Source organism: Paenibacillus sp. FSL R5-0527, from assembly GCF_038008055.1.
GTDB classification, from domain to species: Bacteria; Bacillota; Bacilli; order Paenibacillales; family Paenibacillaceae; genus Fontibacillus; species Fontibacillus macerans.
This window is the reverse complement of sequence record NZ_JBBOYI010000001.1, coordinates 6938700-7053084: the sequence shown is the minus strand read 5'-3', so window position 1 is coordinate 7053084 and position 114385 is coordinate 6938700. Positions and strand designations below refer to the sequence as shown.

Sequence of the window (114385 nt, the reverse complement as noted above, 5' to 3'; positions counted from 1 at the left end):
ACCCTCTTGGCAAATGATCAAAATATGGTATAATGAGAATAAAGTCAAAGAAAGTCAAAGTCAACAGAAGCCCGGTGGCGGCATATGCTGCTGATAGCCGGTAGAACAGTACAGCATGAGTTTTTAGGAGCTTCACGTTTGGAACAATGGAGGATGAGTGAATGCGTAATATCTCAGATATCATTGAAAAATATCTCAAGAGTATTTTGCATGAAAGTCCTGAAGGAACGATAGAAATTCAGCGTAACGATCTTGCCGACCAGTTTTCCTGCGTGCCGTCGCAGATCAATTACGTGATCAGCACACGGTTCACGCTGGAGAAAGGGTACCTTGTCGAAAGCAAGCGCGGCGGCGGCGGTTACGTGCGGATTCGGCGGATTGAGCTGCCGGGTCCAACCTCGCTGCACACCCACCTGCAGCAAACGATCGGGGACGAGATCGGGCAGACCGCGGCCGAAGGGCTCATTTATCAACTGGAAGAAGCCCGGTTCTTAAGCCGCCGGGAAGCGGCGCTGATGCGTTCCGCCATCTCCCGTGACGTCCTGGCGATCAAATTGCCGTACCGCGACCAGATTCGGGCAAAACTAATGAAAGCGATGCTGATTGCTTTGTTGAGTTAGGGGCAGCGTTAGGTTTAAGTGCATGTTCAAAAAGTTCGGTTTTCAGCACCGAGAAGGTTGGATGAAGCCAGGGACCGAGGAGCGGAGCGTACGTTTTGGGTACGTGAGCACCGGAGGGCCCGGCTGAATTCAAGATTCGATGCCGAGTTACTTCTTGAATTCACTTCGTGATCAAAAGCGGACTTTTTGAACTACCTTTTTAAGCAGTCTATCCCATAAAGGAGGGACACCTATGCAATGTCAAGAATGCGGCAAGCGCCCGGCAACCCTGCATTTCACCAAAATCGTGAACGGGGAAAAGACGGAGTTTCACATTTGCGAGGCCTGTGCCCGTGAAAAAGGGGAGATGCTTCCGGGGACCTCGGGCGGTTTTTCGATCCACAACTTGCTGTCGGGTTTCCTGGATTTGAGCCCGTCAAGCAAAGGCCAGATTTCCGGAACCAAAAGTCCCGAAAGCGTACGCTGTGAAGAATGCGGCATGACCTACTCCCAGTTCAGCAAAATCGGCCGTTTCGGCTGCAGCTCTTGTTACAAATATTTTAACGACCGCCTGGACCCGCTCTTCAAGAGAGTTCACGGCAACACGGTCCATGTCGGGAAGGTGCCGAAGCGGACCGGCGGCCACATTCAAGTCAAACGCAAGCTCGACGATCTTCGACGCGAGCTGCAGTATCGGATCCTTCAGGAAGAATTCGAAGAAGCCGCAGCGCTGCGGGACCAGATCCGCGAGCTTGAGAAGAATATTTCCGCAGAGTAGGAGGGATGCAGGGTGTCAAAACTCCGTTTTACAGAACAGCCGCTAAGCGAGTGGATGAGACGGGAGGGCAAACAGTCGGACATCGTCATCAGCAGCCGGGTGCGGATCGCCCGCAACCTCCAGCACCAGCCTTTCCCGATGCTGGCCACCAACCAGCAGTCGGAAGAGGTGCTGAAGCAGCTGCAGACCGTGCTGTCCGACGAGCGCTTGAAGTCCTACGGCAAGCTTCATCCGGTCCTGCTTGCGGACCTCGACGAGCTTGACAAACGGGTGTTGGTGGAAAAGCACCTGATCAGCCCCAACCTGGCGAACGAAGCCAGAAACGGGGCGGTGTTCATCAGTGAAGACGAAAGTCTCAGCATTATGGTGAACGAAGAAGACCACCTGCGAATCCAATGTTTGTATCCGGGATTCCAGGTGCAGGAGGCTTGGGAGAAAGCGACGGCGATCGACGATATTTTTGAAGCTCATGTCGATTACGCTTTTGACGATCGCCGCGGTTACTTAACCAGCTGCCCGACGAATGTCGGCACCGGCCTGCGGGCTTCGGTGATGATGCACCTTCCGGCATTGGTACTAACGCAGCAGATCAGCCGGATTTTGTCGGCGGTGTCGCAGGTGGGATTGACGGTGCGCGGCATCTACGGGGAAGGCAGCGAAGCGACGGGGAACTTGTTTCAAATCTCAAATCAGATTACACTAGGACAAAGCGAAGCGGAGATTATAGAAAATTTATACGGGGTTGTCCTGCAGATCATTCAGCATGAGAAAACGGCCAGAGAGAAGCTGATCGGGGAATCTCGGCTTCGGATGGTGGACCGGGTGATGCGCTCCTACGGGATATTGTCGCACGCCGCCATCATCGATTCCAAAGAAGCCGCGCAGCGGCTGTCCGACGTCCGGCTCGGCGTGGATCTCGGACTGATCGATTCGGTACCCACGGAGGTGCTGAACGAATTAAACGTGCTCACGCAGCCTGGTTTTTTGCAAAAGAAATTCAGCGGGAGCATGTCCCCGGGAGAAAGGGATATGTACCGCGCCAAACTCATTCGTGAACGAATGGGGAAATAAAGGGTAAATTAACTATGGAGGTGTAGGAGAAGATGATGTTTGGAAGATTTACGGAACGCGCCCAGAAGGTGCTGGCCTTAGCTCAGGAAGAAGCCGTAAGGCTTGGACATAACAATATCGGCACAGAGCACGTGCTGCTTGGCCTCATTCGCGAAGGCGAAGGCATTGCCGCCAAGGCTTTGATCGGGCTCGGACTTGGCCTGGAGAAAATCCAGGACGAAGTTGAAACCTTAATCGGCCGCGGACAAGAGCAGCCCACCAATATCGCCTATACGCCGCGCGCCAAAAAAGTAATCGAACTGTCGATGGACGAAGCGCGCAAGCTGGGCCATACTTACGTCGGCACGGAGCATATTTTGCTCGGGTTGATTCGTGAAGGCGAAGGTGTCGCCGCGCGCGTACTGAACAACCTTGGCATCAGCCTGAATAAGGCGCGCCAGCAAGTGCTGCAATTGCTCGGCAGCAGCGAAGCCGTCTCCAGCCATCACGGCGCGCCGGCCAATGTCAATACGCCAACCCTGGACAGCTTGGCCCGCGATTTGACGGCCTCCGCCAAGGAAGGCAACCTTGATCCGGTCATCGGCCGCAGCAAGGAAATTGAACGGGTTATTCAGGTGCTCAGCCGCCGGACGAAAAACAACCCGGTCCTGATCGGGGAGCCGGGGGTCGGTAAAACGGCGATCGCCGAAGGCTTGGCGCAAAAAATCATCAACAACGAAATTCCCGAAACGCTACGCGACAAACGCGTCATGACGCTCGATATGGGCTCCGTCGTAGCGGGAACCAAATATCGCGGCGAATTTGAAGACCGCCTGAAAAAAATCATGGACGAAATCCGCCAGGCCGGCAACATTATCCTGTTCATCGACGAGCTGCATACGTTGATCGGGGCCGGCGGCGCGGAAGGCGCGATCGACGCTTCGAACATCCTGAAGCCGGCGCTGGCCCGCGGCGAACTGCAGTGCATCGGGGCGACGACGCTCGATGAGTACCGCAAGTACATCGAAAAAGACGCCGCGCTGGAACGGCGCTTCCAACCGATTACGGTCGACCAGCCGTCGGTGGAAGAAGCGATCCAAATTCTGCACGGGCTGCGCGACCGCTATGAAGCGCATCACCGCGTGAAAATCACCGATGAAGCGATTGATCAAGCCGTTAAGCTGTCCGACCGCTATATCCAGGATCGCTTCCTGCCGGACAAAGCGATCGATCTCATCGATGAAGCCGGGTCCAGAGTAAGGCTCAACACCTATACGGTACCGCCGAATCTGAAGCAGTTGGAAAGCCGGCTCGAGGACATCCGCAAGGAGAAGGACGCGGCCGTACAAAGCCAGGAATTCGAAAAAGCGGCGGCGCTTCGTGATACCGAACAGAAGATCCGCGAAGAGCTTGAGCTGACGAAAAACCAATGGAAAGAAAAACAAGGCCGCACCGATTCCGAAGTGACGCCGGAAGATATCGCCCAGGTTGTCGCCAGCTGGACGGGAATCCCCGTGAACAAGCTGAAGGAAGAAGAAACGGAACGCCTGCTCAATATGGAGAGCATTCTGCATGAACGGGTGATCGGCCAGGATGAAGCGGTGAAAGCCGTGAGCCGGGCGATCCGCCGGGCTCGCGCAGGCCTGAAGGACCCGAAACGGCCGATGGGTTCGTTTATCTTCCTTGGTCCGACAGGCGTCGGTAAAACCGAGCTGGCCCGGGCACTGGCCGAAGCGATGTTCGGCGACGAAAATGCGGTCATCCGCATCGATATGTCGGAGTACATGGAGAAACATTCGACCGCCCGCCTCGTCGGAGCGCCTCCGGGATACGTCGGCTATGAAGAAGGCGGCCAGCTGACCGAGAAGGTGCGCCGCAAACCGTATTCCGTCGTGTTGCTCGATGAAATCGAGAAAGCCCATCCGGAAGTGTTCAACATCCTGCTGCAGGTGCTGGAGGACGGCCGGTTGACCGACTCCAAAGGCCGGGTCGTCGACTTCCGCAACACGCTGATCATTCTGACTTCGAACGTGGGCGCTGAAGCGATCAAGCGCAATACGCGCCTCGGATTCACGGCGGTGCAGGATGCGGGAGCGGATTACGACAACATGAAGGGCAAAGTGATGGAAGAGCTGAAGAAGAGCTTCCGTCCGGAGTTCCTGAACCGGATCGACGAGATCATCGTGTTCCACTCGCTGGAGCAAGAGCATATCGGTCAAATCGTCTCGCTTATGTCCGACGAGCTGCGCAAGCGGCTCCGTGAATATGACGTTGACTTTACGCTGACCGATAAAGCGAAGGCGTTCCTGGCCAAAGAGGGCTACGATCCCGCTTACGGGGCGCGGCCGCTGCGCCGGGCGATCCAGAAGCACATCGAGGACCGCCTGTCCGAAGAGCTCCTAACTGGCAATGTCAAGAAAGGCGATTCGCTGACGATCGACGAACAGAACGGCGAATTGACCGTAGAGCGCACAGGAACTTTTGTCAAAAATGCGTAAATCAGGCTAAAAAGTCCTTGACTTTTGCGTATGGCCTAAAAAAGAACCATGTTTAAGCCGATGAAATATATGAAAGGCAGCTTCCAAACGGTGCTTTGGAGCTGCTTTTTTTCATCCAGTTTCTTTTTTTGCAAAGGCTTTAAAAACTTTACGTGAATTCTCAAAGAATGGTAAAATTTGAATATACATCAGCGGAACCGGATTTGCAAGATTTGTCATATTTTGCGTCGATGAGAAGGAGAGATAAATGGTTAAAGTAAAAACAAAGTTTTTTTGCGGCGAATGCGGCTACGAATCGCCCAAATGGTACGGCAAGTGCCCGGGGTGCGGCGCGTGGAACTCAATGGTGGAGGAAACGGTGAAAACCGTCAAAACGCAAGGGCTGAATTCCGGGTTATTTCATGCGAAAGAAAAGCCGCTTTCGATCATAAATATAGAGAGCGGCAAGGAACCCCGGATTCAAACGGGAATCGGTGAGCTGAACCGGGTGCTTGGCGGGGGAGTTGTCCCCGGGTCGCTGGTGCTCGTCGGCGGAGACCCCGGAATCGGCAAATCGACGCTGCTGCTGCAAACGTCTCATGAATTGGCCCGGTCCGGGCTTAAAGTATTGTATATCTCGGGGGAGGAATCCGTACGCCAGACCAAACTGCGGGCGGAGCGTCTCGGGGCGCTTTCTCCCGAACTGTTCGTTTTGTGCGAAAGCAGCATGGACGGCATCGAAGAGGCGATCGAAGGCGTTGCGCCGGATTTTCTCGTCATCGACTCGATTCAGACGGTGTACCTGCCGGAAGTGACCAGCGCGCCGGGCAGCGTATCGCAGGTGCGGGAATGCACGGCCCGGTTCATGCGCATCGCCAAAGGGCAGGGAATCGCCACCGTGCTGGTCGGACACGTGACCAAGGAAGGCGCGATCGCCGGCCCGCGGCTGCTTGAGCATATGGTCGACTGCGTGCTTTATTTTGAGGGGGAACGGCATCACTCTTACCGCCTGCTGCGGGCGGTCAAAAACCGTTTTGGCTCGACCAACGAAATCGGCATTTTCGAGATGAATGAATCCGGCCTGACCGAGGTCGCCAACCCGTCGGAGCTGTTCCTGTCGGAACGGCCGCTTGGGGTGGCCGGCTCCACGGTCGTGGCCAGCATGGAGGGAACGCGGCCGATGCTGGTGGAACTGCAGGCCTTAATTGCGGCCACGCATTTTCCCTCCCCGCGCAGGATGGCGACCGGCGTGGATCATCAGCGCATGAACCTGATTCTAGCCGTGCTCGAAAAAAGAATGGGCATGTTCCTGCAAAATCAGGACGCCTACGTCAATCTGGCCGGCGGCGCCAAGCTGGATGAACCGGCGGTGGACCTGGCGATCGCCGTCAGCGTGGCGTCCAGCTTCCGCGATATACCGACCAAGCCGTACGACGTCATTTTCGGAGAGGTGGGCTTGACCGGCGAGGTAAGGGCGGTGTCCCGGGCCGAGCAGCGGGTCAAGGAAGCGGCCAAACTGGGCTTTAAGCGGGTGATTTTGCCGGAGAAGAGCATGAAAGGATGGAAAGGACCGCAAGGAATCGAGTTGATTGGCGTAAATACCGTTGCAGATGCGCTAGCTGTTGCGTTAGATTAGGGGGCATTGAATGATGAAAGAAACTACCCAAACGGAAAAAATGAATGAATTGCTGAGGCTAGTCGCTCCGGGGACGGCCTTTCGCGACGGGCTCGAAAACGTGCTCCGGGCCAAAACCGGGGGGCTGATCGTCGTCGGCTACAGCCCGGAGGTGATGGAGGTCGTGGAGGGGGGCTTCTCCATCAACTGCGACTTTTCACCGAACTATCTCTATGAGCTCGCTAAAATGGACGGGGCGATTATCCTCAGCGAAGATTTAAAGCGGATTCTGTACGCGAACACGCAGCTGATCCCGGATTCCTCCATCTCCTCCGCGGAAACGGGGATACGTCACCGCACCGCCGAACGGGTGGCCAAACAGACCGGCAAGCTTGTCGTTTCCATCTCCCAGCGCCGCAACATCATTACGCTGTACCAGGGAAACATCCGGTACGCGCTTAAGGAAATCGGCGTTATTTTGACCAAAGCGAATCAGGCGATTCAAACGCTGGAAAAATACAGAGCGGTGCTCAATCAGGCTTTGACCAATTTAACCGCCTCCGAATTTGAGGAGCTGGTCTCATTGCCCGAAGTGGTGAACGTGATTCAGCGGGTGGAGATGGTGATCCGCATCAAGATGGAGATCAAGCGGTACATTAACGAGCTCGGGACGGAGGGGCGCCTGATCAGCATGCAGATGGAGGAGCTCGTCAGCAATATGGAGGAAGAAGCTTGGCTGTTGTATAAAGACTACGCCAAAGAAGACAGCGACGAGGCGATTCGCGAGATTATTTTGGGCCTCAAGCGGTCGACTGATGACGAACTGCTTGATGACAATCACATTACCCGGCTGCTCGGTTATCCCGCAGCGATGGCGACGTCCGAGGAACTTATTTCTCCGCGCGGCTACCGGGTGCTGAATAAAATCCCGCGTCTGCCGAACGTGATCATTCACAATTTGGTGGAGCGGTTCCATCAGCTGCCGAACGTCATGATGGCCAGCATCGAGGAGCTCGACGAGGTGGACGGGATCGGCGAAGTTCGGGCACGGGCGATCAAGGAAGGGCTGAAACGCCTTCAGGAACAGGTATTCATTGACAGACAAATTTAATTCCCCTATCATCTGCGGATGTTGTTCGGGAATATCTTTCGAGGTGAAAGAAATGTTTACGAAATCGATTCCGAACATGTTCACCTTGGGGAACATGCTGCTCGGAATGCTGGCGATCATAATGGCGCTGGAAGGACGTTACAGCTTAGCGGCCATTATGGTGATCGTCGCCATGCTGCTCGACGGATTGGACGGACGGGTCGCGCGGGCGCTGAATGCCCAAAGTGAATTCGGCAAAGAGCTCGATTCCTTATCGGACATTATTTCATTCGGTGTCGCTCCTGCACTGATAATGTATTTGGTCTCTTTTCCGGAACTTCAGCCCGGTTTGGCGTGGGTGGTGACGGCTCTTTTCCCGATGTGCGGAGCTTTGAGATTAGCAAGGTTCAACGTGCAAAAGGGAGCTCCGGGATATTTTGTCGGATTGCCGATCCCGGCGGCGGGCGGTGTGGCGGCCACCCTGTCATTGTTTAATAAAGATATCTCGGCGGTTTATTGCGCAGCGGCCATGGTTTTGTTGTCTTATTTGATGGTCAGCACCGTCAGGTATCCGAATTTCAAAAAAATCGGCCTGCCGAAAAAAGCGGTCGTATATACGCCCATCGTCGTCATCGCCGCCGTTGTGCTCGCCGTGGCTTTTCCGGATCAGCTTTCCAAGCTGATTTTCATTCCGCTGCTGCTGTACGCCGCCTATGGTCTGCGGCAAAATATCGGCAGGGTGCTCCGCCGTAAACGAAGAGACGAAAACGAAACGGAAGAATTGTATCGGCCGAAACGCTGATATGCGAAAAAAGGCATGGATCTCCGCCGGACGGAAGGATCGATGCCTTTTTAAGTATAAGTATGATAAGCGATGCTGCGGTTGACTTTACGGCATGAGAAACCCTCTCTGTGACCAAATACAAAAGTACAGTTCATTTATCGCAAATCTCCGTTTTTGGGCGATTGAAATGCAAAAGTACATCTGAATATCGGTAATTTGAAGAAAAAGTGACTTTTAACCGGAAATGAACTGCACATTTGCATTTGACGAGCCGATTCAGGGGCACTTAGGCGAAAATGGCCTGCACTTTTGCGTTTCGTGGATTGTTAAGCGCCTCCGTTTCACCAGCAGTCCCTTACGATAAATTGAAAAGTCCCAACGTGGCGCATTTCTGGGATTCCCGCTCGACGATCTCGTCCATTTGAATCCCGAGCAAATTGCAAAGGGCGGACATATAGAAAAGGTTGCGTCCGAGCTCATTGATAATGGCGTCTTTGCAGTTTTCGCATAACTCGCCATGAACATGCTTGGCAATCGTCTCTTTCGCGTGCTGCAAATCCATGCCCGGCTCGAAATCCTGCTTGGTGGCATGCAGCTCGATGCAGCCGCATTCGGTGACGGACTTGGTCACGGAACGGACGGCGGCCGCGTTGGTTTGTCCCATTTTCGACAAAACATCCAGCAAACTGCGGTGACGGAGCAACAGTTCGGAAACTTGTTCTTGAAAAGACTGAAGGCTTGGTGCGCTCATTATCCATCCACCTCAATATTTATGAATTGAATTCATTATATGCCACATTTTCCCCACTTATCAACCAGAAATCCCGTAGCGATGGGCCTTCTCCTTCATATCGGCCGTTTGCCGTTTCCTAAAAAAAGTTATTCTCCACCGATTACGTCTCCAAAATTTGGATCATACTGGATAACGAAGATAGTTATTCAGGAGGTGAAGATAGACGTGCTGAAAAAATACTTACGGATCGCAGCCGGCCTGTGCGGCGCATGGTTCGGGTACACCGAGGGCGGATTGCTGGGCGTGATGCCGGAACCGGTTCGTTCCTGGTCCGATGGCATGAGCCCTTTGGCGGTGAACCTGATCATGGCGGCTGCCGGAGCCGCGCTGTTCATGTTCCTGTTTTCGCTGGCTGCAGATGTCGTATCCGCGAGAATTAAAGCGTGGATCGCCGCGTTGACCCGGATTCCGATGAATGACATGGCGGCCGGCGCGACCGGATTGACTGCGGGACTTCTTCTTTCTTTAATGGTCTATCCGCTTGCGACCTGGCTCGGATCTCTGGAGAGCTTCGCCCGGTTCGCCGTATCGGCGCTGTTTGGGTACATGGGGCTTTGCGTTGGACTTGCCAAGAAGGAAGAATTGTCATCATTCTGGAAATCGGGAAAATGGGGAGGCACCGTCCCCGAGGATGAACACGGGTCTAAAGAACATAAAATTTTGGACACGAGCGTGATTATCGACGGGAGAATCGCGGATATTTGCAAAACCGGATTCATTGAGGGGACGATCGTGATTCCCGAATTTGTGCTGGAGGAACTGCAGCATATCGCCGACTCCTCGGATTTGCTCAAACGCAACCGGGGGCGCCGCGGCCTGGACATTTTGAACAAAATCCAAAAAGAGCTGGACGTTAAAGTCATGATTTATGAAGGGGATTTTGAAGAGATCTCCGAGGTTGACAGCAAGCTGGTCAAATTGGCCAAGGTGCTGCAGGGCAAAGTCGTCACCAATGACTTTAACCTTAACAAGGTATGCGAGCTGCAGGGCGTGTCGGTGCTGAATATCAACGATCTTGCCAATGCCGTGAAACCGGTCGTGCTGCCGGGCGAGGAAATTATGGTACAAGTCATCAAGGACGGCAAGGAGCATGGACAGGGCGTGGCTTATTTGGACGACGGCACGATGATCGTTGTTGAAGGCGGACGCGATTACATCGGGATGATTACGGAGGTTCTGGTGACCAGCGTGCTGCAGACTTCGGCGGGGCGGATGATTTTTGCCAAGCCAAAACTGTTGGAAAAAGCCCAGTAATTCGGTATGATGGGAATAAAAGCGCCGGGGGCGGGCCCCCCGCGTTTTATTCTGGGCTAAGGTGAGGCAGATAACGATGGCGGCTGGGCAAAAAGGAATTTTCGGAGCGGTGGTGGTGGCGGCGGGACGGGGAAGCCGGATGGGAATGCGCGAAAGCAAGCAGTACTTGATGCTTGAGGACAAGCCGATCTTCATCCATACCCTCGAGGCGTTCGACCGCCATCCCGAGATCGCCGAAATGGTGCTCGTCACCGGCGGGCAGGATGTGGACCGCTGCCGGTCCTGGATTGCCGAATTCGGCATGACCAAACAAGTGCAAGTAATTCCGGGCGGCGCCGAGCGTCAGCAATCGGTATACCAGGGGCTGCTGCATATCAGCGCGCCATGGGTGCTGGTGCATGACGGCGTCCGCCCTTTTGTTACGCGGGAACAAATCAGCGCCTGCTGCGAGGCGGCCATCGAGCATGGAGCGTCCGTACTGGCCGTTCCGGTGAAGGATACGATCAAGCAGGCCGACGGCCGGGGCTGGGTCGCGTCTACGCTGGACCGCCGCGTGTTATGGGCGATTCAGACGCCGCAGGCTTTTCGCCGGGACGATCTGCTGGCCGCGCATGAACGGGCCGAGCGGGAGGGCTTCACGGGCACCGATGACTCGATGCTGGTGGAGCGGCTTGGCCTTCCGGTCAAGCTCGTTGAAGGCGCGTACAGCAATATCAAGATTACGACGCCGGAAGACCTGGACTATGCGGAGTTTATCCGCGGGAAGGGGCGCCCGGAAGTGAGGGAGCGCCCGGAAGGAGGGAACACCCGGGAGTGAAGGAGCAATAGACTTGTTGTAGTCACAATACTTTCGGGATTTTCCGGCAGAAGTACAGGTTATCGATGGGGCTCCGGAGGCGGCGGAATTCTAACGGTTGCAGCAGCCGCTATTTTGCGAAAAAAGGCCTTTTTTATATTTTAACGGTTGTCAGTGCCGTTATCAGCCTTAATTCGGGGCAAAAAAGCCAGGTTTAGGCGAAATAAGCGGCATGGCATCCGTTAGAACTTGAAAACAATGTTTTTGGGACAAATAGCGGCTGTGGCAACCGTTAGAAAATTTTGTAGCTAGAAACGCAGCTGGTCAGATTTTTAGCGAACGTTAGTGCGTCGCTAGATGTGTTTTGTAAAAATTCGCAGGGAGAGGGATTCACACATGTTTATTGTGGGACAAGGTTTTGACGTGCATCAGCTCGTGGAGGGCAGGCCGTGCATCATCGGCGGAGTAACGATTCCGTATGAAAAAGGGCTGCTTGGACATTCGGACGCCGACGTGCTGCTGCATGCGGTAAGCGACGCGATTTTGGGGGCGCTGGGGCTTGGGGACATCGGACGCCATTTCCCCGATACCGACCCGGCTTATAAGGACGCGGACAGCGTCAAGCTGCTCGAACGCGTCTGGGAAATGGCCGTGGAGAAAGGATACCGGCTGGGGAACCTGGACGCCACCATCATTGCCCAGAAGCCTAAAATGGCGCCGTACATTCCGCAAATGGCGGAAATTATCGCCCGGGCGGTCGGGTCCGACCCGCAGCGGGTCAACGTGAAAGCCACGACGACGGAGCAGCTCGGCTTTACCGGCCGGGGCGAAGGGATTGCCGCCCAATGCATCGTTTCTCTTGTCTCCGACGCGGTATCATTTTAAGATTATTGAGTTTCGATATATAATACGTGTTTTCGCGATAAAAAGATGACTTTTTGAACAACCTTTTATAGAGTTTTTGAGCGTGACTGTTTATAATCGTATACATCGTGTATTTATAGGGAGGGGATTGTGATGACAGAGGTTCGCGTGCGTTACGCGCCGAGTCCGACGGGTCATTTACATATCGGAAACGCCAGAACGGCGTTGTTTAATTATTTGTTTGCCAGACATCACGGCGGGAAATTCATTATTCGGATTGAAGATACCGACGTGAAACGGAACGTGGCCGGCGGCGAAGAAAACCAGCTGACCTACCTGAAGTGGCTTGGTATGGATTGGGACGAAAGCGTCGATGTCGGCGGGGAATACGGGCCATACCGTCAGACGGAGCGGCTTGATCTGTACCGTCCGCATGTGCAGTACCTGCTTGACCGGGGACTGGCTTACCGCTGCTATTGTACGGAAGATGAACTGGAAAAAGAGCGCGAACAGCAGATGGCGCGGGGCGAAACGCCGCGTTATTCCGGGAAATGCCGCCATCTGACGCCGGAGCAGCACGCTGCCTACGATACGGAAGGACGGCCGTACAGCATCCGTTTCCGCGTTCCGGAAGGGCGCACCTTCGCGTTTGACGATTTGGTCAAAGGCACGATTTCGTTCGAGTCGGACATCAGCGGGGATTTCGTCATCGTGAAAAAAGACGGCATCCCGACCTACAACTTTGCTGTCGTGCTGGACGACCATCTGATGAAGATCAGCCACGTGCTGCGCGGGGAGGACCACGTGTCCAACACGCCGCGCCAGCTGATGATTTACGACGCATTTGGCTGGGAGCCGCCGGTATTCGGGCATATGACGCTGATCGTCGGCGAGAATCACAAAAAGCTGAGCAAGCGCGACGAATCGGTCATTCAGTTTATTGAGCAATACGATCAGCTCGGTTATTTGCCGGAGGCGCTGTTTAACTTTATCGCCCTGCTGGGCTGGTCACCGGAAGGCGAAGAGGAGTTCTTCACCAAGGAAGAGCTGATTTCGATCTTTGACGCGGGCCGTTTGTCCCGCAGCCCGGCGGTTTTCGACACGAACAAGCTGGCTCATCTCAACAACCATTACATTAAAAACGCCGATCCCGAGCGGATCGCCCGCCTGGCTATTCCGCATCTGCAGAAGGCCGGCCGGCTGCCGGCGGAGCTGACAGCCGAGCAGGAGGCTTGGACCAAAGCGCTGGTCGCGTTGTACCAGGAGCAGATGACGGCGGCTTCCGATATCGTGGCGTTGTCGGAACTGTTTTTCCGCAGCGATCTGGAGCTTGAGGAAGAGGCGGCCGCCGTATTGGCGGAACCGCAGGTGCCGGCGGTGCTGAGCGCCTTCCTCGCCAAGGTGGAAGGGCTGGGCGAATACACCGTGGAAAATATCGCCGCCGCGATCAAAGAGGTGCAGAAAGAAACGGGCAGCAAAGGAAAAGGCTTGTTTATGCCGATCCGCGTGGCGCTGACCGGGCAGATGCACGGCCGCGACCTGAACCAGACGATTTTCTTGCTGGGTCAATCCAAGGTTGCGGATCGTCTTAAGGCGCGGATCTCCAGCCTGTAGCTATACTAATCTGCGACGGCCCCGTGTTTTTTTAATTCTTGTCAGTTCATGAGCCTTTAGGTAATATAAAGGCAGACATACAACATCATTTAAGGCGGGCGAAGCGACGAAAGGGAAGCTTGACGGCCGCCTTAATTTCCACCGGCATAGATCGGGAGAAGTACGCTTGGAAGCCGTATTCACCAGAGAGGATAACCGGGACCCTTCATGCGGACCGCGCACAGAAGAATCCAGGCTGGAAGTTATCCGGATACGCCCGGCGGAAATGCACCCGGGAGCTGCGGAAGCGAGCACGCCTTGACCTGGCGAGGTAGCTTCCGCCGTTTCGTCCGCGTTAAGGACGGCGAAGAGGGAGGGGGTCCGCCGCTCTGCCGGCCGCTCAAGCTCGATGCTGAAGTTCGGCCCAAGCTTGGGGCAACACGGACCGCACCGGGCGCCTGTCCGGGCGGTCTGCGGCCTCGGGCGCTGTGCGCCTGGCGCGCTGGCGAAGGATTGTACGGCCGCCCCATCCGAAGCAGAGTGGAACCGCGCGCAAAGCGCCTCTGCAGCGAAAAGCTGCAGGGGCGCTTTTTCGTGTCTGTGCGGCGGTTGTTATTGGAAATATCCAATAGAATTGGTGATTGGGGCGAATATGATCGCATGATTGGATATTTCCAATAGATCAGGCTCGTTAGGTCGCAAAATGGGTGACTTGAGCAAAATCTATTGGATATTTCCAATCAGAGTCCCTGATTGCGTTCGATTTCCGTAAATCTATTGGAATTTTCCAATCGGTTCTCGCGCTCGGGGCACCAATTGTGGATGATCGCCATAGGAAAAAGAAGGTGGGGGGAAGCTATGTTCAAGAGAGTCAGATCCGATATCCAGGCGGTGTTTGATAACGACCCGGCGGCAAGAAGCTGGTTTGAAGTGATTTTTACGTATTCCGGCCTGCATGCGATTTGGAGCCACCGGATCGCTCACTTCTTCTACCGCCGCCGCTGGTTTACGGTTGCGCGAATCATCTCGCAGGTCAGCCGCTTTTTCACCGGCATTGAGATCCATCCGGGAGCCCGGATCGGCAACCGGCTGTTTATCGACCATGGCATGGGCGTCGTCATCGGGGAAACTTGCGAAATCGGGGACGATGTGGTTATCTATCAGGGAGTCACCTTGGGCGGAAGCGGCAAAGAAAAAGGCAAACGCCACCCGACGATCGGCAATAACGTCGTGATCGGGTCGGGCGCGAAGGTACTCGGCTCGTTTAAAGTCGGGGATCAAGTGAACATCGGGGCGAACTCCGTCGTCCTGAAGGAGGTTCCTCCCGGCAGCACCGTCGTGGGGATCCCGGGGAAGGTGGTCCGTCTGGACGGCAAGCGGCTCGACCGCCTCAGTCATCAGCTGCCCGACCCGATGGTCGACGCGATGCGGGAAATGCAGCGGGAAATCGAAGCGCTGCGGGGCGAGGTCCGCGATTTGAAGCAGCGGCTGCGCGAGGAGCAGCCTTCGGAGCTGTAAACGCCGCGTGAAGAGCGGCCCTTTAACCGCAAGAACTCCGCTGGTCATGGGCGTTTCACATACGTTTCGAACCGAGTGAGATTTTGTCGAATAACCTTCAGTTGAAAGGAAAGTGAGTATGGCACTGCAGATCTTTAATACGTTAACCCGGAAAAAAGAAGAGTTTGTCAGCATCACCCCGGGTAAAGTCAATATGTATGTTTGCGGACCGACCGTTTATGGTTATATCCATATTGGGAACGCGCGGCCGATGATTTTTTTTGACGTTGTACGCAGCTATTTGGAAAACCAGAATTACTATGTGAACTATGTCGTCAATTTCACCGATGTGGACGACAAGCTAATCCGCAAAGCCGAGGAGCTGGGCAAAACGGTTCCTGAAGTGGCCGAGATGTTCATTCGGGCCTATTACGAAGATTTGGAAGGGCTTGGCATTCGGTGGGCCACGGCGAATCCGCGGGTGACGGAACATATGGACGTGATCATCGGCTTCATCCGCGATTTGGAGCAGAAAGGTTTTGCTTACGAGAACGGCGGGGACGTTTTCTTCCGCACCCGCAAGTTCCCGGAATACGGCAAGCTGTCCGGCCAAAACATCGACGAGCTGCAGTTCGGGATCCGGATCGATGTGGATGAGCGCAAGGAGCATCCGGAGGATTTCGTGCTGTGGAAAGCGGCCAAGCCGGGTGAAATCCATTGGACCAGCCCATGGGGCGAAGGGCGTCCGGGCTGGCATATCGAATGCTCGGCAATGTCCCGGCTTCTGCTTGGCGATACACTGGACATTCACGGCGGGGGCCAGGACCTGCAGTTTCCGCACCATGAATGCGAGGTCGCGCAGTCGGAAGCGGCTACCGGCAAACCGCTGGCAAATTATTGGATGCATAACGGTTATATTAATATCGGCGGCGAAAAAATGTCGAAATCGCTCGGCAACGGGGTTCTCGTCAAAGATTTGCGCGAGAAATACAAGCCTGAAGCGTTCCGTTATTTTATGCTGTCGGCCCATTACCGCAACCCGCTGAACTTTACCGAAGAGACGATGGTTCAGGCGGAGCGCAGCGTGGAGCGGATCGGCAACGCGGCGAACAATCTTCGCCACCGCCTGCAAGGGGCCGGAAGCGGGGCCGATGCGGCGGCGCCGGCCTGGGAAAGCAAGCTGGAGCAAATCCGCGATACCTTCCATGCGAAAATGCAGGATGATTTCAATACGCCGGATGCGATTACGGCCGTGTTCGAGTGGGTCAGCGAAGTCAATGCTTTGCTGCAGCAGCCGGAAGTCGGGCGGGCCGACCTGGAAGCGGCGCTGCGGCTGTTCGACGAGATGAACGGCGTGCTGCGGATTGCCCCCGCGCCGGCGGAAGCCGAGCTGCTGGATGCCGACATCGAGGCGCTCATCGCGGAGCGGGCGGAAGCGCGGAAGGCCAAAAACTGGGCGCGCGCGGATGAAATCCGCGACCTTTTGGTCGCGCAGGGCATCGTCCTTGAAGATACGCCCCAGGGCATGAGATGGCGCCGGAAATGACGGGACGAGGCCAAACGGATAAGGAACGCCCGGCGGGCGAGGCGGCTAAGGCTGGCAGTGCGGGTACCGGCATGGAGGCTTCCGGCGGCGAGGCGGCTGAACAGGCCGCCGTCGGCGCTTCCGGCCGCACGGGCGCTATAGCCGGCACCGGCACAGTTCCGGCTGCTAAAGGCGCTGCCACTGGCGCTTCCGGCCGCGCAGGCGCCGCCACCGCCGGGGACGCTCCGGTCGGTACCGCAGCGGGTACCTCCGCCGGAGTTCCAGCTGCGGCTGTTTCAGCTGGCGGAGCCGCCAATGGCGCTCCCCTCGCGGCGCCCCTGTGGTTCCCCGACGCGCCCTCCAAACCGGCGCGCCTGCTGCCGCCGCTGGCGCTCGCCTACATCGGGGACGCCGTGTTCGAGGTCGCCGTCCGCCAGCATGTGATGTCCCGCGCCAACCTGCGGCCGCATCATTTGCACCGGGAGTCGACGAGGTACGTCTCGGCCAAAGCGCAGGCGCAGCTGCTCGCCTTGCTGGAGCCGCAGCTGACCGAAGACGAAAGGGATGTCGTCCGCCAGGGCCGCAACGCCAAGTCGGGAACGATCCCGAAAAACGCCGATGTCCTGGAATACCGGCACGCCACCGCCTTCGAAAGCCTGGTCGGCTACCTGTACTATACGGGCGCCCACGACAGGCTGCGCCAGCTGGTGGCTCAAGGCTTTGCGCATTTGGATAGCGGACGGCGGGATTGACAACAGCATTATTTTCATAACAACGGGAGACTTATGAAGCTCTCTGGGAGGATTACGATGGAGGATCAAGAATGGATCGGCGGCAAGCATTCGCTGCTTGAGGCGCTGCATGCCGGCCGCGCGATCAACAAAATCTGGGTGGCGGAAGGAGCCCAAAAACACCTTACCCAACCGATTTTGGCAGAGGCCAAAAACCGCGGCATCGTCGTCCAGTTCGTGGACAAAAGAAAGCTGGACCAAATGGTGCCGGGGCTGCAGCATCAAGGGGTAGTCGCCCAGGTCGCCCCTTATGCCTATGCGGAGGTAGACGATTTGCTGGCCGCTGCCAACGAGCGGGGAGAAGCGCCTTTTTTGCTGATTCTCGACGAAATCGAAGACCCGCATAACCTGGGTTCCATTTTACGGACCGCCGAGTGCACGGGCGTGCATGGCGTTATTATCCCCAAGCGTCGTTCGGCCGCCGTGACGGCTACGGTATCGAAAACTTCGGCCGGGGCGGTGGAATATGTTCCCGTCGCACGGGTGACGAACCTGGTGCAGACGATGGAACGGCTGAAGGAGGAGGGGATCTGGATCGTCGGGACCGACGTGAACGCCAAGCAGGACATGTATCAAGGCGGCGGCGTACTGAACGGTCCGGTGGCGGTCGTCATCGGCAACGAAAACAAAGGGATGGGGCGCCTCGTTCGCGAAACCTGCGACGTGCTGCTGAAGCTGCCGATGAACGGGCGGCTGAACTCCCTGAACGCTTCGGTGGCCGCGGGAGTCATGATGTACGAAGCGCTGCGCAGACGACGCGCCGAAGGTTAGCGGGTATGCGCGACCTGCGCGACGTGCTGCTGGTTGACGGGTACAACATGATCGGCGGGTGGCCCGAGCTGGCCGAGCTGTCCAAGCGGGACCTGCAGGAAGCCCGCGACAGGCTGCTTGAGCGGCTCGCCGATTATCAGGCTTTTTCCGGAAGGAAAGTGATCGTCGTATTCGATGCTTACCGTGTGCCGGGACTCGGCAAAACCTTCGCCCAAAATAAAGTGGACATGTACTTTACGAAGGAGAAGGAAACGGCCGATGAATGCATCGAGCGGCTGGTCGGCGAATTCAGTCACCGGCGGCGGCAAATTTACGTGGCAACAAGCGACATGGTGGAACAGCATGTGATTTTCGGCCAGGGGGCCCTGCGCATTTCGGCCCGGGAATTATTGACTCAGGTGGAGCAAAGCGAACAGGAAATCCAGCGCAAAATCGCCGAACGAAGCGAGAAATCCAGCCGGAATACGCTGGATGCCAAGCTGAGTCCGGAGGTGCGCCAGCTGTTTGAAAGATGGCGCAGGGAATAAAAGGGCATTCTTTTATTCTCCTCCCAAATACTCTTGACAAAGTTCGACTTTACATCTTTTGGTACTTTTGTTGTTGACGCTTTTATGGACCTTCATATATACTGTTCGTATTACTTGACTGAGTGACGGGGTACCGTGCGTTGCAGCCGGAGGGATTTGTGGTGAGTGTCAAACTCGAATCATGGGTTAGGTTTGACTATGAGATCCAAAATGACGAAGACATTGTCGAGGCGGTCCGCGAAGGCGACAGCGATGCGCTCGAGTACTTGATCAACAAGTACCGGAGTTTCGTGCGCGCCAAAGCCAGGTCCTATTTTCTGATCGGGGCCGATCGCGAGGACATCATTCAGGAAGGCATGATCGGACTTTACAAATCGATCCGGGACTTTCGAGGGGATAAGCTGGCTTCGTTCAAAGCGTTCGCCGAACTGTGCATTACGAGGCAGATTATTACGGCGATCAAGACGGCGACCCGCCAGAAGCATATCCCGCTGAATTCCTATGTTTCCCTGGACAAGCCGATCTACGACGAGGAATCCGATCGCACTTTGCTTGACGTGATTTGCGGTTCTCAGGTGAGCGATCCGGAGGAGCTGATCATTAACCAAGAAGAGTTCAGCGGACTTGAGGACAAGATGTCCGAGATTCTCAGCGACCTGGAGCGGAAGGTGCTTATGCTGTACCTGGACGGGCGTTCTTACCAGGAGATCGCCGTGGACCTGAACCGTCACGTCAAATCGATCGACAACGCGTTGCAGCGGGTCAAGCGCAAGCTGGAACGATATCTGGAAGTTCGCGACGGCAGTATTTAACTAAGGGAACTGATTATTTTTCATATGAAATCGAGTTCAAAAAGTGCTATAAAAAAAAGAATAGACAAGGGCGCCTGTATGTAACGGGAGGCCCTTTTTTTGGAAAAGCCCGCCCGTTCGCAGGCTCTACGCTTAAGGCCGATTTGAGGGCGCAGGGTTTATCTTCCAAAATCGTGACCAATACTATAAATATTCGTAGGGGTTGGCTTGTTGTCTCGTTGACACGACTATAGCCATGTGATAAAGTGTTTTAGGTAGGCCTAAATTTGTGCTTGCATTTTTTTGAATGCCGAATTTTAGGTCAATATAGAGACGCTCATAAGAATGTCTTCGGGAGGTGCACATCATGCGGGTAATAATTACGTTGGCTTGTACGAACTGTAAACAAAGAAACTACACGACAACGAAAAACAAGCGTAACCACCCCGACCGCATGGAGATGAAGAAATTTTGTAAGTTTTGCAACGAGCAAGTTCTTCATCGCGAAACCAGATAGCCTTTGGAGGTGTAGTCGCGCATGAAACGCAGTTTCAAGTCGTTTTTTTCTTTTTTCTCTGAGAGCTGGGCTGAGCTTAAAAAGGTTCGCTGGCCTAATCGTAAAGAGCTGACTAATTATACGCTGATTGTGCTCGGTACAATTGTCGTTGTGGCGATTTATTTTTGGGTTCTGGACATCGGCATTTCTGCTGTGATCGAAGCGATAATTTAAGAAGGGTCCCTAGGTGGCTTGATATGGAAAAAAGATGGTATGTCGTTCATACCTATTCCGGGTATGAGAACAAGGTCAAAGCCAATTTGGAGAAGCGTGTCGAGTCCATGGGCATGGAAGACAAGATATTCCGCGTACTTGTTCCGATGGAAGAAGAAGTGGTGAACAAAGACGGCAAGAAGAAAACCGTCATGCGCAAAGTTTACCCGGGGTATGTCTTGGTGGAAATGATCCAAACCGACGATTCCTGGTACGTTGTCCGCAACACGCCGGGTGTCACGGGATTTGTCGGCTCCACGGGTTCCGGTTCCAAACCTACTCCGCTGCTTCCGGAAGAAGTGGAGCAGATCCTGCATCATATGGGCATGGAAGAGCCGAAGCCGGTGATCGAGTTCGAACTCAAAGAATCCGTACGCATCAAAGTTGGCCCGTTTGCTAATTTTGTCGGCTCGATTGAAGAGATTTTAACGGACAAGAGCAAGCTGAAGGTTCACGTCAACATGTTTGGCAGAGAAACCCCGCTTGAGCTGGATTACACTCAAGTGGAGAAGATATAATTAAGTGTTCAAAAGATGTTTTTTTTGAACTACTTCTAAAGGTTTCTTAGGTTTCAAAGTGGGAGGAACTGTGTTCCGTCTACCACTATTAGGGCAAGGAGGTGTTTTACATGGCGAAAAAAGTTATTAAAGTGGTAAAACTGCAAATTCCTGCGGGTAAAGCGAACCCTGCACCTCCGGTAGGTCCGGCGTTGGGTCAAGCGGGTGTCAACATCATGGCATTCTGTAAGGAATTTAACGCACGTACCGCCGATCAAGCAGGTTTGATCATTCCGGTTGAAATTTCGGTGTTTGAAGACCGTTCTTTTACTTTCATCACCAAAACTCCTCCGGCAGCCGTTCTGCTTCGCGTCGCAGCGAAGATCGAGAAGGGTTCCGGCGAACCGAACAAGAAGAAAGTGGCTACCGTGAAGCGCGACACCGTTCGTCAAATCGCGGAGCAAAAAATGCCTGACCTGAACGCAGCGTCCGTCGAAGCGGCTATGCGCATGGTTGAAGGTACGGCCCGCAGCATGGGCATCACGATCCAAGACTAAGTTTGGATCCATGGATGAAAATATATATTGCGGACCGCATGAACCGCATTGCATACATTTTCATCCCCAGATGAATTACTGTGTTGCAAAATACGTCAACATAGCAATTCATCAACGGATGGAGTTTTATAAATGATCGAAGCATATTTATAAATTCCATCCCAAGTGGGAGGATATTCCGCTAATACCACAAAGGAGGACGAATTCATGGCTAAACACGGTAAGAAATACCTGGAAGCCGCTAAGCTGATCGACAGCGAAGCGACTTACGAGCCTTTGGAAGCCGTTGAACTGGTGAAGAAGGCGGCGACTGCCAAATTCGACGAAACCGTCGAAGCAGCGGTTCGTTTGGGCGTAGACCCTCGTAAACAAGACCAAGCCGTTCGCGGTGTGGTTGTCCTGCCTCACGGCACAGGCAAAACCCAACGCGTACTGGTATTCGCCAAAGGCGACAAGGCGAAGGAAGCGGAAGCTGCCGGAGCTGATTATGTAGGCGATCAAGACATGATCAACAAAATCCAACAAGGCTGGTTCGAATTCGATGTCTGCGTAGCTACGCCGGACATGATGAGCGAAGTTGGTAAACTCGGCCGTCTGCTCGGCGGTAAAGGCCTTATGCCTAACCCGAAAGCAGGTACCGTTACGTTTGACGTAGCGAAAGCCGTTCAAGAAATCAAAGCGGGTAAAATCGAGTACCGTCTGGATAAAGCAGGTCAAATCCATGCGCCAATCGGGAAGGTTTCTTTCGGTGCTGAACAGCTGAACGAAAACCTGAAAGCTCTTATTGACGCGTTGAACCGGGCTAAACCGGCTGCGGCCAAGGGCGTTTACTTGAAAAATATCGCGATTTCTTCGACCATGGGCCCGAGCGCTCGCGTTAATACAGCATCTTACAGATAATACCTGCGACCTGGCGGCAAGACGGATTGACAACAAAGTGAATCCGCTGGTATACTGAAATGGTTGTTTTGATGTGAGACTGACATGTGAATATGCTTACCGTAGACAGTAGGTGCCGCAAGGCTTAATTTCCTACCGAGGTGTTCTGATAGAACGTAATTTCATGCGGGTTTTCCGCGTGAAATGCTTCATTCAAGCCTTCGTGATTCTACGGAGGCTTTTTTAATGGTGTGAAAGGCTCATGCAATTCTAATAGGAGGTGTACAGTTTGGCAAACGCAAAAGTCATTCAAGCGAAACAAGAAGCGGTTGACGTGTTGACTGCGAAGCTGCGCGAAAGCGCAACGACTGTCGTAGCGGACTATCGCGGATTGAATGTTGCACAAGTTACCGAACTCCGCAAACAGCTTCGCGAAGCCGGCGTGGAATTCCAAGTGCTGAAGAATACGCTCGTTCGCCGCGCAACCGCCGCTGCGGAACTTTCTGAACTGGACGAAGTGCTGACCGGTCCAACGGCCATCGCTTTCAGTACGGAAGACGCAGTAGCTCCGGCAAAAATTTTGAGCGATTTCGCCAAAAAGAACGATGCATTGAAAGTGAAGGGTGGCGTGGTTGAAGGCCGTGTAGTTGGCGTCGACCAAATCAAAGCGCTGGCGGATCTTCCGTCCCGCGAAGGTCTCCTTTCCATGCTCCTCAGCGTGCTGCAGGCTCCGATGCGCAACTTCGCGCTCGCGGTCAAAGCCGTTGCCGAGAAAGAAGAGGGCGGCGCAACCGCTTAAGCCTCTTCGGCAGTTCGTGATTTGAAGTACCACAACCCATAAACTATTAAAATAATGGAGGTTCAACCATGAGTAAAGAATCCATCTTGGAAGAGATTAAAGGTATGACCGTTCTTGAACTGAACGATCTTGTAAAAGCAATCGAAGAAGAATTTGGCGTAACTGCAGCAGCTCCGGTAGTTGTAGCAGGTGGCGGCGGCGGCGGTGCCGAAGCTGCTGAACAAACTGAATTCGACGTGATCCTGACTAACGCTGGCGCTTCCAAAATCAACGTTATCAAAGTGGTTCGCGAAATCACGGGCCTCGGCTTGAAAGAAGCCAAAGACCTGGTAGACAACGCTCCGAAGCCGTTGAAAGAAAAAGTGGGCAAAGAAGAAGCCGACGGCATCAAAGCAAAATTGGAAGAAGCAGGCGCAACTGTAGAAGTAAAATAATCGTCTCTTCATTTCAGGCAAACCCCTTGAACCCGATTCAAGGGGTTTGCTTTGCTGTTAAAGCTGCTGCCGAGCCCTACTGGCTGCGATCGACTGTCGGCCTTCGAAATGGCGGCACTTTATGTATCTATTATACGAAGCCCCAGCATTTTATCTCCATTAGCGGCACTTTGTGTACTTATTTTCCTATGAATGGTTCAGAATGTGGCCATTTCCTTGTGATTGGAGAAAATAGCGGCATAAATTCCCCTTATTTCTCTTAAATGGACTGATATCGCGAAAATAACGACATTTTTTGCACCTATTTCTTTGGGAGGGGGGGAGTTCTCGGTTAGGCAGTCTGATTTTTCTAAGTTTTCTCGGATCAATACAAAAGAGCCGTGCTGGCTTAATGGCGGACGAATCGGCTAAAATAGTAAGGCAGGCGTTAGCCGGAAACGAATTAATCGATGTAACGGAGGACGGTATCGATGGCGGATCACTACTATTCCAGCAACCCAACGGCTGAGCATGACCGCAAAGTGTGGGACGCAACGCTGCGGGGGCAGACTTTCCGCTTTGTAAGCGATGCGGGGGTGTTCGCCAAAGGCGGCGTGGACTTCGGCAGCCGTACCCTGATTGAAGCAATGGAAATTCCGCAGGATGCCCAAGTTCTCGACGTGGGCTGCGGCTACGGACCGATCGGGCTTGCGGCGGCGAAGCTGGCCGGCCGGGGGCATGTGACGATGATCGACGTCAATGCAAGAGCCGTGGATTTGGCCCGGGAAAACGCGGAGCTAAACCAAGTGAGCAATGTAACGATTCTGGAAAGCGATTTGTTTGCGGCCTTGAAGGACCAAAAGTTTGATGTGGTGTTGACCAATCCGCCGATTCGCGCCGGCAAAAGCATCGTGCATGCGATTTTTGAGGGGGCTTATGAACGGTTGAAGTCCGGCGGCGCATTGTGGATCGTGATCCAGAAGAAACAGGGCGCCCCGTCGGCAAAGGCAAAGCTGGAGTCGCTTTTTGCGCAGGTAGAGGAAGTTACCAAAGATAAGGGATACCGAATCTATAAAGCGGTCAAAGCATAAACCTCATAAATTGAGGCCTGCTAATCGATAGTTGACTTGACAAATTCGCTATGTTATTATTATAAAATGTCAGCATTAGGATGCCCTCCGTGGCTTTAGTTGCCGAAAGTGTCAATAGTTATGCGTAAATCACGCATAAAAATCGGCTGTTTTACGTATAATATGCACATTTTGGGCAAACTATTGAATACGGGGTCATCAGGGCAGATAGACACGGATAAATGATGCTCTTTTTTCGAAAGCATTCGATAAGGGCTTTTCTTTATTTGTGGATGAATCCGTATGGTCCTATTATAAGGGTACAAACACGGGTTCGCAATGAATTTTTAAGTGAGTAGACATTGAGGGGTGAGTTTAAGTTGGCAGGACATCTTGTTCAATATGGTCGACGCACTCGGCGCAGTTATGCGCGAATTAACGAGATACTCGAAGTTCCGAACCTGATCGAAATCCAACAGAAATCCTACGAGTGGTTCTTGGAAGAAGGCCTGCGGGAAATGTTCCAGGATATCTCGCCAATCCAGGATTTCACCGGAAATTTGGTGTTGGAGTTCATCGATTACAGCCTGGGCGAACCGAAGTACACGGTGGATGACGCGAAGGAACGCGACGTAACGTATGCGGCGCCGCTTCGGGTTAAAGTCCGGCTCATTAACAAGGAAACCGGGGAAGTCAAAGAGCAGGAAGTATTCATGGGAGATTTCCCGCTGATGACCGAAACCGGCACATTCATTATCAATGGTGCGGAACGGGTTATTGTCAGCCAGTTGGTTCGCTCTCCTAGCGTCTATTTCAGCACAAAAGTGGATAAGAACGGCAAAAAGATGTACACCGCAACCGTTATTCCGAACCGCGGAGCCTGGCTCGAGCTGGAGACGGATGCGAAGGATATTATTTACGTGCGGATCGACCGTACCCGCAAAATCCCTGTCACCGTGCTGCTTCGTGCGCTTGGCTTCGGCACGGATGCCGAAATTTTGGATTTGCTGGGCAACGACGAATATATCCGTAACACCCTAGACAAAGACAATACGGATTCGACGGAAAAAGCGCTGATCGAAATCTATGAACGTCTTCGTCCGGGCGAGCCGCCAACGCTTGAAAACGCGAAGAGCTTGCTCGTGGCGCGCTTCTTTGACCCTAAACGTTACGATCTGGCCAATGTCGGCCGTTACAAAATCAATAAAAAGCTGCACATCAAAAACCGTTTGTTCAACCAGCGCCTCGCCGAGACGTTGATCGATACGGTTACGGGCGAAATCATCGCCGAAGCCGGTCAGATGGTGGACCGCCGTTTGCTGGATGAGATTCTTCCTCATTTGGAAGACAGCGTCGGCTTCCGGAATTACCATGTGACGGGCGGCGTGCTGGATTCGGAGGATATCCCTCTGCAGACGATCGATGTGTTCTCGCCGATCGAAGACGGCAAAGTAGTGAAGGTCATCGCCAACCGCAACATCGATAAATCGGTGAAGCATATCACCCCTGCTGATATTATTTCTTCGATCAGCTATTTTATCAATTTGTTGCACGGCATCGGCAGCACGGACGATATCGACCATCTCGGCAACCGCCGTCTGCGCTCCGTGGGCGAACTCTTGCAGAACCAGTTCCGGATCGGCTTGTCCCGGATGGAACGCGTCGTTCGCGAAAGAATGTCGATTCAGGACGCCAACGTGATTACGCCGCAGGCGCTGATCAACATCCGTCCCGTGATCGCTTCGATCAAGGAGTTCTTCGGCAGCTCGCAGCTGTCGCAGTTTATGGACCAGACGAACCCGCTTGCGGAGCTTACACACAAACGCCGTTTGTCCGCGCTCGGTCCGGGCGGTTTGACCCGGGAACGCGCCGGCATGGAAGTGCGCGACGTTCACCCGTCCCACTACGGCCGGATGTGTCCGATCGAAACGCCGGAAGGACCGAACATCGGTCTGATCAACTCGTTGTCCACGTTTGCGCGGATCAACGAATACGGCTTTATCGAAGCGCCGTACCGCTGGGTCGATCCGAAGACCGGTACGGTTACGGAGCAGGTAGCATACCTGACGGCGGACGAAGAGGACAACTATGTCATCGCTCAGGCAAACGCGAAGCTGACCGAAGACAACAAGTTTGAGGATGAGTTCGTTATCGTCCGGTACAACAAGCAGTCCGACAATATTTTGACGATGCCGAGCAACCGGGTCGATTACATGGACATTTCGCCGAAGCAGGTCGTGTCCGTGGCGACAGCGCTCATTCCGTTCCTGGAGAACGACGACTCCAACCGCGCCCTCATGGGATCGAACATGCAGCGTCAGGCGGTACCGTTGCTCATTCCGAAGGCTCCGCTCGTCGGAACCGGCATGGAACACAAAGCCGCCAAGGACTCCGGCGTCTGCATCGTCTCGAAATACGACGGCATCATCGAACGCTCGGCCGCCAACGAAATTTGGCTGCGCCGGGTCGAAGTGGTGGACGGTAAAGAAGTCAAAGGCGACATCGTCAAATATAAGCTGCACAAATTCATGCGTTCCAACCAAGGAACCTGCATCAACCAGCGTCCGATCGTCAAACGCGGCGATATCGTCAAGAAGGGCGACATCCTCGCCGACGGTCCGTCGACGGAAATGGGCGAATTGGCGCTTGGCCGCAACGTGGTCGTGGCCTTCATGACTTGGGAAGGTTACAACTACGAGGATGCGATCCTGCTGAGCGAGAAGCTGGTGAAGGAAGACGTGTACACCTCGATCCATATCGAGGAATATGAATCCGAAGCCCGCGATACCAAGCTCGGGCCGGAAGAAATTACCCGCGATATTCCGAACGTAGGGGAAGAGGCGCTGCGCAATCTCGACGAACGCGGCATTATCCGCGTCGGGGCGGAGATCGCCGCCGGCGACATCCTCGTCGGCAAAGTTACGCCGAAGGGCGTGACCGAACTGACGGCGGAAGAACGTCTGCTGCATGCGATCTTCGGCGAGAAGGCGCGCGAAGTCCGCGATACGTCGCTGCGCGTGCCGCACGGTACCGACGGGATCGTCGTAGACGTCAAGGTATTTACCCGCGATAACGGCGACGAGCTGCCGCCGGGCGTAAATCAGCTTGTCCGCGTCTACATCGCGCAAAAGCGGAAAATTTCCGAAGGCGACAAAATGGCCGGACGCCACGGCAACAAAGGGGTCGTTGCCCGCATTTTGCCGGAAGAGGATATGCCGTTTATGCCGGACGGAACGCCGGTACAGGTCGTGCTTAACCCGCTCGGCGTGCCTTCGCGGATGAACATCGGACAGGTGCTGGAGATCCACCTCGGCATGGCCGCCCTGCAAATGGGCATCCACGTCGCTACGCCGGTATTCGACGGCGCGAACGAAGAGGACGTGTTCGACACGATGGAAGAAGCCGGCATGCAGCGCAACGGTAAAACGATGCTGTACGACGGTCGCACGGGCGAACCGTTCGAACGGGAAGTTACCGTCGGCGTCATGCACATGATTAAGCTGGCGCACATGGTTGACGATAAAATCCACGCCCGCTCCACCGGGCCGTACTCGCTCGTTACGCAGCAGCCGCTCGGCGGTAAAGCGCAGTTCGGCGGACAGCGTTTCGGGGAGATGGAAGTGTGGGCGCTGGAAGCTTACGGCGCCGCTTATACGCTGCAGGAAATTCTCACCGTCAAATCGGACGACGTGGTCGGCCGCGTGAAGACGTACGAATCCATCGTGAAGGGCGAAAACGTGCCAGAACCGGGCGTTCCGGAATCGTTTAAGGTTCTGATCAAGGAACTGCAAAGCTTGGGGATGGACGTCAAGATCCTGACCGAAAACGAAGAAGAGATCGAGATGAAGGAAATCGACGACGAGGAAGATGCCTCCGGCGATAAGCTCAGCCTCAACCTGGAAGGTTCGGAAGTCGGAGTAGAATAGAGCGTAGATAGTCAATATCAGGACTAGGTTAAGGAGGGATGCTCCTTGTTGGACGTCAACAACTTCGAGTTTATGAAAATTGGGCTTGCTTCCCCAGACAAAATTCGTTCTTGGTCCCGCGGAGAAGTGAAGAAACCGGAAACGATCAACTACCGCACGTTGAAACCGGAAAAGGAAGGGCTGTTCTGCGAGAAGATTTTCGGCCCGACCAAAGACTGGGAATGTCATTGCGGTAAATATAAGAGAGTTCGCTATAAAGGCGTAGTCTGCGACCGCTGCGGCGTCGAAGTGACGAGAGCAAAAGTGCGCCGCGAGCGGATGGGTCATATCGAGCTGGCCGCTCCGGTGTCCCACATTTGGTACTTCAAAGGGATTCCGAGCCGCATGGGCCTTGCGCTTGACATGTCGCCGCGTTCCCTGGAAGAGATCATTTATTTTGCATCTTATGTCGTGACCGATCCGGGTGAAACACCGCTGGAGAAAAAGCAACTTTTGTCCGAGAAAGAATACCGCAGCTATCGCGAGAAATACGGTTACGGTTTCCAAGCCGGCATGGGTGCGGAAGCGGTGAAGAAGCTGCTTCAGGATCTCGATATCGACAAAGAGCTCGAATTTTTGAAAGAAGAGCTGCGCACGGCTCAAGGCCAGCGCCGCAACCGGGCGATCAAACGGCTTGAAGTGATCGAAGCGTTCAAGAGCTCCGGCAACGAGCCGGAGTGGATGATCCTCGACGTGCTTCCGGTCATTCCGCCGGAACTCCGTCCGATGGTTCAGCTCGACGGCGGACGTTTCGCCACATCGGACCTGAACGATCTGTACCGCCGCGTCATCAACCGGAACAACCGTTTGAAACGGCTGCTTGATCTCGGCGCGCCCGATATCATTGTGCAAAACGAAAAACGGATGCTGCAGGAAGCGGTGGACGCCTTGATCGACAACGGCCGCCGCGGCCGACCGGTAACGGGCCCGGGCAACCGTCCGCTCAAATCCTTGAGCCATATGCTGAAAGGAAAACAAGGCCGTTTCCGGCAAAACCTGCTCGGGAAACGCGTCGACTACTCCGGACGTTCCGTTATCGTTGTAGGCCCGTATTTGAAGATGTATCAATGCGGCCTGCCGAAAGAAATGGCGCTGGAGCTGTTTAAGCCTTTCGTGATGAAAGAGCTGGTCAACAAAGGCCTGGCGCACAACATCAAGAGCGCGAAGCGCAAAGTCGAACGCGTAAGCCCCGAAGTTTGGGATGTGCTCGAAGAGGTCATTAAGGAACATCCGGTTCTGCTGAACCGTGCTCCTACGCTTCACCGTCTCGGGATTCAGGCGTTTGAACCGATTCTTGTCGAAGGCCGCGCCATCCGTCTTCATCCGCTCGTATGTACGGCTTACAACGCCGACTTCGACGGCGACCAGATGGCCGTGCACGTGCCGTTGTCGGCGGAAGCCCAAGCGGAAGCGCGCATTCTGATGCTGGCTTCCGGCAACATTTTGAACCCGAAAGACGGCAAGCCGGTCGTTACGCCTTCGCAGGACATGGTCCTGGGCTCCTACTATCTGACGATGGACAACAAGGACGCTCAAGGCGCCGGCATGATTTTGTCTTCGGTCAACGAAGCGGTATCCGCTTATCAACGGGGAACGGCTTCCCTGCATGCGCGGGTGGCTATCCCGGCGAAAGCTTTGGGCAAAACGAGCTTTACGGAAGCGCAGCAAAACGCTTTGCTGATCACTACGGTCGGTAAAATCATTTTCAATGAAATTTTCCCGGCCAGCTTCCCGTACATTAATGAACCGACCCGCGTGAACCTGTTCCAAGGAACGCCGGATAAATATTTTATCCATGAAAAAGGCGTGGACATCGTGGAGCGGATCATGAATGCGCCGCAAGCGGGCGGGGTCGGCAAAGAATACCTCGGGGAAATTATCGGACGCTGCTTCGAAATCTACCAAACGACGGAAACTTCCGTCATTCTGGACAGAATCAAGCAAACCGGCTTTACTTACTCCACACGTGCCGGCGTAAGTATTGCGGTGGCGGACGTTATCGTTCCGCAGGAAAAGCAGGACATCCTGCGCGAATCCGAGGAGAAAGTACGGGTTGTCACCAATCAATACCGCCGCGGTCTAATCACGAACGAAGAACGGTACGACCGCGTTATCGATATCTGGTCCAAGTGTAAGGATCAAATTACCGATATCCTGATGAAGTCGATGGACCGCTACAACTCCATCATGATGATGGTCGATTCCAAGGCACGGGGGAACAAATCGCAGATCACCCAGTTGGGCGGTATGCGGGGCCTCATGGCCAACCCGGCCGGCCGCATCATCGAACTTCCGATCAAATCGAACTTCCGCGAAGGCCTTACGGTCCTGGAATACTTCATTTCGACGCACGGCGCGCGGAAAGGTCTGGCCGATACCGCGCTGCGGACGGCGGACTCCGGTTATTTGACCCGCCGTCTCGTCGACGTGGCTCAGGACGTTATCGTGCGCGAGGAAGATTGCGGTACGGATAAAGGCTTTACCGTCGGCGTGATTCAGGACGGCAAAGAGGTTATCGAAAATCTGTACGACCGGATCGAAGGCCGTTACTCGTTCGAAACGGTACGGCATCCGGAAACCGGCGAGATCATCATTCACCGGAACGAGCTGATCGATTCCGACAAAGCGCATGAAATCGTGGACGCAGGAATCACGAAGCTGCAAATCCGTTCCGTGCTCAGCTGCCGTGCCCGTCATGGCGTCTGCAAGAAGTGCTACGGCCGCAACCTGGCCACCGGCAAACACGTCGAGATCGGCGAAGCTGTCGGCATTATCGCCGCTCAGTCGATCGGCGAACCGGGAACCCAGCTCACCATGCGTACGTTCCATACCGGGGGCGTTGCGGGCGACGACATTACCCAAGGTTTGCCGCGGATTCAGGAGCTGTTTGAAGCCCGGAATCCGAAAGGTCAAGCCACGATCAGTGAAATCGACGGCGTGATCAAGGAAATCCGCGAAGCGAAGGACCGCCGCGAAATCGAGGTACAAGGCGAAGCGGAAACGAAGGTCTACTCCGTCACCTACGGTTCCCGTCTGCGCGTAAGCGAGGGCGACCAAATCGAGGCCGGGGACGAACTGACCGACGGTTCCATCGACCCGAAAGAAATTTTGCGCATCAAAGGGATTCGCGGCGTACAGAACTACATTTTGCAGGAAGTTCAGCGCGTATACCGCAACCAGGGCGTAGAAATCAACGACAAGCACGTCGAGGTTATGATCCGCCAGATGCTGCGTAAAATCCGGATCGTCGATTCCGGCGATACGCCGCTTCTGCCGGGCTCTTTCGTCGATCTGCACGAGTATGAAGTGGCGAACAAGGAAGCCATCTTGTCCGGCCAAGAGCCCGCTGTGGCCAAACCGGTTCTGCTCGGGATTACGAAAGCGTCGCTCGAAACGGATTCCTTCCTGTCGGCCGCTTCCTTCCAGGAAACGACGCGCGTGCTTACCGACGCTGCCATCAAAGGCAAAGTCGATAAGCTGCTCGGCCTGAAGGAAAACGTCATTATCGGGAAGCTGATTCCGGCCGGCACCGGCATGAACCGTTACCGCAGCCTCCAGTTTGAGGAATCTGAGCTGGACGAGACGAGCGAGGAAAGCCTTGAGCCTGTTTCCGTTGAATAAGTGATTTGAAGCGCTGCGCCGATGCGGCCCCGGGTGATCTGATTACCTGCCGGGACGCATCGGCGTTTATTCTTTTGAAGCTGAGGAACGACAAATATATGCTTGACATCGCCTATACCGGAGTGCTACTATATCATAGTGCGTGAGTACGGATACCCAGTGCTTTGGAGGACGTTTAGGATGTCTAATGATAAAGGACTTCGGGACGCACCAGTGAAAATCGGCACCAAGCAAACCATGCGAATGGTAGAGCTAGGACGCGCCGTGGAAGTTTATGTGGCTGAAAATGCAGATCCACGTCTTACATCGAAAATCATCGCCTTATGCAATGAGCGCGGCGTCAAGGTCACTCTTGTGGACACGATGGCGGCTCTTGGCAAAGCCTGCGGGATTGAAGTGGGCGCGGCGATGGCGGCGATTGTAAAACCATAGCTGATCGAAATGTTTTTGCATTCGAGCGAAAGCTCGCCGGCAAAAACATTTCCTTTGCTCTTTTATGAACCGCCTGGGTCTGTGGGCTTAAGTAAACGGTTTGTAAAGCAATGTGAATTCTGAGGAAGGGGGTGGCAACAACATGCCAACAATTAACCAATTAGTACGCAAAGGACGCCAAGAGAAGGTGTACAAATCCAAATCGCCAGCGCTGCAAAGAGGGTTTAACGCTCTGAAACGCGAGGCTACCGATTTGAGCTCTCCGCAAAAACGCGGCGTCTGCACTCGTGTAGGTACGATGACTCCGAAAAAACCGAACTCCGCGCTTCGTAAATATGCCCGTGTTCGCTTGACGAACCGTGTAGAGGTGACGGCTTATATTCCGGGGATCGGACATAACCTGCAAGAACACAGCGTGGTGCTGATTCGCGGCGGCCGGGTCAAAGACCTCCCAGGTGTACGTTACCATATCGTACGCGGAGCTTTGGATACCGCTGGAGTTAACAACCGGATGCAAGCCCGTTCCAAATACGGCGCAAAACGTCCGAAAGCGAAAAAGTCTTAAGGCGCGACCTGTTTCGTGATCCGAAGATGACTTTTTGAACTACCGCTATTAGGTTTGAATTATTGCTGAAAGGGGGATAACTATATGCCACGCAAAGGTCCAGTTGCCAAAAGAGACGTGTTGCCGGATCCGGTGTATAACAGCAAGCTGGTTACCCGCTTGATCAACCGCATCATGATCGACGGTAAACGCGGTGTTGCTCAAAGCATTCTTTACAACGCGTTCAACATCATTCAAGAACGCACGGGGAACGACCCGATGGAAGTATTTGAAGCAGCGCTCAAGAACATCATGCCTGTATTGGAAGTTAAAGCTCGCCGTGTCGGTGGTGCGAACTACCAGGTTCCGATCGAAGTTAAGCCGGAAAGACGTACATCCCTGGGATTACGTTGGCTCGTAAACTACTCTCGCACCCGCGGTGAGAAAACGATGGAAGAGCGTTTGGCTGCCGAGATTATCGACGCATCCAACAACACAGGCGCTTCCGTGAAGAAACGCGAAGACACGCACAAAATGGCGGAAGCGAACAAAGCGTTCGCACACTACCGCTGGTAGGATTTCGCTCGTAATTCAAAACTTCTATTTTGAAGGGAGACAGATTCATGGCAAGAGAGTTCTCCTTGAAAAATACACGTAACATCGGGATCATGGCGCATATTGACGCCGGTAAGACAACCACGACGGAACGGATCTTGTTCTACACAGGCCGTACGCACAAAATCGGGGAAGTTCACGAGGGTGCTGCAACGATGGACTGGATGGAGCAGGAGCAGGAGCGCGGAATCACGATTACGTCCGCTGCGACCACCGCTCAATGGAAAGGTCACCGCGTAAATATCATTGATACCCCGGGACACGTCGACTTCACCGTTGAAGTCGAACGTTCCCTTCGTGTATTGGACGGGGCTGTAGGGGTATTCAGTGCAAAAGAAGGCGTTGAGCCTCAGTCCGAAACCGTCTGGAGACAGGCTGACCGTTACGGCGTTCCGCGGATCGCCTACGTCAACAAAATGGATATTATCGGTGCGGACTACCTGAACGTTGTAAATGATATGCGCGATCGTCTGCAAGCGAACGCAGTTGCTATTCAACTGCCGATCGGTGCGGAAAATGATTTTGTCGGGATCATCGACATCATCACGAAGAAAGCCTTCATCTATAAAGACGATTTGGGTCAAAACATCGAAGAGGCCGAGATCCCTGCGGATCTTGCCGATAAAGTAGAAGAACTCCGCGCGGAACTGGTCGAGAAAGTTGCCGAGCTGGATGAAGACTTGACGATGAAATACCTCGAAGGCGAGGAAATCACCGTTGAAGAACTGAAAGCCGCACTGCGCAAAGGCGTTTGCGAAGTGAAAATCTTCCCGGTCGTTTGCGGATCTTCCTATCGGAACAAAGGGATTCAGCTGATGCTGGATGCCGTCATCGATTACCTGCCTGCTCCGGTTGATGTACCGAACATTCAAGGTCACTTGGAAGACGGTACGGAAGTGGAACGCCATTCTTCCGACGAAGAACCGTTCGCGGCGCTGGCATTTAAAATCATGACCGACCCGTACGTGGGTAAGCTGACGTTCTTCCGCGTATACTCCGGTATTTTGCAATCCGGTTCTTACGTGCTGAACGCGACCAAAGGCAAACGCGAACGGATCGGCCGTATCCTGCAAATGCACGCAAACCACCGTCAAGAGATCAGCGAAGTATACGCTGGTGACATTGCGGCGGCCGTAGGTTTGAAAGATACGGGCACGGGTGATACACTGTGTGATGAGAAGAGCCCGGTTATTCTCGAGTCGATGAACTTCCCGGATCCGGTTATCGAGATCGCCGTTGAGCCTAAGACAAAAGCCGACCAAGATAAATTGGGCGTTGCTCTTGGCAAGCTGACGGAAGAAGACCCGACGCTTCGCGCTTATACGGATGAAGAAACCGGCCAAACGATCCTTAAAGGTATGGGTGAACTTCACCTCGATATCATTATCGACCGGATGCGCCGTGAATTCAAAGTTGAGACGAACGTGGGTAAACCGCAAGTTGCTTACCGCGAAACGTTCAGAACGCCAGCGCGCGTTGAAGGCAAATTCGTACGTCAGTCCGGCGGCCGCGGTCAATACGGTCACGTCTGGGTTGAATTCGAACCGCTGGAGCCAGGTACAGGCAACCAATTCGACAGCAAAATCGTCGGCGGCGCCGTACCGAGAGAATATGTCGGTCCTGCACAGCAAGGTATCGAAGAAGCGATGCAGAACGGTGTTCTTGCCGGCTTCCCGGTAGTGGACGTGAAGGCGACGATCGTCGACGGTTCCTACCACGATGTCGACTCCAGTGAAATGGCGTTTAAAATCGCCGGTTCCATGGCGCTCAAAGCGGCCAAGGACAAATGTAATCCGGTTCTGCTTGAGCCGATTATGAAAGTTGAAGTAACTGTTCCGGAAGAGTACATGGGTGATGTAATGGGTATGCTGAACTCCCGCCGTGGTCGGATCGAAGGTATGGATTCCCGTGGCGGCGCGCAAATTATCCGTGCCAAAGTGCCTCTTTCCGAAATGTTCGGTTACTCGACCACGCTTCGCTCCGGTACGCAAGGACGCGGCGTATTCTCGATGGAACTTTCCCATTACGAAGAAGTTCCTAGAAATATCGCCGAAGAAATTGTGTCCAAGAACAAGGGCGGAGAATAATTAGTTGTACTTGCTGATCGGAAGAATTCATCTTCCGGTCGGTCAAACATAACAATCCATATTTTAAGGAGGAACTGTTTAAAATGGCAAAGGCTAAATACGAACGTACAAAACCGCACGTTAATATCGGTACGATTGGTCACGTCGACCATGGTAAAACAACTCTGACTGCAGCCATCACGACTGTATTGTCCAAAAAATACGGCGGTGCTGCCGTAGCTTTCGACCAAATCGACAAAGCTCCGGAAGAACGCGAACGCGGTATCACAATCTCGACGGCTCACGTTGAGTATGAAACCGACAAACGCCACTATGCACACGTTGACTGCCCAGGGCACGCCGACTATGTTAAAAACATGATCACCGGCGCTGCTCAAATGGACGGCGCAATCCTGGTTGTATCCGCAGCTGACGGCCCAATGCCGCAAACTCGCGAACACATCCTGCTGTCCCGTAACGTAGGCGTTCCTTACATCGTTGTATTCCTGAACAAATGCGACATGGTTGAAGACGAAGAGTTGCTCGAACTGGTTGAAATGGAAGTTCGCGACCTGCTGAACGAATACGAGTTCCCTGGCGACGACACTCCGATCATCCGCGGTTCCGCTCGTGAAGCTCTGCAAAACCCTGATGGCGAATGGGCTGAAAAAATCGTCGAAATGTTCCAAGTTATCGACGAGTACATTCCGCTTCCGGAACGTCCTGTCGACAAACCGTTCCTGATGCCTGTCGAGGACGTATTCTCGATCACTGGCCGCGGTACGGTTGCTACGGGCCGTGTAGAACGCGGTACGGTTAAAGTCGGCGACGAAATTGAAATCGTGGGTATCCAAGAAGAAACGAAGAAATCCGTCGTTACCGGCGTTGAAATGTTCCGCAAATTGCTGGACTCCGCTCAAGCCGGCGACAACATCGGCGCATTGCTTCGCGGTGTTGACCGTAAAGAAATCGAACGCGGTCAAGTATTGGCTAAACCGGCTTCCGTTAATCCGCATACTGAGTTCACCGCTCAAGTATACGTATTGACGAAAGAAGAAGGTGGACGCCATAAACCTTTCTTCTCCGGCTACCGTCCGCAGTTCTACTTCCGTACAACGGACGTAACGGGCGTTATCAACCTGCCGGAAGGCACTGAAATGGTTATGCCTGGCGACAACATCGAAGTTACGGTACAACTGATCGCTCCGATCGCTATCGAAGAAGGAACTCGTTTCTCCATTCGCGAAGGCGGCCGTACGGTTGGATCCGGCGCTGTAGTATCCATCAGCAAATAATAAGGCGCTTTTAAGCGGCCTTATCCGAAAAGGGCTTCTTCCCGGTTTACCGGGGAGGGGCCCTTTTTTTGTGCCATCGCTTGTAAGTTAGCAGAAATTATCCGCCGGAATATCCAAGCATTGCGGAAATAATTTTCGAGCCGCTGAATATATATGGTTCAAAAGCTTGAAAGGATGTTGTCCATGACAAAAACGATGCTGAAAGCTCCGCTCCTCCTGCTGCTTACGGCATGGATCGCCGGTTTGCTCTCCGGGTGCGGCGGCGGACCCGAACCTAGTCAAGGGGCTGCGGCGAACACACCTCAGAAGGCTGGCGGTTCCGAAGGGGATCAAGCCAAGGAACCCGTCACGCTCCAGTTCTGGACCATCGCTTTGCAGCCCACGTTTAACGACTACTTTCATGAATTGATCTCACGTTATGAAAAAGAAAACCCCCACGTCACCATCGATTGGCAGGACTTCCCGTTCGACACCGTATCGCAAAAGCTGCTGACCAGCATCGCCAGCGGCAAAAGCCCGGACGTGGTAAACCTGAATACGGAATTTGCCAGCCAAATCGGCAGCAAAGGCGCGCTCGCCGATTTGGAAGAGTATCTTACTCCGGAGGAAAAAGCCGCTTATTTTGAAGGGATATTTGGTTCCACCGTTCTCGACGGTCACGCTTATGCTTTGCCTTGGTATACCGGGACCGAAGTGCTGTTCATGAACACGAAGCTGCTGAAGGAAGCCGGCTTGGACCCGAGCAAGCCGCCGCAAAGCCGTGAGGAGCTGGCCGACTGGGCGCGGCAAATCAAAGCGAAAACCGGCAAAAACGGCTACGCCATCCAGCTGATCTCCAAACTGTTTGCGATCGATGGCATTCCGTTCGTCAACGAAGACAAAACGGCCGCCGCCTTTAACACGCGGGAGGCGGAAGCGATGCTGCAAAATTTGCGGCAGTTGATGGAGGAAGGCGTGATCATCAAGGATGATGCGAAATTTGACAAGCAGATTCAGTATTATTCCGCCGAGCAGGTGGCATTTGAGTTGGCCGGTCCTACCTTTATCAACTTCCTGAAAACATCCGCCCCGGACGTGTACAAAAATACCGTAGCCGTCCCGCTGCCCACGGGCAAAGCCAACCTGCGGCTTTCCAACTCGATGAACGTCGTGGTGCCGAAGGCTTCCAAACATACGGAAGAAGCGGTCAAGTTCGCGGTTTTCGTAACGAATGCCGAAAATCAGACCTCTTTTGCCAAATTGGCCAATACTTTGCCCTCCACCAAAGCATCGATCAAAGATCCCTTTTTTACCGAATCGGACAACACACTAGAGGCGCAGGCCAAAATCGCTTCCGCGCAAAGCCTGGATAAAGCGACGGACTTTATGGTCGGCGTGCCCAGCGCGACGGACATCAATGCCGCATTAGGGCGGGGGCTGCAGGAAGTGCTCCTGAACGGCCAGGATATCAAGAAAACGCTGGATAGCGTAGAAAAGGAAGTCAACGAAATCTTAAAAAAGTAGCGCCTAACGGTATTGCGGGATAGGAGGTGAACACCTTGAAGAAATGGAGCCATTCGGAAACCTGGGCCGCCTGGGTGTTTATGACGCCCGGCCTGCTCCTGATCGGAATATTCGTGTTTTGGCCGATCCTCTACGGAATACCGCTGTCTTTTACCGATTATTCCGTCATTGCCGAAACGAAGTACGTGGGTCTGGACAATTATGCGGCCGCTTTTCAGGACCGGAATTTTCTGATCTCGCTGTGGAATTCGGTGAAATACGTGTTGATCGTTCCGTTCATCCAAATCGCCTCGATCCTGATGGCCGTGCTGGTGAACAGCCGCCTTCCCGGGGTGAAGGCTTTTCGGACGGCATACTATATTCCGGTCGTCACCTCGATGGTGGCCGTGGCGCTGATTTGGAGCTGGCTGCTCAGCAACAACGGGGTCGTCAATTACATCCTGATCCGGCTCGGCATCATCAACGAACAGATTTCCTGGTTGGCGGACAGCAGCACGGCCCTATACGTGCTTATGTTCATTACGATGTGGAAAGGCTTAGGGTATTACATGGTGTTGTACCTTGCCGGGCTGCAGGGGATTCCCGCGGAACTATACGAGGCGGCCAAAGTCGACGGAGCCGGCGTGTTCCGGGCCATCTACCGGATTACTTTGCCGCTGCTCCGGCCGCATATTCTGTTTTGCAGTTTGATTTCCCTGATGGCGGCGATCCGCGTGTTTGATGAGGTGTATATTCTGACCAAAGGCGGCCCCGGCACGGCGACCTTGACGTCGAGTGTTTATATTTTTCAAAAAGGGCTGGAACAGTTTAACTTCGGTTACGCTTCTGCGCTGGGGTTGATCGTCAGCATGATCATCGGGGTTCTCAGCGTCTTGATCTTCTATGTCAACCGGAAGGGAGGCGTCAATCCATATTGATGAGCAAACCGTCTACCCCGAAAAGGGCATTTCGGCCGGGAACGGTCATCCGGTACGCAATCATTTACGTCCTGCTGGCGGCGCTGGCGTTATTTATGATGGGACCGTTTCTTTGGCTGCTCAGCGTGTCGCTGATGCCCGGCAAAAACGTGTTTTCGGTGCCGCCGGCCATTTTCCCGAGCTTTATCGACTTTGCCAATTACGCGGGTGTGTGGAAATTCATGGACTTTCCCAAATATATGATGAATACGGTCGTTATTACCGCGCTGGGGATTGCCGCGAATGTCGTCTTGTCCAGTATGACCGCCTATCCGCTCGCCGCCTTCCGCTTCAAAGGGCGAAACCTGGTGTTCGGCTTGCTGATTTCGACGATGATCATTCCTTCCTCGACAGCGATGATTGTGCATTATTTGACGATTCAGGCTTTCCGTCTGGGGGACACCTATGTTGGCGTCGTGTTGCCCGCGGCGGTGTCGGTGTTCAACATTTTTCTGATGCGGCAGACCTTTATGTCCGTTCCGGCGGATATGCGGGATTCCGGGAAAATGGACGGCGCCTCCGAGTTCCGGATTTTTTGGCAGTTGATGCTGCCTTTGGTGAAGCCCGGCCTCGCGGTGATCGCTTTGCTGGAGATGATGGCGTTCTGGAACAACTTCCTGTGGCCGATCGTCATTTTGAACGATCCGTCCAAATATCCGCTGGCGGCAGCTTTAACCTATCTCAATGGACAGTTCGCCTACAATTTCGGCTGGATTGCCGCGGGTACCATGATTTCCGTGTTTCCGATCATCGCCGTTTTCTTGCTGACCCAACGTTATTTCATCGAAGGGATGTCGGGAGCGCTTAAAGGATAAAAGGATTCCTTGCCTTCAATTCATGGCTGGAGGAGATGTCTGAGCATGATCAAAATCGTTTATGTGCCTTTGGACGAACGTCCGTGCAATTTGTATTTTCCCCCGGCGCTGGCGGCTGGAACGGATTTCATGATGGTAACGCCTCCCGTGGAGCTCTTGGGAAGCAAAAAACGGCCGGCCGATACCGAGGGGTTATGGAATTGGCTGCTGCAGGAGGCGCGAGGGGCGGATGGTGCGATTTTGTCATTGGACACCTTGGTGTACGGGGGAATCGTGCCTTCCCGGCTGCACCGGCTGCCGTTCGAGGAATGCCAACACAGGCTCGGCCAATTAAGAAAATTGAAGGAGGTCGTTCCCGGGCTGCGGGTTTATGCGATGAATCTGATCATGCGCTGCCCGCAGTATTCCAGCAGCGACGAAGAACCTGACTATTACGGGGAATGGGGGCGGGAAATTTTCCGCCAGGGATACATTGGCCACCGGTTGCAGCTTGGCCTCGCCACGGAGGCCGAGATGTTGGAGAAAAAGCATATCGACGCGCAGCTGCCCGCCGGCGTGTTGAGCGATTATTTGCAGCGGCGGGCGGTTAACACCGAGCTTAACCGCTGCGCCGTGGAATTGGCGAAGGATGGCGTCATCGATTTCCTTGTCATTCCGCAGGATGATGCCGCCCCGTACGGATGGACCGCTTTGGATCAGCAGAAGGTTCGGGATACCGTCAAAGAGCTTGGCGTTTCCCTGAGGGTATACATGTATCCGGGCGCCGATGAGGCGGGCTGCACGCTGCTTGCCCGTATGATCAACCGGTTTAAGCAAGCCGTTCCCCTCGTATATCCGCGGTTTTCCAGCGTCCAAGGGCCGTTTGTGATTCCTTTGTACGAGGACCGCCTGCTGTTCGAGAGCGTAAAGTACCATGTGCTGGCGGCCGGCGGGTTGCTGTGCTCCAGCATGAGCGAAGCGGATATCGCCCTACTTATCAATGCTCCGGGGGAAACGATGATGGAAAGCGCGTCGCAGCATCATCCCAACGCGGGCTATAACGTGATGCGAAACACGGCCGAGTTGATCGAAACCGCGGATTATCTCATCGGCCGGTTCAATAAACCGTGCGTGATCGCGGACGTGGCTTTTGCCAACGGGGCGGATCTTGAACTGATCCGGTCGATGCGGGAGAAGAAGCTGCTGTTTCGAGCGGCGGGCTACGCGGGCTGGAACACCAGCTCCAATACGCTTGGCACCTGCATCGCCCAGGGCATGATTTACCGTCATTACGGGCCAAGCCGGGCTCATCTCGATTTCCTGTCCCTGCGCTATACCGAGGATGCCGGTTACTGCGCCTTTGTACGGCAGCACGTCAAAGAGCATAAGCTGCCCGGGCTCGGGATGGATTATTTTTCGGTCGACGGACCGCGCGGCGTGGCCGCCGGCGTTGTCCGGGAAGAGTTGGAGCGTTTCGTGGAACAGTATATTAATGATGAAACTTACCGCGTCAGCATCGATGATGTATTTTTGCCGTGGAGCCGGATGTTTGAAGTGGGGCTGAAAACGCATTTGATATCGTCATAGAGACCCCGGGGGCTATCTGTTAAATAGGAGAATGATCATGACGGATACGAATAAAAACGCGCGGTTTGCCAATATCAGAACCCCCATGGATTTGATCGCGGAAATCGGCAGCTATTACCCTTCGCTGACGAGATCGGAGCAGAAGGTCGCCAGGCGGGTGCTGGAGCATGCGGATGAGGTGCTGTATTCCTCGATTACCGAGTTTGCCGAAGCTTCGGGCGTCGGGGAAACGACGGTGATCCGCTTTTGCCGGAAAATCAAATTTAAAGGCTACCAGGAGTTCCGGCTGGCGCTGGCCCAGAGTCAAATGCTGCGCAAAATCGAGGAGAACAAACTCGAAGAGCGCGAGGCGCATTATATCGAGCGGGTGTGCGGCAACGTTGTGAAGGTGCTGCAGGCCAGCCTAAGTTTGCTTGACCGGAACACGCTGGAAGCCGCCGTCGAGTTGATCGACAAAGCCCGGCACATTCAGTTCATCGGCGTCGGCTCCTCCGGCATTACGGCACTGGATGCCAAAAACCGTTTATTGCGGCTGGGCAGACGTTCCGAAGCGGCCTTTGACAGCCATATGCAGGCGATGAGCGCCGTGCTGCTGGAGGAGGGGGACGTGGCCGTCGGCTTCAGCGTTTCCGGGAGCAGCAAAGACACGAACGACATCCTGGCCAAAGCCAAAAGCGGCGGAGCCAAGGTCATCGCCGTGACGAATTACGCCAAGTCGCCGATTACAAGCATCGCGGACCTCGTGCTGCTGACGGCAGGGAAGGAATCACCGCTTGAGGGAGGCTCCATGAGCGCGAAAATATCGCAGCTTTTTGTCATTGATCTGCTATGCGAAGGATTGTCCTTAAAGGATCTTGAGCGTGCGAAACATATGAAAGAGAAGACGGCCCGGGCCGTCATCGATAAAATCTACTGACAAACGGAGGGATGCAAGGCATGGAAAGAGAAAGAATAGCGGACGTTATCGTGCTTGGCGGTGGGCTTGGCGGCTGTATGGCCGCTTTGGCCGTCGCCAAGGCGGGTTATTCCGTCATCTTGACCGAAGAAACGGACTGGCTGGGCGGGCAGTTGACGAGCCAGGCGGTTCCGCCCGACGAGCACAAGTGGATCGAAAGCTTCGGCTGCACCGGAACGTACCGCGAATTCCGAAACCGGGTAAGGGAGTACTACCGGCAAAATTATCCGCTGACCGGAGAGGCGATGAACGATTCGCTGTTAAACCCGGGCAACGGCTGGGTCAGCCGGCTGTGCCATGAGCCGAAAGCGGCGCTGCGGGTGCTCTGCGATATGCTCGCGCCCTATGTGAACAGCGGCCGAATCACGGTAATGTATCGGGTGCGCGCTGTCCGGGCGGAGACGCGTGGAGACGCGGTGAAATCCGTTACCGTCAGAAGGCTGGACCGGGATGAGGAGTGGACGCTGCGGGGGACGTATTTCCTCGACGCTACCGAATGCGGGGATATTTTGCCCTTGGCCGGAGTCGAATACGTAACCGGAGCCGAATCCAGGACGGAGACCGGAGAGCCGCATGCACTGGAGGAAGCGAGGCCGTATGACGTTCAAGCTTTTACGCATGTGTTTGCGCTTGATTATGTTCCCGGCGGAGACTATACGATTTGCAAGCCGGCGTCCTATGAGTATTGGCGGCGGTACACGCAGCCTCACTCGAGTCTGCCGAAGCTGGGCTGGATTGTGGGGGATGGGGTGGACCCGGATAACGACCAGGAGTTTACGCTGTTCCCGGACGACAGCGGGCGGCCGTCCCTTTGGACGTACCGCCGTATCATCGACCCCGCCCTGTTCTGCGGCGCTCTTTATCAAAGCGACATCTCCTTGATCAACTGGGCGCAGAACGATTTCGATTTGGGCATGATCTACGAAGTGTCCGAGGAGGAACGCCGGCGGCATTTGGAAGGAGCGCGCGAGCTCAGCCTGTCCCTCCTCTATTGGCTGCAGACGGAGTCTCCGCGGCCGGACGGCGGGAAGGGATACCCGGGTCTGCGGCTCCGCGGGGATGTGCTCGGAACGGAAGACGGGCTGGCCAAGTACCCTTACATCCGGGAATCCCGGCGCATTAGGGCCCTCTACACGATTACGGAGCATGACGTCAGCAAGGAGCTGCGCGGGGAGCTTGGCATTAAGCGGTATGAGGACAGCGTAGGGGTAGGCAGCTACCCGCTTGATTTGCATGCCACGACCCAATCGCGCCGCGGCTTCTATATACCGAACTATCCGTTCGAGATTCCGATGGGAGCGCTGCTGCCGGTGCGGGTGCAAAATCTGCTGCCCGCCTGCAAAAACATCGGGACAACGCAAATTACGAACGGCTGCTACCGCCTGCACCCGATCGAATGGAATATCGGCGAGGCCGCCGGGCACATGGCCGCTTATGCTTTGAAGCATCATATCCGGCCCCGGGAGATTCGGGAGCGGGAGTACCATTTAAAGGCATTTCAGGCGTGGCTCGAATCGCAGGGAGTTCAGCTTCACTGGCCCTCCTCCATTAACGATGAAATCTAGCGCAACGATACGTGCCATCATTACCGAAACCACTTGTCCCTCCGGGGATTTGTGGTTTTATTTTTTAAGTGCATGTTCAAAAAGTCCGGTTTTCAGCACCGAGAAGGTTGGATGAAGCCAGGGGCTGAGTAGCGGAGCGTACGTTTTGGGTACGTGAGCAACGGATGGCCCGGCTGAATTCAAGATTCGATGCCGAGTAACTTCCTGATTCACTTCGTGATTAAAAGCGGACTTTTTGAACTACCTTAAAATAATTTCTTGCATTCCGCCTACCTTTTCTATATAATAGTGAATGTTGTTCTGTGACGTTGCGATGATGTGAGAGGTTACTGACACACCCGGCCCCTTTGCCATGGGAGGGCGTCAGAAAATTTTCACGGAGTATGTCCGATACTAAATTGGGCGATAGAAGGAGGGACTAAAATGGCAAAGCAAAAAATTCGTATTCGTTTGAAAGCTTACGACCACAGAATTCTTGATCAATCCGCAGAGAAAATCGTTGAAACGGCAAAACGTTCGGGTGCCGGCGTATCCGGGCCGATTCCGCTTCCTACGGAAAAACAAGTTATTACCATTCTCCGTGCGGTGCACAAGTACAAGGATTCCCGGGAACAATTCGAAATGCGGACGCACAAACGTCTGATCGACATTGTGAACCCGACTCCGCAAACCGTGGACGCCTTGATGCGCTTGGACCTGCCGTCCGGTGTAGATATCGAAATCAAATTGTAATACCCCACATTATCGTAAGGTAATCAGGAAAGGAAAAGAGGTGTCAACATGAAAGGTATCTTAGGAAAAAAACTCGGAATGACTCAAGTATTTACCGCTGAAGGGAATGTCATTCCTGTAACGGTAATCGAGGCGGGCTCCAATGTGGTTCTGCAAAAGAAAGACGTGGAGAACGACGGTTATGAAGCCATTCAGCTCGGCTACTCCGACAAGAAGGAAGCCAGAGCCAACAAACCGGAAGTTGGGCATGCGAAAAAAGCAGGTGCAACGCCTAAGCGCTACGTTCGCGAAATTCGCGGTGTTGATTTGGCGGGATACGAAGTTGGCCAGGAGGTCAAAGTCGATATTTTTGCCGAAGGCGAATTTGTTGACGTAACCGGCATTTCGAAAGGTAAAGGGTTCCAAGGCGTAATCAAACGCTGGGGACAAAGCCGCGGCCCGATGGCGCACGGTTCCCGTTACCATCGCAGACCGGGTTCCATGGGTTCGATCGCGGCCAACCGCGTATTCAAAGGCAAAAACCTGCCTGGACATATGGGACATGAAACCGTGACGATTCAAAACCTTGAAGTTATCCGCGTTGATGCGGAACGCAACGTTCTGCTGGTTAAAGGCTCCATTCCGGGCCCGAAAAACAGCTTCGTCAAAATCAAGCAAACCATTAAGAAATAATAGCCCTCAAGAAAGGAGGAACATCAAATGCCAAAAGTAGCACTTTTCAATATTAGCGGTAGCCAAGTGGGCGAAGTGGAATTGAATGACGCGGTATTCGGGATCGAGCCGAACACGCACGTTCTTCATGAAGCTGTTGTCATGCAGCGCGCTTCCCTGCGTTTCGGCACCCACAAAGTCAAAGGACGCTCCGAAGTTCGCGGCGGCGGCCGTAAACCTTGGAAACAAAAAGGTACGGGCCGTGCGCGCCAAGGTTCCATCCGCGCCCCTCAATGGGTAGGCGGCGGTACCGTGTTTGGTCCGACTCCACGCAGCTATGCTTACAAGCTGCCGAAGAAGGTTCGCCGTTTGGCGATCAAATCGGCCTTGTCTTCGAAAGTGATCGATCAAGACATCATCGTGCTTGACGCGCTGAGCTTGAACGCTCCGAAGACAAAAGAGTTCGCGGCGATTTTGAACAACCTGAAAGTGGATCGCAAAGCTTTGGTTGTAGCTCCGAGCTACGACGACAATGTGGCGCTTTCCGCACGCAACATCCCAGGCGTTAAATTCGTGGCGGCAGACGGCATTAATGTTCTCGACGTGCTGACGCACGACAAACTGATCATTACGAAAGAAGCAGTTCAGAAGGTAGAGGAGGTGCTCGCGTAATGAAAGATCCTCGCGATATTATCAAACGCCCGGTGATTACGGAACGTTCGACCGAATATATGAATGACCTGAAATACGTTTTCGAGGTTGATATTCGCGCCAACAAAACCGAAATCAAGCAAGCCGTAGAGTCGATCTTCGGTGTGAAAGTCAAGAACGTAAACACCTTGCGCGTACCAGGGAAGCTGAAACGTTACGGACGCTACTCCGGATACACTCCTGAATGGAAAAAAGCGTTTGTTACATTGACTGCTGACAGCAAGCCGCTCCAATTTTTTGAATCGGTATAAAATCGTTTAAAGTAAGGAGGGAAATCTCGTGCCTATCAAAAAGTACAAACCGACATCCCCGGCAAGACGCGCGATGAGCGTGTCGACGTTCGAAGAAATCACGACGGATCAGCCGGAGAAATCTTTGCTTGCGCCGCTGAGCAAAACGGCCGGCCGCAACAACCAAGGTAAAATTACCGTTCGTCACCATGGCGGCGGACATAAGCGCAAATACCGCATCATCGACTTCAAGCGGAACAAAGATGGAATTCCAGGCCGCGTTGCTACGATCGAATACGATCCGAACCGCACCTCGAATATCGCTTTGATTCACTACGCCGATGGCGAAAAACGTTATATCATCGCTCCTAAGGGCCTGAAAGTAGGCGACGTGATCGAATCCGGCGCAGGTTCCGACATTAAAATCGGGAACGCGCTGCCGCTCGAGAACATCCCGGTGGGTACCGTAATCCACAACATTGAGTTGAAGCCCGGCAAAGGCGGACAATTGGTTCGCGCCGCCGGTACGGAAGCCCAATTGCTCGGTAAAGAGGAGAAATACGTAACGATCCGCCTTTCTTCCGGCGAAGTTCGTAAGGTCTTGAAAGTTTGCCGCGCGACGATCGGTTCCGTAGGCAACGGCGACCACGAGCTCGTGAAAATCGGTAAAGCGGGACGCAACCGCTGGCTCGGCAAACGTCCGGAAGTCCGCGGTGTCGTCATGAACCCGAACGATCACCCTCACGGTGGTGGTGAAGGCCGCGCTCCGATCGGCCGTAAATCTCCGTTGTCGCCTTGGGGCAAACCGACCCTGGGTTACAAAACGCGTAAAAAAGGCAAAGCTTCTGATAAATATATCGTTCGCCGCCGTACGAAGTAATCCGCATCACGCGGATCACTTCGCGGCTTGTGGATAAAACGGCGAATTCTGCAGTCAGACGAAGGGAGGATAAATGAATGGGTCGCAGTCTGAAAAAGGGGCCTTTTGTTGATGGTTACCTGTTGAAGAAAGTGGAGGAAATGAACGCGTCGAGCAAAAAAGTCGTGATCAAAACCTGGTCCCGCCGCTCCACGATCTTCCCGCAATTCATTGGTCATACGTTTGGTGTATACGACGGACGCAAACACGTTCCGGTATACGTAACCGAGGATATGGTCGGACACAAACTGGGCGAATTTGCCCCAACCCGTACCTACAAAGGTCATACGGATGACGATAAGAAAACGAGACGTTAATTCCAATAAGTTCTTCGCTTGAGAGGAGGTCATTACACATGGAAGCTAAAGCACATGCAAGATCTATCCGCATTGCTCCGCGCAAGGCTCAGCTCGTAGTCGATCTGATCCGCGGCAAGCAAGTCGGCGATGCGATCGCGATTCTGCGCCATACGCCAAAGGCGGCTTCCCCGATCGTGGAGAAGCTTTTGAATTCGGCGATTGCCAACGCTGAACATAACTATTCTATGGACGTTAATAAATTGGTGATTACGCAAGCGTACGTCAACCAAGGCCCGACGATGAAACGTTTCCGTCCGCGGGCAATGGGTCGCGCTAGCCGGATCAACAAACGCACCAGCCACATTACATTGGTGGTATCCGAAAAATAAGGAGGGAAAACGTGTGGGCCAAAAGGTAAATCCGGTCGGACTACGAGTAGGGATTATCCGTGATTGGGAATCCAAATGGTACGCCGGCAAAGATTTTGGTGATCTTTTGCTGGAAGACGTTAAAATTCGTGAACACCTGAAAAACAAACTGAAAGACTCCGCGGTATCTCGGATTGAAATCGAGAGAGCGGCAAATCGTGTGAACGTAACGATCCACACAGCCAAACCGGGTATGGTTATCGGTAAAGGCGGTTCGGAAGTGGAAATCCTGCGCGGGGAAATTACGAAAATCGCAGGCGGCAAAAAGGTTCACATCAACATTTCGGAAATCAAACACCCTGATCTTGACGCGATTCTGGTCGCAGAAAGCATCGCACAACAACTGGAACGCCGCGTTTCTTTCCGTCGTGCGCTGAAACAAGCGATTCAAAGAACGATGCGTTCGGGAGCGAAAGGGATCAAAACGGCAGTCAGCGGCCGTCTCGGCGGTGCTGAAATTGCCCGTACGGAAGGCTACAGTGAAGGAACTGTTCCACTTCATACGCTCCGCGCCGACATCGATTACGGTACGGCAGAAGCGCATACGACTTACGGCCGCATCGGCGTAAAAGTATGGATCTATCGTGGAGAGGTTCTTCCTACGGCTAAGAAACAACAAGCTGCTCAGGAAGGAGGCAACTAATCATGTTGGTACCAAAGCGCGTAAAACACCGCAAGCAGCAACGCGGTAATATGAGAGGCCAAGCTAAAGGCGGCACCGAACTGAACTTCGGCGAATTCGGCCTGCAGGCTCTTGAGCCGACTTGGATCACCAACCGCCAAATTGAAGCGGCGCGTATTGCAATGACGCGTTACATCAAACGGGGCGGTAAAGTATGGATCAAAATTTTCCCTGACAAGCCGATTACTCAAAAGCCTCTTGAAGTCCGGATGGGTAGCGGTAAAGGTAACGTAGAAAAATGGGTCGCAGTTGTGAAACCTGGCAAGATTCTGTTTGAGCTTGCCGGTGTATCGGAGGAAATCGCACGCGAAGCTATGCGTCTTGCCGCCCACAAACTGCCGATCAAAACGAAGTTTGTGAAACGTGAAGAATTGGGTGGTGAAGCAAATGAAAGCTAATGAACTTCGCAACTTAACCACTGCAGAAATCGAACAAAAAATCGCCGGGTTTAAAGAAGAACTCTTTAACCTCCGTTTTCAGTTGGCTACCGGCCAACTCGATAACCCGACTCGGATCCGTGACGTGCGCAAGGAAATAGCTCGTGCTAAAACCGTATTACGTGAAAGAGAACTCGGGATCATCAGTTAAGAAGCGTCTAAGCGTTAAGCGAAATGCCAAGTCCAGGAAGGAGGCTAACCATGAGCGAACGTAACAGCCGTAAAGTGCAAATTGGTAAAGTCGTCAGCGACAAGATGGACAAAACGATCGTTGTTGCTGTAGAAACGTACAAGAAGCATGATCTGTACCACAAGCGCATTAAATACACGAAAAAATTTAAAGCGCATGATGAGAACAATACCGCGAAAATCGGAGATACCGTAAAAATCGCCGAAACTCGCCCGCTGTCCAAAGACAAACGCTGGAGACTCGTTGAAGTCGTAGAAGAAGCGGTTATTATCTGATAGCGAAGGCTACAGGCTGAAAGGAGGAAATATCGATGATTCAACCATTTACACGTTTGCAGGTTGCCGACAACTCCGGCGCGAAGGAATTGATGTGTATTCGCGTTCTGGGCGGTACCGGTCGTCGTACAGCACAAATCGGGGATCTGATCGTTTGTTCCGTCAAACAAGCAACACCAGGCGGCGTTGTCAAAAAAGGAGACGTAGTCAGAGCGGTTGTCGTTCGTACGAAACGTGCGGTTCGCCGTAAAGACGGTTCCTACATCGCATTCGACGAAAACGCGGCGGTTGTTGTCAAAGAAGACAAAAGCCCGCGCGGAACGCGTATCTTCGGTCCGGTTGCCCGTGAACTTCGCGACAAGGACTTCATGAAGATCGTTTCCTTGGCTCCGGAAGTTATCTAAATAACCCCTACCCCGATTTAACAGGAGGTGTAAACCAAGTGCCTAGACTGAAAAAGATCCTTGAATCTCATAACAATAAGCTTCACGTTAAGAAAGACGACACGGTCATCGTGATCTCCGGTAAAGACAAAGGGAAGAAAGGCCGCGTCATCGCCGCTTATCCTCGTGAGAACCGCGTGCTTGTGGAAGGTGTGAACATGATCAAGAAACACCAAAAGCCTAACCAGCTGAATCCGCAAGGCGGCATCATCGAGAAAGAAGCTCCGATTCACGTTTCGAACGTTATGCATGTTGATCCGAAGAGCGGAAAAGTAACCCGTATCGGTTACAAAGTATTGGACAACGGCAAAAAAGTTCGCGTAGCCAAGAGATCCGGAGAAGTAATCGACTAATCCAGGAATGTAAGAAAGGAGGTCCATGATTCATGGCAGCAAGATTGAAAGAACGCTTTTTGAACGAAGTGACGCCTGCTTTGGTTCAAAAATTCAACTATACAACCGTAATGCAAGTGCCTAAAATCGAGAAAGTCGTTATCAATATGGGTGTCGGCGAAGCCGTGGCCAACTCCAAGGTGCTTGATTCCGCAGTGAACGATATGCAGCTGATCGCTGGCCAAAAGCCGGTTATCACGCGTGCGAAGAAATCGATCGCCGGTTTCAAACTTCGTGAGAACATGCCGATCGGCGTGAAAGTAACGCTTCGCGGCGACCGCATGTATTACTTCCTCGACAAACTGTTTAACATTGCGCTTCCTCGCGTGCGCGACTTCCACGGCGTATCGACGAAAGCTTTCGACGGACGCGGCAACTATACGCTTGGCCTCAAGGAACAATTGATCTTCCCTGAGATCGTATACGACCAAGTCGACAAAGTTCGCGGTATGGATATCGTTATCGTGACGACGGCAAAAACCGACGAAGAAGCCCGTGAGCTGTTGACGCAGCTGGGCATGCCTTTTGCAAAGTAACCAAGTCGTTATTCTCCGAAACTATCTGGGAGGTGTCAGGCTAAAGTGGCAAAAACTTCAATGAAAGTTAAACAACAACGTGCACCGAAATTCAAAGTGCGGGCGTACACCCGCTGTGAACGTTGCGGTCGTCCACACTCGGTATTGCAAAAATTCAAAATTTGCAGAATTTGTTTCCGTGAATTAGCTTATAAAGGCCAGATTCCTGGCGTGAAAAAAGCAAGCTGGTAATTTATCAACAACGGGAAGGAGGTTTACACGTATGACTATGTCAGATCCAATTGCAGATATGCTTACACGTATTCGCAACGCGAACACAGTGCGTCACGAAACGGTAGAACTGCCTGCTTCGACGATCAAGAAACAAATCGCTGAAATCCTGAAGCGTGAAGGTTTCATCCGCGATGCAGAATATATCGATGATAACAAGCAAGGGATCATCCGTATTTTCCTGAAATACGGCCCTAACAACGAACGCGTTATCTCCGGTTTGAAGAGAATCAGTAAGCCAGGCCTTCGCGTGTACACGAAAAGCAACGAAATCCCTCGTGTCCTCGGCGGTTTGGGTATCGCGATTATCTCCACATCCAAAGGAGTTATGACCGATAAGGAAGCTCGTCAGTCCAAAGCCGGCGGCGAAGTTGTTTGCTACGTTTGGTAATTAACGTCTTATCACAAGGAGGTGCAAATACATGTCTCGTATTGGTCGCAAACCAATTACAGTACCAAGTGGCGTGAACGTCACACTCGACAACACCGTGATTACGGTAAAAGGACCGAAAGGTACTTTGTCTCGTGAGCTGCATAAGGACATCAAGGTAACGGTTCAAGACAACGTGATTACCATTGAGCGTCCTTCTGATAATAAATTACATCGTTCTCTGCATGGCACGACCCGTTCGGTAGTGAACAACATGGTCAGCGGGGTAACGGAAGGCTTCTCGAAGTCGCTTGAACTGGTCGGCGTCGGATACCGCGCAAGCTTGTCCGGCAAAAAGCTCGTTCTGAACGTAGGTTACTCTCACCCGGTTGAAATTACTCCGGAAGAGGGCATCGAATTTGAAGTACCTTCGAATACAAAGATCATCGTTAAAGGGATCAATAAGGAGCGCGTAGGCGAATATGCCGCTAAAATCCGCTCCGTTCGCGAGCCTGAGCCTTACAAAGGCAAAGGGATCAAGTATGAAGGTGAACGCATCATTCGTAAGGAAGGTAAAGCCGGTAAGAAGAAATAAGTTTCTGCTTAGCGGCCCTGTCCTTCTGGCGTCTTGAAGGTAAACCGAAGGGAGTGAAAGGAAAGTCATGATTACAAAAGGCGATAAGAACAAAGCTCGTCTGAAAAGACATCTGCGCGTGCGGACGAAAGTTCAAGGTACGGCTGAACGTCCAAGACTGAACGTATACCGTTCCTCCAAACATATCTATGCCCAACTGATCGACGATGTGGCAGGCGTAACGCTGGCTAGCGCTTCGACCGTGGACAAAGAGCTGAACGGATCGATCGGCAACGGCGGCAACGTGGAATCCGCCCGTAAAGTCGGCGAACTGATCGCGAAACGCGCTGTAGGCAAAGGCTACAAGAGCGTTGTGTTTGACCGTGGGGGTTACCTGTATCATGGACGGATTCAGGCTTTGGCTGACGCAGCCCGCGAAGCAGGTCTGGAATTCTAAAATATTCACTAAAAGGAGGTTAACGACTTGCGTGTAGATCCGAACACTTTAGAACTGACTGAAAGAGTTGTAAATATTAACCGCGTAGCTAAAGTAGTTAAAGGCGGACGTCGTTTTAGCTTCAGCGCGCTCGTGGTTGTCGGCGACGGCAAAGGTTGGGTTGGCGCCGGCATCGGTAAAGCAGGCGAAGTTCCCGATGCGATTCGCAAAGGGATTGAAGATGCGAAGAAAAACCTGATTCACGTTCCGCTCGTAGGCACGACGATTCCTCACCTGGTTACCGGACATTTCGGTGCCGGCCGTGTGCTCCTGAAACCGGCGTCCGAAGGTACCGGGGTTATCGCCGGCGGTCCGGTTCGCGCTGTGCTTGAGCTGGCTGGCGTGGGCGACATTTTGACAAAATCTTTAGGTTCTTCGAATTCCATCAACATGGTCAATGCGACTTTGGAGGGCTTGTCCCGCCTGAAACGCGCTGAGGATGTTGCGAAATTACGCGGTAAAACCGTCGAAGAACTTCTCGGTTAAGGAGGGAATCTCATGGCTAAACTGCAAATTACCCTCGTGCGTAGTTTGATCGGTCGTCCGGAGAACCAACGTACTACCGTGAAAACCTTGGGTCTTCGCAAAATCAACCAAACCGTGGTTCACAACGACAATCCGGCCATCCGCGGCATGGTGAATCAAGTAAGCCACTTGGTTTCGGTTAAAGAAATCGAAGCCTAACAGGTTTTGAGTGTTATATAAGAACCAACAATAAATAAGGAGGTGCAACGAACGATGAAGTTACATGAGCTTTCTCCGGCTCCCGGATCCCGCCACGAGCGCAAGCGCGTTGGCCGCGGTACGGGGAGCGGAATGGGTAAAACGTCTACCCGTGGTCACAAAGGTCAAAACGCTCGTTCCGGCGGTGGTGTCCGTCCGGGATTTGAAGGCGGTCAAAACCCGTTGTATCGTCGCTTGCCGAAACGCGGATTTATTAATCCGACGCGGAAAGAGTATGCGATTGTCAACATCCAAGATTTGAACAAATTTGCGGCGGATACGGAAGTAACTCCTGAACTGTTGTTTGAACAAGGGATCGTGAAAGACGCGAAGAGCGGCATCAAGATTCTCGGCAACGGCGAAGTTACTGTCAAATTGACAGTGAAAGCGAACAAGTTCTCCCAATCTGCGGTAGAGAAAATCGAGGCTGCCGGCGGTAAAACCGAGGTGATCTAATGTTTAAAACCATTAAGAACATATGGCATGTTCAGGACTTGCGCACCCGCATTCTCTTTACGCTGTTTATTTTTCTCATTTACCGGATCGGATCTTTCGTTCCGGTTCCGGGCGTTAATGCGTCGGTATTTCAGACGGTAAACGAATCGGGAAACAATCTGCTCGGGCTCTTGAACACCTTCTCGGGAGGCGCTTTGGCGAATTTCTCGATCTTCGCCCTCGGGATCATGCCTTATATCACGGCTTCCATCATTGTGCAGCTCTTGTCCATGGACGTCGTTCCGAAGTTTGCGGAATGGGCTAAACAAGGGGAGCACGGGAAAAAGAAGATGGCCCAGGTAACCCGCTACGGTACGGTTGTATTGGCTATCGTTCAGGCGTTTGCCACATCGATTGGCTTCAATCGGTTGTATGGAACGCAGATGGTGCCGAACGCGACCTTTGCGGATTATCTGGTTATTGCGATCGTGTTGACCGCAGGCACTTCGTTCTTGATGTGGCTCGGTGAGCAAATTACCGATAAAGGCATCGGCAACGGGATCTCGCTGATCATCTTTGCCGGAATCGTTGCGTCGTTTCCTACGCATATCACAACGATCGCCAAATCGGAATTTATCGTTGAAGGGCAAGCATTCATGAACGTGGTGAAATCCATCGCGATTCTCCTCGTGTGCGTACTGATCGTCATCGGTGTCATTTACATCCAGCAGGCCGTCCGGAAGATTCCGGTGCAGTACGCCAAACGCGTTGTCGGCAATAAGATGTACGGCGGGCAAAATACGCATATTCCGCTGAAAATCAACGCCGCGGGCGTTATTCCGGTCATTTTTGCGGTCTCCTTGCTGCAGTTCCCGGTCGTGATCGCCAGCTTCTGGTCGACGCACGCCTGGGCGCAATGGGTCACCCACAACCTGTCCACGAGTGCTCCGCTTGGAATCGTGCTGTATGTGGTCATGATCATCGGTTTTACGTTCTTCTATACGTTCGTACAGATGAACCCGCAGCAAATGGCTGAGAATATGAAGAAAAACGGCGGATACATTCCGGGAATTCGTCCGGGGAAAGCGACCGAAACTTATCTCATTCGGGTTCTAACCCGCTTGACGATGACCGGTTCCCTGTTCCTCGCGGCCATCTCCATTCTGCCTATGGGCCTCGGCGCATTGGCTAATCTGCCGCGTACGGTTCTTATTGGCGGTACTTCGATCCTGATCGTTATCGGCGTTGCGCTGGATACGATGAAGACGATCGAAGGTCAGCTGATCAAACGTCACTATAAAGGCTTTATCAATAAATAGGCGATAGGTACCAGGATCGGGCTGCTGCTGGGCTCGCCTGGGACCTATCGTGCTGTTTATTGACATGGTGCGATTTTTGGAGGGAGTGAGAGACATGAACCTGCTTTTCATGGGACCTCCCGGAGCGGGAAAAGGAACACAGGCCGAAGTCATTGTCAATGAATTCGGTATTCCTCACATCTCCACCGGCGACGCGTTCCGCTTGGCCATCAAACAGGGAACGCCCGTAGGGATGAAAGCCAAGGAGTATATTGATCAAGGCCTTCTGGTGCCTGATGACGTCACGGTGGGTATTGTCCGCGAGCGCCTGCAGCAGTCCGATTGCGAAAAAGGTTTTTTATTGGACGGCTTTCCAAGAACCCTTTCGCAAGCGGAATCGCTGGAGGAACTGCTTAAGGGACTGGGACGCAAGCTTGACCACGTTATCGACCTGAAAGTGGACCGGAACAAGCTGCTGGCGCGGCTGACCGGACGCCGGATTTGCAAATCTTGCGGCGCCACTTATCATGTGATCTTTAATCCTCCCAAACAGGAGGGGGTCTGCGATAAATGCGGCGGCGAGCTGTACCAGCGCTCCGACGATACCGAGGAGAAGGTAGGCACCCGTTTGGACGAATATATCAACAAAACGGCACCGCTTCTGAAGTTTTATGAAGACAAAGGTTTGCTGCGCCAAGTGGACGGCGAACAGGAAATCGATGCGGTCTCGAAAGAAATCGTATCTTTACTGCGAGGTTAGGTGTAATGATCATCTGTAAATCCGAAACGGAACTGGGCTTTATGCGAGAAGCTGGGCGAATCGTAGCGGAAACGCACAGGCTCATGGCGCAATCGATTGAGCCAGGAATTACGACGGGGGAACTCGATCAGATCGCCGACAAATTTATTCGCAGTCAGGGCGCCGTGCCGTCTTTCAAGGGTTACAACGGTTTTCCTTACAGCATTTGCGCTTCGGTCAACGAAGAATTGGTACACGGATTTCCCGGCAAACGCAAATTGAACGAAGGCGATATCATCAGTTTGGATATCGGCGCGGAGTATCGCGGCTACCACGGCGACTCGGCGTGGACCTATCCGGTGGGCGAAATTTCGGCGGAAGCCAAGCGGTTGCTTGAAGTAACCGAAGGATCGCTGTACGCGGGCCTGGCGCTCGTCAAGCCGGATGTCCGTTTGTTCACGATTTCGCATGCGATTCAGCAGCATATCGAGGCTGCGGGTTTTTCCGTCGTTCGGGAATATGTCGGACACGGCATTGGATCCAAGCTGCACGAAGAACCGCAAATTCCGAACTACGGCATGCCTGACCGGGGGCCGCGGCTCAAACCCGGGATGGTCCTGGCGATCGAACCGATGGTTAACATGGGGAAAAGGTATGTCAAAACGCTGGATGACAATTGGACGGTCGTTACGGTGGACGGTTCGTTGTGCGCTCATTTCGAGCATACGGTGGCCGTAACGCCTGACGGTATGGAAATTTTCACAAAGCTGGACGCGTAGGTGATGAATGTGAAACAACGTTCGGAAGCGCAGCCGGGCCAATTGGTGAAAGTTCTAAAAGGCAGGGATGCCGGGACGGTGAATGTGATCGTGCAGATCGTGGACGACAGATTCGTCCTGATCGCGGACGGGGACAAACGCAAGTTTGACCAGCCGAAACGAAAAAACGTCCAGCATCTTGAGCTACTGCCCACGGTCAGCAGCGAGGTTGTTCATAGTTTGCAGGAGAGCGGCCGGGTTACAAACGCGAAGCTGCGTCACGCCGTGCTTGTCTATTTGAAATCCGAAAGTTCCGAGGCTGAAGAGAAAGGAGACTGACTGTGGCTAAAGAAGATGTCATTGAAGTCGAAGGCACGGTCATTGAACCGCTGCCGAATGCAACATTCAAGGTTGAGCTGGAGAATGGCCATCAAATTCTCGCTCATGTTTCCGGGAAGCTGCGGATGCACTTTATCCGTATTTTGACCGGGGACAAAGTGGTTGTCCAACTGTCGCCTTATGATTTGACAAAAGGCCGGATCACTTACCGTAAATAGTTGGCTCTGGCATATGCCGCTGTTTTGTGGTACAATATGCAGGTTGAGTTGTTTCAGACCAATGCTGACGTGAAAGTTTTACATCCGTAAAACTTGGTTTATCTTACGAAGAGCGTTTTGCTGCGCAAAACATGCTCGTGCTTTCGAAGTTAGTTTTACTTAACGTAAAACTTTTAGGAGGTAATCAACATGAAGGTAAGACCTTCTGTAAAGCCGATTTGCGAAAAATGCAAAGTCATTCGTCGCAAAGGCAATGTCATGGTGATTTGCGAAAATCCGAAACACAAACAAAAACAAGGTTAATAGAAGGGGGTGTAGCGTAAAATGGCACGTATTGCTGGTGTGGATTTGCCACGTGATAAACGCGTTGAGATCGCCTTAACTTACATTTTCGGAATCGGTAAAACGACTTCCCAGAAAATCCTGAAAGAAACAGGCATCAATCCGGACACTCGTGTTCGTGATTTGACGGAAGATGAGGTTAGCAAACTACGCGAAACGATCGACAAAACGGTCAAGGTGGAAGGCGACCTGCGTCGTGAAATTTCCTTAAATATTAAACGTTTGATCGAAATCGGCTGCTACCGCGGTGTGCGTCACCGTCGCGGCTTGCCGGTTCGCGGACAACGTACGAAAACGAATGCCCGTACTCGCAAGGGTCCTCGTCGTACGGTAGCGAACAAGAAGAAATAAGAAGGGGGGATAACAGACAATGGCTAAACCAAAAAAAGTCGTACGCACGAAACGTCGTGACCGGAAAAATATCGAATCTGGTGTGGCACATATCCGCTCCACCTTCAACAATACGATCGTTACCATTACGGATCCGCACGGCAACGCGATCTCTTGGGCAAGCTCCGGTAATCTCGGTTTCAAAGGCTCCCGTAAGTCGACGCCGTTTGCCGCGCAAATGGCTGCGGAATCGGCTGCAAAAGCGGCTATGGAGCATGGCATGAAGACTGTTGAAGTTATGGTCAAAGGTCCTGGCGCCGGCCGTGAAGCCGCTATCCGCTCGCTGCAAGCGGCAGGTCTTGAAGTAAACATGATTAAAGACGTGACTCCGATTCCTCACAACGGCTGCCGTCCTCCAAAACGCCGCCGCGTTTAATGAAGCCGTACTGAATGTGGTATAACAACAGCGCCACTTGGTAACAATGGTTGTTTAGGCATACTACATGATCGACTTCAGCAAACAAGGCAGTTTCAAAGGAACGACGTTTTGAAGGAGGGGTACTTCGTGATAGAAATCGAAAAACCAAAAATTGAGACCGTAGAAGTTAACGAAGAAGGCACCTATGGGAAATTTGTAGTAGAACCACTTGAGCGTGGATATGGCACCACACTGGGCAACTCGCTTCGCCGGATTTTGCTATCTTCTTTGCCGGGTGCTGCGGTAACCTCGGTCCAAATCGATGGAGTTCTGCATGAATTCTCGACCATCCCGGGCGTCATGGAAGACGTTACGGAAATCATCCTGAACCTGAAAGCTCTCTCGCTGAAAATCCACTCCGATGAAGAGAAAATTCTCGAAATCGATGCGGAAGGCGAAGGCGTGATTACGGCAGGGGATATCCGTGCGGACAGCGACGTGGAAATTTTGAATCCGGATCTGCATATCGCAACGATGGAACCGGGTTCGAGACTTCACATGCGCATTTATGCGGGCCGCGGTCGTGGTTATGTTCAGGCAGATCGGAATAAACGAGATGATCAGCCGATTGGTGTCATTCCCGTCGATTCGATCTATACCCCGATTACTCGCGTCAATTATGTGGTGGAGAACACCCGCGTTGGCCAAGTGACCAACTATGACAAGCTGACGCTTGAAGTGTGGACCGATGGCAGTATCAAACCTGAAGAAGCGGTTAGCCTCGGCGCGAAAATTTTGACCGAGCATCTCTTCCTGTTCGTCGGACTGACGGACGAAGCGAAGGACGCTGAAATCATGGTTGAGAAGGAAGAAGACAAGAAAGAAAAAGTGCTTGAAATGACGATTGAAGAGCTTGATCTCTCCGTTCGTTCCTATAACTGCCTCAAGCGTGCCGGCATTAACACGGTGCAAGAGCTGACGACGAAAACCGAAGAAGATATGATGAAGGTGCGCAACCTTGGCCGCAAATCTTTGGAGGAAGTTCAAGAGAAGCTCGAGGAGCTTGGTTTGGGACTACGCACTGAAGAATAAGATCACTTGAATCGTTTTAGCGAAGGAGGGAAAACTCATGGCATACCAAAAATTGGGCCGCGATTCCAGCGCACGTAAAGCTTTGTTCCGTGACCTGGTAACGGACCTGTTCTTGTACGAGCGCATCCAAACGACGGAGGCGAAAGCGAAAGAAGTTCGTTCGATCGCTGAAAAGCTGATCACCAAAGCAAAACGCGGAGATTTGCACGCCCGTCGTCAAGTGGCGGCTTACGTTCGCCGCGAATCGATCGACGGTGAGCAGGACGCGATCCAAAAGCTGTTCAATGAACTGGCGACTCGTTACTCCGGGCGTCCGGGCGGATATACCCGTATCTTGAAATTAGGACCTCGCCGCGGCGACTCTGCTCCTATGGTTTATCTGGAACTGGTAGACCGGGCTTAATTGACGGGGATCTCCCCAACCAAAGCGTGTAAAACTCTCTGTCGGCTCGCCTTATGGCTAAGCTTTCGGAGAGTTTTTTTCTGTGAGTCTACATAAGCTGAGCTTGGAACAGGGAGGAAAATAGGCAAACATTTCACACGTCTGCCTCCATCCGACCCGCCATTAATTCAACATATGTAGACCACTCAGCGACTCAGGAAGGAAGGAAGGAAAGCAGCGATGCGTAATTTGCTGATGGCCGTCAGTTACGACGGCACGAACTATTACGGTTTTCAAACCCAGCCAGGCGGCAACACCGTGCAGGACCATTTGGAAGCGGCGATCTTCGGGCTCACCGGGGAGCGGGTGAAAATCCACGGCTCCGGACGCACCGATGCCGGCGTACACGCCCGCCAGCAGCCGTTTAATTTCCCGACGGCGGCGAAGATTCCGGTGGAACGCTGGTGCCTGGCGCTGAACAGCCGTCTTCCTTCCGATATCCGGGTGACTTCGGCCAGAGAGGTGCCGCTATCCTTTCATTCCAGACGGTCGGCCAAACGCAAAACATATCGCTATACGATCAACGGGAACCGTTTTCCCGACGTGTTTCAACGAAACTACCAGCTGCACCATTACGGCTGGCTCGATATTGAGGCGATGCGCTTGGGGCTGGCCTTTTTGGTCGGTACGCATGATTACACCTCCTTCGCCTCACGCCATTCCACCCAACCCAGTCATGTTCGCACGATTTATGAGGCCCGGCTGGAAACGGAGACATCGCCGGATGCTTCCGGCAGTGATGGGCAGGGCGTTATCCACTTGTATTTTACCGGCAACGGCTTTTTGCAGCACATGGTTCGCATCATTGTAGGCACGATGCTGGAGATCGGAGAGGGCAAGCGTAAGCCGGAGGACATTCCGCTCATTCTCGAAGCGCGCAACCGCGAGGCCGCCGGCCCCACGGCCGAAAGCAAAGGCTTGATGCTGTGGAGCGTCGAATACGACGAAACAGCCCTTCAGTTGTGAAACCCCGGATGGACTCATACGTAACATATTTAAAATGTGATTATTGGCATGAGCCTAAGGAGGTTTTTTGCATGAAATGTCCGGTATGTAATGATGTGCGCATGAGAGAAGTGGAGAAGGATGGCGTCTTGATCGATGTTTGCCCGGATTGTAAAGGGGTTTGGCTGGACCGCGGCGAGCTGGAGAAGCTGATGAGCGAAGTGCGGGAAATCCGGCCGGCTTTCAACGAGTGGTACGAGCGGGATTACGACCGGCCAAAGCCGAAGTCCAACGAGGGGTACGGCGGCTACCCCCAACAGGGGCAACAGGGATACGATCCGCGATACTCGCAACACGGTTATGACAAACACTATAAGCATAAGAAGAAAAAGTCGGTGCTTGACGTGTTTGGCGATCTGTTCGATTAACCGCAAAGCGGTATTTTAGCGGTAAAGCTTTTAAAAAAAGCTTGCGTATTACTTGCCCTTCCTGTAAAATAAAAGTTGTGTTTTCTTGATGGCTCTCCCACAGCCCCCAGTCAAGAAAGCCGACCAAACAAGCATTTGAGATTTGCTAACTATGAATGAAACGATCGAAGATAAATGTGCTGGAAAAGGTCAGGCCCGAAGAGCAGGATCATTTTCAGTTGGATTGAAAAAAGGAGGATCATTACATGCGTACCACTTATATGGCGAAGCCGGGCGAAGTTGAGCGCAAATGGCATATCATCGATGCCGAAGGCAAAACGCTGGGCCGTCTGGCAAGCGAAGCTGCAGCTCTCATCCGCGGCAAACACAAACCACAATTCACTCCACACGTTGACTGCGGTGACTTTGTTATCGTCATCAATGCGGAGAAGATCGCCCTGACCGGCAAAAAAATGGACAACAAAAAGTACTATCGTCATTCCCTGCATCCGGGCGGTTTGAAAGTGACTACAGCCAAGGATTTGCTGAGAACGAAACCTGAACGTGTAATCGAGTCCGCCGTTCACGGCATGCTGCCAAAAACTCGTCAAGGCGAGAAAATGAAGCTGAGATTAAAAGCTTACGCTGGCACAGAGCATCCACATGTGGCACAAAAACCTGAAGTTTACGAACTTCGCGGATAATTAAAAGGGAGGACAGTTTCATGGCACAAGTACAATACTATGGGACAGGTCGTCGTAAACATTCGGTAGCTCGTGTTCGCCTTGTACCGGGTGAAGGACGCATTGTCATCAATAAACGCGATATCAACGATTATTTCGGTCTGGAAACGCTGAAGCTGATCGTAAAACAACCTCTGGCTTTGACGGAAACGCTCGGCAACTACGACGTTATCGTCATCGCTCATGGCGGCGGTATTTCCGGCCAAGCCGGCGCAATCCGTCACGGGATTTCCCGCGCTCTGCTCAAAGCAGATCCGGAATTCCGTCCGGCGCTGAAAAAAGCAGGCTTCCTGACTCGTGACCCGCGGATGAAAGAACGTAAGAAATACGGTCTCAAAGCCGCTCGTCGCGCGCCTCAGTTCTCGAAACGTTAATATTTGCAAATACAGCCCTTCTCCGATCCCGGAGGAGGGCTTTTTGCTTTTTCGTACATACACATAAAAGATGTCCCAATTCATATATATCATTGTAGCAATTTACACACTGGCCTAGTCTTTCCAAGTTGGAAAGCTGGGCTTTTTTTCAAAATGAAATTTTTGGGTTGACTTCTCATGTTTATGTTTTATACTTAAAAATATAATTCTAATCTGATTAGTCGGTTTTATTCCATTCTTAGACATACCTGAACGGGAGGTCGGAATCATTGAATTTATTGGAAAAGGAACAGTTGATTCACACGAAGGCGGAGGAATTTGAAAACTCTACCCCGCAGGATATTATTGCCTGGGCGGTTGAGGCGTTTCCAAACATCACTTTCGCCTGCAGCTTCGGCGCGGAAGATGTCGTAATTGTAGACATGCTGCAGAAGATCAGTCCATCCACCGATATTTTTTATTTGGACACCGATTTTCACTTTAAAGAGACCTATGAGACGCGCGATGCGATTGCGGCCCAATATAATCTGGAGTTTGTCCGCGTATCCCCGAAGCTTACGCCGGAGGAGCAGGCGGAGAAGTACGGGGATGAATTGTGGAAATCCGATCCGAACGCCTGCTGCAATCTCCGTAAGGTGGAGCCGCTGACCCGCGTGCTTGGCGGCTACGAGGCTTGGATTACGGGAATTCGCCGCGACCAGGCGCCGACCCGGGCCAATGCGAAGAAGGTCGAATACGACGCAAAATTCGGGCTGGTCAAATTTAATCCGCTGGCAGCCTGGACATCGGACGACGTATGGAACTACATCCGCGAGAACAAGCTCATTTACAACCCCCTGCACGATCGCAATTACCCGAGCATCGGCTGTGAGCACTGCACGCGGCCGGTTATGCCTGGCGAAGATCCGCGGGCAGGGCGTTGGTCAGGTACGGAGAAGACGGAATGCGGCTTGCACAAGTAAGACGCGGGTTGCGAAAGGTACAACCGAAATGGAAATTGGGGGAGATCTAATGACGGCGATATTACCGCATGGCGGCAGCCTGGTGAACAGACTCGCGACCGGCGAGGAGCGCAATGAATTATTGGCGTTGGCGCGGGAACTTCAGTCGATTCCTATCAATGCCTGGACGATATCCGATTTGGACCTGATTGGGGTCGGCGCTTTTTCCCCGTTAACCGGGTTTATGAACGAAGCGGATTACCGTTCCGTGGTACAGCGGATGCGTCTGGCCGACGGTACCGTATGGAGCATCCCGATTACCCTGTCCGTCAGCAAGGAGCAGGCGAAGCTGCTGGCCGTAGGGGAAAAGGTCGCGCTGACCGGAGAACAGGACGGTGTTATTTACGGGCTGCTTGAAATTGGAAGCATTTATGCAGTCGACCATGGGGAGGAAGCCAAAAACGTCTTCAAAACCGACGATATCGAGCACCCTGGCGTAAGAAAGCTGTTTGAACGTTCGCCGTATTATGTCGGCGGTTCGGTACAAGTGCTGAATCGGCCGCAGCCGGCCCGCTTCCGGGAGTTTTACTTCGATCCGGCGGACACGCGCCGTATATTCGTCGAGAAGGGGTGGAAGACGGTCGTGGGCTTTCAGACCCGCAACCCGGTGCACCGGGCCCATGAATACATCCAAAAGAGCGCGCTGGAGATCGTGGACGGCCTGTTTTTGAACCCCCTGGTCGGCGAGACCAAGTCCGACGATGTTCCGGCGGACGTGCGGATGAAGAGCTATTTGACGCTGCTCGAAAATTATTATCCTAAAGACCGCACGTTTTTGGGCGTATTCCCTGCGGCGATGCGTTACGCCGGTCCGCGTGAAGCGATTTTCCATGCAATGGTGCGGAAAAATTACGGCTGTACGCATTTCATCGTCGGGCGCGATCATGCCGGGGTCGGCGATTACTACGGAACGTATGAGGCGCAGGAGATTTTTGCGAACTTTACCGCCGAGGAGCTTGGCATTTCGCCGCTCTTTTTCGAGCACAGCTTCTTTTGCACGAAATGCGGCAACATGGCTTCCAGCAAAACCTGCCCGCATCCGAAAGAGGATCATCTGACTTTGTCCGGCACTAAAGTGCGGGGACTGCTCCGCGAGGGGATCTGCCCGCCGCCGGAGTTTACCCGCCCCGAGGTGGCCCAGGTGCTGATCGAAGGCATGAAATCGCAAGTAACGAGTTAACGGCCAGTCATATTTGTCCACCTTGTCCCATATCATGGTTAATGTCATGAGGGAGAAAGGTGGCTTTTTTATGGGCGGAAAAGATAAGGTAACGTTATGGATAACCTTGAACCATATCAAAAAAGCGCTGATCGGCGTAGTCCTTGTTGCCCTGCTCATCGGCATAGCGATGTATCAAGCTCCTGCGCAAAAGGTGTGGAAATACTGGAGCCTTCCGCTTGCGGGGCGGATTATTGCGCTTGACGCGGGGCACGGCGGTCCGGACGGGGGCGCGGTCAGCCGGCAGGGGCTGATCGAAAAGGACATCAATCTGGCCGTATCGCTGTATTTGCGCGATTATTTGCAGCAGGCCGGGGCGGTCGTCGTCATGACGCGGGAAGTGGATAAGGATCTCGCGAGTGAAGGAACGCAAGGGTACAGCAAACGCAAAACGGAAGATTTGAAGCGCAGGGTCCGTTTTGTTGAGGAGAAGCAGGCCGATCTGCTGGTGAGCATTCATATGAACAGCATTCCGTCGCCGCGCTGGCGCGGGGCCCAGTCGTTTTACTACCCCAATCATGCGGATAGCGCCAATTTGGCGGCGCTTGTTCAGGAAGAGCTCAAACGTAACCTGGAAAATACGGACCGGGTCGCCAAGCCGTCGGATAAAACCGTTTATTTGCTGGAGGCGGTGCAGGTACCTTCGGTGCTCGTGGAGGTCGGCTTTCTGTCCAATCCCGATGAAGCCTCGCTGCTCGGCAGCGAAGCCTACCAGCGTAAAGTCGCCGCTTCGATTTATCAAGGGATACTGCGCTATTACTCCGGCGAAAAAATCAAAAGCCCGGCAGACGGCGTCAGGTAATGCTATAATAAACATCATGATGAACCAGCCAATTATCTGATGAAGTCGAGGTGCTTTCATTGTTAACGAAGGATGAACTTCAGGCTGCCTTGCGTCCCGTTGCCGAACCGACGACAAAGCGAAGCCTGGTGGAGATGCAATGGATTCGCGATATGATGATCAAAGAGGACCGGGTGGCTTTAACCGTAGTTTGCATGGACAAGGACAGCGGGGAACTGGCGGAAGTAGAGCGGGAAATCCGCTATCGTTTGGCCGAGGCGGGCGTGCCTGACGTACATATTCGATTCCGCGAAGCGTCGGAGCGGGAGCGGGAAGAAGCCGGCGGCTTCGGCGGCGCATCCGGGCAAGCGGAGGGCGGCAGGGAACTGAAGGGCCACGGCGCCGGATTGGAGAACCTGCCGATTCTTGATCCCGCGTCCGGCGTGCATTTTATTGCCGTGGCCAGCGGGAAGGGCGGAGTCGGCAAGTCGACCGTTACGGTGAATCTGGCGGCCGCGCTGGCCCGCCAAGGCAAGCGGGTCGGATTGATCGACGCGGACATTTACGGGTTCAGCGTGCCCGATATGATGGGCATTGAGGAGGCGCCCGGCGTGGAAGACGGGGCGATCATCCCGGTAGAGCGGTTTGGCGTAAAAGTCATGTCGATGGGCTTTTTTATTCAGGACAACAATCCCGTTATTTGGCGGGGACCGATGCTCGGCAAGATGCTGCGCCAATTTTTTAACGATGTTCATTGGGGCGAACTGGATTATCTGCTCCTTGATTTTCCGCCGGGAACGGGCGATATTGCGCTCGATGTGCACCAAATGATCCCGCAGAGCCGGGAGATCATCGTAACGACGCCGCATGCCACGGCGGCCTTCGTGGCGGCCAGAGCGGGGGCGATGGCGTTAAGAACCGAACACGAGGTGCTGGGCGTCGTCGAGAACATGGCGTATTATGAATGCTCGAAATGCGGGGAAAAGGAATATATCTTCGGCAAAGGCGGCGGCGCCCGGTTAGCGGAATCGCTCCATACCGAGCTGCTCGCGCAAATTCCGCTGGGCGCGCCGGACAATCATCCGGCGGAGCAGGACTTCTCGCCTTCGGTATATAAAGCGGATACGCCGACCGGTAAACTGTATGATGAGCTGGCCGTAAAGATCGCCGGCAAATGCGAAAAAGACTGACCTCCGGCCAGTCTTTTTTCGTATTCGCGCGGGGCTTAAGACGAACCTCCGCCACCGCCGCCGCCTTCGTTGCTCTGTCCGCCTTCGCCGCCGCCTTCTTGGCCGCCACCGCCGCCTTGGCCTTCGCCTTGTTTCTTCGGCGCTTTTTCAACCTTCGGCTGCAGCTCTTCCTGAACGACCGTTTTCAGCAGTTCCCGCACTTCCATACGGAACAGCGGGCTTTGCATCGATTCCTGCATGATAGTCATCGCTTGTTTGCGGTAATCCGGGGTTTTCGTCAAATCCAAAAACATCTTCATAACTTCCGGCGATTTCATCATGTCGGTCATCGATTTTTGGTACGTCGGATCTTTGATTAACTGCATATGGAGCTCTTTGTTTTGCGAACTGATGGCTTTGGCAAAATCCCCGGCAAATTGAGGATCGGTCATGATTTTCTCGATTTCCTTTTTATATTCCGGAGAAGTAATGGTTTCTTTAACGGCCATCCTCACTTCATTGGAGGTTTGCGACGGAAGGAGCATTTTCACGCCAAAGGTTCCGCCGCCGCTTCCGGAGCCGCTTCCTCCACCCGAACCGGATCCCGAACCCGATTCGGAATCGGAGCCTGAGCTTCCACCACCGCCGCTGCTGCTCGGGGAGCTCAACGCTTCGTAGATCGCTTTTTTGCCTTCATCCGTTTTCAGGATATCGATCACCATCGATTTCGTTTCTTTATACCCTCCACCCTGGGAAGAAGAGGAGGAGCTTTGTTCAGAACCGCAGGCCGCCAGCGGAAGAGCAAATGTACATAAAAAGCATAAAAACCAACGGGTACCCCGCAATTTCATGGTTCCCTTCCTCCTTATCATCATTACTGCTGGTTTTAGTATGCAGCGACAAAATGGAATTATCCCAATGAAAAGGCTGAAAAGAATGGTTTTTTGCCGGGATCGTTGGTAAAATATTTCGATAGTGGGGGTGTAAGGGCTTGAACCTGAAAAAATGGCTTTATCTGTTCTCGACTTCTATAGGCGTAGGCGCGGCCGTATCGCTGATCGTCGGCTTGCTGATTCAGTGGACCGGCACCGTAAAATATAACGGCGCAGCCGATGTTTTGGTGAATATTGGCATCTTGCTGGGCGTTGGAATTATGGTCAGCGTCTACTCGCAAATGGGATTTTTTGCTTACTTGATGATCAATTACATGGGGACCGGCGTATTTTCCAGAAAATCGTGGCAGTATGTACAGCTCGTGCTTACGGCGCTGGCGCTGCTGGAGCTCCTGTTTTTCCGGACATTCGTCGGCGGAGACAAACGTGGGATATCCGACATCGTCCTCGGCGTCATCATACTTGCGGTGGCCATCGTAACCGCCTACTTCAAGGCCAAATTCACGAACGGAACGGCCTGGATTCCGACCTTGTTTTTCATGGTGGCGGTTACGATCGTGGAAACCGTCGGCGTGCTGAAAATCGGGGTCGCCGAGGCGACGGCCTGGATCGTTGCTCCCCTCATCGCCTGCAACGCATATCAAATCCTGATTTTGCATAAAGTTCTGAAGTCGGAGCGTTAAGGATAGGATATACATAAAAAGGCCCAGCGATTCACTGGGCTTTTTTTATTCACTTCGCTGATCGCTTGCCGGGTTCATAAACCCGCGGCGAAGTCCAGTTGCTCCTGCAGCCAGGCTTGATCGCGCACCTCGTTGCCCTGCACGTTCGCTTCCTGGAGCAGATCGGTGACCGTGACGAATTCGTAGCCTTTTTTTCGCAGCTCGTCGATGATGATCGGCAGCGCTTCATGCGTTTGCTTCACCGAATCGCTGGCATGAAGGAGGACGATGTCTCCCGGATGGGCTTTGTTTACGACGCGATCGGCGATCGTCCGGACGCCTTTGTTCATCCAATCCTGGGAATCCGTATCCCATTGGATGACTTGGTAACCTTGGCTGGCCGCGATTTTCAGCACTCTTTTATCAAAATCGCCGTTTGGCAGTCTGAGCAGCTTCGGCGGTTGTCCGGTTACCTCGGTAAGAACGGCGTGGGCGGACGAAATTTGCTGCGCTATCTCTTCATCGGTGAGCCCGCTGTAGTTGACATGCTTATACCCGTGACTGCCGATTTCGTACCCCTGCTGCTGAATCGCTTTTACGAGTTCGGGGTGGGTTTTGCTCCAGGGGGCGGAAAGGAAAAAGGTGGCTTTTTGCACGTTTTTATCCTTCAGCACTTTGAGGATCGGTTCGGCGCGTTTGTCTCCCCAACTGATATCGAAGGTCAGGGCGATGACTTTTTTGTTCGTGGAGACACTATAAATGGCTGAAGGCGCGCTTTCTTCGGAAAACACGGTAACTTGGCCACGTTCCACGTAAATGACGCCGGCGGCAAACAGGGCCGCAGCGAAAACAAAGAAAAATCGTTTGATTTTCTTCCCGTTCAGGACATAGAAGAAATTGTTCATTAGCAATTTAGCCCCTCTCGTCATCAGAATGAAATGATCAGAACTGATCCGCTTGTACCAATGTATGCTTTTCCCACTGCATTATGACGCCCTTGTCCCTGAAATTTAAGGAGGTTGCCATGTTTTCCTTTAAAAGATTTGTGACGGATTTGAAGCTTTACCGCAAGGCGATGCTGGTTTCCCTTTTGATTTTTGCCGCAGGAGTCGCCTTGGGAGCCGCCAACGCCGATACGCTTACGCGGTTGATCCTGTCGGACTTGGAGAAATTAGGAGAATACAGCCGGCAGCTATCGCAAACGGAGACGCCTGAGCTGCATTTCTTCACGTTTATTTTCTTGAACAATGCCTTAAAAAGCGTTGCCATCATGGTTTTGGGCGGGCTTTTGGGAATAATGCCGGGCGTGTTTCTGCTGATGAACGGGGTGGCGCTCGGGTATGTGGTGGCGGCGGCCGGCAGCCGAGGGGAACATGTCCTGGATTTGATTGTACGCGGACTGCTTCCTCACGGTATTATTGAAATTCCGGCGATTCTGATCGCCTCCGGGTTTGGTTTGCAATTCGGTTATTTGGTCATCAAAAGTTTGGGCGAGCTGGGCGCTAGAGATCCGGGGGAAAGAACGGTCGATTGGCGGGGGTTTTTTAAAACATTCTTCCGCGGGGCTTGCTGGGTTGTCTTGCTTTTGGTCGTTGCGGCCGTTATTGAAAGTACGCTGACTTTTTATTTGGTTCGATCTTGATAGACTTAACTGTTGGCTTATGAATTTGCTCCTTGCATTCATAATTTTCCCAAAATGTGTGCATAACATTAAAGCACAACTGGCGAGTCCAGGTGAACAATGCATCCCCTAATTCTGCATTTGAATCTAAGACCAAAGAGGAGTTGTTCTGTCATGCTGGGAATGTTATTCAGCGAGAAAGAATGCAAGGAACTTGACTATGTGCTGCGAAAAGAGCTGGATGAAATGCTGCTCGATATGAGCGACCATCGGCTTGATCAGGACATTCGGAACGCGATCGCCAATCGGTATAAAACGATATTCAGAATGTACGCCCGCTTTGCGCCTTCCAAGGAGCTTTCCAAATATGCCCGCCGGGCCCGTTTTCCGCAAGTGAAACAATAAGCGCAAATGGGTGTTGACGATTGGGCCCGGATTATGTTAAATTAGCATTCGTCCGTTATTGAAGGGATAATGTTGCAGCGATGCAGGTTTGAGCGGTTGGGTTAAAGTGGAAATAAAAAAATTCAAAAAAACTCTTGCAAAAACCTAGAACACTGTGATATATTATAAAAGTCGCCGCTGAAACAACGGCGATGAACGAAAAGCGAAGTTGATCTTTGAAAACTGAACAACGAGTGAGTATAAATGAGAATTAAAATTCTCGTCAGTTTTTCTAAATGAGCAAGTCAAACAACCTTTATTGGAGAGTTTGATCCTGGCTCAGGACGAACGCTGGCGGCGTGCCTAATACATGCAAGTCGAGCGGACCTGAAGGAGTGCTTGCACTCCTGATGGTTAGCGGCGGACGGGTGAGTAACACGTAGGCAACCTGCCCGTAAGACCGGGATAACTACCGGAAACGGTAGCTAATACCGGATAATCAAGTCTCTCGCATGGGAGGCTTGGGAAAGGCGGAGCAATCTGTCACTTACGGATGGGCCTGCGGCGCATTAGCTAGTTGGTGGGGTAACGGCTCACCAAGGCGACGATGCGTAGCCGACCTGAGAGGGTGAACGGCCACACTGGGACTGAGACACGGCCCAGACTCCTACGGGAGGCAGCAGTAGGGAATCTTCCGCAATGGACGAAAGTCTGACGGAGCAACGCCGCGTGAGTGATGAAGGTTTTCGGATCGTAAAGCTCTGTTGCCAGGGAAGAACGTCTTCTGGAGTAACTGCCAGGAGAGTGACGGTACCTGAGAAGAAAGCCCCGGCTAACTACGTGCCAGCAGCCGCGGTAATACGTAGGGGGCAAGCGTTGTCCGGAATTATTGGGCGTAAAGCGCGCGCAGGCGGCTGTTTAAGTCTGGTGTTTAATCCTGGGGCTCAACCCCGGGTCGCACTGGAAACTGGACGGCTTGAGTGCAGAAGAGGAGAGTGGAATTCCACGTGTAGCGGTGAAATGCGTAGAGATGTGGAGGAACACCAGTGGCGAAGGCGACTCTCTGGGCTGTAACTGACGCTGAGGCGCGAAAGCGTGGGGAGCAAACAGGATTAGATACCCTGGTAGTCCACGCCGTAAACGATGAGTGCTAGGTGTTAGGGGTTTCGATACCCTTGGTGCCGAAGTAAACACATTAAGCACTCCGCCTGGGGAGTACGGCCGCAAGGCTGAAACTCAAAGGAATTGACGGGGACCCGCACAAGCAGTGGAGTATGTGGTTTAATTCGAAGCAACGCGAAGAACCTTACCAGGTCTTGACATCCCTCTGACCGCTGTAGAGATATGGCTTTCCTTCGGGACAGAGGAGACAGGTGGTGCATGGTTGTCGTCAGCTCGTGTCGTGAGATGTTGGGTTAAGTCCCGCAACGAGCGCAACCCTTGACTTTAGTTGCCAGCATGTAATGGTGGGCACTCTAGAGTGACTGCCGGTGACAAACCGGAGGAAGGTGGGGATGACGTCAAATCATCATGCCCCTTATGACCTGGGCTACACACGTACTACAATGGCCGGTACAACGGGAAGCGAAGGAGCGATCTGGAGCGAATCCTAGAAAAGCCGGTCTCAGTTCGGATTGCAGGCTGCAACTCGCCTGCATGAAGTCGGAATTGCTAGTAATCGCGGATCAGCATGCCGCGGTGAATACGTTCCCGGGTCTTGTACACACCGCCCGTCACACCACGAGAGTTTACAACACCCGAAGTCGGTGAGGTAACCGCAAGGGGCCAGCCGCCGAAGGTGGGGTAGATGATTGGGGTGAAGTCGTAACAAGGTAGCCGTATCGGAAGGTGCGGCTGGATCACCTCCTTTCTATGGAGAATCGCTTCCTGCGATGGAAGCATTCAAATAGCTAACTCGGGTTAGCGAACTTACTCACTCGTTGGTCAGTTTTGAGAGTTCAACTCTCAAGCTTATCTTCCCAACACTTGCCGGTTGAACGGTGAGGCAGGAGATGATAAGATATTCTTCCGCCGGTAAAATGGCGAAGAAACTTGATCCTTGAAAACTGGATAACGAAACGAAATTTGCGTTTTAGAACAATCCTTTTAGCTGAACTTGTGTCAAAACAAGTGAAGATATTAGTGGTTTGATGTTTTTCCTTCGGGAAAAATCATGGTTAAGCTACTAAGAGCACACGGAGGATGCCTAGGCGCTAGGAGCCGAAGAAGGACGTGGCGAACAACGAAACTGCCTCGGGGAGCTGTAAGCAAGCATCGATCCGGGGATGTCCGAATGGGGAAACCCGGCTGGGGTAATACCTAGTCACTCATCACTGAATCCATAGGTGGTGAAGAGGCATACCAGGGGAACTGAAACATCTAAGTACCCTGAGGAAGAGAAAACAATAGTGATTCCGTCAGTAGCGGCGAGCGAACGCGGATTAGCCTAAACCGAAGAGCTTGCTCTTCGGGGTTGTGGGACGTCTCACATGGAGTTACAAAGGCGGAGGTTAGACGAACAGGTCTGGAAAGGCCGGCCAGAGAAGGTAAAAGCCCTGTAATCGAAAGTCTCTGCCCTCCGAGACGGATCCCGAGTAGTGCGGGGCACGTGAAACCCCGTATGAATCTGCCAGGACCATCTGGTAAGGCTAAATACTCCCTAGCGACCGATAGTGAAGCAGTACCGTGAGGGAAAGGTGAAAAGCACCCCGGAAGGGGAGTGAAACAGAACCTGAAACCGTGTGCTTACAAGAAGTCAGAGCCCTCTATATGGGTGATGGCGTGCCTTTTGTAGAATGAACCGGCGAGTTACGTTTGCAAGCAAGGTTAAGGCGAGAAGCCGGAGCCGCAGCGAAAGCGAGTCTGAATAGGGCGAATTTAGTTTGTAGGCGTAGACCCGAAACCGTGTGATCTACCCCTGTCCAGGGTGAAGGTGCGGTAACACGCACTGGAGGCCCGAACCCACGTACGTTGAAAAGTGCGGGGATGAGGTGGGGGTAGCGGAGAAATTCCAATCGAACTCGGAGATAGCTGGTTCTCCCCGAAATAGCTTTAGGGCTAGCCTCGGTGTGACAGTCGTGGAGGTAGAGCACTGATTGGGTGCGGGGCCCGCAAGGGTTACCAAGCTCAGTCAAACTCCGAATGCCATAGACTGATTCACCGGGAGTCAGACAGTGAGTGCTAAGATCCATTGTCAAAAGGGAAACAGCCCAGACCATCAGCTAAGGTCCCCAAGTGTGTGTTAAGTGGGAAAGGATGTGGAGTTGCACAGACAACCAGGATGTTGGCTTAGAAGCAGCCACCATTTAAAGAGTGCGTAATAGCTCACTGGTCGAGTGACTCTGCGCCGAAAATGTAACGGGGCTAAACACACCACCGAAGCTATGGCTTGATCGTAAGATCAGGGGTAGGGGAGCGTTGTATGTAGGTTGAAGGTGTACCGTAAGGAGCGCTGGACTTCATACAAGTGAGAATGCCGGTATGAGTAACGAAAAGATCAGTGAGAATCTGATCCGCCGAAAGCCTAAGGGTTCCTGAGGAAGGTTCGTCCGCTCAGGGTAAGTCGGGACCTAAGGCGAGGCCGAAAGGCGTAGTCGAAGGACAACAGGCTCTAATTCCTGTACCACCATAATCCGCTACGAGCGATGGGGTGACGCAGGAGGGTAGTGACGCGGGGCGATGGAATGCCCCGTCCAAGCAGTGAGGCTGGTGTGTAGGCAAATCCGCACACCGTAAGGCTGGGCTGTGATGGGGAGGGAAAATTTACAGTACCGAAGGTCATGATCTCACACTGCCGAGAAAAGCCTCTAGCCAGGAGAAGGTGCCCGTACCGCAAACCGACACAGGTAGGCGAGAAGAGAATTCTAAGGCGCGCGGAAGAACTCTCGTTAAGGAACTCGGCAAAATGACCCCGTAACTTCGGGAGAAGGGGTGCCCCGGTAGAGTGAATAGCTCGAGGGGGCCGCAGTGAAAAGGCCCAAGCGACTGTTTAGCAAAAACACAGGTCTGTGCGAAGCCGCAAGGCGAAGTATACGGGCTGACGCCTGCCCGGTGCTGGAAGGTTAAGGGGAGCGGTTAGGGGTTAAACCCGAAGCTGTGAACCGAAGCCCCAGTAAACGGCGGCCGTAACTATAACGGTCCTAAGGTAGCGAAATTCCTTGTCAGGTAAATTCTGACCCGCACGAATGGCGTAACGACTTGGGCGCTGTCTCAACGAGAGATCCGGTGAAATTTTAATACCTGTGAAGATGCAGGTTACCCGCGACAAGACGGAAAGACCCCATGGAGCTTTACTGCAGCTTGATATTGGACTTTGATACGATTTGTACAGGATAGGTGGGAGCCTAGGAAGTGGGAGCGCAAGCTTCCATGGAGGCGACGTTGGGATACCACCCTGATCGTATCGGAGTTCTAACCCAGTACCGTAAGCCGGTACGGGGACCGTGTCAGGCGGGCAGTTTGACTGGGGCGGTCGCCTCCTAAAGAGTAACGGAGGCGCCCCAAGGTTCCCTCAGAATGGTTGGAAATCATTCGCAGAGTGCAAAGGCAAAAGGGAGCTTGACTGCGAGACTGACAAGTCGAGCAGGGACGAAAGTCGGGCTTAGTGATCCGGTGGTACCGCATGGAAGGGCCATCGCTCAACGGATAAAAGCTACCCTGGGGATAACAGGCTTATCTCCCCCAAGAGTCCACATCGACGGGGAGGTTTGGCACCTCGATGTCGGCTCATCGCATCCTGGGGCTGAAGTAGGTCCCAAGGGTTGGGCTGTTCGCCCATTAAAGCGGTACGCGAGCTGGGTTCAGAACGTCGTGAGACAGTTCGGTCCCTATCTGTCGTGGGCGCAGGAAATTTGAGAGGAGCTGTCCTTAGTACGAGAGGACCGGGATGGACGCACCGCTGGTGTACCAGTTGTTCCGCCAGGAGCACAGCTGGGTAGCTAAGTGCGGACGGGATAAGCGCTGAAAGCATCTAAGCGTGAAGCCCCCCTCAAGATGAGATTTCCCAATTAGTAAGACCCCTTGAAGACGACGAGGTTGATAGGCCTGAGGTGGAAGTGCAGCAATGCATGGAGCTGACAGGTACTAATCGGTCGAGGGCTTATCCAAACAAATACCCCGAAATGGAGTAGGGGAACTAAAACAGCAAATTTGTTTCGTATCCAGTTTTCAAGGATTAACCTTGAATCGTTTGGTGGCGATGGCGGAGGGGTTCCACGCGTACCCATCCCGAACACGACCGTTAAGCCCTCCAGCGCCGATGGTACTTGGACCGAAGGGTCCTGGGAGAGTAGGACGCCGCCAAGCAATGTTCCCTGATAGCTCAGTCGGTAGAGCACTCGACTGTTAATCGAGTTGTCACAGGTTCGAGTCCTGTTCGGGGAGCCATTTGCTCTCATAGCTCAGTAGGTAGAGTGCATCCATGGTAAGGATGAGGTCACCGGTTCGATCCCGGTTGAGAGCTTTTTACATAAGGCCCGTTGGTCAAGGGGTTAAGACACCTCCCTTTCACGGAGGTAACAGGGGTTCGAATCCCCTACGGGTCATTGCTTCCTTCATTACCTCAAAGTAGGGTGAGAAACCCTTATAGGGGTTCGACGGAGCATGAGCTTCGTTAGGAATACTTCGCAGTCTCTCGCGAAGCGAGAGTATCCCCTACGGGTCACCATACATACGGAGGCTTAGCTCAGCTGGGAGAGCATCTGCCTTACAAGCAGAGGGTCGGGGGTTCGATCCCCTCAGCCTTCACCATTGTTAATGGGGATTAGCCAAGCGGTAAGGCAACGGACTTTGACTCCGTCATGCATAGGTTCGAATCCTATATCCCCAGCCATTTTGGGTATGAGCCATTAGCTCAGTTGGTAGAGCACCTGACTTTTAATCAGGGTGTCGAAGGTTCGAGTCCTTCATGGCTCACCAGTTTCCTCAAGTTAACGAGGGAAATGATGATTACGCGCGTGTGGCGGAATTGGCAGACGCACTAGACTTAGGATCTAGCGTCTTTGACGTGGGGGTTCAAGTCCCTCCACGCGCACCAGATTATGCGGACGTGGCTCAGCGGTAGAGCATCGCCTTGCCAAGGCGAGGGTCGCGGGTTCGATTCCCGTCGTCCGCTCCATAATTTGCGCCCTTAGCTCAGCTGGATAGAGCGTTAGACTACGAATCTAAAGGTCAGGAGTTCGAATCTCTTAGGGCGCGCCATTTTAACAAAATAAATGTTTGGCATAAAGATTGGCCAACATATCTCGGGACGTAGCTCAGCTTGGTAGAGCACCTGGTTTGGGACCAGGGGGTCGCATGTTCGAATCGTGTCGTCCCGACCATTAAAGTTTTGGGTGTTATGCGGGTGTAGTTCAATGGTAGAACTCCAGCCTTCCAAGCTGGTAGCGTGGGTTCGATTCCCATCACCCGCTCCATATATAACAGCAACATCATCGGAAGATGATGTTTTTTGTTATAGATATCGGAATAATCATTTTGAAAGTTGGCCTCATGATAACTGTAGCTTATTGAACAAAAAATTTATTTATATTCTTGTATTTTATTGCTTTACCGTGTTAAGGTAAGTAATGGTTGCTTAAACGGGACGTCGCAACGCACTGTCTTGGTCCCCGGCTGCGGGTGGAAAGTTCTTCCTTTAGAGGATTGCGCTGTAGTGAGTGTATTAGCCCTATCATGCATAAATATGAAATGATTAATTTTTCATTTTAAACATGATTTATTTTAAATATAATGGTGCACATAATCTTGAGGCTGCTGTATCTTATTAGTGAATATGAATATTTACTCAATGTTAAGTTTGTAATCCAACCGTCTCACCGCGAAATCTTACAAATTAGGTGAAGATTTTCGGGGGAGATTATTGTATTATGTTAAGAAAGCTTTAGAAAAGACGGAATAGGGATGAAATGGGGGAGAAACATGACTGAACTAACGGTTACCGCAGGCACAAGCAACTCAAACAACCTGCTCCGGCGCGACATTCGTTTTTTGGGCAATATTCTAGGAGAGGTCCTGGTACATCAGGGCGGTAACGAGCTCTTGGATATTGTCGAGAAGATTCGTGAAGCCAGTAAATCGCTGCGGGCTGTATTTTTACCCGAATTGCATGATGAGTTTAAGGAAATGATCAATTCTCTTGAACCCGGAATTCGTCACCAAGTTATCCGTGCTTTTGCCATTTACTTTCAGCTCGTCAATATTGCCGAGCAGAATCATCGGATTCGCCGCAAGCGGGATTACGAACGTTCGGCCGGAGAAGCCGTTCAATCGGGAACGATCGAGGCCGCCATTAAAGGCCTGAAGGAACAGGGTTTCACTTATGTCGAAGTTAAGGAAATCATGGAGGGTATGTCCCTGGAGCTTGTGATGACGGCACACCCTACCGAAGCGATGCGGCGGGCGATCTTGGATATTCACAAACGGATTGCCGACGATGTCATGCAGCTCGATAATCCTACCCTTACGTTCCGCGAGCGTGAACAGCTTAGAGAGAAGCTGCTAAATGAAGTGATCACGCTTTGGCAAACCGATGAGCTGCGCGATCGTAAGCCCACGGTGCTCGATGAGGTCAGAAACGGGATGTACTATTTTCATGAGACGCTGTTTCATGTGCTTCCCGAAGTATATCAGGAACTGGAACGCAGCCTGACCAAATACTATCCGGAGCATTATTGGCACGTGCCCGCTTACCTGCGCTTTGGTTCGTGGATCGGCGGCGACCGGGACGGCAACCCGTCCGTTACCGCGGACGTGACCTGGCAAACGCTGCGGATGCAGCGGAAGCTGGCCGTGCGCGAGTATCAGCACATTTTGAGCGATTTGTTCAAGCATCTGAGCTTCTGCACCACGATCATCGACGTGACCGACGAGCTGATGGCCTCCATTCAACGCGACCGGCTTCAGGTAAAGCTGCAAAAAACGCAGCAATGGAACAACGAGAAGGAGCCCTATCGCATTAAACTGACTTACATGGTGGAGAAACTGCACAATCTGCTGGACGACGCGAAAAAGGACACTCCGGAGCGCTACGCCAACGTGAGCGAGTTTATCGAGGACTTGAAAATCATCGACCGCAGTCTGCGCCACCATTATGCGGACTATGTAGCCGATACGCATCTTAAAAAGCTGATCCGCCAGGTGGAGCTGTTCGGCTTCCACACGGCGACCCTGGACGTTCGCCAGCACAGCAAAGAGCACGAGAACGCCATGACGGAAATCTTGGCGAACATGAATATCGTGCCGAACTATTCCGAACTGGAGGAAGAGGAGAAGGTCAAGCTGTTGGAAAAACTGCTGAACGATCCTCGTCCGTTGACGTCGCCTTATCAGGATTACAGCGAAAGCACCAATGAATGCCTGGAAGTATACCGTGCGATATACCGTGCGCAACAAGAGTACGGAAAGCAATGTATTACCAGCTACCTGATCAGTATGACGGAAGCGGCCAGCGATATTCTCGAAGTTATGGTTTTTGCCAAAGAAGTCGGATTGTTCCATAAGGAAGCGGACGGCAGCGTAACCTGCACACTGCAATCCGTGCCGCTGTTTGAGACGATCGATGATCTGCATGCCGCGCCGGGCATCATGAATCAGTTGTTCACCATGCCGATCTATCGGCAATCGGTGGCGGCGATGAATGATCTGCAGGAAATTATGCTGGGATACTCCGACAGCAACAAGGACGGCGGCGTGGTCACGGCCAACTGGGAGCTGCGCGTCGCGATGAAGCAAATTACGGCGACGGCCAACCAATACGGAGTTAAGCTGAAGTTTTTCCACGGCCGCGGAGGCGCGCTTGGCCGCGGGGGCATGCCGCTGAACCGCAGCATTCTGGTACAGCCGCCGGAAACGATCGGAGGAGGCATCAAGATCACCGAGCAGGGTGAAGTGCTCTCGTCGCGTTATTCTTTGCGAGGCATCGCCTACCGCAGTCTGGAGCAGGCTACCTCCGCATTGATCGAGGCCAACAAGCTTGCCAAGCTGCGTCAGAAGTGCAACCCCGAGGAAGAGCGCTGGGAAGAAATCATGGCCGGCATCTCGGAGACTTCGCTGAGCAAATACCAGGATCTCGTGTTCCGCGAACCGAATTTCCTGAAGTTTTTCCGGGAATCTACGCCGCTTGTCGAGATCGGCGAACTGAATATCGGCTCGCGCCCGTCCAAACGCAAAAACAGCGACCGGTTTGAGGATCTCCGGGCGATTCCTTGGGTATTTGCCTGGACGCAAAGCCGCTATCTATTCCCGGCTTGGTATGCCGCCGGCACCGGACTGATGAATTTTTATCAGAACAAAGAAGAAAATCTGAAAATACTGCAGGAAATGTATCAGCACTTCTCGTTTTTCCGCTCCGTGATCGATACGCTGCAGTTCGCCTTGATTAAGGCGGACTTGGTAATCGCACAGGAATACGCCAATATGTGTTCCGATTCGGAAGCGAAGGAGCGGGTCTTTGGTCAGATCGAAGAAGAATTCCGGTTGACGCGGGAGATGGTCCTGAAGATCGCCGGCATCTCCGAAATTCTCGACAATGTCCCGGGGCTTCAGGAATCGATCCGCCTGCGGAATCCTTACGTTGATCCGCTGAGTTACCTACAGGTTCAACTGCTGGCCGAGCTGCGCTCGGTTCGCGAGCAAGGCGAGGATGACGCGCACCTGCTGCGCGAAGTTCTGCTTACCATTAACGGCATTGCCGCAGGGCTCCGGAATACGGGCTGATACGAACTTAAACGCTGCATTTCATCATATGCCGGTCCTTTGGTAAAAGGGCCGGCTTTTTGATTGGCTTCTATTGCATTTTGCTGGCAGTTGCATTAACATTTGAATGAAGTACAGGCAGGGAATAGATTTAAGCCCGTCCATGGATCTGGGGGAAAATACGGTGGTAGATCATTTCGACGCAAGGCTGGTGAAGCTGGCCCGGAAAGGGGATCAGGGAGCCTTTGCCGAACTCGTTGATTTATATAAGGATAAACTGTTTCATCTGGGCTACAGGATGTTGTCGAACCGGCACGAAGCGGAGGATGTCGTGCAGGAGACGTTTTTAAGGGTTCACAAAAACTGGAGCCGTTACGATGATAAACAGAAATTTTCGACATGGATATACCGCATTGCGACGAATCTTTGTATCGACCGGTTGCGCAAGCGGAAACCGAGTTACTATCTCGATGCCGAAATGAACGACCAGGAAGGTATGGACGGTTATACGCTGATTCCCGGTGACGACAAAACGCCGGAAACGGAATATCTGCTTTCGGAAACGCAGCGGACGATTCATCAAGCCATAGCGGGATTGCCGGCGAAATATAAGTCCGTCATTATTTTAAGATACCTGCAGGAAATGTCGCTCCAGGAAATCAGCGAAGTGCTGGACATGCCGGTAACGACGGTCAAGACGCGGGTTCACCGGGGACGCGAGTTTCTGCGAAAAAAGCTGGAGCACAAAGTGCTTTAAAACCGCGGTTAATTTTGCCGATATTTTTTTATGAAACGAAATTGTTTGCACTACGTAATGTAATGGTAGGACGAATAGGTTCCGGGGATCCGCCGGGATTTTCCGCATACGCATAGATTGATACTGAAAGGATTGGCTGATATGGAATGCAAGCAAGCCTCCTCATTAATGCATGATTATTTGGACGGCGAATTGAGCCGCGACGAAGCCCTAGCGTTGAAGCAACATATGCAAACCTGTCCGGTATGCCAGGAGCGGTTCAAAGAATTGGAGCAAACCGAAATGATGCTGTTTGCGACCATCAAGCACACGAGCCTTTCGGCGCCCGATGAGTTGGTCAACAGGATCATCAGCCAGATCCCGAATCAGCCGAAACAGCAGGCCTGGATCAAGTGGATCAAGCGGCACCCGGCTTTGACCGCGGCTGCCATGTTTCTGCTGGTGATGCTGTTCAGCGCCGTCTCTTTTTGGGATACCGATGATCAACTCGTAGTCAAAGGGACTAATCTCGATCAGGTGATCATCCATGGCGACACGGTGACGGTACCCGACAACTCAAAAATCGCCGGGAACTTGACGATAGAAAACGGCAAGGCCGAAATCTATGGTGAAGTTGAAGGCAATTTAACCGTCATTGACGGTACGTTTTATCAGGCTTCTACCGCGCATATTTCCGGTCAGGTCAAAGAAATCGATCGGGCACTGGATTGGATCTGGTATAGGATTACCAATACGTTCACGGAAGTCGCCTATAGGTAAACGTTTGGCTGGATGCAAATTTTTGGCGCCTCCCCTCGGGAAAACGGCGCTTTTTTTATTTTCGCTCAATCAGGAAAATAATGTAATTCATTACGAAAAGCGCCTATTTTTTCCCGGACGCTTGCATCTCACATGTGAACGTTATAACCTAGTAGTTAGGGGAAACTTATAGAGACAAGCATCCAATGCTGTAAATAATCGTTTCCTTATCAGCGGGCGAAGGATGCCCGTCAGGAACAGTCCCGGGGGTTGCATCATGAGTTATTTTTCGAATATGACTTGGCAGGACACCATCAAGGATGTCATCGATATCCTCATCGTTACCTACATCATTTACCAACTGATCTTGCTTGTGCGGGGAACGCGGGCCGTTCAACTGCTCAAGGGGATTCTCGTTCTGGTGGTTATTTGGGCGGTAAGCACGTGGTTTGATTTATATACGCTGAAATGGCTCATGAACCAAATGTTTACGTTCGGCGTGCTGGCGATCTTCATTATTTTCCAGCCGGAATTAAGGCGCGCGCTGGAGCAGCTCGGTAGAGGCAAGCTATTTGGCCGCAGTTCGGCCGATGAGGAACAATTCGGTAAAGAAATCGGCGAGATTATTAAAGCCGTTAATTATTTATCACGTAGAAAAATCGGGGCGTTGATCGTCTTTGAACGGGATACGGGGCTCAATGAATATACCGAATCCGGGATTCCGATGCAATCGCTCATCTCTTCGCAGCTGCTGATCAATATTTTTATCCCGAATACGCCGCTGCATGATGGAGCGGTCATTATTCAGGGTCATAAAATATCGGCCGCGGCCTGCTATTTGCCGTTGTCGGAAAACCCGTTCATCAGCAAAGAACTGGGCACCCGGCACCGTGCGGCGATCGGGATCAGCGAAGTCGGCGATGCCGTTTCGATCGTCGTGTCCGAAGAGACCGGTCAAATTTCCCTGGCGATCAACGGCCAAGTCGTGCGCGATATAAATGAGGAGTCGTTGATTTCCAAGCTTTACGAAGAGCTTGGGCCGGATTCAAGCGCCAACGAAAAGCGCAGACCTTTCCGTAGAAGGAAGGAGGCCGGCAAAAATGGATAAGTGGCTGACCCACAACAACTTTGCTAAGGTTTTGGCCCTGGTCGTCAGCATTATTTTATGGGCGATGGTTCATTTGGACAGCGGAACGCCCGTCGATTCGACGACGCTGGTGCAGCCTAAAATCATCGATAACGTGAATATAGAAGTTACCGGATTGAACGATGAGAAGTATGTGTTGTATGACCTCGAACCGACTAAGGTGCGTATGGAGGTTAAAGGAAAACGCATTGATTTAACGACGAGTTTTTCCGATTATAAAGTGAAATTGAATTTGAAAAACGTGGGTCCGGGGACGTTTACGCTTCCTTTGACCTATGAGCTTCCTCCCGGCGTGCAGCTGGTGTCGATTGACCCTTCGATCGTGAAGGTCACGGTTGAAGCGAAAGAAACCAAGACGGTTCCCGTGAGCATCGTGACGAAAGGGCAGCCTGCGAACGGGCTGCTTCTGGGCAGTCCGATCGTAGCCGGAAGCGGCACCGTTGATGTCACGCTGCCGGCCAGCGAAATCGGCGAGCTTAGCAAGGTGCAGGGAACCGTGGACGTAACGGGGCTCAAGGATTCGGTCAAAGGCAAAAGCGTAAAGCTTACGGCATATGATAAGCAGGGGAAAGCGATGGAAAGCGCGGAGATCTCTCCAAGCTCCGTCGAGGTCGACGTTCCTATCTCCAAAATGTATAAAACCGTGCCGATCGAACTGCGGTACATAGGGCAGCTTCCGGCCGGTTACGTGCTTGCGGGCGCGGAACCCGACGTGGAGGGCGTCGCCTTATATGGGACGAAGGAAGCGCTCGCGGGCATAAGTTCCTATCCGATCACCGTCGATTTAGGGCGCTTTGACGGCTCGAATGCGACCAAATACTCGGTGGACTTGACGCCGCCGGAAGGTTTTGAGAAAATCGAGCCGAGCTCCGTCACGGTGACACTAAATGTGAAGCCTGCCGAGCAGAAGCAGGTGGAAGGCATACCGATCACCTTGGAAAACGTGAGTTCGCTGTACAATGCAAAAGTCATCCGGCCGGCTGACCGGCTTGTTTCGCTCACGCTATTAGGTGCGGACGACGTGCTCGCCAAGCTTGCGGCGGCCGATATTCAAGCTGCGGCGGACTTGTCCGATCTAGGCCCGGGCCTCCACACGGTTTCGCTAAACGTGAAGCTCCCGGCCTATGTGGAGCTGGCGGATGCAAGCAAGGGCTTGACGATTGACGTAGAGCTGACGGAGAAAGATATGCCGGCCGCCACCGAACCGGAAGAGGATACGGGGAAGCAGGAAAATCAGACTGACCCGGGAACTTCCGGAAATGGGGGGAACCCGGGGAATCAGCAGAGCGAAAACAATGCCGAGAGACCTGCGGGCAATGATTCTTCGGCCAATCAGGGGGACGATGCCGGAGCGGCCAACAATGGGGCTGCCGGCGGAGCGTGAGCTTTCAAGCCGGCTAACTGAAATCAGGGACGGAAAACGGCATATTTGCCGGATCGGGCAACAGGGGAGAACGGCTGAAGTGCTTGAAATTGTTGAAGGAGTGAAACTATGGGGAAATATTTTGGTACAGATGGTGTAAGAGGCATTGCCAATAAAGAGCTGACGGCGGAACTGGCGTTTCAGATCGGCCGCTGCGGCGGATATGTGCTTGCGGGCCAAGCTCCAAAGCCTAAAGTTGTCATTGGGATGGATACGCGTATTTCCGGCGTTATGCTGGAATCCGCGCTTGTGGCTGGGCTGCTATCGATCGGGGCGGATGTCGTCCGCCTTGGCGTCGTAACGACACCGGCGGTCGCTTATTTGACGCGGCTGCTGAAAGCCGATGCGGGCGTGATGATCTCCGCGTCGCACAATCCGGTTGAGGATAACGGGATCAAGTTTTTCGGAAGCGATGGCTTCAAGCTGTCGGACGAAACGGAGCTGCAGATCGAAGAACTGCTGGATAAATCTGTCGACGAACTGTCGCGTCCGATCGGCGGCGGATTGGGCAACGTAACGGTAGACTACGAATCCAAGCTGAAATATTTGGACCATCTCAAGACGACGATTACTTCTTCGTTCCAAGGTCTCAAAGTAGTGCTTGATTGCGCCAACGGTGCGGCTTATGAGCTGGCGCCAAGGCTGTTTAGCGAACTGGGCGCCGAAGTGCACGCTATTGCGGCCGAGCCGAACGGGCTGAACATCAACGATCACTGCGGATCGACCCATCCGGAGCGGCTGAAGGAAGAAGTCGTGCGCCTGGGAGCCCATCTGGGCCTGGCGTTTGACGGAGATGCGGACCGCCTGATCGCCATCGACGAGCATGGGCAAGAGGTCGACGGAGACTATATCCTCTGCATTTGCGGAGACGCCATGAACAAGGCGGGCAAGCTGAAGGACAGCACGGTCGTGTCGACAGTCATGAGCAACTTCGGGTTTTATAAAGCCGCGAAGAAGCTGCAGTTGAACACCCAGCAGACGGCGGTGGGCGACCGTTACGTAATGGCGGAAATGCTGCGCGGCGGCTATAATCTCGGCGGGGAGCAATCCGGGCATGTGATTTTCCTGGACTACAATACGACCGGCGACGGGATACTCACGGCGATTCAACTGGTCGACACGATGCTGAAGTCCGGCAAGCCGTTAAGCGAGCTGAAAAAGGTGATGAAGCAGTATCCGCAGGTGCTCGTCAACGTTCGCGTGCAGGATAAGAGCAAATTTGCCGGAAACACGGCGATTGCCGAAGCGGTCGCCACCGTGGAGAAAGAGCTTGGCGATAACGGCCGGGTGCTCGTTCGCCCTTCCGGAACGGAATCGCTTATTCGCGTCATGGCTGAGGGACCGGAGAAAACCGAGCTTGAGAAGCTGGTGTCGCAGATAGTCAACGTGGTTGAGAAGCAACTGGTATAATAGCCGTTATTCATGGACTACTAAAAGAATTAATTCTAAAAATATGAGCCGCCGGAACGAGGAGAAGATCCCGTTTCGGCGATTTTTTGCTGGGAAAAAGGAAACAGGGGCGGAAAAAAACAATCAGGACAAGATGATCATTGCCAAATGACGTAAAGGTGCATATAATTAAGCATATTCGGAGAAAGAAAGTGAGGGTAGTGAGGTTTACAAAAACAGTTAAGCGCCAGAGCTTCATTTCGCGCGAATGTGTCCGAGTCTGAGAGTGGAAGGCATGTTGATATCTCGGCGGGGTTGGCCAGGGTCTGTGACGGCCTGACAGGCAGCCATGCCGGTGAGCCTTAAGCGGTTCGGATGGGGACGTATTCGGCAAAGGGAAGCTGACGAGGTGGAGGTGTTCGGAATGTTCGGCGGGGGCCTCCCGGTGCTGCATCGCACCGTAACCGCATTGGCAAAAGGAATGGGCGACCGTTCCCACAAACCTTGCGGGCAGATGGAAATCACATTCATAGTTAATCATGAGTGTACGTAAGCGAAAGACGCGGCAGACCGCGGTGAACGGAGCACATGGACATTCATGAAAATTTTTTGGCGAAAGCCGCGGATTTTTACGTATTTTCTGAAAATTGAATAGTTCTGTCTCGATGATTCCCGCGCGAAGGGTCTTCCGCTTCTTTTCTTACGCCCAAAAACCATCTTGTAAGAATGAAACGGAGGATTATATATCATGTGTGGTATTGTTGGATACATTGGGAAAAGAGATACGCAGTCGGTGTTGATCGAGGGTCTGAGAAAGCTCGAGTACCGGGGATATGATTCGGCAGGCATCGCCGTATTTACTTCGGACGGGCTGAAAATCGCGAAATCGCTGGGCCGCCTGGCCAATCTGGAATCGAAGCTGGAGAACGCTCCGCTGCAAGGATCTGCGGGGATCGGCCATACGCGCTGGGCTACCCACGGCAAGCCGTCTGACGTCAATTCTCATCCGCATACCGACCATACCCAGAAGTTTTCCGTCGTGCACAACGGCATTGTCGAAAACTATCTGGAATTGAAGGAAGAGCTGATCGGGCAAGGCTACGTCTTTGTCTCCGAGACGGATACGGAAGTGATTTCGCACCTGATCGCTCGCGAATACCAGGGCGACATCGTTAAAGCGGTCCAGAAAGCGATCAGCTATATGCGTGGCGCTTATGCGCTTGGGGTGCTGACGGAATACGAACCGGAAAAGCTGGTCGCCGTGCGTCAAGCCAGTCCGCTGATTATCGGGATCGGGGAAGGCGAGAACTTCATCGGCTCCGATATTCCGGCGCTGCTCAACTATACGCGCAACGTGTATATCTTGAATGACGGCGAGATGGCGGTATTGACTCAGGATTCTGTCGAATTGATGACGATTGAGGGGAATTTTATTTCTCGGGAAATGATTCGTGTCGATTGGGACGCGGTAACCGCGGAAAAAGGCGGTTTCGATCATTTCATGCTGAAGGAAATCCACGAGCAGCCGAAGGCTTACCGCGACACGATGCTGGGTCGGATCGACGAAAGCGGCCGCAAAGTGGTGCTTCCGGGGCTGAAGCTGAGCGAGGACAAAATCCGCAGCCTCAAGAGCGTTCATGTCATCGCCTGCGGTACGGCTTATAATGCTGGTCTTGTCGGCGGGACGGCGATCGAGCAGCTTGTGCGCATTCCGGTAATGAACGACGTCGCTTCGGAATACCGCTACCGTTCGCCGCTGATTACGCCGGACACGCTCGTGATCGTCGTCAGCCAATCCGGCGAAACCGCGGATACGCTGGCCGCGCTGCGCGAAGCGCAGGCGAACGGCGCGCATGTCCTGGCGATCACCAACGTGGTCGGCAGCTCGATCGCCCGCGATGCGGACGACGTCATCGCGACGCTGGCTGGACCGGAAATCGCCGTCGCTTCGACGAAGGCGTACACGTCCCAGTTGATCGCGTTCTACCTGCTTGGCCTGTACATGGCTCAGGTGCGCGGCACGCAGAGCGAAGACGAGGTCGCTCATATCATCGCCGCCATGCAGTCGCTGCCGGAGCAAGTGGAAAGCATGCTGGCTCAAGCGGACACGGTCAAGGCGTATGCCGAGCAAATCGCCGGCCATGAGCATCTGTTCTTCATCGGCCGTGGCCTGGATTACTCGGTGGTGCAGGAAGGCTCGCTGAAGCTGAAAGAGATTTCCTACATCCACTCCGAGGCGTATGCCGCCGGTGAACTCAAGCACGGCACGCTGGCTTTGATCGAGGAAGGCGTTCCGGTGATCGCGTTGGCGACTCAAGACACCGTACTGGAGAAAACCGTCAGCAACATTAAGGAAGTTAAGGCCCGCGGCGCTGACGTCATGGCCATTACGCACGAGGAGCATGTTCCCGACTTGCTGAAATCGGTCGACCAAGCGCTGGCCATTCCGCAGACGCTGCCGCTGCTCACGCCGGCCCTGTCCGTCGTGCCGCTGCAACTGCTCGCTTACTACGCTGCGCTGGCTCGCGGCAACGATGTCGACAAGCCAAGAAACCTGGCGAAGAGTGTGACGGTGGAGTAAGGGACGGGAATAAAGAAGCCCGGTGTCACGATGTAAAAAAGTTTGTCCTGATGAAATAAACATCGTCCTGATGTAAATAGGATTGTCCGAGGATCGGGGAATGCTGGAGCCAAATTTCCAGTTAATCTCCGATCCTTTTTTCATTTCAAGTAGGGGCGGCAGGTGAAGGGGCCAACATATTTACGCTCTTCTTGGTTTAATTCAACTTCCCATCTTTTTTTCATTGCCTGTTCCTCATATCCCTTTTATTGGATATATCGGCTCGCTGCATAAATACCATTAATCTCTTTCGTTACGGAGTACTAGTATAGAGTTCCAGTTAATAGAGTTTTGTAAAATTAGTTCTCTTATACAATTTATAACATCATAGGTGAAAAGGGTTTAACGATACCGGGGTTTTGAAAGCGTCCGGGATATATTCATAAGACATCAATGAGGTGCTTACAAAAAAGATGGGAAGTGTGAATGTATTGACAATGGCTAAAAAGGAATTTTCCGTTTTGAAAATCATACTAAGCGCATAGGAGAGGCTTGCTACAAAAAAACGCACAGGAAAATTAAACAAATGATAAGTAGGCACTCGAGCATTCCCGTTGCTGTTTTGGCCGGTAACCGATCATGGCAAGAAATATCGGCAGATCAACATCCGCTGTCCGGACGCTTTGCACGATTATCCCGTTTGATCCGGAAGCAGAGAGGAAGATAAATTCAGGAGAAGAAAATAGGTTTGGGAGAAGCAGACATGTTCGAGATCGTTAGACAGGTTTGTGAGAAGGCGGTTTAGGAGAAGTGAAGCAGACCTAACGGGAGGAATGGGGCAAGACATCGGGAAAAATGAAAGGACCATTAGCCCTCACCTCTACCCCCTGAACAAAAGGAATAATCATGCAAAGCAGAAGCAGGGATACCAAGACACGAACGCTATTGATAGCCACCTCAGTGCCCAGACATATAGGTCTTGCCTAACACAACAAAAAGGGTTGGAGCAGGGGACAACCCCGATCCAACCCTTTTGTTATCTCCTTACGGCTCGATCCCCCATACAAGCTGATCGTTGATATACCCGGTAACCTGTTCATTGCTTACGAACTGATTGCTGGATGCCTTAAACGAGTAATCGTCAGCCTGGTTGTAATTGGACCAGTCGGTTTTGGAGAAGCGTGCTTGAATTTCTGCGCTCTGGCCGGGGTTAAGCGTTCCAGCCGAACTTGTAAAGCCGATTTCCAGAGCATAGTCGGCTCCGGCGACCGGAGCCGCCAGTTTAACGAATTTGCCGGTTACATTGGCACTCCCGATACTGGACCAGTCGCACCAGAAATTTTGTGCTTTTTCCCCGTCAATCGTATAGTAATACCGGAGTGTTACCTCGCTTAACTGAATCGCCGAATCCCCGTTGTTGACTAATTTGAATTTTGGTGAAATTCCGTTGGTGGAGGCACTCGTGTTGCCGTTAAAAGCTTGGATCGTCAAGTCTCCCGCGGGTACAGGAGCACTGCTGTCCACTACATTTACCGTAAGAACCGCGTCATTTCCTCCGCTGAAATGAAAGGTTATTGCATGCTGGCCCAGCGGCAGCGTGGAAAGATAGGATTGGTTCAGAACGACAGCAGTGTTTGATTCCGTATAATCCTGGCCCGATGTAAGAGCATAATTTCCATTCGTTATGTTAGTAAGCTGGTGTCCATTTAAAGTTAGGGATACGGAAATATCCTGCCCCAGATTCTCCGCTTTATCATATGTCGCATCCACGGGCGTAATCGCAGCGCTTGGTGTTGAATCAACAATTTTGACTTTTAATACGGGATCTTTTCCTTGATTAAAATCAAAGACGATCGAATGCTCGCCAACCGGCAGCCCAGCCAGGAATTCTTTTTTCAGCAGCAGCGTATTTCCGCTCAAGGTATAGTCCTGATTCTCGGTCAATGCATTGGCGCCTGCCCGAAGGGCGGTTAACGTATTGCCGTTAAAATTCACGGTGATGGCTATGTCGCTTTGACTCGGCGCGTATTTGTCGAATTCAACCTTTGCAGGTGTGATGGATGCGCTGGGGGCTCCATTGCCGGCCTTTAAATCGGGCAGTTCATCCAAGGTAATTACATAATCACTTTGATAAAGTGTTTTCAGGGTCTCCGGATAATTAAAGGCGGTACTCATGAGATGCTCGCCATACCAGGGGCAGAAGTAGAGCCAACCCGCTTTTTCCTCCGTCAGATTCTGTACGCTTGGAACGGTGTCGTTCTCCGTCATGGCCACCATTTTCGTGCCGCCGGTTAAGTCAACAAGCTGATAGAAAATCGAAGTAATGGCATCTTCAATGGGGACGCCGGACAAACCGTCATGGCGGTTGTAGATCGTATTGTATTTATCGTAGCCGACAATATCCACCTTGTCGTCGCCGGGATACCATGCGGGAGAAGTGTTATACACGTAGCTGTTGTAGGTCCAGATCAAATTGTGCAGGCCGTACTTTTCCGTAAGTTCGGTATAGAGCTGATCCCAGAGCTGCTTGTACACCTCCGCGCCTGCCGAAGCCCACCAGAACCACGCGCCTTCCCCATTCAATCCGCCGTTGCCTTCCGCCTCATGATAAGGACGGAAAATAACCGGCACATTGTTTTCTTGCAGAATCAGCAGCTGTTCGGCTAAATCCTCAATCGTCATCATCACGTATTGATATTCTTTCGTACCGGGAACCACCGCATTGGCTGTATTAAAGTTGGTTTCCGTCGGCTTGTAGGTGGCGTTCTTCCAATCCACAAACTCCCCGAGCTGATAAGTGTTGAAATCTCGGGGCACATTGATATGCCAGCTCGCTGTCGCGATCCCGCCCCGGTTATTCACCCAATCGATCATCCGCTCGGTTGTGCCGTCTTCCCAACCGTAGAGCGGATTATAGTTCATAAGATCGAAGCCGCGGATGGCCGGATACTTTCCGGTTAAATTGTAGATCCATTCAAACTCCAGCTCAGAATTGCCGTTATTCCCGCCTCCGTAGATCTCCTGCTGGCCGGAGATAATATGGTTGCCGTAAACCTCCGTTAAATAATTCATCAAAGTCTGCGTTTCCGGCGTGGCTAGAGGATCGGTAAGAACGGGCTGCACATCCAAGGGATCAAGGTCGGCGTAATCCACGGTGAAGGTGTCAAAATAAGCGAACCCCCAACCGGCCTTCAGTTGAATGGTGTTGCTTCCTTGCTTCAGCTTATGAAAGCCAAAATCAAAATTCGACCACTCGGTTGTGTAGGGCAGCATATATGAGCCTTTGGTAACGCCGTTAACCGTTAAGTATTGAAGCCGGCCATCTGGACTGAGCTCTTGCATATACCGGGTGGAGATTGCATACATGCCGGTTTCCGGGACGATTACTGTGAAGGTGATTGTACCGGAATTCTGCATCCAGACAAACCCGCTCCCCGAGAATCCGGGCTTAGGTTGTCCGTAAATTTCAGTCGCCACTTGAAGATCGGAGGTAAGCTGAGCATCCTCGCCTTCAATGGTGAAAAGCGGACTCGGACTGTCTGCATGAACGGGCGCTGTCATCAATCCAGGCAGCAGAGTAAATACCAGAGTAAATGCCAGCATGATTGCGCTTACTTTTTTCAGCAAATTTTTCATTATCATCATTCCTTTCCATGTAAAATATGAAAAATAATCGCAAAATCTATCAACTCATGGCGGCGATTTATAGTAAATATAGCACATGTACCAAATTATGTAAATATATGAAAATTGAAATATTTCTGCATCTTGAACAAAGTAAAAAAACGCATTGTCGCAGACAATGCGTTTCAAATTTATCATCAATCTTTCATTTCCGCTAAATTATTTACACAACTCACATTGTGCTGGTGTCAATCACGAACCGATATTTCACATCCGAAGCTAACACTCGTTTATAGGCTTCATCAATCTGGTCGGCCGAGATCACCTCGATCTTAGGAACAATGTTGTGTTTTGCGCAGAAATCCAACATTTCCTGGGTCTCACGGATGCCTCCAATCATGGAGCCTGCAAATGAACGGCGGTGACCGATGAGGGACATGACATTTAGGGACAACGGCTCTCCAGGGGCACCGACGTTCACCAAAGTTCCGTCAAGCGTGAGCAGTCCGAAATAAGCATCCAAATCGATGCTGGCGCTTACCGTGTTTATAATCAAATCAAAGTACCCGGCAAGCTTTTCGAATGTTTCCGGATCGCTTGTGGCATAGTAGTGGTCTGCGCCCAATTGCAAGCCATCGTCCTTTTTCTTCAATGATTGTGACAGCACGGTGACCTCAGCACCCATGGCGTGGGCAAATTGCACAGCCATATGACCAAGACCGCCCATGCCGACAACAGCTACTTTTTTACCCGGGCCAGCTCCCCAGTGATTCAGCGGAGAATATGTCGTAATACCTGCACAAAGTAATGGTGCCGCAACATCAAGCCCAATGCTGTCGGGAATTTTGACTACGAAGTCCTCAGTGACGACAATATGGGTAGAGTAGCCGCCTTGCGTTGGTTCGCCGTATTTGTCCACACCCGCGTAAGTTGGGACATTCCCATTTAGGCAGTATTGTTCTTCTCCTTTTCGGCAGTTCTCACATTCGCCACAGGAGTCGACCATACATCCTACTCCAACCCGGTCACCGACCTTGTATTTCGTGACATTAGGTCCTATAGCCGTGACAATTCCCGCAATCTCGTGTCCGGGTACGAGCGGATAGTTTACAGGTCCCCATTCCCCGTGAGCCGTATGGATGTCGGAATGGCAGATTCCTGCATATTTAATCTCAATTAAAACATCTTGTGAATCAAGATCACGTCTTTTAATTTCAGCCTCTCGAAACGGTTTGTCCGGACCATCGACAGCGCGTGCTTTAGCGGTAATCATTCATAAATCCTCCTATCATTATTTTTTACAATCTCTTACAAAACAAATTTTACTCCTTAGAGTTAACTCTAGGTCAAGTGACGATTTTATGGTATAGTTGTTTTATATATTAGAGTTAGCTCGAGGTCTATATCTTATTAATGAAAGGAAGAGCCAAGTTGAAGACATATTCGATCAGCGAAGTTGCCAAAGAACTGAATCTAACGCCATATACCTTGCGTTACTACGACAAAGAGGGACTTATCCCTTTTGTAGAACGGACAGCCGGCGGAACACGTTTGTTTAAAGAATCCGATATCGAAGCTTTAAAAATAATAGAATGTCTGAAATCCACCGGGATGCCGATCAAGGAAATTAAAAATTTCATTGATTGGTGTTCTGAGGGGGACGCCACCTTGCAACAAAGATATGACATGTTTCTGGAACGAAAAGCTGCTGTAGAAGCGCAGATGGAAGAACTTAAAAAAACGATGGCAGTCATCGAACATAAGTGCTTCTATTACAAGACCGCGCTGGATGCCGGAACGGAAGATATTCATAAGAACAACATTGGGAGTCTTATGGCTAATTAACAGAAAACCACCTGTAATTCATAGCGAAGTTATGAATTACAGGTGGTTTTGTTTGTAATATAATCAACGGAGAACAATAGCAATCTGTAAGAAATCCGGCTGCCGCGTACATGCTAAAATAGGCGTGAGTAAAATCGTTTCCCAGGTTTCGCGAGGTTTCGCAGTGAATGACGGGTGGTAATACTGGAGTATAAGATATTAAAAACATGGAGGTTATGTCATGGCAAATGGCAATCCGGTAACGATCAAAGTGGAAGCAATCGTTCATGCTCCTGTCGAAAGCGTGTGGAAGTATTGGACGGAACCGAAGCATATTACAAAGTGGAATCAGGCCTCCGATGACTGGCATACGCCATACGCGGAAAACGATCTGAGAGCTGGCGGTAAATTCGTTTCGAGAATGGAAGCCAAAGACGGCAGCTTTGGATTTGATTTCGGCGGAGTATACGACGAGGTGAATATGAACGAGAGCATTTCCTATACGCTAGGCGACGGCAGAAAGGTGAAGATCGATTTTATCCGCCAAGGGGACGACACGAAAATCATCGAAGCGTTCGAAGCCGAGGAGACCAACGCCATCGAGATGCAGCAAGCCGGGTGGCAGGCGATTTTAGACAATTTCAAAAAATATGCGGAAGGTGTCAAAGAGGAATAAAAAATTTCCGCGCGGCCTTAAAAAAGCGCATGCCAATGTTGGTATGCGCTTTACTTTATGACTTGGTCACCTGTGGACGATCAATCCGGACACGTCTTTTCTTTTCGAGGGACAAGGCGCAGTTCTTTCAAGTGGTGCCGTCATTCTAACGGTTGCAATCGCCGTTATTTTGGCAAAATGGAGGGGAAATCCAATTTAACGGATGTAGCAGAGCTTATTTAGCCTTATTTCTACGAATTCGTAGCCCTTTTTACCATATAAGCTCGCCTGCAACCGTTAAATAAAATTCTCGTCTTTTCAGCTAATTAGGCGCGATTACAACTGTTAGCGAGAGTTTCATGCACCATACCGCAGAACTAACCGTAACCCACTCCACCTCACATTGGAAAAATCCAATAGATTGCCGGAAATCGAACGCTATTTGGGCCTCTTATTGGAGAAATCCAATAGATTTCGCACAAATTCCCCATTTTAGGCCTGCTAAGCCTAATCTATTGGAAATATCCAATCTAGCTGCTTACGTTCTGCTTCATCTCCCATTCTATTGGATTTTTCCAATCAGAGCGATGTAATCATCAGGCTCCGGGAACTTACCGCCGGATTTTTATATAAAGCCCCCGGTCTTTCTTTTGTCCATTATCCCTTTTAAACTGGTAATAATATAAAGAAAGGAAGGGATGCAAAATTGTCTTGCCTCATTGTTCCTTATCAGAAAAAATATCATGACCAATTGGTGGAGATATGGTATCAGGCCGTAGTATGTACGCATAAATTTTTGGCCGGACAAGATCTTGAATTTTACCGGCAAATGGTTCAAAACGGAGCCTTAGAGGAGGTTGAAATTTGGGTTGAATTAAACGAAGGTTCGGAACCTATTGGGTTTATCGGGCTTGATGGAGCGAAAATCGAGATGCTGTTTGTCGATCCGAATTACCATGGAAAGGGAACGGGGAGACGGTTGATCCAACATGCCGAAAAAATAAAAGGAAGTCATCTGCGCGTTGACGTAAACGAGCAAAACGGCGGGGCCTGCACCTTCTATAACCGGCTTGGATTTATGCGGGTCGGCCGCTCCGAGTTGGACGGTTCGGGCCGGCCGTATCCCCTGCTTTACCTGGAGAAGACCCGTTAGGTGTCTTTTTTAGGGTCACAATGTTAACGGACCCCAGAGGCCCTAATTGACCCAAACCGGGGTTTACCGAATGTTACTGAAAAAGACCTTTTCGGCTCTGGTCCGAAAAGGTCTTGGAGGTTGAGCGGGCTCCTGCAGTCCAGCTTGACCTGCAGTCCAACTCAGCCGGCAGTCCAGCTTGACCTGCAGTCCGCCATCGGCCTGCAGTCCGGCTCGGCGAAAATCAGCTCAGCGTGCCCAGCGACTCGCGGGTGAACGGCTGCAGTTCATCCAAACGGCCGTCCCTGATCTTGGCCGCCCAGGCCGGATCGGTCAGCAGGGCGCGGCCGACGGCGACTAGGTCGAACTCTTCGCGTTCCAGGCGTTCGATCAAGTTGTCGATGCTGGCGGTTTCGCCGCCTTTGCCGGACTCGAACAAGCTGGTGAACTCGGTGTTCAGGCCAACGGAGCCGACCGTGATCGCCGGCTTGCCGGTGAGCTTGCGCGTCCATCCCGCCAAGTTGAGGTCTGAGCCCGCAAACTCCGGCTCCCAGAAGCGGCGCGTCGAGGCGTGGAAGATATCGACGCCAGCCGCGGACAACGGCGCAAGGAAGCGCTCCAGCTCCTCCGGCGTTGCCGCCAGCTTGGCGTTGTAATCGACCGCCTTCCATTGCGAGAAGCGGAAGATGATCGGGAAATCGGGGCCAACCGCGGCCCGCACCGCCTCGATCACTTCTACGGCAAAGCGGGTGCGGCCTACCAGGTCGCCGCCGTACTCGTCCGTACGTTTGTTGGTCACATCCCAGAAAAACTGGTCGATCAAGTAGCCGTGCGCCCCGTGGATTTCCACCGCGTCGAAGCCGATGCGCTTCGCGTCGGCCGCGGCCTGCGCATAGGCCTGAACGAGGCCCTTGATTTCGCTGACCGTCAGCGGCTCCGATACCGGCTCGCCGGTCAGGCTGAGGCCCGACGGGCCGATTGGGTCAGCGTCCGAATCGGGGAATTTCTCACGCTGGCGAGCGGTGCCGGTATGCCAGATTTGCGGAGCGATTTTGCCGCCGGCTTCATGCACTTCCCGAACGACGCGCGCCCAGCCCTCCAGCGCCGCTTCTCCGTAAAAATGCGGCACGTCATGATCGGCCCCTGCCGCTGGATGGTTAATGAGCGTTCCTTCGGTGATGATCAGGCCGACGCCGTTTTCCGCTCTCCGGCGGTAATATCCGGCCACGTTGGGTCCGGGAATGCCGTCCGGCGAAAAGGAGCGGGTCATCGGCGCCATAACGATACGATTGTCCAGCTTCAGGTGTCCCCCTGCAAAAGGCTTGAACAGGGCGGCCGCTTTGGATTGGGTCATATTCTCTCCTCCTATATTTAGGATAAAGCCGTAAAAAACACGAATCTACACATCTAAATATATAGATGAATAGATCGAAATGCAACCCCGCGAAGCAACCTGGGGTTATCTCCCGGTTTGCAGCTTGGCGGCGAGTTCTTCCATAAATGCGGCGATCCCCGCTTCATTTAGCCTGTAATACGTATATTGGCCATAGCGGCGGGACTCCAGGAGGCCGGACTTCTGCATTAAGGCAAGATACGAGGAGATCACCGACTGCGTCAGTCCGGATTTCTCCTGGATGTTCCCCACGCAAACGCTGCCGGGAAATTCTTGTTTTATGGCGTCCGGCAGCTTCCAGCCCAGCTTTTCCGGTTCCCGCAGCCAGCAAAGGATGTTGAGGCGGGTCTCATTCGACAGAGCCTTCAGCACGGCAATCAGATCTTCATTATTCATGAGGCAGCACCCATTCCTAGTTGTTTGTTACAGTATACCAAAAGTTTCGCCGGTTAAAAACGATTCCCGGAGTGGGTGAAGCTGACTAGGGGATCGGCTCCCTGTCAGGTCCTTCAGGCAGATTCACGCCGGACTTGACCGCTTCTTTCATCTGCCCTATATGCTGTTTAACGGAAGTTGCTTCCGTGAGAAATTTTGTATAAACTATTGATTAATCAATTACAACTAAAAAAGGCGGAGAGAAGTATGGCAAAAAACGGCGCAACCTCGGTGAATCGGAAGGAAGAGATTATTTCTGCGGCGATCGAAGTTTTTTCCGAAATCGGTTATTTTCGGGCGACGACCGCGCAGGTTGCGGAACGGGCGCAGATATCCCAGCCTTACGTATTTCGTTTTTTTAAGAGCAAGGAAGCCCTGCTTTTGGCCGCGCTTGAAGTTTCATGGTCCAGGGTCATCCGCTCTTTTCGGCAAGTCGTCGAAACGGCGTCTCCGGAACAGTTGGAAGGCGGGCTGATTGCGGCGTACGAGGATATTTTGGCTTCTTATAAAAATGAAATCATGCTGCAGATGCAGGCCCAAACGATCCCGGAGGATTCCATCAAGAACACGATGCGGCAAGGGTTCGGCGAAGTTCGCCAAATGGTTCTGGAGGCGTTTCGCGGAATCGGCAGCGAAAATCCGGAGGAGCGGACGATGCTGTTTCTGGCAAGGGGAATGTTATGCAATATATCCGTCGCGATCGACATGCCGGAATTAAAGGAATTTTGACGTCCCCGGCCGAATCCCCGATCTTGGTATCTAGTGGAGGGCTTTGCTGTACGTTCATGAGCGGATGGATTTTCCGGTCACCGGTCCGTTGCTCCGGAACCTTTCGGAAACCTTATCTTCCATTGACGTCCTAGGCGCTGTCGCAGGTCAAATCCGATGATGCATGGATCCGTTCCGTTATGAATTGAAACATTTTAGCGGCTGCCGGGGAGAGATTGTCCCTGGAAATCGCGGCAAGCCCGATCGTCCGGTAATGTTCGCCTTCCAACGGCCGCAGGCACAGGTTGTAAGGCATATGGGCGAGGACCATTTCCGGGAGAATGCTGATCCCCAGACCCTGCTCGACCATGGACATAATGACATGATCATTTTCCAGCTCATATTTGATATTTAGCGGCCCCTTATACTTCATGAAAATCCGCCGGACATCCGTGTCGCAGCCGGAGATTGGTATAATAAAAGGCTCGTTGATGATTTGGTCCAAGCAAATGCTGGACTGGCCGGCCAGAGCATGACCGGGAGGGAGAACGCAGAGCATCCGGTCTTTTTTTAGCTCGGTTACATCAAGCGGCTGCAGTGTGGGCAAACTGACAAAACCTAGATCGACTTGGCCGGTGGCAAGCCACTGCTCGATTTCTTGATAATGGCCATCGTACAGCTTCACTTCAATATGGGGGAACTTCGAGTTAAAAGCCTTCACCATTCCCGGCAGCCACTGGATCGATACGCTTGAGAAGACGCCGAGCTTAACGGTGCCCGCCACCAATCCCTTGATCAGGGCGATCTCTTGATACAACCTTTCCTTCAGTTGCAAAATGCCTTGAAAATAGGGAATCAACCGTTCTCCGCTGCTTGTCAGGCGGACCCCCGAACGGTTTCGGATGAGCAAGGTGAGCCCCAGTTCCTGCTCCAAACTGGAAATCGCGTGACTGACCGCGGATTGGGTCAAATTCAGCTGCTCCCCTACCTTTGTCAAACTTCCCGTTTCAACCGCCTTGAGCAAAATCTCGTATTTTTGCAGACTCATGGCCTCTCCTTTAATATGAAAAAAATAAATGCAAATCATCATAAACATTCATTTTATTTATCTATGTTCGCTGTATATAATCATAGCAGCAAAAAATATTTTTGATAAGTGCGGTAGGGCATACTATGGGAAAAACAAGGGGAAGCGGACTACACCGCATTATGGGCCGCTTTTTTGGGAATAGGAATATACCGTTAAAGGTATTTGATTCTTTGGTGCTAAGGAACTACAAAGGTCCCGGTGTCGATTGAAGGCGCCGGGACCTTTAGGTTAAATTAGTAAGAATTTTATTAATAATTTTAAATGTTTTCCGATATATTCTAAAGCAGGAGGGCAAAAGCTAACAATCAATTTAAGAAGAGGTGGAGTTTTACATGCAATGGTATTTGAAGGTATTGAAAAACTACGTCGGATTTCAAGGGAGAGCAAGGCGCAAGGAATTTTGGATGTTTGCCCTGTTCAACGTGATCGTATCGTTCATCCTTGGGTTTGTGGGAGGACTCATTGATGTAAGTGTAGGTACGATTTTAGGGTACATTTACGCTCTGGCGATTTTGCTGCCGTCCCTGGCGGTTGGGGTTCGCAGACTGCATGATATCGGAAAAAGCGGATGGATGATTTTGCTCGGGCTGATTCCGATCGTCGGCGGCATCATTTTACTCGTATTTTATTGCCTTGACAGCGAGCCGGGCGATAACAAATACGGGCCGAATCCTAAAGCTTACGATCCGGTACATAATACATTCGCACAATGATTAACGAATGTTTTTGCCCACGCTAAATGAAGGAATCACAGGCATGCTTGCCTGTGATTTTTTCGTCTTTTCGGGGATGGAATGCGCCGTTATGGACCAGCGGGGCTTCCGGCGTTACAATATGTCGTAGCAATGGAGCAAAGGAGGAGGCAGGTCATGAAGATCGGCGAGTTGTCCCAAAAAACCGGTGTAAGCGCAAGATCCATCCGTCATTATGAGAAAAAGAACATCATTAAGTCGGTTCGCCTTGATAATGGCTACCGGGAGTTCGACGAATCCGCCGTTGAGCGGATCCGCATCATTCAGCTTTATCTCGGTTTGGGTCTGACCACTGAGCAGATCGAGAACATCCTGGGCTGCGAGGATGCGGGCCCTGTGGAATACTCTTTCTGTCAGGAAATGCTGGAGTTGTATCAGGAAAAAATCGACCAGGTCGATAAGCAGATCAGCGCGTTGGAAACGGTAAAGCTAGGGCTGGGGCGGCAGATCGAGCAAATGAAGGAACGGCGGGTTTCCGCAAAAACGCCTCTCGTCGAAGCGGCGAACTAACGCCAGGAACCTGACTTCCCGATCAAACATGAAAGCGCGAGCTGGGGGAGCATCTGGCCCCTTGCTCGCGCTTTTTTTCAACTGTTTTAACCTCGAATCGCCTCATAAACCCGGGTAAAGGCATCCTGGCCGTAGCCTTCGGCCACCTTGCGCGCAGCCAGCGCTTGAATCGGCAGCAGCCAGTCGGCGGGAATCTCCATGTTTTGGCTGAACTGCACGATATGATCCAACGCTTGTTTGTTGACGTTCATGTTGGATACATCGGTCGCATGGTCTCCCCGGTCCAGCGCGGCCGCCGCACCCGGATCGGAAAGCAGCGGGACGATCAAATGCTTCAGCCAATCTTCCGCATACGGCAAAAACTCCGTAGCGGAGATGTCGGCCGTTCTTAGCAGAGCTTGCGCGTGGAAGTAGCTGTACCATGCCCCGTAAAGCATGGTCAGCAGCGCCAAATCGTAAAGCAGCGGCACGCCGTGATCGGGGCCGAGGTAAGCGGCTTGGCCGCCCAATACTTTCAGCATCGGTTGATGCGCCTCAAAAAGCGGCTTCGGGCCGCCGTAAAAAATCAGCGCTTCCGGCGTTCCGATCATCTGCGGTACGGCCATAATCGCCCCTTCCAGGTAACCGGCGCCATGCTCCTCGGCCCAACGGGCAGTTTGCCGCGCATCCTGAGGCGTCCCCGTCGTCAGGTTGATAAGCAGGCGGCCTTCAAGCATTCCGGCGGCGGGTTCCAACAGTTCACTCGTGACCTCGTAAGTCGACACACAGACGAGGACGACGGGGCTGGCCGCCGCCGCGTCGCCGACGGTACGAGCCAGTCTGGCTCCCCGGACGACGAGAGGCTTGGCCTTTTCGGGCGAACGGTTCCAGACGGTGACGGGATAACCTCCCTTCAATAACGCATCGGCTAAGGCTAATCCCATGTTGCCCAGACCTAACACGGTAACCGGGTAGTCGGCGGGATTATGGCTTGCTGGGTTGGAAATCGCAGGATTCATCGGTAATTCCTCCATTTATATGAATGGTGATCAGTGCAAGCTGAACCGGGCTTTATGCGGACGGATGCTTAAACACCTGTGTCAGCCGCGAGAAGCTGTCCGCGCCGTGTCCTTTATCGATGGCCCGCTGAACTTTTCGGTTGATTTTGCGGCTGTCCGCTTTGCTTGATTTCCATGGTTCCAACCTCCTTTTTCGTGATCGACCTTATTTTAAAGTTTGACACTAGTGTCAAAGTCAACCCCGTTCTTTTGAGCGGCCCGCAGGCCCCCGGAGGAAAGTAAATTCGGGTTTATAAACCGCCCGCAATACGTTATCATGGATTAGGATTATGACATTTTGCGGATAGGAGCCAGTAAAGTATATGATCGGAACACTCGTTAACGTTGGGGCGATTATCGCCGGAAGCCTCATCGGCAGCATTTTCAAAAAAGGCTTAAGCGAAAAATACCAGGCCGCGCTGTTTACGGCCATCGGTTTTGCCGCGACCGTGCTGGGCATCAACGCCGTAGTTACCAACATGAAAAACAGCGTGTTCCCGGTATTGTTTATCATCAGCTTGGCCGTCGGCAGCCTGATCGGAACCGCGCTTGATATTGACGGCAGGTTTCAAAGGCTGGTTGGCCGCTTTTCAACTTCGAATTTGGGACAAGGGTTATCCACGGGGATTTTGCTTTTTTGCATTGGAACGCTGTCGATTTTGGGGCCGATCGAAAGCGCCATCCGCGGCGACCACACTTATTTGTTCATGAACGCTACTCTCGACCTGGTCACCTCGATGGTATTGGCCTCATCCTATGGTCTCGGCATTATTTTGACCGCGGTGGTGTTGTTTCTCTGGCAGGGCGCCATCTACATGAGCGCCGATTATTTGGCCCCCTTCCTGACGGCAGACCTGCTGACGGAAGTTTCGATCGTGGGCGGTGTTCTGATCGCCAGCTCGGGGTTATCCATTCTCAAAATCAAGGAAAGCAAAACGCTGAATATGCTGCCCTCGCTGCTCGTGCCGGTTGTCTGGTTTTTGATCAAAGGCTGGATCGGTTAAAACCCACGCAAAAAGGCCCTCCGCAGTTTCCGGCAGGAAAACGGGAGGGCCGAGGCGTAAGGGTACCCGTAGATCCGGAAATCGCATGTTATCTACGGGGCAGGTACCTCCTAATGAAAAATAGCGGAACTTTATGGTCTTATTTTTTGGAATCGAACATGTTTATCCCCATTAGCGGAATTATATGTCCTTATTTTCCAAGGAGCGGGGCAAAAGTCGGCCATCGCCCTGTGATTCAAGAATATAGCGACATAAATTTCCTTTATTTCTCTCAAGTTGGCGGAAACCGCCCAAATAACGCCATTTTTTGTCTTTATGTTTCCGCTTGAGCTTTTCAATGGCTCAACGTTTGCCGTTTTTTCTTTTTATGCGCGCATGCTCCGGTAATCTTCCTCCTTCTCCTTGATACCGGCCAGCACGTCTTGCCGCACCTGGCGATCCGTCAACGTTTGCAGCAGCTTGCTTTGGATGTCGGCGGCGGCCTCGGGATTGCCGGCCCGGGTGGCAACCGATTCGGAGAGGCGGTCCATATAATGCCGGTAATCGATATGTCCGAGCGTGGCCGCGGCTAGATGGCCGTTCTCCAGCAGGCTGGGGGCCAGCGTTTTGCGGGCTTCTTCGACCGCGGGTGGGATGATGTGAATCCGCCCGTCCTGGCCCAGCAGCTTGTAAGGCTTGGTCATCGGCATGGCCAGCGCCACTTGCGCATGTATGGCCGCTTTGCGATGGGGCAGCCGTTCCGCGATCGCCTCCAGTACGCCGTTAGTGCTCTCCGCATATTTTGTCCCGTCAAAATAAAGGGTTTTGGCCGTCGCTTCCGTGAAGAAATCCTGCGCCAAAAATTCCTCCATCCGGTCCATGGGCGGCTCCACGCGAATCGTTAACGGATTGGACACGACATCCTCATGTTTGAAATGCAGCGCCACCTGCACCGTATAATCCCCCGGTTCGGCCACCTCCCAGCCGTTTTTTCCCACAGCGATAAATAACGAGTTGTACACCGCTTGTCCCGCGGCCAGCACTTCATGCTCCGGCTTCCGAAAATAATGGACGAAAGGCGATACTTTGCGCGCGGTTTTCCCTTGTTTTTTCACGATAACGGTCATGTGGTCCGGGTCGCTTAATATCCGCCGGTCGATGATTTGCGGTTCGGAGGTCCAATTAGTCAATTTGAGTTCAAGCACAACGGGCTCCATGAATTCAAAGCGCAAGGTTTCGCGATTGGCCCGGAGCAGCAGCTCGAAGGACGGTTTGGCCAGCTGGCGGTGCTGCTCGAAGCCGTGGTGGTCGAACCATTCGGCGTTGCCCATTTGCACGAAACGCTCCGGGGCGTGGCGCATGAACAGCAGCTCGTTATCGGAGAAACGGTATTCGAAGTTGGCGAAAAAGGCGGTTTCCCCGCCCCGAACGCTGTAAGGGTAGTTCATGAAGCTGCGCGCTTCCGCTTCGTTCCGTAAAGGAATCCACGGCTCGCCAAGCGCTTTTTGCCAGGAGTGGGCAAGATTGAACCCGTGTCCCATCTCATGGCAGGCGGTCCAAAATTTCATGCGTTCCGTCCACGCCTCCGGCCGGCTTTCACCTTCCGGGGGAACGCTGATGAACGAGCGATTGAAAATCGCCGTTCCCTGGCGGTGCTGCGGGCCGATACTGTCGAACATAATTCCGCCCACGGAAGCCCCTTCCTCATACAGGGAAGCGAAGAATACCCATAAGGCCCATTTCGGCTCATTGGCAAACTGCGACCAATGCCTTTGCATGGCGTCATGCATCTCCGCGTCGCTCCAGCGCACATCCAGCCCGGCTTCGGAGATCGGAATCGAGCTTGCGCCTGCGGATAGGCTTACGTCGAAGCCGGCGCGGCGGAACACATTTTCAATCGAGAGTTGTTCACTCGGCAGGGTGGCGGGATGGTTGGGATGCGCGTGCGTGTCGATCGCGAGAACGGGAGTTACCCCGTCTTCACTGTCAAATTCGAACTGAACGGGATGGAAATAAGGAGAAGTCCAGCGGTAATAAGAAGTATGCGTAAAAGAACTGCCGTCGGAGAAAATCACTTTTAGAAGGTTGGAGGGCGCTTCCTCCAGGGCGATGTTGACGAACGTATACGGGAACTGCGAAGTATTCCCATCCTTGAAAATGATGTGCCCTTCCCAGGCTGACGAGCCAAGCGCGGCCAACTTGGCGGTCCAATGAATGTACAATTCAGGCTGTTTCCAGGCACCGCTGGCCGCCATTAGCGGATAAGGGCCGTCCACATCGAGCCGCAGCGTTTCCTGAACGGCCTCGGCGGCCGCCGGGGTCCGGTTCAGCAGCTGGTCCTTGAACAAGTCCTCCGCGTGGTCCAATTCCCATAATCCGCTGATACGATGAGCCTCTTCAGAGCAGGATACGAATGCCATGATGATCACACCTTTCTATTAAAATATGGAATTTTATAAATATTTAACCATAAAAATCGACGATTGAAACCTTAAAATTTCTAAAAATGGTAAAAAAGATGCTTTTGTCCACAAAAAAAGAACGCTCCCGGCGTTCTTTTTTCGATATTCAATCTGCTCCCTGCATCCATCTCCTCCTACCGCTTGCACGCCCCCGTCGATTCGCGTTCGATCAAATGGGTGGGGAGCAGGATTTCCTGGTACGCTTCTTCCGGATGATCGATCCGCCAGAGCAGCTGGGAGAAGGCTTTGTGGGCGAACAGGGGCAGATCGATGTCCATCGTTGTGATTTTCGGCAGCGACATTTGCGAGAAGTGGGTGTTGTCGAACCCGCAGATGGAAATGTCATCGGGAATTTGATGCCCGGCGTTCCGTAGCGAAGAGCATACGTAAAAACCGAAGCCGTCGTTTAAACAGAACCAGGCGCTCGGCTGGCTGGTCATGCCGCGCAGCGCATCGTCGATCGTCGTTTCATCCTCGGCGACGTGAACGAGCATGCGGTCCTCGCGGGGTTCAATGCCATGCTCCCGCAAAGCGAGCAGGTAACCCTCCCAACGCTCCTGGTAGCTGGGGGAAACATCGACGTTGCCGATCACGGCGATGTCCCGGTGGTGCAGGTCCAGCAGATGCTTAACGGCCGTGTACGCGCCGAAGCGGTTGTTCGTAAGCACGGCGTCGGCGTGCAGCAGCGGATGGTGATGGTCGATCAGCACCGCCGGAATCTCCTGGGCGATCACCTTCTCGATATAGGGCGTGCTGATATGGGAAAGAATGAGGATTCCGTCAACTCCGTCGTCGCCGATGAAGGAGGGAAGGATTAGACTGTCCCTCATGTCGGGCGTGATCGATTGGATCAGCAGCTTGATCCCGTGGCGCGTCGCTTCCCGCTCGATCGACAAATAGATTTCGCCAAAAAAGTTCTTCATCGAAAAAGCAAATTCGGAGGCAATGAGTCCAATCGTCTTCACCTGCTTGTCGCCGCCCGATTGCTTTTTGGCGTATTTGTAGCCCATTTCCTCGGCCGTTTCGATAATTTTCCGCCTCGTCTCCTCGCTGACTCCATCTTTGCCCGACAGAGCCTGGGAAACCGAGTTTTTGGAAATATTCAAACGGTCGGCGATATCCTGCATAACGACTTTTTTACTCATTTTATGAAATCCTCTCTCTATTATCTTTTGGAAAACGCAGTTTTGTAACGTTACAAATTGAATATAACATACGCTTGTGCAAAAAGTAAACAATGATAGCTTTATATTAAGGTTATCATGATGTCGAAAGTTTGCGAAAAATATCTTGACAGCGCTGTCACTAGATTGGATAATTAACTTGTAATTTGAAAGTAACGTTACAAATAAGATTACAAAAGAAACGGCTTATGATGTTCCATCCGCATCATCCTTATTTTAACCATTAGGGGGTCATTCATTTGAAAAGACGTGTTTTATGGTTAATGAGCTTGGCGCTGACGTTTGTTTTGACGTTGTCCGCTTGCTCCGGCAATGGCGGCGGAAGCGGAAATCAAGCTGGCGGCGAAGGGGGCGGACAGGCCGGGGGATCCGGCGGCAAAGTCGAAGTGCGGCTGACCACCTGGGCCGGGGCCGATGAGGCGAAAGAGCTGCAAACCATCCTCGACGAGCTGAACGAAAAGTCGGCGACGTATAAGATCGTGCAGGACTCGAATCCCGCGGAATACGACACCCGGCTGATTACGCAATTGACGGGCGATTCCGGGCCCGATCTGTTCTGGATCAACGCGCAGCGCGCGGCCCAGTTCGCGGCGGAGGGGGCCATGCTGGACATTGCCGAGCGGTTGAAGGGATCGAGCCATGACGCCGCCAAACTGGACGATTATTACGAAGCATCGCTAGGCCCATTTACGCATGACGGCAAAATTTACGGCCTCCCCTGGATTCAGCAGCCGGTCATGCTGTATGCCAATAAAGCGTTATTCGATGAAGCCGGGGCCAGCTATCCGGATAAAACCTGGACCTGGGATCAGTTCATCGATGCCGCGACGAAGCTGACGAAGGATAAAACCGGCAAGCATCCGGGCGAAGCCGGGTTCGACGAAAAATCGGTTGTGCAGTGGGGCTTTACGCTTAACGGCTGGCCGCCTTCGCAAATGTTCGTTTGGCAAAACGGCGGCGAGGTGTTGACGGAGGACGGGAAGTCGCCGATCGACTCCAAAGAAGCGACCGCGGCCTACAAGTTTTACGCCGATTTGGTGAACGGCCCGCTGACGCCGTCACAACAAATCATCCGCGACCGCGGCTTCGACAAAATGTTCCGCGACGGCCAAGTGGCCATGTTCATGGGCGGGGCGGCCGACGACCTCGATTCGACCGTCGCGGGCGTGCAGGCGTTTATGGTGCCGGCCGGGCGCTCGGGAATTCACGCTACGTTCGGGGACATCCTCGGCATGGGCATCAACGCCAAAACAAAGCATCCGGACGCCGCCTTCGACGCGCTGCTCGATTTGACCGATGCGATCCACCATTGGAAGATCATGCCGCCGCGCAAATCGCTGGCCGATCTTAAGACCCTGCAGGAGCTGCATCCGGAGAAGGCCCATTCGCTGGAAGCGATCATCGCGTCCATGGAATATGCCAGACCTTACCGCTATTCCGCGAAATATCCGGAGTGGGACAACGTGTACTCGACGCAGCTGATGGATCCGCTGATCAACGGCGGCGACGATCCGGAAAAGCTGATTCCGCAGGTCAAACCTTTGTTGGAAAATGCGATGAAATAGTGCGGTTTGCTATGCAAAAGCGCGGAAAGGAGGAAGCGGCATGGAAAACCACATCGCTACGCTGGCCAGATGGTTGCTGGTGCCCGTTTTCCTGTTGATCGTTGCCGGCCTGCTGTACTTTGTATTTTCAAAACTCGGGTGGAAAAAAAAGCAGGCGTTTGGCCTGGCGCTGGTTTCCCCTTGGATCGTCGGCTTTCTGATTTTTACGCTGTATCCGTTGTTCGAATCCCTGTACTTAAGCTTCACCGAGTCCACCATATTCGGCGGCAACAAATGGGCGGGGGCCGGCAATTACATCAAACTGTTTACGAGCGACATCGAGTTTTGGCCGTCGGTGCGGATTACGCTGCTGTACGCCGCGCTTTCCCTGCCGATCGGGGTGATCGGAGCCCTGCTGGTCGCCATGCTTCTGAACAACAAGATCAAGGGGATCGGCGCGTACCGGACGATCTATTTTCTCCCGGCGGTGATGCCGGAAGTGGCCGTAGCGCTGCTGTGGCGATGGATGTTCAACAGCGAGTCGGGGATTATCAATTACGTATTGTCGCCGTTATTCTCGGTGTTTGGCGTCGACAAGCCGAACTGGTTCGGCGATCCGCATTATGTGCTGGGGGCGTTCATCATTATGAGCTTATGGGGCATTTTCGGTACGAATACCGTTGTGTTTCTGGCTGGGCTTCAGGGCGTTCCAAGCTCCCTGTACGAAGCCGCGGAAATCGATGGGGCGGGGAGATTCGCCAAATTCAAGAACATTACGATTCCGCAGATCTCCCCGGTTATTTTGCTGCAGGTGATCATGGGGATGATCGGAGCGCTGCAGATTTTTACGATCGCCATGTTCGTCCGTCCGACCACGGCGGCCGGCAAATTTATGAACCAGCTCGTGTACGAGCGCGGATTCACGCAGCTGCACATGGGCGAAGCGTCGGCGGTCGCCTGGGTGCTGTTCATCATCATCCTGGCGCTGACGCTGCTCGTGTTCCGCTCCAGCCCGGCCTGGGTTCATTACGAATCGGATGTAAGGCGCTAAAAGAGGAGGTGTGCTTTTATGGCCAAGGTATCAGCTGTCCCCGCCGGGGGGATTTCCGGCAAACCGCTGAAATGGCTGAACAAAGCTGTGATCTACGTGGTCGTCACGTTTTTGGCCGCCGTCATCCTCGTTCCGTTTTTTTGGATGGTTTCGACGGCCCTGCAGGCCGAAGGGGATATTTTCGCCTGGCCGCCGCAGTGGATTCCCGATCCGCCGCAGTGGCACAATTTCCGGGAGGCCTGGATGGCGATGCCTTTTAACCGCTACCTGTTCAACACGGTTTTTATCGTAGCGCTTGGGCTCGTTGCCGAGCTCATCAGCTCGACGGTTGTCGCTTACGGGTTTGCGCGCTTCCGGTTTCCCGGCAGCGAATTCATCTTTCTCGTCCTGCTCGCCACGATGATGCTGCCTTTTCACGTCACGCTCATTCCGACGTTCCTGATCTGGCAGAAGCTTGGCCTGACGGGCCAGTTCGACCCGCTGGTGCTGCGCGCGTGGACGGCCTGGGGACCGTTTTACATTTTTCTGCTCCGCCAGTTTTTCATGACCCTGCCGCGGGAGCTGGACGACGCCGCCGAAATCGACGGCGCGAATTTCCTCCAGACGTTCCTGCACATCATGCTGCCGCAGGTGAAGCCGGCTTTGCTGGCGGTGGCGATCTTCGCTTTCCGCGGATATTGGAACGACTTTTTGGGCCCGTTGATCTACCTGTCCGATATGAAGATGTATACGCTGAACGTGGGCATGTACTTCTTTATGGGCGGCGTCAACGAGGCGCCGCAGTGGAATTATTTGATGGCGATGTCGACGCTGGTGGCGCTGCCGGTCGTTCTGCTGTTTTTTATGGCCCAGCGGTATTTTATCGAAGGCATTACGTTTACGGGAATGAAAGAATAGAGCTTTGAGATTCAGGGATAGGAGGAGAAAAAATGATCCAGCAACAAATCAAAATCGAGCGCTTGGCCGCCAACCCGCTGATCGCGCCCGGCGATGTGCAGCCTTCCTTTCCGGATTGGGAGGTGCTTGGGGTGTTTAACGCCGGGGTGGCGCAGTACGGGGACGAGGTGATTTTGCTGCTCCGGGTGGCCGAGCGGCCCCGGCAGACCGATCCCGGGCGCGTGCTTGTTCCGGTGCTGAACGCGGAGCGGAGCGGCGATGATGCGGAGGAGCCGATCATGAACATCGTGGCCGTGGACAAGGAAAATTCCGGTTTGGATTTTTCCGATCCCCGGGTGATTCGCGACCGCAAAGGCGCTACAATATACTTGACTTCGATTTCCCACCTGCGCGTGGCGCGGAGCCGGGACGGCGTGCGGTTCACGGTTGACGAGGGACCGACCGTTTTGCCCGAGGGCCCGCTGGAACGCTGGGGGATCGAGGATCCGCGGGTTACCCGCATCGGGGATCGTTATCACATCGCGTACAGCGCCGTCTCGGATCGAGGGGTCGCGGTCGGGTGGATGACGACGGAAGATTTTGCGTCGTTTACCAGAGAGGGGTTGATTCTGGCGCCGACGAACAAGGATGTTGCGATATTTCCTGAGGCTATTGACGGCAAGTATTACATGCTGCACCGCCCGGTTCCGGATGGCATCGGGGAGCCGGAAATTTGGCTGGCCGAATCGCCGGATTTGCGGCATTGGGGCAATCACAGGTTCCTGATGGGACTCCGGAAAGGCAAGTGGGACGGCGCACGGATCGGTGCCGGCTGCGTTCCGATCAAAACGGAGGCCGGTTGGCTGATTCTCTACCACGGGGCGGACCAAAGCCATCGTTACTGCATGGGCGCCGCGCTGCTGGATCTGCAGCGGCCGGACCGGGTGCTCGCCCGCATGGAGGAGCCGTTTATCGTGCCGGAAGCGGACTACGAGACCAGCGGATTTTTCCATAGCGTCATTTTTGCCTGCGGCGCGTTTGTCAAGGAGAATCAGGTGCTTATGTACTATGGGGCGTCCGACGATTCCGTGGCCTGCGCAGCGGTTGATCTCCCGCAGCTTATGAGTGCATTACAACAAACCGAATGGAAGGGATAACGGGAATGGTATTGTTCGGAAACGGCAACGTGAAGTCATGCGCCGAATTGGTGGAAGCTTACAGAACGAAGGAAAACAAACCTCAGCCTGCTCAAGCCGAAAAGCTGTTGTTTGACGGCGTTGAGGGGCGCGACGTTTATAATATTTCGGCTCCTTTCGAGGATGAAGGGGAACCGGTCATTGCCGGGCGGGTGGAAAACCGGGACAGCGAAGTATCGGAAATCCATTTCTTCGTGCGCCGCGAGGAGCGGTGGACGCCGCGGGACGGCGCTCCGGTATTCGCCCTGCAGGATCCGTTCTTGACGAGAATCTCCGGCGAGCTGGTGTTCGGCGGGGTTGAAACCTTCCCGCATCCGTCCGAGGAGGGCAAGGTTAGCTGGCGCACGGTGTTTTATAAAGGCCCGAGCCTCGCTAACCTGGAGCAGTTTTTCCGGGGGCCGGACCAAATGAAGGACCTGCGCTTGGTCGAGCTGTCCGACGGGACGATCGGCGTGTTTACGCGCCCGCAAGGGGAGAAGGGGGGGAGAGGGAAAATCGGGTTCGCCCGCGTGAATGCGCTGAGTGAGCTGACGGTCGAGGCGGTGCTGGAGGCGCCGCTGCTGGAGCAATTCCGGGATGAGGAATGGGGCGGCTGCAACGAGATCCATGTGCTCTCGAACGGGAAGCTTGGCGTACTGGGCCACATCGCCCGGTTCGACGAGCAAGGGGACCGCCACTATTATCCGATGGTGTTCGTTTATGATCCGGCAAACGGCACCTACTCGGATATGGAGATCATCGCGGAGCGCGCCGATTTTCTGGAGGGGCCGTCCAAGCGGCCGGACCTGGCGGATGTCGTGTTCAGCGGCGGACTTGTCCGCGGCGAGGGCGGAAAGGCCGAGCTGTACGCCGGCGTCAGCGACGCCGAAGCGCAAAAGCTGAAGATCGACGACCCGTTTGCGGGATATGAAAATGAAGCAAACCAGCCGTAAGCTGGCGCAACCTCTGTGCGGTTTTTGATCCGCGCGGAGGTTTTTTAGTAAAATCTATAAAAATGGCGGCGGCGCCAGACGGCTTACATGCCATCCGATGCCGCCACTTTGCCGGTCTTCTCTTCACCCCGGCAACCCCGCAGCCGCGTCGACGACCTGTCCCATCGTAAACGAGACGCAGGGAAGGCGCTCCGACCGGACCGTCTCCTCGCGGTCAAACACTTCCAGCAGCTCGTATTTGCCGTCCTTCAGCACATATTGCTCCAGCGACTCGTGGGCCGGATCGATGATCCAATACTCCGGAATTTGATAGGCGGCGTACACTTTCAGCTTGCTTTGCTTGTCCCGCTTGACGGAATGAGGCGAGAGGATTTCCGCGACCAGATCGGGGATCCCTTCGATTCCCCGGCGGGTGATAATTTCGATCCTGCTGCGGTGTACCATAACCAGATCCGGCTGACGGACCTCCGTATGGGACAAAATGAGATCAACGGGCGAGGCGAAAATGATATACTCTGTTTGACAACTATTGGTTAGTAAATTCTGAATTTGGTTGCTTATCACTTGATGCTTGGGCGTCGGGGCAGGCGACATTAGCTCCAGCACGCCGTCCGCCAACTCGTAGCGCTTCCCGTCGTCGGGCAGCCGGGCATAATCGTCGTAGGTGGCAGGCTGCTCTTTAATGATAGGTTTTTGCTTATCATCTCGGGCTTTCATAGGGTCCCCCTTAAGAACGACTTGCTTAAAAGAGGTTGCTCAAAAAGTCATCTTTCCATGACGAAGCCGTTTATGAAGAGGGGTCGGCGTCGAATCTTGAATTCAGCCGGGCCTTCCGTTGCTCACGTAGGCTCACCTACGCTCCGCTACTCAGTCCCTAGCTTCATCCAACCTTCTCGGTCCTGAAAACCTGACTTTTTGAACTCGCATTTAAATTATACCATACAGCCCCTGGCCCGGCGTTTGAAGGATCGACGACATTTCTCCGGATGCAGGTATATTCAGGAAAATATTAGCAATAATAGAGAGCAACTCTATACGGAAGGAGCAAAGCTAATGGATGCTACTCTTGGAGCCGATGAGGTTGTCCGCAGAATCAAGCAATTGCAAACGGAAGGCAGTTCGCTAAGCAAAAAGCAGGTCAAGCAGCATGATCCGGAGTTGATGCGCAACGCTTTGTTTTACTTTCCCAGCTGGGAACATGCCGTAAAAAACGCCGAAGGTCTATAAATGTAAGCCCCGTTTAAGCTAGAGCCGAGCCGTGGCCGGACTTTGTTCCTGTACCGCAGCGAGGCTCTTTTTGTACCCATAACTTACTTTATATCTCTATTTTTTTTGACGCTGCCTATTTCTCAGGCCTCAACCTTAACTCGGCGCTTGACAGCCAGCTATAAATGGAACGACGCTGCCGTCGCCCTTCAAAATAGCGGCACTTTATGTACTTATTATCCGCAACCGGGCATGTTTTTCCCCATTAGCAGCACTTTATGTACTTATTTTGCTACGAATGGTCCAGAGCGCATCACATCTCCTCGCGATGAGGAAAATAGCTTCATAAATTGCCCCTATTTCTCTCAAATGGCCGGATATCGCCAAATTAACGGCATTTTATGTACTTACTTTTCAAACCAAGGGCTCAGCATCCACAATATCCCATTTAGGTTACTACTCATCGACCTCCCCCTTCCACAACTTCAATTGAACTTTATATCAAAATAGCTGATGCTCTTCTTTTTTCTCTTTTGCCGGCTTCGAAAACAAGCTGTTTATTTTACCACCCTCTGCCTATAAGATGAATGTATACGATTTCATAGCAGAGGAAGCCGAAAATCGATGAAAAAATACATCCCTTTTACCTACAAAATGCTGATCCCCTATTTGCTGCTCGTCTTGTTGACGGATGCGGTCATTGGCTACGTTTCTTACTCGATGCTGATCCAGTCGAGAACGGAGATGGCGGAGACGAATATTCGGACGGGCATGGAGCAGGCGCGAAACAACATCCGCTATCAAATGGACGAAATCCAGCGGATGTCGGACACGCTGTTCAGCAGCCTTGCGTTTCAGCGGGCGCTGCAGACCAAAGGGGAGGCCTACGACATCTACTTGGCCATGCTGGATAAGATCGTGCCTGAAATCACGGCGCCGCTGAAGTTATTCGGAAACGATATCCGGTTAATGTTATATACGCTCAACGATGAGCTGTATTTCGTATCGGGCGATAACCTGGAGGAGCCGATCAAGGACAGCGATTACTATATTCTGCCGTTCGAGGACATCAAGGACAGCGCCTGGTACAGAGAGTTCAAGGATTCGGAGCGGGACAACATCTGGCTGCAAATCGACACGGACCGGCGGCTCGGGAACATCTCTCACATCCGCAGGCTGGTGTCGTACAGCGGAAATATGACCGTCATCGGCTACGTCCGCATCACGGCGTCGCTCGACGACCTGTTCGGCGATTTCTCCACCTTTCCCGTCGAGGAAGGCATCACCATCCGCCTGATCGATACGGCTTCATCCGGGGAGCTGCTGTACCAGCGGGGCAGCGCCGAACAAAGCTATGACGGAAATTCCTACTTAAGCCTGAAGGAACTGATACCGGGAACGGATTTCGTGATCGAAGCGCTGGTGCCCAAAGCTTATTTAACGAAGGACGCCGGCCGGCTGCAGCGGGTGATCTTTACCGTCTGCTCGATCAGCTTCGCCTGCATGGCGGCCATCGGGTATATCGTCGCCCGCTTGTCCGGCCGCAAGATGAAGCGTATCGTTACGCTGGTGCGATCGTTTCAGGACGGCAACTTTCAGAAGCGGATCCGTTTTTCCGGCAACGATGAATTTGTCCACA

114 protein-coding genes, 11 tRNA genes, 3 rRNA genes and 1 other annotated feature (1 of these 129 running past the window's edge) are annotated in these 114385 nt (G+C 52.9%); of the genes, 115 read left to right on the top strand and 13 right to left on the bottom strand.

Annotated features, from left to right (window positions below):
• Positions 1 to 161 precede the first annotated feature (161 nt).
• From NYE69_RS31960 to pssA, 7 genes are all read left to right on the top strand, one after another.
• Positions 162 to 620, top strand: a complete 459-nt coding sequence (locus tag NYE69_RS31960; protein WP_036619456.1) for a CtsR family transcriptional regulator — start codon at positions 162 to 164, stop codon at positions 618 to 620.
• A gap of 232 nt (positions 621 to 852) precedes the next feature.
• Positions 853 to 1377 carry a UvrB/UvrC motif-containing protein gene (locus NYE69_RS31955; protein ID WP_036619458.1) on the top strand — a complete coding sequence of 175 codons (525 nt, stop codon included), beginning with the start codon at positions 853 to 855 and terminating at the stop codon, positions 1375 to 1377.
• Between the two features lie 12 nt (positions 1378 to 1389).
• A complete protein-coding gene (locus NYE69_RS31950; protein ID WP_326043860.1) occupies positions 1390 to 2448 on the top strand; it encodes a protein arginine kinase in 1059 nt (352 codons plus the stop codon).
• 32 nt (positions 2449 to 2480) lie between these two features.
• The gene (clpC, locus tag NYE69_RS31945) at positions 2481 to 4925 is read left to right on the top strand and encodes an ATP-dependent protease ATP-binding subunit ClpC (RefSeq protein WP_240752096.1); all 2445 of its coding nucleotides are present in this window, start codon (positions 2481 to 2483) and stop codon (positions 4923 to 4925) included.
• A gap of 247 nt (positions 4926 to 5172) precedes the next feature.
• Positions 5173 to 6540, top strand: coding sequence for a DNA repair protein RadA (gene radA, locus NYE69_RS31940; RefSeq protein WP_328270177.1), 1368 nt, complete (start codon positions 5173 to 5175; stop codon positions 6538 to 6540).
• 13 nt (positions 6541 to 6553) lie between these two features.
• Positions 6554 to 7630, top strand: coding sequence for a DNA integrity scanning diadenylate cyclase DisA (gene disA, locus NYE69_RS31935; protein WP_036619465.1), 1077 nt, complete (start codon positions 6554 to 6556; stop codon positions 7628 to 7630).
• Positions 7631 to 7682: 52 nt separating this feature from the next.
• Positions 7683 to 8411: a CDP-diacylglycerol--serine O-phosphatidyltransferase gene (gene pssA, locus NYE69_RS31930; protein WP_124333527.1), complete on the top strand. Its 729-nt coding sequence runs from the start codon at positions 7683 to 7685 to the stop codon at positions 8409 to 8411.
• A gap of 337 nt (positions 8412 to 8748) precedes the next feature.
• On the opposite strand, the gene NYE69_RS31925 is transcribed toward pssA, so the two are convergent.
• Positions 8749 to 9144, bottom strand: a complete 396-nt coding sequence (locus NYE69_RS31925; protein WP_155621148.1) for a DUF1573 domain-containing protein — start codon at positions 9142 to 9144, stop codon at positions 8749 to 8751.
• A 207-nt stretch (positions 9145 to 9351) separates the two neighbouring features.
• Here NYE69_RS31925 and NYE69_RS31920 point away from each other — a divergent pair, with 207 nt between their 5' ends.
• The 70 genes from NYE69_RS31920 (at position 9352) to NYE69_RS31575 (ending at position 66906) form a co-directional block, all read left to right on the top strand.
• On the top strand, positions 9352 to 10440 hold the full coding sequence (locus NYE69_RS31920) for a PIN/TRAM domain-containing protein (RefSeq protein WP_036619470.1): 1089 nt from the start codon (positions 9352 to 9354) through the stop codon (positions 10438 to 10440).
• Between the two features lie 76 nt (positions 10441 to 10516).
• Positions 10517 to 11257, top strand: a complete 741-nt coding sequence (ispD, locus tag NYE69_RS31915; protein ID WP_328270175.1) for a 2-C-methyl-D-erythritol 4-phosphate cytidylyltransferase — start codon at positions 10517 to 10519, stop codon at positions 11255 to 11257.
• Positions 11258 to 11632: 375 nt separating this feature from the next.
• Entirely contained in the window at positions 11633 to 12121 is a 489-nt protein-coding gene (ispF, locus tag NYE69_RS31910) for a 2-C-methyl-D-erythritol 2,4-cyclodiphosphate synthase (RefSeq protein ID WP_328270174.1), read from the top strand.
• A 129-nt stretch (positions 12122 to 12250) separates the two neighbouring features.
• Entirely contained in the window at positions 12251 to 13714 is a 1464-nt protein-coding gene (gene gltX / locus NYE69_RS31905) for a glutamate--tRNA ligase (protein WP_328270173.1), read from the top strand.
• An 837-nt stretch (positions 13715 to 14551) separates the two neighbouring features.
• Entirely contained in the window at positions 14552 to 15211 is a 660-nt protein-coding gene (cysE, locus tag NYE69_RS31900; RefSeq protein ID WP_328270766.1) for a serine O-acetyltransferase, read from the top strand.
• Between the two features lie 118 nt (positions 15212 to 15329).
• Positions 15330 to 16736, top strand: coding sequence for a cysteine--tRNA ligase (gene cysS / locus NYE69_RS31895; protein WP_340930044.1), 1407 nt, complete (start codon positions 15330 to 15332; stop codon positions 16734 to 16736).
• A gap of 317 nt (positions 16737 to 17053) precedes the next feature.
• A complete protein-coding gene (locus NYE69_RS31890) occupies positions 17054 to 17467 on the top strand; it encodes a Mini-ribonuclease 3 (RefSeq protein WP_326043862.1) in 414 nt (137 codons plus the stop codon).
• Between the two features lie 57 nt (positions 17468 to 17524).
• A complete protein-coding gene (gene rlmB / locus NYE69_RS31885) occupies positions 17525 to 18277 on the top strand; it encodes a 23S rRNA (guanosine(2251)-2'-O)-methyltransferase RlmB (RefSeq protein WP_328270470.1) in 753 nt (250 codons plus the stop codon).
• A 5-nt stretch (positions 18278 to 18282) separates the two neighbouring features.
• Positions 18283 to 18804: an NYN domain-containing protein gene (locus NYE69_RS31880; protein WP_036619484.1), complete on the top strand. Its 522-nt coding sequence runs from the start codon at positions 18283 to 18285 to the stop codon at positions 18802 to 18804.
• 158 nt (positions 18805 to 18962) lie between these two features.
• Positions 18963 to 19616 (top strand): RNA polymerase sporulation sigma factor SigH, encoded by a 654-nt coding sequence (sigH, locus tag NYE69_RS31875; protein ID WP_371861015.1) that lies wholly within the window; start codon positions 18963 to 18965, stop codon positions 19614 to 19616.
• A 346-nt stretch (positions 19617 to 19962) separates the two neighbouring features.
• Entirely contained in the window at positions 19963 to 20112 is a 150-nt protein-coding gene (gene rpmG / locus NYE69_RS31870) for a 50S ribosomal protein L33 (protein WP_082207653.1), read from the top strand.
• A gap of 21 nt (positions 20113 to 20133) precedes the next feature.
• Complete coding sequence (secE, locus tag NYE69_RS31865) at positions 20134 to 20325, top strand: preprotein translocase subunit SecE (protein ID WP_036619486.1); 192 nt, start codon at positions 20134 to 20136, stop codon at positions 20323 to 20325.
• Positions 20326 to 20348: 23 nt separating this feature from the next.
• Positions 20349 to 20882 (top strand): transcription termination/antitermination protein NusG, encoded by a 534-nt coding sequence (gene nusG, locus NYE69_RS31860; RefSeq protein WP_036619487.1) that lies wholly within the window; start codon positions 20349 to 20351, stop codon positions 20880 to 20882.
• A 110-nt stretch (positions 20883 to 20992) separates the two neighbouring features.
• Complete coding sequence (gene rplK / locus NYE69_RS31855) at positions 20993 to 21418, top strand: 50S ribosomal protein L11 (protein ID WP_016310704.1); 426 nt, start codon at positions 20993 to 20995, stop codon at positions 21416 to 21418.
• A 207-nt stretch (positions 21419 to 21625) separates the two neighbouring features.
• Positions 21626 to 22318 (top strand): 50S ribosomal protein L1, encoded by a 693-nt coding sequence (gene rplA / locus NYE69_RS31850; protein WP_036619488.1) that lies wholly within the window; start codon positions 21626 to 21628, stop codon positions 22316 to 22318.
• Between the two features lie 81 nt (positions 22319 to 22399).
• Positions 22400 to 22551: a sequence feature (ribosomal protein L10 leader region), on the top strand.
• Between the two features lie 35 nt (positions 22552 to 22586).
• Positions 22587 to 23096 carry a 50S ribosomal protein L10 gene (gene rplJ / locus NYE69_RS31845; RefSeq protein ID WP_251596146.1) on the top strand — a complete coding sequence of 170 codons (510 nt, stop codon included), beginning with the start codon at positions 22587 to 22589 and terminating at the stop codon, positions 23094 to 23096.
• A 68-nt stretch (positions 23097 to 23164) separates the two neighbouring features.
• On the top strand, positions 23165 to 23530 hold the full coding sequence (rplL, locus tag NYE69_RS31840) for a 50S ribosomal protein L7/L12 (protein WP_036619490.1): 366 nt from the start codon (positions 23165 to 23167) through the stop codon (positions 23528 to 23530).
• Positions 23531 to 24000: 470 nt separating this feature from the next.
• Positions 24001 to 24600: a class I SAM-dependent methyltransferase gene (locus NYE69_RS31835; RefSeq protein ID WP_328270475.1), complete on the top strand. Its 600-nt coding sequence runs from the start codon at positions 24001 to 24003 to the stop codon at positions 24598 to 24600.
• A gap of 359 nt (positions 24601 to 24959) precedes the next feature.
• Positions 24960 to 28505, top strand: a complete 3546-nt coding sequence (gene rpoB, locus NYE69_RS31830; RefSeq protein WP_328270476.1) for a DNA-directed RNA polymerase subunit beta — start codon at positions 24960 to 24962, stop codon at positions 28503 to 28505.
• A gap of 45 nt (positions 28506 to 28550) precedes the next feature.
• Positions 28551 to 32165, top strand: coding sequence for a DNA-directed RNA polymerase subunit beta' (gene rpoC, locus NYE69_RS31825; protein WP_328270477.1), 3615 nt, complete (start codon positions 28551 to 28553; stop codon positions 32163 to 32165).
• Positions 32166 to 32345: 180 nt separating this feature from the next.
• Positions 32346 to 32597, top strand: coding sequence for a ribosomal L7Ae/L30e/S12e/Gadd45 family protein (locus NYE69_RS31820; protein WP_036619496.1), 252 nt, complete (start codon positions 32346 to 32348; stop codon positions 32595 to 32597).
• 142 nt (positions 32598 to 32739) lie between these two features.
• Positions 32740 to 33162 (top strand): 30S ribosomal protein S12, encoded by a 423-nt coding sequence (rpsL, locus tag NYE69_RS31815; protein WP_036619497.1) that lies wholly within the window; start codon positions 32740 to 32742, stop codon positions 33160 to 33162.
• An 84-nt stretch (positions 33163 to 33246) separates the two neighbouring features.
• Positions 33247 to 33717: a 30S ribosomal protein S7 gene (rpsG, locus tag NYE69_RS31810; protein WP_036619498.1), complete on the top strand. Its 471-nt coding sequence runs from the start codon at positions 33247 to 33249 to the stop codon at positions 33715 to 33717.
• 47 nt (positions 33718 to 33764) lie between these two features.
• Positions 33765 to 35843, top strand: a complete 2079-nt coding sequence (gene fusA / locus NYE69_RS31805; RefSeq protein ID WP_328270478.1) for an elongation factor G — start codon at positions 33765 to 33767, stop codon at positions 35841 to 35843.
• A gap of 83 nt (positions 35844 to 35926) precedes the next feature.
• Positions 35927 to 37117, top strand: a complete 1191-nt coding sequence (gene tuf / locus NYE69_RS31800) for an elongation factor Tu (protein WP_328270479.1) — start codon at positions 35927 to 35929, stop codon at positions 37115 to 37117.
• Positions 37118 to 37300: 183 nt separating this feature from the next.
• Positions 37301 to 38620 (top strand): ABC transporter substrate-binding protein, encoded by a 1320-nt coding sequence (locus NYE69_RS31795; RefSeq protein WP_340930033.1) that lies wholly within the window; start codon positions 37301 to 37303, stop codon positions 38618 to 38620.
• A gap of 35 nt (positions 38621 to 38655) precedes the next feature.
• A complete protein-coding gene (locus NYE69_RS31790; protein ID WP_340930031.1) occupies positions 38656 to 39537 on the top strand; it encodes a carbohydrate ABC transporter permease in 882 nt (293 codons plus the stop codon).
• Positions 39537 to 40391, top strand: coding sequence for a carbohydrate ABC transporter permease (locus NYE69_RS31785; protein ID WP_340930592.1), 855 nt, complete (start codon positions 39537 to 39539; stop codon positions 40389 to 40391). Before NYE69_RS31790 ends, NYE69_RS31785 begins: the two co-directional genes overlap by 1 nt.
• Before the next feature lie 45 nt (positions 40392 to 40436).
• Positions 40437 to 41957, top strand: coding sequence for a DUF4127 family protein (locus NYE69_RS31780; RefSeq protein ID WP_340930029.1), 1521 nt, complete (start codon positions 40437 to 40439; stop codon positions 41955 to 41957).
• 85 nt (positions 41958 to 42042) lie between these two features.
• Positions 42043 to 42873 carry a MurR/RpiR family transcriptional regulator gene (locus NYE69_RS31775; protein ID WP_036627487.1) on the top strand — a complete coding sequence of 277 codons (831 nt, stop codon included), beginning with the start codon at positions 42043 to 42045 and terminating at the stop codon, positions 42871 to 42873.
• A 20-nt stretch (positions 42874 to 42893) separates the two neighbouring features.
• Positions 42894 to 44477 (top strand): FAD-dependent oxidoreductase, encoded by a 1584-nt coding sequence (locus NYE69_RS31770; RefSeq protein ID WP_340930026.1) that lies wholly within the window; start codon positions 42894 to 42896, stop codon positions 44475 to 44477.
• Between the two features lie 423 nt (positions 44478 to 44900).
• On the top strand, positions 44901 to 45209 hold the full coding sequence (gene rpsJ, locus NYE69_RS31765; protein WP_006676490.1) for a 30S ribosomal protein S10: 309 nt from the start codon (positions 44901 to 44903) through the stop codon (positions 45207 to 45209).
• Positions 45210 to 45257: 48 nt separating this feature from the next.
• Positions 45258 to 45881 carry a 50S ribosomal protein L3 gene (gene rplC, locus NYE69_RS31760; protein WP_036619511.1) on the top strand — a complete coding sequence of 208 codons (624 nt, stop codon included), beginning with the start codon at positions 45258 to 45260 and terminating at the stop codon, positions 45879 to 45881.
• A gap of 27 nt (positions 45882 to 45908) precedes the next feature.
• A complete protein-coding gene (gene rplD / locus NYE69_RS31755; protein ID WP_036619512.1) occupies positions 45909 to 46532 on the top strand; it encodes a 50S ribosomal protein L4 in 624 nt (207 codons plus the stop codon).
• Positions 46532 to 46822: a 50S ribosomal protein L23 gene (rplW, locus tag NYE69_RS31750; RefSeq protein ID WP_036619513.1), complete on the top strand. Its 291-nt coding sequence runs from the start codon at positions 46532 to 46534 to the stop codon at positions 46820 to 46822. The genes rplD and rplW overlap by 1 nt, the downstream gene beginning before the upstream one ends.
• 28 nt (positions 46823 to 46850) lie before the next feature.
• Positions 46851 to 47681, top strand: coding sequence for a 50S ribosomal protein L2 (gene rplB / locus NYE69_RS31745; protein ID WP_340930022.1), 831 nt, complete (start codon positions 46851 to 46853; stop codon positions 47679 to 47681).
• 77 nt (positions 47682 to 47758) lie between these two features.
• Positions 47759 to 48037, top strand: a complete 279-nt coding sequence (gene rpsS, locus NYE69_RS31740; protein ID WP_036619516.1) for a 30S ribosomal protein S19 — start codon at positions 47759 to 47761, stop codon at positions 48035 to 48037.
• Between the two features lie 38 nt (positions 48038 to 48075).
• The gene (gene rplV, locus NYE69_RS31735; RefSeq protein ID WP_009226643.1) at positions 48076 to 48408 is read left to right on the top strand and encodes a 50S ribosomal protein L22; all 333 of its coding nucleotides are present in this window, start codon (positions 48076 to 48078) and stop codon (positions 48406 to 48408) included.
• Positions 48409 to 48421: 13 nt separating this feature from the next.
• Positions 48422 to 49090 (top strand): 30S ribosomal protein S3, encoded by a 669-nt coding sequence (gene rpsC, locus NYE69_RS31730; protein WP_036619517.1) that lies wholly within the window; start codon positions 48422 to 48424, stop codon positions 49088 to 49090.
• Between the two features lie 2 nt (positions 49091 to 49092).
• Positions 49093 to 49527: a 50S ribosomal protein L16 gene (gene rplP / locus NYE69_RS31725; protein WP_036619518.1), complete on the top strand. Its 435-nt coding sequence runs from the start codon at positions 49093 to 49095 to the stop codon at positions 49525 to 49527.
• Positions 49517 to 49717 carry a 50S ribosomal protein L29 gene (gene rpmC, locus NYE69_RS31720; protein WP_018759704.1) on the top strand — a complete coding sequence of 67 codons (201 nt, stop codon included), beginning with the start codon at positions 49517 to 49519 and terminating at the stop codon, positions 49715 to 49717. The genes rplP and rpmC overlap by 11 nt, the downstream gene beginning before the upstream one ends.
• Positions 49718 to 49767: 50 nt before the next feature.
• Positions 49768 to 50031, top strand: a complete 264-nt coding sequence (rpsQ, locus tag NYE69_RS31715) for a 30S ribosomal protein S17 (protein WP_036619522.1) — start codon at positions 49768 to 49770, stop codon at positions 50029 to 50031.
• A 35-nt stretch (positions 50032 to 50066) separates the two neighbouring features.
• Positions 50067 to 50435, top strand: a complete 369-nt coding sequence (gene rplN, locus NYE69_RS31710) for a 50S ribosomal protein L14 (RefSeq protein WP_036619525.1) — start codon at positions 50067 to 50069, stop codon at positions 50433 to 50435.
• A 38-nt stretch (positions 50436 to 50473) separates the two neighbouring features.
• Positions 50474 to 50827, top strand: coding sequence for a 50S ribosomal protein L24 (gene rplX / locus NYE69_RS31705; RefSeq protein ID WP_082207655.1), 354 nt, complete (start codon positions 50474 to 50476; stop codon positions 50825 to 50827).
• Positions 50828 to 50859: 32 nt separating this feature from the next.
• Entirely contained in the window at positions 50860 to 51402 is a 543-nt protein-coding gene (gene rplE / locus NYE69_RS31700; RefSeq protein WP_036619531.1) for a 50S ribosomal protein L5, read from the top strand.
• A gap of 45 nt (positions 51403 to 51447) precedes the next feature.
• On the top strand, positions 51448 to 51633 hold the full coding sequence (locus NYE69_RS31695) for a type Z 30S ribosomal protein S14 (protein WP_010348808.1): 186 nt from the start codon (positions 51448 to 51450) through the stop codon (positions 51631 to 51633).
• Positions 51634 to 51664: 31 nt separating this feature from the next.
• Entirely contained in the window at positions 51665 to 52063 is a 399-nt protein-coding gene (rpsH, locus tag NYE69_RS31690) for a 30S ribosomal protein S8 (protein WP_036619532.1), read from the top strand.
• Positions 52064 to 52094: 31 nt separating this feature from the next.
• On the top strand, positions 52095 to 52637 hold the full coding sequence (rplF, locus tag NYE69_RS31685) for a 50S ribosomal protein L6 (RefSeq protein WP_036619533.1): 543 nt from the start codon (positions 52095 to 52097) through the stop codon (positions 52635 to 52637).
• A gap of 67 nt (positions 52638 to 52704) precedes the next feature.
• Positions 52705 to 53073 (top strand): 50S ribosomal protein L18, encoded by a 369-nt coding sequence (rplR, locus tag NYE69_RS31680; protein ID WP_036619534.1) that lies wholly within the window; start codon positions 52705 to 52707, stop codon positions 53071 to 53073.
• A gap of 27 nt (positions 53074 to 53100) precedes the next feature.
• Positions 53101 to 53598: a 30S ribosomal protein S5 gene (gene rpsE / locus NYE69_RS31675; protein ID WP_036619535.1), complete on the top strand. Its 498-nt coding sequence runs from the start codon at positions 53101 to 53103 to the stop codon at positions 53596 to 53598.
• Positions 53599 to 53610: 12 nt separating this feature from the next.
• Complete coding sequence (gene rpmD / locus NYE69_RS31670; RefSeq protein ID WP_036619536.1) at positions 53611 to 53796, top strand: 50S ribosomal protein L30; 186 nt, start codon at positions 53611 to 53613, stop codon at positions 53794 to 53796.
• 54 nt (positions 53797 to 53850) lie between these two features.
• Positions 53851 to 54291 carry a 50S ribosomal protein L15 gene (gene rplO, locus NYE69_RS31665; RefSeq protein ID WP_036619537.1) on the top strand — a complete coding sequence of 147 codons (441 nt, stop codon included), beginning with the start codon at positions 53851 to 53853 and terminating at the stop codon, positions 54289 to 54291.
• Positions 54291 to 55589, top strand: coding sequence for a preprotein translocase subunit SecY (gene secY, locus NYE69_RS31660; RefSeq protein ID WP_340930011.1), 1299 nt, complete (start codon positions 54291 to 54293; stop codon positions 55587 to 55589). Before rplO ends, secY begins: the two co-directional genes overlap by 1 nt.
• A 94-nt stretch (positions 55590 to 55683) precedes the next feature.
• Positions 55684 to 56328 carry an adenylate kinase gene (locus NYE69_RS31655; protein ID WP_328270489.1) on the top strand — a complete coding sequence of 215 codons (645 nt, stop codon included), beginning with the start codon at positions 55684 to 55686 and terminating at the stop codon, positions 56326 to 56328.
• A 5-nt stretch (positions 56329 to 56333) separates the two neighbouring features.
• A complete protein-coding gene (gene map, locus NYE69_RS31650; RefSeq protein ID WP_036619543.1) occupies positions 56334 to 57086 on the top strand; it encodes a type I methionyl aminopeptidase in 753 nt (250 codons plus the stop codon).
• A gap of 3 nt (positions 57087 to 57089) precedes the next feature.
• Positions 57090 to 57404: a KOW domain-containing RNA-binding protein gene (locus NYE69_RS31645; RefSeq protein ID WP_036619545.1), complete on the top strand. Its 315-nt coding sequence runs from the start codon at positions 57090 to 57092 to the stop codon at positions 57402 to 57404.
• A gap of 2 nt (positions 57405 to 57406) precedes the next feature.
• Positions 57407 to 57622, top strand: a complete 216-nt coding sequence (gene infA, locus NYE69_RS31640) for a translation initiation factor IF-1 (RefSeq protein WP_006212898.1) — start codon at positions 57407 to 57409, stop codon at positions 57620 to 57622.
• Between the two features lie 189 nt (positions 57623 to 57811).
• A complete protein-coding gene (gene rpmJ, locus NYE69_RS31635; RefSeq protein WP_003333770.1) occupies positions 57812 to 57925 on the top strand; it encodes a 50S ribosomal protein L36 in 114 nt (37 codons plus the stop codon).
• Positions 57926 to 57946: 21 nt separating this feature from the next.
• Positions 57947 to 58315, top strand: a complete 369-nt coding sequence (gene rpsM / locus NYE69_RS31630; protein WP_016310723.1) for a 30S ribosomal protein S13 — start codon at positions 57947 to 57949, stop codon at positions 58313 to 58315.
• Between the two features lie 19 nt (positions 58316 to 58334).
• The gene (gene rpsK / locus NYE69_RS31625; protein WP_036619547.1) at positions 58335 to 58730 is read left to right on the top strand and encodes a 30S ribosomal protein S11; all 396 of its coding nucleotides are present in this window, start codon (positions 58335 to 58337) and stop codon (positions 58728 to 58730) included.
• A gap of 129 nt (positions 58731 to 58859) precedes the next feature.
• A complete protein-coding gene (locus NYE69_RS31620; RefSeq protein WP_036619549.1) occupies positions 58860 to 59804 on the top strand; it encodes a DNA-directed RNA polymerase subunit alpha in 945 nt (314 codons plus the stop codon).
• 37 nt (positions 59805 to 59841) lie between these two features.
• On the top strand, positions 59842 to 60207 hold the full coding sequence (gene rplQ, locus NYE69_RS31615) for a 50S ribosomal protein L17 (RefSeq protein WP_326043852.1): 366 nt from the start codon (positions 59842 to 59844) through the stop codon (positions 60205 to 60207).
• Positions 60208 to 60426: 219 nt separating this feature from the next.
• A complete protein-coding gene (gene truA, locus NYE69_RS31610; protein WP_340930005.1) occupies positions 60427 to 61212 on the top strand; it encodes a tRNA pseudouridine(38-40) synthase TruA in 786 nt (261 codons plus the stop codon).
• A gap of 71 nt (positions 61213 to 61283) precedes the next feature.
• On the top strand, positions 61284 to 61619 hold the full coding sequence (locus NYE69_RS31605) for a TFIIB-type zinc ribbon-containing protein (protein WP_036619554.1): 336 nt from the start codon (positions 61284 to 61286) through the stop codon (positions 61617 to 61619).
• A 245-nt stretch (positions 61620 to 61864) separates the two neighbouring features.
• Positions 61865 to 62302, top strand: a complete 438-nt coding sequence (gene rplM / locus NYE69_RS31600) for a 50S ribosomal protein L13 (protein WP_328270492.1) — start codon at positions 61865 to 61867, stop codon at positions 62300 to 62302.
• A gap of 20 nt (positions 62303 to 62322) precedes the next feature.
• A complete protein-coding gene (gene rpsI / locus NYE69_RS31595; RefSeq protein WP_036619558.1) occupies positions 62323 to 62715 on the top strand; it encodes a 30S ribosomal protein S9 in 393 nt (130 codons plus the stop codon).
• 269 nt (positions 62716 to 62984) lie between these two features.
• Complete coding sequence (locus NYE69_RS31590) at positions 62985 to 63677, top strand: phosphoadenylyl-sulfate reductase (RefSeq protein ID WP_340930001.1); 693 nt, start codon at positions 62985 to 62987, stop codon at positions 63675 to 63677.
• A 49-nt stretch (positions 63678 to 63726) separates the two neighbouring features.
• Positions 63727 to 64896: a sulfate adenylyltransferase gene (gene sat / locus NYE69_RS31585; RefSeq protein WP_340929998.1), complete on the top strand. Its 1170-nt coding sequence runs from the start codon at positions 63727 to 63729 to the stop codon at positions 64894 to 64896.
• Positions 64897 to 64966: 70 nt separating this feature from the next.
• Positions 64967 to 65737 carry an N-acetylmuramoyl-L-alanine amidase CwlD gene (gene cwlD / locus NYE69_RS31580; protein ID WP_328270495.1) on the top strand — a complete coding sequence of 257 codons (771 nt, stop codon included), beginning with the start codon at positions 64967 to 64969 and terminating at the stop codon, positions 65735 to 65737.
• Between the two features lie 59 nt (positions 65738 to 65796).
• Entirely contained in the window at positions 65797 to 66906 is a 1110-nt protein-coding gene (locus NYE69_RS31575; protein WP_340929996.1) for an Mrp/NBP35 family ATP-binding protein, read from the top strand.
• A gap of 35 nt (positions 66907 to 66941) precedes the next feature.
• On the opposite strand, the gene gerD is transcribed toward NYE69_RS31575, so the two are convergent.
• Complete coding sequence (gerD, locus tag NYE69_RS31570) at positions 66942 to 67736, bottom strand: spore germination lipoprotein GerD (protein ID WP_340929994.1); 795 nt, start codon at positions 67734 to 67736, stop codon at positions 66942 to 66944.
• A 140-nt stretch (positions 67737 to 67876) separates the two neighbouring features.
• Between gerD and NYE69_RS31565 the strand changes: the two genes are divergently transcribed.
• Positions 67877 to 68461, top strand: coding sequence for a KinB-signaling pathway activation protein (locus NYE69_RS31565; protein ID WP_340929991.1), 585 nt, complete (start codon positions 67877 to 67879; stop codon positions 68459 to 68461).
• A gap of 74 nt (positions 68462 to 68535) precedes the next feature.
• On the opposite strand, the gene pdaB is transcribed toward NYE69_RS31565, so the two are convergent.
• Entirely contained in the window at positions 68536 to 69345 is an 810-nt protein-coding gene (pdaB, locus tag NYE69_RS31560; RefSeq protein ID WP_340929989.1) for a polysaccharide deacetylase family sporulation protein PdaB, read from the bottom strand.
• Positions 69346 to 69464: 119 nt separating this feature from the next.
• Between pdaB and NYE69_RS31555 the strand changes: the two genes are divergently transcribed.
• The 23 genes from NYE69_RS31555 (at position 69465) to glmS (ending at position 88173) form a co-directional block, all read left to right on the top strand.
• On the top strand, positions 69465 to 70082 hold the full coding sequence (locus NYE69_RS31555; RefSeq protein ID WP_328272047.1) for a stage II sporulation protein M: 618 nt from the start codon (positions 69465 to 69467) through the stop codon (positions 70080 to 70082).
• A gap of 153 nt (positions 70083 to 70235) precedes the next feature.
• On the top strand, positions 70236 to 70466 hold the full coding sequence (locus tag NYE69_RS31550) for a hypothetical protein (RefSeq protein ID WP_036619573.1): 231 nt from the start codon (positions 70236 to 70238) through the stop codon (positions 70464 to 70466).
• Between the two features lie 295 nt (positions 70467 to 70761).
• Positions 70762 to 72315: ribosomal RNA gene (locus tag NYE69_RS31545) — 16S ribosomal RNA — on the top strand.
• 305 nt (positions 72316 to 72620) lie between these two features.
• Positions 72621 to 75551 (top strand): 23S ribosomal RNA (locus NYE69_RS31540).
• Positions 75552 to 75632: 81 nt separating this feature from the next.
• Positions 75633 to 75749 (top strand): 5S ribosomal RNA (rrf, locus tag NYE69_RS31535).
• The 16S, 23S and 5S rRNA genes sit together here with 11 tRNA genes alongside, the layout of an rRNA operon.
• A 5-nt stretch (positions 75750 to 75754) precedes the next feature.
• Positions 75755 to 75830, top strand: a tRNA-Asn gene (locus NYE69_RS31530).
• A 3-nt stretch (positions 75831 to 75833) separates the two neighbouring features.
• Positions 75834 to 75906, top strand: a tRNA-Thr gene (locus tag NYE69_RS31525).
• A gap of 10 nt (positions 75907 to 75916) precedes the next feature.
• Positions 75917 to 75988 (top strand) — tRNA-Glu (locus NYE69_RS31520).
• Between the two features lie 129 nt (positions 75989 to 76117).
• Positions 76118 to 76193 (top strand) — tRNA-Val (locus NYE69_RS31515).
• 7 nt (positions 76194 to 76200) lie between these two features.
• Positions 76201 to 76275, top strand: a tRNA-Gln gene (locus tag NYE69_RS31510).
• Positions 76276 to 76285: 10 nt separating this feature from the next.
• Positions 76286 to 76361, top strand: a tRNA-Lys gene (locus tag NYE69_RS31505).
• A gap of 34 nt (positions 76362 to 76395) precedes the next feature.
• A tRNA-Leu gene (locus NYE69_RS31500) sits at positions 76396 to 76479 on the top strand.
• 6 nt (positions 76480 to 76485) lie between these two features.
• Positions 76486 to 76560, top strand: a tRNA-Gly gene (locus NYE69_RS31495).
• Between the two features lie 6 nt (positions 76561 to 76566).
• A tRNA-Arg gene (locus tag NYE69_RS31490) sits at positions 76567 to 76643 on the top strand.
• Positions 76644 to 76688: 45 nt separating this feature from the next.
• Positions 76689 to 76765, top strand: a tRNA-Pro gene (locus NYE69_RS31485).
• A gap of 19 nt (positions 76766 to 76784) precedes the next feature.
• Positions 76785 to 76858 (top strand) — tRNA-Gly (locus tag NYE69_RS31480).
• A 505-nt stretch (positions 76859 to 77363) separates the two neighbouring features.
• Positions 77364 to 80159, top strand: coding sequence for a phosphoenolpyruvate carboxylase (gene ppc, locus NYE69_RS31475; protein WP_036619575.1), 2796 nt, complete (start codon positions 77364 to 77366; stop codon positions 80157 to 80159).
• A 163-nt stretch (positions 80160 to 80322) separates the two neighbouring features.
• Positions 80323 to 80895 (top strand): RNA polymerase sigma factor SigW, encoded by a 573-nt coding sequence (sigW, locus tag NYE69_RS31470; protein WP_227872993.1) that lies wholly within the window; start codon positions 80323 to 80325, stop codon positions 80893 to 80895.
• Positions 80896 to 81036: 141 nt separating this feature from the next.
• Positions 81037 to 81654, top strand: a complete 618-nt coding sequence (locus NYE69_RS31465) for a zf-HC2 domain-containing protein (RefSeq protein ID WP_036619579.1) — start codon at positions 81037 to 81039, stop codon at positions 81652 to 81654.
• Positions 81655 to 81910: 256 nt separating this feature from the next.
• Positions 81911 to 82741: a diadenylate cyclase CdaA gene (gene cdaA, locus NYE69_RS31460; RefSeq protein WP_155621536.1), complete on the top strand. Its 831-nt coding sequence runs from the start codon at positions 81911 to 81913 to the stop codon at positions 82739 to 82741.
• The gene (locus NYE69_RS31455) at positions 82734 to 84164 is read left to right on the top strand and encodes a CdaR family protein (protein WP_340929983.1); all 1431 of its coding nucleotides are present in this window, start codon (positions 82734 to 82736) and stop codon (positions 84162 to 84164) included. The genes cdaA and NYE69_RS31455 overlap by 8 nt, the downstream gene beginning before the upstream one ends.
• A gap of 108 nt (positions 84165 to 84272) precedes the next feature.
• The gene (glmM, locus tag NYE69_RS31450; RefSeq protein ID WP_328271507.1) at positions 84273 to 85613 is read left to right on the top strand and encodes a phosphoglucosamine mutase; all 1341 of its coding nucleotides are present in this window, start codon (positions 84273 to 84275) and stop codon (positions 85611 to 85613) included.
• Positions 85614 to 86340: 727 nt separating this feature from the next.
• Positions 86341 to 88173 carry a glutamine--fructose-6-phosphate transaminase (isomerizing) gene (glmS, locus tag NYE69_RS31445; protein ID WP_340929982.1) on the top strand — a complete coding sequence of 611 codons (1833 nt, stop codon included), beginning with the start codon at positions 86341 to 86343 and terminating at the stop codon, positions 88171 to 88173.
• A 1023-nt stretch (positions 88174 to 89196) separates the two neighbouring features.
• On the opposite strand, the gene NYE69_RS31440 is transcribed toward glmS, so the two are convergent.
• Both NYE69_RS31440 and NYE69_RS31435 read right to left on the bottom strand, forming a co-directional pair.
• Positions 89197 to 91788 (bottom strand): glycosyl hydrolase, encoded by a 2592-nt coding sequence (locus tag NYE69_RS31440; RefSeq protein WP_328271003.1) that lies wholly within the window; start codon positions 91786 to 91788, stop codon positions 89197 to 89199.
• A 220-nt stretch (positions 91789 to 92008) separates the two neighbouring features.
• On the bottom strand, positions 92009 to 93049 hold the full coding sequence (locus NYE69_RS31435; protein WP_328271005.1) for an NAD(P)-dependent alcohol dehydrogenase: 1041 nt from the start codon (positions 93047 to 93049) through the stop codon (positions 92009 to 92011).
• Positions 93050 to 93207: 158 nt separating this feature from the next.
• Here NYE69_RS31435 and NYE69_RS31430 point away from each other — a divergent pair, with 158 nt between their 5' ends.
• The 3 genes from NYE69_RS31430 (at position 93208) to NYE69_RS31420 (ending at position 95408) form a co-directional block, all read left to right on the top strand.
• Complete coding sequence (locus NYE69_RS31430) at positions 93208 to 93621, top strand: MerR family transcriptional regulator (RefSeq protein ID WP_326044961.1); 414 nt, start codon at positions 93208 to 93210, stop codon at positions 93619 to 93621.
• A 220-nt stretch (positions 93622 to 93841) separates the two neighbouring features.
• Positions 93842 to 94276: an SRPBCC family protein gene (locus NYE69_RS31425; protein WP_326044960.1), complete on the top strand. Its 435-nt coding sequence runs from the start codon at positions 93842 to 93844 to the stop codon at positions 94274 to 94276.
• 685 nt (positions 94277 to 94961) lie between these two features.
• Complete coding sequence (locus NYE69_RS31420) at positions 94962 to 95408, top strand: GNAT family N-acetyltransferase (RefSeq protein WP_328271006.1); 447 nt, start codon at positions 94962 to 94964, stop codon at positions 95406 to 95408.
• A gap of 223 nt (positions 95409 to 95631) precedes the next feature.
• On the opposite strand, the gene NYE69_RS31415 is transcribed toward NYE69_RS31420, so the two are convergent.
• Both NYE69_RS31415 and NYE69_RS31410 read right to left on the bottom strand, forming a co-directional pair.
• On the bottom strand, positions 95632 to 96741 hold the full coding sequence (locus NYE69_RS31415; RefSeq protein ID WP_326044958.1) for an NADH:flavin oxidoreductase: 1110 nt from the start codon (positions 96739 to 96741) through the stop codon (positions 95632 to 95634).
• A 105-nt stretch (positions 96742 to 96846) separates the two neighbouring features.
• Positions 96847 to 97176: an ArsR/SmtB family transcription factor gene (locus NYE69_RS31410; RefSeq protein WP_326044957.1), complete on the bottom strand. Its 330-nt coding sequence runs from the start codon at positions 97174 to 97176 to the stop codon at positions 96847 to 96849.
• A gap of 246 nt (positions 97177 to 97422) precedes the next feature.
• On the opposite strand from NYE69_RS31410, the gene NYE69_RS31405 reads away from it, so the two are divergent.
• Positions 97423 to 97944, top strand: a complete 522-nt coding sequence (locus NYE69_RS31405) for a TetR/AcrR family transcriptional regulator (protein ID WP_328271007.1) — start codon at positions 97423 to 97425, stop codon at positions 97942 to 97944.
• 130 nt (positions 97945 to 98074) lie between these two features.
• Here the strand turns inward: NYE69_RS31405 and NYE69_RS31400 are convergent, their stop codons facing one another.
• Positions 98075 to 98971: a LysR family transcriptional regulator gene (locus NYE69_RS31400; protein ID WP_328271008.1), complete on the bottom strand. Its 897-nt coding sequence runs from the start codon at positions 98969 to 98971 to the stop codon at positions 98075 to 98077.
• A 374-nt stretch (positions 98972 to 99345) separates the two neighbouring features.
• Between NYE69_RS31400 and NYE69_RS31395 the strand changes: the two genes are divergently transcribed.
• Positions 99346 to 99726, top strand: coding sequence for a DUF805 domain-containing protein (locus NYE69_RS31395; RefSeq protein ID WP_036619622.1), 381 nt, complete (start codon positions 99346 to 99348; stop codon positions 99724 to 99726).
• 156 nt (positions 99727 to 99882) lie between these two features.
• On the top strand, positions 99883 to 100275 hold the full coding sequence (locus NYE69_RS31390) for a MerR family transcriptional regulator (RefSeq protein WP_328271010.1): 393 nt from the start codon (positions 99883 to 99885) through the stop codon (positions 100273 to 100275).
• Between the two features lie 86 nt (positions 100276 to 100361).
• Here the strand turns inward: NYE69_RS31390 and NYE69_RS31385 are convergent, their stop codons facing one another.
• On the bottom strand, positions 100362 to 101273 hold the full coding sequence (locus tag NYE69_RS31385) for an NAD(P)-dependent oxidoreductase (protein ID WP_328271012.1): 912 nt from the start codon (positions 101271 to 101273) through the stop codon (positions 100362 to 100364).
• Between the two features lie 52 nt (positions 101274 to 101325).
• Entirely contained in the window at positions 101326 to 101457 is a 132-nt protein-coding gene (locus NYE69_RS31380; RefSeq protein ID WP_328271014.1) for a hypothetical protein, read from the bottom strand.
• 178 nt (positions 101458 to 101635) lie between these two features.
• Here NYE69_RS31380 and NYE69_RS31375 point away from each other — a divergent pair, with 178 nt between their 5' ends.
• Complete coding sequence (locus NYE69_RS31375; protein ID WP_328271016.1) at positions 101636 to 102316, top strand: DUF554 domain-containing protein; 681 nt, start codon at positions 101636 to 101638, stop codon at positions 102314 to 102316.
• 365 nt (positions 102317 to 102681) lie between these two features.
• Here NYE69_RS31375 and NYE69_RS31370 read toward each other — a convergent pair whose 3' ends face one another.
• Positions 102682 to 104715, bottom strand: a complete 2034-nt coding sequence (locus tag NYE69_RS31370) for a hypothetical protein (RefSeq protein ID WP_340929979.1) — start codon at positions 104713 to 104715, stop codon at positions 102682 to 102684.
• A 176-nt stretch (positions 104716 to 104891) separates the two neighbouring features.
• A complete protein-coding gene (locus NYE69_RS31365; RefSeq protein ID WP_155620842.1) occupies positions 104892 to 105902 on the bottom strand; it encodes a LacI family DNA-binding transcriptional regulator in 1011 nt (336 codons plus the stop codon).
• 278 nt (positions 105903 to 106180) lie between these two features.
• Here NYE69_RS31365 and NYE69_RS31360 point away from each other — a divergent pair, with 278 nt between their 5' ends.
• From NYE69_RS31360 to NYE69_RS31340, 5 genes are read left to right on the top strand one after another with little or no spacing between them, the layout of a single operon-like run.
• Complete coding sequence (locus tag NYE69_RS31360) at positions 106181 to 107506, top strand: ABC transporter substrate-binding protein (RefSeq protein WP_230877201.1); 1326 nt, start codon at positions 106181 to 106183, stop codon at positions 107504 to 107506.
• Positions 107507 to 107546: 40 nt separating this feature from the next.
• Positions 107547 to 108536, top strand: coding sequence for a carbohydrate ABC transporter permease (locus NYE69_RS31355; protein WP_155620843.1), 990 nt, complete (start codon positions 107547 to 107549; stop codon positions 108534 to 108536).
• Positions 108537 to 108554: 18 nt separating this feature from the next.
• Positions 108555 to 109433 (top strand): carbohydrate ABC transporter permease, encoded by an 879-nt coding sequence (locus NYE69_RS31350; protein WP_340929976.1) that lies wholly within the window; start codon positions 108555 to 108557, stop codon positions 109431 to 109433.
• Between the two features lie 32 nt (positions 109434 to 109465).
• Entirely contained in the window at positions 109466 to 110569 is a 1104-nt protein-coding gene (locus NYE69_RS31345) for a glycoside hydrolase family 130 protein (RefSeq protein WP_340929974.1), read from the top strand.
• A gap of 5 nt (positions 110570 to 110574) precedes the next feature.
• Positions 110575 to 111540, top strand: a complete 966-nt coding sequence (locus tag NYE69_RS31340) for an MTP-1 family protein (RefSeq protein ID WP_155620845.1) — start codon at positions 110575 to 110577, stop codon at positions 111538 to 111540.
• Positions 111541 to 111663: 123 nt separating this feature from the next.
• Here the strand turns inward: NYE69_RS31340 and NYE69_RS31335 are convergent, their stop codons facing one another.
• Positions 111664 to 112257: a Uma2 family endonuclease gene (locus NYE69_RS31335; protein WP_340929972.1), complete on the bottom strand. Its 594-nt coding sequence runs from the start codon at positions 112255 to 112257 to the stop codon at positions 111664 to 111666.
• 336 nt (positions 112258 to 112593) lie between these two features.
• Between NYE69_RS31335 and NYE69_RS31330 the strand changes: the two genes are divergently transcribed.
• Entirely contained in the window at positions 112594 to 112767 is a 174-nt protein-coding gene (locus NYE69_RS31330; protein ID WP_164815316.1) for a hypothetical protein, read from the top strand.
• 603 nt (positions 112768 to 113370) lie between these two features.
• Positions 113371 to 114385, top strand: partial view of a sensor histidine kinase gene (locus NYE69_RS31325; RefSeq protein ID WP_340929970.1) — the 5' portion only. Its footprint extends 701 nt past the window's final position; the window shows 1015 of its 1716 coding nt (coding positions 1-1015); it begins with the start codon at positions 113371 to 113373; the stop codon falls past the right edge of the window.

What these genes read in the sequence shown, in the direction of transcription:
- NYE69_RS31960 (WP_036619456.1), top strand. Translation starts at nt 162, where the DNA reads ATGCGTAATATCTCAGATATCATTGAAAAATATCTCAAGAGTATTTTG.
- NYE69_RS31955 (WP_036619458.1), top strand. Translation starts at nt 853, where the DNA reads ATGCAATGTCAAGAATGCGGCAAGCGCCCGGCAACCCTGCATTTCACC.
- clpC (WP_240752096.1), top strand. Translation starts at nt 2,481, where the DNA reads ATGATGTTTGGAAGATTTACGGAACGCGCCCAGAAGGTGCTGGCCTTA.
- radA (WP_328270177.1), top strand. Translation starts at nt 5,173, where the DNA reads ATGGTTAAAGTAAAAACAAAGTTTTTTTGCGGCGAATGCGGCTACGAA.
- disA (WP_036619465.1), top strand. Translation starts at nt 6,554, where the DNA reads ATGAAAGAAACTACCCAAACGGAAAAAATGAATGAATTGCTGAGGCTA.
- pssA (WP_124333527.1), top strand. Translation starts at nt 7,683, where the DNA reads ATGTTTACGAAATCGATTCCGAACATGTTCACCTTGGGGAACATGCTG.
- NYE69_RS31925 (WP_155621148.1), bottom strand. Translation starts at nt 9,144, where the DNA reads ATGAGCGCACCAAGCCTTCAGTCTTTTCAAGAACAAGTTTCCGAACTG.
- ispD (WP_328270175.1), top strand. Translation starts at nt 10,517, where the DNA reads ATGGCGGCTGGGCAAAAAGGAATTTTCGGAGCGGTGGTGGTGGCGGCG.
- ispF (WP_328270174.1), top strand. Translation starts at nt 11,633, where the DNA reads ATGTTTATTGTGGGACAAGGTTTTGACGTGCATCAGCTCGTGGAGGGC.
- cysE (WP_328270766.1), top strand. Translation starts at nt 14,552, where the DNA reads ATGTTCAAGAGAGTCAGATCCGATATCCAGGCGGTGTTTGATAACGAC.
- cysS (WP_340930044.1), top strand. Translation starts at nt 15,330, where the DNA reads ATGGCACTGCAGATCTTTAATACGTTAACCCGGAAAAAAGAAGAGTTT.
- rlmB (WP_328270470.1), top strand. Translation starts at nt 17,525, where the DNA reads ATGGAGGATCAAGAATGGATCGGCGGCAAGCATTCGCTGCTTGAGGCG.
- NYE69_RS31880 (WP_036619484.1), top strand. Translation starts at nt 18,283, where the DNA reads ATGCGCGACCTGCGCGACGTGCTGCTGGTTGACGGGTACAACATGATC.
- rpmG (WP_082207653.1), top strand. Translation starts at nt 19,963, where the DNA reads ATGCGGGTAATAATTACGTTGGCTTGTACGAACTGTAAACAAAGAAAC.
- secE (WP_036619486.1), top strand. Translation starts at nt 20,134, where the DNA reads ATGAAACGCAGTTTCAAGTCGTTTTTTTCTTTTTTCTCTGAGAGCTGG.
- nusG (WP_036619487.1), top strand. Translation starts at nt 20,349, where the DNA reads ATGGAAAAAAGATGGTATGTCGTTCATACCTATTCCGGGTATGAGAAC.
- rplK (WP_016310704.1), top strand. Translation starts at nt 20,993, where the DNA reads ATGGCGAAAAAAGTTATTAAAGTGGTAAAACTGCAAATTCCTGCGGGT.
- rplA (WP_036619488.1), top strand. Translation starts at nt 21,626, where the DNA reads ATGGCTAAACACGGTAAGAAATACCTGGAAGCCGCTAAGCTGATCGAC.
- rplL (WP_036619490.1), top strand. Translation starts at nt 23,165, where the DNA reads ATGAGTAAAGAATCCATCTTGGAAGAGATTAAAGGTATGACCGTTCTT.
- NYE69_RS31835 (WP_328270475.1), top strand. Translation starts at nt 24,001, where the DNA reads ATGGCGGATCACTACTATTCCAGCAACCCAACGGCTGAGCATGACCGC.
- NYE69_RS31820 (WP_036619496.1), top strand. Translation starts at nt 32,346, where the DNA reads ATGTCTAATGATAAAGGACTTCGGGACGCACCAGTGAAAATCGGCACC.
- rpsL (WP_036619497.1), top strand. Translation starts at nt 32,740, where the DNA reads ATGCCAACAATTAACCAATTAGTACGCAAAGGACGCCAAGAGAAGGTG.
- rpsG (WP_036619498.1), top strand. Translation starts at nt 33,247, where the DNA reads ATGCCACGCAAAGGTCCAGTTGCCAAAAGAGACGTGTTGCCGGATCCG.
- fusA (WP_328270478.1), top strand. Translation starts at nt 33,765, where the DNA reads ATGGCAAGAGAGTTCTCCTTGAAAAATACACGTAACATCGGGATCATG.
- tuf (WP_328270479.1), top strand. Translation starts at nt 35,927, where the DNA reads ATGGCAAAGGCTAAATACGAACGTACAAAACCGCACGTTAATATCGGT.
- NYE69_RS31795 (WP_340930033.1), top strand. Translation starts at nt 37,301, where the DNA reads ATGACAAAAACGATGCTGAAAGCTCCGCTCCTCCTGCTGCTTACGGCA.
- NYE69_RS31785 (WP_340930592.1), top strand. Translation starts at nt 39,537, where the DNA reads ATGAGCAAACCGTCTACCCCGAAAAGGGCATTTCGGCCGGGAACGGTC.
- NYE69_RS31780 (WP_340930029.1), top strand. Translation starts at nt 40,437, where the DNA reads ATGATCAAAATCGTTTATGTGCCTTTGGACGAACGTCCGTGCAATTTG.
- NYE69_RS31775 (WP_036627487.1), top strand. Translation starts at nt 42,043, where the DNA reads ATGGATTTGATCGCGGAAATCGGCAGCTATTACCCTTCGCTGACGAGA.
- NYE69_RS31770 (WP_340930026.1), top strand. Translation starts at nt 42,894, where the DNA reads ATGGAAAGAGAAAGAATAGCGGACGTTATCGTGCTTGGCGGTGGGCTT.
- rpsJ (WP_006676490.1), top strand. Translation starts at nt 44,901, where the DNA reads ATGGCAAAGCAAAAAATTCGTATTCGTTTGAAAGCTTACGACCACAGA.
- rplC (WP_036619511.1), top strand. Translation starts at nt 45,258, where the DNA reads ATGAAAGGTATCTTAGGAAAAAAACTCGGAATGACTCAAGTATTTACC.
- rplD (WP_036619512.1), top strand. Translation starts at nt 45,909, where the DNA reads ATGCCAAAAGTAGCACTTTTCAATATTAGCGGTAGCCAAGTGGGCGAA.
- rplW (WP_036619513.1), top strand. Translation starts at nt 46,532, where the DNA reads ATGAAAGATCCTCGCGATATTATCAAACGCCCGGTGATTACGGAACGT.
- rpsS (WP_036619516.1), top strand. Translation starts at nt 47,759, where the DNA reads ATGGGTCGCAGTCTGAAAAAGGGGCCTTTTGTTGATGGTTACCTGTTG.
- rplV (WP_009226643.1), top strand. Translation starts at nt 48,076, where the DNA reads ATGGAAGCTAAAGCACATGCAAGATCTATCCGCATTGCTCCGCGCAAG.
- rplP (WP_036619518.1), top strand. Translation starts at nt 49,093, where the DNA reads ATGTTGGTACCAAAGCGCGTAAAACACCGCAAGCAGCAACGCGGTAAT.
- rpmC (WP_018759704.1), top strand. Translation starts at nt 49,517, where the DNA reads ATGAAAGCTAATGAACTTCGCAACTTAACCACTGCAGAAATCGAACAA.
- rpsQ (WP_036619522.1), top strand. Translation starts at nt 49,768, where the DNA reads ATGAGCGAACGTAACAGCCGTAAAGTGCAAATTGGTAAAGTCGTCAGC.
- rplN (WP_036619525.1), top strand. Translation starts at nt 50,067, where the DNA reads ATGATTCAACCATTTACACGTTTGCAGGTTGCCGACAACTCCGGCGCG.
- rplE (WP_036619531.1), top strand. Translation starts at nt 50,860, where the DNA reads ATGGCAGCAAGATTGAAAGAACGCTTTTTGAACGAAGTGACGCCTGCT.
- rpsH (WP_036619532.1), top strand. Translation starts at nt 51,665, where the DNA reads ATGACTATGTCAGATCCAATTGCAGATATGCTTACACGTATTCGCAAC.
- rplF (WP_036619533.1), top strand. Translation starts at nt 52,095, where the DNA reads ATGTCTCGTATTGGTCGCAAACCAATTACAGTACCAAGTGGCGTGAAC.
- rplR (WP_036619534.1), top strand. Translation starts at nt 52,705, where the DNA reads ATGATTACAAAAGGCGATAAGAACAAAGCTCGTCTGAAAAGACATCTG.
- rpmD (WP_036619536.1), top strand. Translation starts at nt 53,611, where the DNA reads ATGGCTAAACTGCAAATTACCCTCGTGCGTAGTTTGATCGGTCGTCCG.
- rplO (WP_036619537.1), top strand. Translation starts at nt 53,851, where the DNA reads ATGAAGTTACATGAGCTTTCTCCGGCTCCCGGATCCCGCCACGAGCGC.
- secY (WP_340930011.1), top strand. Translation starts at nt 54,291, where the DNA reads ATGTTTAAAACCATTAAGAACATATGGCATGTTCAGGACTTGCGCACC.
- NYE69_RS31655 (WP_328270489.1), top strand. Translation starts at nt 55,684, where the DNA reads ATGAACCTGCTTTTCATGGGACCTCCCGGAGCGGGAAAAGGAACACAG.
- map (WP_036619543.1), top strand. Translation starts at nt 56,334, where the DNA reads ATGATCATCTGTAAATCCGAAACGGAACTGGGCTTTATGCGAGAAGCT.
- NYE69_RS31645 (WP_036619545.1), top strand. Translation starts at nt 57,090, where the DNA reads ATGAATGTGAAACAACGTTCGGAAGCGCAGCCGGGCCAATTGGTGAAA.
- rpmJ (WP_003333770.1), top strand. Translation starts at nt 57,812, where the DNA reads ATGAAGGTAAGACCTTCTGTAAAGCCGATTTGCGAAAAATGCAAAGTC.
- rpsM (WP_016310723.1), top strand. Translation starts at nt 57,947, where the DNA reads ATGGCACGTATTGCTGGTGTGGATTTGCCACGTGATAAACGCGTTGAG.
- rpsK (WP_036619547.1), top strand. Translation starts at nt 58,335, where the DNA reads ATGGCTAAACCAAAAAAAGTCGTACGCACGAAACGTCGTGACCGGAAA.
- rplQ (WP_326043852.1), top strand. Translation starts at nt 59,842, where the DNA reads ATGGCATACCAAAAATTGGGCCGCGATTCCAGCGCACGTAAAGCTTTG.
- truA (WP_340930005.1), top strand. Translation starts at nt 60,427, where the DNA reads ATGCGTAATTTGCTGATGGCCGTCAGTTACGACGGCACGAACTATTAC.
- NYE69_RS31605 (WP_036619554.1), top strand. Translation starts at nt 61,284, where the DNA reads ATGAAATGTCCGGTATGTAATGATGTGCGCATGAGAGAAGTGGAGAAG.
- rplM (WP_328270492.1), top strand. Translation starts at nt 61,865, where the DNA reads ATGCGTACCACTTATATGGCGAAGCCGGGCGAAGTTGAGCGCAAATGG.
- rpsI (WP_036619558.1), top strand. Translation starts at nt 62,323, where the DNA reads ATGGCACAAGTACAATACTATGGGACAGGTCGTCGTAAACATTCGGTA.
- sat (WP_340929998.1), top strand. Translation starts at nt 63,727, where the DNA reads ATGACGGCGATATTACCGCATGGCGGCAGCCTGGTGAACAGACTCGCG.
- cwlD (WP_328270495.1), top strand. Translation starts at nt 64,967, where the DNA reads ATGGGCGGAAAAGATAAGGTAACGTTATGGATAACCTTGAACCATATC.
- gerD (WP_340929994.1), bottom strand. Translation starts at nt 67,736, where the DNA reads ATGAAATTGCGGGGTACCCGTTGGTTTTTATGCTTTTTATGTACATTT.
- pdaB (WP_340929989.1), bottom strand. Translation starts at nt 69,345, where the DNA reads ATGAACAATTTCTTCTATGTCCTGAACGGGAAGAAAATCAAACGATTT.
- NYE69_RS31555 (WP_328272047.1), top strand. Translation starts at nt 69,465, where the DNA reads ATGTTTTCCTTTAAAAGATTTGTGACGGATTTGAAGCTTTACCGCAAG.
- NYE69_RS31550 (WP_036619573.1), top strand. Translation starts at nt 70,236, where the DNA reads ATGCTGGGAATGTTATTCAGCGAGAAAGAATGCAAGGAACTTGACTAT.
- ppc (WP_036619575.1), top strand. Translation starts at nt 77,364, where the DNA reads ATGACTGAACTAACGGTTACCGCAGGCACAAGCAACTCAAACAACCTG.
- NYE69_RS31465 (WP_036619579.1), top strand. Translation starts at nt 81,037, where the DNA reads ATGGAATGCAAGCAAGCCTCCTCATTAATGCATGATTATTTGGACGGC.
- cdaA (WP_155621536.1), top strand. Translation starts at nt 81,911, where the DNA reads ATGAGTTATTTTTCGAATATGACTTGGCAGGACACCATCAAGGATGTC.
- NYE69_RS31455 (WP_340929983.1), top strand. Translation starts at nt 82,734, where the DNA reads ATGGATAAGTGGCTGACCCACAACAACTTTGCTAAGGTTTTGGCCCTG.
- glmM (WP_328271507.1), top strand. Translation starts at nt 84,273, where the DNA reads ATGGGGAAATATTTTGGTACAGATGGTGTAAGAGGCATTGCCAATAAA.
- glmS (WP_340929982.1), top strand. Translation starts at nt 86,341, where the DNA reads ATGTGTGGTATTGTTGGATACATTGGGAAAAGAGATACGCAGTCGGTG.
- NYE69_RS31440 (WP_328271003.1), bottom strand. Translation starts at nt 91,788, where the DNA reads ATGAAAAATTTGCTGAAAAAAGTAAGCGCAATCATGCTGGCATTTACT.
- NYE69_RS31435 (WP_328271005.1), bottom strand. Translation starts at nt 93,049, where the DNA reads ATGATTACCGCTAAAGCACGCGCTGTCGATGGTCCGGACAAACCGTTT.
- NYE69_RS31425 (WP_326044960.1), top strand. Translation starts at nt 93,842, where the DNA reads ATGGCAAATGGCAATCCGGTAACGATCAAAGTGGAAGCAATCGTTCAT.
- NYE69_RS31415 (WP_326044958.1), bottom strand. Translation starts at nt 96,741, where the DNA reads ATGACCCAATCCAAAGCGGCCGCCCTGTTCAAGCCTTTTGCAGGGGGA.
- NYE69_RS31410 (WP_326044957.1), bottom strand. Translation starts at nt 97,176, where the DNA reads ATGAATAATGAAGATCTGATTGCCGTGCTGAAGGCTCTGTCGAATGAG.
- NYE69_RS31405 (WP_328271007.1), top strand. Translation starts at nt 97,423, where the DNA reads ATGGCAAAAAACGGCGCAACCTCGGTGAATCGGAAGGAAGAGATTATT.
- NYE69_RS31400 (WP_328271008.1), bottom strand. Translation starts at nt 98,971, where the DNA reads ATGAGTCTGCAAAAATACGAGATTTTGCTCAAGGCGGTTGAAACGGGA.
- NYE69_RS31395 (WP_036619622.1), top strand. Translation starts at nt 99,346, where the DNA reads ATGCAATGGTATTTGAAGGTATTGAAAAACTACGTCGGATTTCAAGGG.
- NYE69_RS31390 (WP_328271010.1), top strand. Translation starts at nt 99,883, where the DNA reads ATGAAGATCGGCGAGTTGTCCCAAAAAACCGGTGTAAGCGCAAGATCC.
- NYE69_RS31385 (WP_328271012.1), bottom strand. Translation starts at nt 101,273, where the DNA reads ATGAATCCTGCGATTTCCAACCCAGCAAGCCATAATCCCGCCGACTAC.
- NYE69_RS31375 (WP_328271016.1), top strand. Translation starts at nt 101,636, where the DNA reads ATGATCGGAACACTCGTTAACGTTGGGGCGATTATCGCCGGAAGCCTC.
- NYE69_RS31370 (WP_340929979.1), bottom strand. Translation starts at nt 104,715, where the DNA reads ATGGCATTCGTATCCTGCTCTGAAGAGGCTCATCGTATCAGCGGATTA.
- NYE69_RS31365 (WP_155620842.1), bottom strand. Translation starts at nt 105,902, where the DNA reads ATGAGTAAAAAAGTCGTTATGCAGGATATCGCCGACCGTTTGAATATT.
- NYE69_RS31355 (WP_155620843.1), top strand. Translation starts at nt 107,547, where the DNA reads ATGGAAAACCACATCGCTACGCTGGCCAGATGGTTGCTGGTGCCCGTT.
- NYE69_RS31350 (WP_340929976.1), top strand. Translation starts at nt 108,555, where the DNA reads ATGGCCAAGGTATCAGCTGTCCCCGCCGGGGGGATTTCCGGCAAACCG.
- NYE69_RS31345 (WP_340929974.1), top strand. Translation starts at nt 109,466, where the DNA reads ATGATCCAGCAACAAATCAAAATCGAGCGCTTGGCCGCCAACCCGCTG.
- NYE69_RS31340 (WP_155620845.1), top strand. Translation starts at nt 110,575, where the DNA reads ATGGTATTGTTCGGAAACGGCAACGTGAAGTCATGCGCCGAATTGGTG.
- NYE69_RS31335 (WP_340929972.1), bottom strand. Translation starts at nt 112,257, where the DNA reads ATGAAAGCCCGAGATGATAAGCAAAAACCTATCATTAAAGAGCAGCCT.
- NYE69_RS31330 (WP_164815316.1), top strand. Translation starts at nt 112,594, where the DNA reads ATGGATGCTACTCTTGGAGCCGATGAGGTTGTCCGCAGAATCAAGCAA.